This window comes from Cupriavidus sp. H19C3 (assembly GCF_049393815.1).
Lineage (GTDB): Bacteria > Pseudomonadota > Gammaproteobacteria > Burkholderiales > Burkholderiaceae > Cupriavidus.
This window is the reverse complement of record NZ_CP184986.1, coordinates 1,584,913-1,699,396: the sequence shown is the minus strand read 5'-3', so window position 1 is coordinate 1,699,396 and position 114,484 is coordinate 1,584,913. Positions and strand designations below refer to the sequence as shown.

General features: G+C 66.6%; 97 protein-coding genes and 1 pseudogene (2 of these 98 running past the window's edge). 55 read left to right on the top strand and 43 right to left on the bottom strand.

All coding sequences use genetic code 11. From position 1 onward, the window contains the following. The 8 genes in view from DFLDMN_RS27170 to sctU are tightly spaced (at most 27 nt apart) and all read right to left on the bottom strand, a layout consistent with a single transcriptional unit that may run on beyond the window. Positions 1-431, bottom strand: the 5' portion of a protein-coding gene (locus tag DFLDMN_RS27170) for a hypothetical protein (protein ID WP_423198845.1). 856 nt of this gene lie to the left of the window's left edge; the window shows 431 of its 1,287 coding nt (coding positions 1-431); its start codon is at positions 429-431; its stop codon lies off the left edge, out of view. Continuing rightward, on the bottom strand, positions 428-1,423 hold the full coding sequence (locus DFLDMN_RS27165; RefSeq protein ID WP_423198844.1) for a hypothetical protein: 996 nt from the start codon (positions 1,421-1,423) through the stop codon (positions 428-430). The genes DFLDMN_RS27170 and DFLDMN_RS27165 overlap by 4 nt, the downstream gene beginning before the upstream one ends. Next, positions 1,420-1,683 (bottom strand): type III secretion system export apparatus subunit SctS, encoded by a 264-nt coding sequence (gene sctS, locus DFLDMN_RS27160; RefSeq protein ID WP_423198843.1) that lies wholly within the window; start codon positions 1,681-1,683, stop codon positions 1,420-1,422. The genes DFLDMN_RS27165 and sctS overlap by 4 nt, the downstream gene beginning before the upstream one ends. Position 1,684: 1 nt before the next feature. Further along, on the bottom strand, positions 1,685-2,338 hold the full coding sequence (gene sctR / locus DFLDMN_RS27155; RefSeq protein WP_423198842.1) for a type III secretion system export apparatus subunit SctR: 654 nt from the start codon (positions 2,336-2,338) through the stop codon (positions 1,685-1,687). Further along, positions 2,328-3,686, bottom strand: coding sequence for a FliM/FliN family flagellar motor switch protein (locus DFLDMN_RS27150; RefSeq protein ID WP_423198841.1), 1,359 nt, complete (start codon positions 3,684-3,686; stop codon positions 2,328-2,330). The genes sctR and DFLDMN_RS27150 overlap by 11 nt, the downstream gene beginning before the upstream one ends. A gap of 27 nt (positions 3,687-3,713) precedes the next feature. Then, positions 3,714-4,697, bottom strand: a complete 984-nt coding sequence (locus DFLDMN_RS27145; protein ID WP_423198840.1) for a type III secretion HpaP family protein — start codon at positions 4,695-4,697, stop codon at positions 3,714-3,716. 7 nt (positions 4,698-4,704) lie between these two features. Continuing rightward, positions 4,705-6,687 (bottom strand): FHIPEP family type III secretion protein, encoded by a 1,983-nt coding sequence (locus tag DFLDMN_RS27140; protein ID WP_423198839.1) that lies wholly within the window; start codon positions 6,685-6,687, stop codon positions 4,705-4,707. Between the two features lies 1 nt (position 6,688). Next, on the bottom strand, positions 6,689-7,762 hold the full coding sequence (gene sctU, locus DFLDMN_RS27135) for an EscU/YscU/HrcU family type III secretion system export apparatus switch protein (protein ID WP_423198838.1): 1,074 nt from the start codon (positions 7,760-7,762) through the stop codon (positions 6,689-6,691). Positions 7,763-7,982: 220 nt separating this feature from the next. Here sctU and DFLDMN_RS27130 point away from each other — a divergent pair, with 220 nt between their 5' ends. The 11 genes from DFLDMN_RS27130 to DFLDMN_RS27080 all read left to right on the top strand — a co-directional run bounded on the left by DFLDMN_RS27130 (position 7,983) and on the right by DFLDMN_RS27080 (position 20,574). Continuing rightward, entirely contained in the window at positions 7,983-8,480 is a 498-nt protein-coding gene (locus tag DFLDMN_RS27130; protein ID WP_423198837.1) for an HrpB1 family type III secretion system apparatus protein, read from the top strand. Between the two features lie 12 nt (positions 8,481-8,492). Next, on the top strand, positions 8,493-8,984 hold the full coding sequence (locus DFLDMN_RS27125; RefSeq protein WP_423198836.1) for a hypothetical protein: 492 nt from the start codon (positions 8,493-8,495) through the stop codon (positions 8,982-8,984). Positions 8,985-8,989: 5 nt separating this feature from the next. Further along, positions 8,990-9,751 (top strand): type III secretion system inner membrane ring lipoprotein SctJ, encoded by a 762-nt coding sequence (sctJ, locus tag DFLDMN_RS27120; protein ID WP_423198835.1) that lies wholly within the window; start codon positions 8,990-8,992, stop codon positions 9,749-9,751. A 14-nt stretch (positions 9,752-9,765) separates the two neighbouring features. Continuing rightward, positions 9,766-10,413, top strand: a complete 648-nt coding sequence (locus DFLDMN_RS27115) for a type III secretion protein HrpB4 (protein WP_423198834.1) — start codon at positions 9,766-9,768, stop codon at positions 10,411-10,413. Positions 10,414-10,821: 408 nt separating this feature from the next. Further along, entirely contained in the window at positions 10,822-11,271 is a 450-nt protein-coding gene (locus DFLDMN_RS27110; protein ID WP_423198833.1) for a FliH/SctL family protein, read from the top strand. Further along, positions 11,268-12,590, top strand: coding sequence for a FliI/YscN family ATPase (locus tag DFLDMN_RS27105; RefSeq protein WP_423198832.1), 1,323 nt, complete (start codon positions 11,268-11,270; stop codon positions 12,588-12,590). Before DFLDMN_RS27110 ends, DFLDMN_RS27105 begins: the two co-directional genes overlap by 4 nt. A 10-nt stretch (positions 12,591-12,600) precedes the next feature. Further along, positions 12,601-13,113 carry a hypothetical protein gene (locus DFLDMN_RS27100; protein ID WP_423198831.1) on the top strand — a complete coding sequence of 171 codons (513 nt, stop codon included), beginning with the start codon at positions 12,601-12,603 and terminating at the stop codon, positions 13,111-13,113. Between the two features lie 54 nt (positions 13,114-13,167). Then, positions 13,168-13,974: a type III secretion system export apparatus subunit SctT gene (gene sctT, locus DFLDMN_RS27095; RefSeq protein WP_423198830.1), complete on the top strand. Its 807-nt coding sequence runs from the start codon at positions 13,168-13,170 to the stop codon at positions 13,972-13,974. Between the two features lie 198 nt (positions 13,975-14,172). Further along, positions 14,173-15,621 (top strand): helix-turn-helix transcriptional regulator, encoded by a 1,449-nt coding sequence (locus tag DFLDMN_RS27090; protein ID WP_423198829.1) that lies wholly within the window; start codon positions 14,173-14,175, stop codon positions 15,619-15,621. Beyond that, entirely contained in the window at positions 15,614-17,692 is a 2,079-nt protein-coding gene (sctC, locus tag DFLDMN_RS27085; protein WP_423198828.1) for a type III secretion system outer membrane ring subunit SctC, read from the top strand. Before DFLDMN_RS27090 ends, sctC begins: the two co-directional genes overlap by 8 nt. Before the next feature lie 668 nt (positions 17,693-18,360). Then, a complete protein-coding gene (locus DFLDMN_RS27080; protein ID WP_423198827.1) occupies positions 18,361-20,574 on the top strand; it encodes an HrpF/NolX family T3SS translocon protein in 2,214 nt (737 codons plus the stop codon). Positions 20,575-20,674: 100 nt separating this feature from the next. On the opposite strand, the gene DFLDMN_RS27075 is transcribed toward DFLDMN_RS27080, so the two are convergent. The 3 genes from DFLDMN_RS27075 to DFLDMN_RS27065 all read right to left on the bottom strand — a co-directional run bounded on the left by DFLDMN_RS27075 (position 20,675) and on the right by DFLDMN_RS27065 (position 23,323). Beyond that, entirely contained in the window at positions 20,675-21,139 is a 465-nt protein-coding gene (locus tag DFLDMN_RS27075) for a lytic transglycosylase domain-containing protein (RefSeq protein WP_423198826.1), read from the bottom strand. A 28-nt stretch (positions 21,140-21,167) separates the two neighbouring features. After that, entirely contained in the window at positions 21,168-22,637 is a 1,470-nt protein-coding gene (locus DFLDMN_RS27070) for a hypothetical protein (RefSeq protein WP_423198825.1), read from the bottom strand. A 176-nt stretch (positions 22,638-22,813) separates the two neighbouring features. Beyond that, positions 22,814-23,323 carry a MarR family winged helix-turn-helix transcriptional regulator gene (locus tag DFLDMN_RS27065; protein WP_423198824.1) on the bottom strand — a complete coding sequence of 170 codons (510 nt, stop codon included), beginning with the start codon at positions 23,321-23,323 and terminating at the stop codon, positions 22,814-22,816. A 169-nt stretch (positions 23,324-23,492) separates the two neighbouring features. Here DFLDMN_RS27065 and DFLDMN_RS27060 point away from each other — a divergent pair, with 169 nt between their 5' ends. Next, positions 23,493-23,981 (top strand): nuclear transport factor 2 family protein, encoded by a 489-nt coding sequence (locus DFLDMN_RS27060; protein WP_423198823.1) that lies wholly within the window; start codon positions 23,493-23,495, stop codon positions 23,979-23,981. Positions 23,982-24,205: 224 nt separating this feature from the next. On the opposite strand, the gene DFLDMN_RS27055 is transcribed toward DFLDMN_RS27060, so the two are convergent. The 4 genes from DFLDMN_RS27055 to DFLDMN_RS27040 all read right to left on the bottom strand — a co-directional run bounded on the left by DFLDMN_RS27055 (position 24,206) and on the right by DFLDMN_RS27040 (position 33,307). Beyond that, a complete protein-coding gene (locus tag DFLDMN_RS27055) occupies positions 24,206-25,378 on the bottom strand; it encodes a hypothetical protein (protein ID WP_423198822.1) in 1,173 nt (390 codons plus the stop codon). Between the two features lie 196 nt (positions 25,379-25,574). Beyond that, positions 25,575-29,543, bottom strand: coding sequence for a hypothetical protein (locus DFLDMN_RS27050; protein ID WP_423198821.1), 3,969 nt, complete (start codon positions 29,541-29,543; stop codon positions 25,575-25,577). A 213-nt stretch (positions 29,544-29,756) separates the two neighbouring features. Continuing rightward, positions 29,757-30,800: a phosphoribosyltransferase gene (locus tag DFLDMN_RS27045; RefSeq protein ID WP_423198820.1), complete on the bottom strand. Its 1,044-nt coding sequence runs from the start codon at positions 30,798-30,800 to the stop codon at positions 29,757-29,759. A gap of 242 nt (positions 30,801-31,042) precedes the next feature. Beyond that, positions 31,043-33,307 carry a hypothetical protein gene (locus DFLDMN_RS27040; protein ID WP_423198819.1) on the bottom strand — a complete coding sequence of 755 codons (2,265 nt, stop codon included), beginning with the start codon at positions 33,305-33,307 and terminating at the stop codon, positions 31,043-31,045. A 642-nt stretch (positions 33,308-33,949) separates the two neighbouring features. Here DFLDMN_RS27040 and DFLDMN_RS27035 point away from each other — a divergent pair. After that, positions 33,950-34,708, top strand: coding sequence for a response regulator transcription factor (locus DFLDMN_RS27035; RefSeq protein WP_423198818.1), 759 nt, complete (start codon positions 33,950-33,952; stop codon positions 34,706-34,708). A 206-nt stretch (positions 34,709-34,914) separates the two neighbouring features. Further along, positions 34,915-35,898: pseudogene (locus tag DFLDMN_RS27030) on the top strand (ShlB/FhaC/HecB family hemolysin secretion/activation protein); the annotation flags it as partial. A gap of 55 nt (positions 35,899-35,953) precedes the next feature. Here the strand turns inward: DFLDMN_RS27030 and DFLDMN_RS27025 are convergent. Further along, complete coding sequence (locus tag DFLDMN_RS27025; protein ID WP_423198817.1) at positions 35,954-36,832, bottom strand: alpha/beta hydrolase; 879 nt, start codon at positions 36,830-36,832, stop codon at positions 35,954-35,956. A gap of 349 nt (positions 36,833-37,181) precedes the next feature. Here DFLDMN_RS27025 and DFLDMN_RS27020 point away from each other — a divergent pair, with 349 nt between their 5' ends. Both DFLDMN_RS27020 and DFLDMN_RS27015 read left to right on the top strand, forming a co-directional pair. Further along, a complete protein-coding gene (locus tag DFLDMN_RS27020; RefSeq protein ID WP_423198816.1) occupies positions 37,182-37,667 on the top strand; it encodes a copper resistance protein CopQ in 486 nt (161 codons plus the stop codon). Between the two features lie 380 nt (positions 37,668-38,047). Continuing rightward, entirely contained in the window at positions 38,048-38,629 is a 582-nt protein-coding gene (locus DFLDMN_RS27015) for a TetR/AcrR family transcriptional regulator (protein ID WP_423198815.1), read from the top strand. Between the two features lie 67 nt (positions 38,630-38,696). Here DFLDMN_RS27015 and DFLDMN_RS27010 read toward each other — a convergent pair whose 3' ends face one another. The 5 genes from DFLDMN_RS27010 to DFLDMN_RS26990 all read right to left on the bottom strand — a co-directional run bounded on the left by DFLDMN_RS27010 (position 38,697) and on the right by DFLDMN_RS26990 (position 44,104). Next, entirely contained in the window at positions 38,697-39,491 is a 795-nt protein-coding gene (locus DFLDMN_RS27010) for an alpha/beta fold hydrolase (RefSeq protein WP_423198814.1), read from the bottom strand. Further along, complete coding sequence (locus DFLDMN_RS27005; protein WP_423198813.1) at positions 39,488-40,519, bottom strand: M14 family zinc carboxypeptidase; 1,032 nt, start codon at positions 40,517-40,519, stop codon at positions 39,488-39,490. The genes DFLDMN_RS27010 and DFLDMN_RS27005 overlap by 4 nt, the downstream gene beginning before the upstream one ends. 56 nt (positions 40,520-40,575) lie before the next feature. Then, complete coding sequence (locus DFLDMN_RS27000; RefSeq protein ID WP_423198812.1) at positions 40,576-41,484, bottom strand: LysR substrate-binding domain-containing protein; 909 nt, start codon at positions 41,482-41,484, stop codon at positions 40,576-40,578. A gap of 190 nt (positions 41,485-41,674) precedes the next feature. Beyond that, positions 41,675-43,822, bottom strand: a complete 2,148-nt coding sequence (locus tag DFLDMN_RS26995; protein ID WP_423198811.1) for a phosphocholine-specific phospholipase C — start codon at positions 43,820-43,822, stop codon at positions 41,675-41,677. Positions 43,823-43,900: 78 nt separating this feature from the next. Further along, the gene (locus tag DFLDMN_RS26990) at positions 43,901-44,104 is read right to left on the bottom strand and encodes a hypothetical protein (protein ID WP_423198810.1); all 204 of its coding nucleotides are present in this window, start codon (positions 44,102-44,104) and stop codon (positions 43,901-43,903) included. A gap of 498 nt (positions 44,105-44,602) precedes the next feature. Between DFLDMN_RS26990 and DFLDMN_RS26985 the strand changes: the two genes are divergently transcribed. Then, complete coding sequence (locus DFLDMN_RS26985) at positions 44,603-45,115, top strand: hypothetical protein (RefSeq protein ID WP_423198809.1); 513 nt, start codon at positions 44,603-44,605, stop codon at positions 45,113-45,115. A 6-nt stretch (positions 45,116-45,121) separates the two neighbouring features. Here the strand turns inward: DFLDMN_RS26985 and DFLDMN_RS26980 are convergent, their stop codons facing one another. Continuing rightward, a complete protein-coding gene (locus DFLDMN_RS26980; RefSeq protein WP_423198808.1) occupies positions 45,122-46,264 on the bottom strand; it encodes a DSD1 family PLP-dependent enzyme in 1,143 nt (380 codons plus the stop codon). 231 nt (positions 46,265-46,495) lie between these two features. Between DFLDMN_RS26980 and DFLDMN_RS26975 the strand changes: the two genes are divergently transcribed. From DFLDMN_RS26975 to alaC, 8 genes are all read left to right on the top strand, one after another. After that, entirely contained in the window at positions 46,496-47,836 is a 1,341-nt protein-coding gene (locus tag DFLDMN_RS26975; RefSeq protein ID WP_423198807.1) for a tetratricopeptide repeat protein, read from the top strand. 29 nt (positions 47,837-47,865) lie between these two features. Continuing rightward, a complete protein-coding gene (locus tag DFLDMN_RS26970; protein WP_423198806.1) occupies positions 47,866-48,228 on the top strand; it encodes a DUF6152 family protein in 363 nt (120 codons plus the stop codon). 10 nt (positions 48,229-48,238) lie between these two features. Next, positions 48,239-48,751, top strand: a complete 513-nt coding sequence (locus tag DFLDMN_RS26965; RefSeq protein ID WP_423198805.1) for a DUF6644 family protein — start codon at positions 48,239-48,241, stop codon at positions 48,749-48,751. Between the two features lie 138 nt (positions 48,752-48,889). Then, a complete protein-coding gene (locus tag DFLDMN_RS26960) occupies positions 48,890-50,437 on the top strand; it encodes a methyl-accepting chemotaxis protein (protein ID WP_423198804.1) in 1,548 nt (515 codons plus the stop codon). A 241-nt stretch (positions 50,438-50,678) separates the two neighbouring features. Then, positions 50,679-51,464 carry a PadR family transcriptional regulator gene (locus DFLDMN_RS26955; RefSeq protein ID WP_423198803.1) on the top strand — a complete coding sequence of 262 codons (786 nt, stop codon included), beginning with the start codon at positions 50,679-50,681 and terminating at the stop codon, positions 51,462-51,464. A gap of 179 nt (positions 51,465-51,643) precedes the next feature. Next, positions 51,644-52,456: a siderophore-interacting protein gene (locus tag DFLDMN_RS26950; protein ID WP_423198802.1), complete on the top strand. Its 813-nt coding sequence runs from the start codon at positions 51,644-51,646 to the stop codon at positions 52,454-52,456. Between the two features lie 78 nt (positions 52,457-52,534). Then, positions 52,535-53,038 (top strand): hypothetical protein, encoded by a 504-nt coding sequence (locus tag DFLDMN_RS26945; protein ID WP_423198801.1) that lies wholly within the window; start codon positions 52,535-52,537, stop codon positions 53,036-53,038. Between the two features lie 142 nt (positions 53,039-53,180). Continuing rightward, positions 53,181-54,425, top strand: coding sequence for an alanine transaminase (gene alaC / locus DFLDMN_RS26940; protein WP_423198800.1), 1,245 nt, complete (start codon positions 53,181-53,183; stop codon positions 54,423-54,425). 112 nt (positions 54,426-54,537) lie between these two features. Here the strand turns inward: alaC and DFLDMN_RS26935 are convergent, their stop codons facing one another. The 4 genes from DFLDMN_RS26935 to DFLDMN_RS26920 form a co-directional block, all read right to left on the bottom strand. After that, positions 54,538-55,521: a collagen-like triple helix repeat-containing protein gene (locus DFLDMN_RS26935; protein WP_423198799.1), complete on the bottom strand. Its 984-nt coding sequence runs from the start codon at positions 55,519-55,521 to the stop codon at positions 54,538-54,540. A gap of 402 nt (positions 55,522-55,923) precedes the next feature. Continuing rightward, positions 55,924-57,129, bottom strand: a complete 1,206-nt coding sequence (locus DFLDMN_RS26930) for a GGDEF domain-containing protein (protein ID WP_423198798.1) — start codon at positions 57,127-57,129, stop codon at positions 55,924-55,926. Between the two features lie 317 nt (positions 57,130-57,446). Further along, positions 57,447-58,415: a Bug family tripartite tricarboxylate transporter substrate binding protein gene (locus tag DFLDMN_RS26925; RefSeq protein ID WP_423198797.1), complete on the bottom strand. Its 969-nt coding sequence runs from the start codon at positions 58,413-58,415 to the stop codon at positions 57,447-57,449. Between the two features lie 157 nt (positions 58,416-58,572). Next, positions 58,573-59,484 (bottom strand): LysR family transcriptional regulator, encoded by a 912-nt coding sequence (locus DFLDMN_RS26920; protein ID WP_423198796.1) that lies wholly within the window; start codon positions 59,482-59,484, stop codon positions 58,573-58,575. A 206-nt stretch (positions 59,485-59,690) separates the two neighbouring features. Between DFLDMN_RS26920 and DFLDMN_RS26915 the strand changes: the two genes are divergently transcribed. The 3 genes from DFLDMN_RS26915 (at position 59,691) to DFLDMN_RS26905 (ending at position 64,414) form a co-directional block, all read left to right on the top strand. Next, complete coding sequence (locus DFLDMN_RS26915) at positions 59,691-61,043, top strand: MmgE/PrpD family protein (RefSeq protein ID WP_423198795.1); 1,353 nt, start codon at positions 59,691-59,693, stop codon at positions 61,041-61,043. 69 nt (positions 61,044-61,112) lie between these two features. Further along, the gene (locus DFLDMN_RS26910) at positions 61,113-63,230 is read left to right on the top strand and encodes an acetate--CoA ligase family protein (protein ID WP_423198794.1); all 2,118 of its coding nucleotides are present in this window, start codon (positions 61,113-61,115) and stop codon (positions 63,228-63,230) included. Positions 63,231-63,247: 17 nt separating this feature from the next. Next, on the top strand, positions 63,248-64,414 hold the full coding sequence (locus tag DFLDMN_RS26905) for an acyl-CoA dehydrogenase family protein (RefSeq protein ID WP_423198793.1): 1,167 nt from the start codon (positions 63,248-63,250) through the stop codon (positions 64,412-64,414). Between the two features lie 9 nt (positions 64,415-64,423). Here DFLDMN_RS26905 and DFLDMN_RS26900 read toward each other — a convergent pair whose 3' ends face one another. Then, entirely contained in the window at positions 64,424-65,314 is an 891-nt protein-coding gene (locus tag DFLDMN_RS26900) for a LysR family transcriptional regulator (RefSeq protein ID WP_423198792.1), read from the bottom strand. 149 nt (positions 65,315-65,463) lie between these two features. Between DFLDMN_RS26900 and DFLDMN_RS26895 the strand changes: the two genes are divergently transcribed. The 4 genes from DFLDMN_RS26895 (at position 65,464) to DFLDMN_RS26880 (ending at position 69,046) form a co-directional block, all read left to right on the top strand. Then, entirely contained in the window at positions 65,464-66,480 is a 1,017-nt protein-coding gene (locus DFLDMN_RS26895; protein ID WP_423198791.1) for a tripartite tricarboxylate transporter substrate binding protein, read from the top strand. 98 nt (positions 66,481-66,578) lie between these two features. Continuing rightward, positions 66,579-67,307, top strand: coding sequence for a PIG-L deacetylase family protein (locus DFLDMN_RS26890; RefSeq protein ID WP_423198790.1), 729 nt, complete (start codon positions 66,579-66,581; stop codon positions 67,305-67,307). Next, positions 67,304-68,017, top strand: coding sequence for a 4-carboxy-4-hydroxy-2-oxoadipate aldolase/oxaloacetate decarboxylase (locus DFLDMN_RS26885; protein WP_423198789.1), 714 nt, complete (start codon positions 67,304-67,306; stop codon positions 68,015-68,017). Before DFLDMN_RS26890 ends, DFLDMN_RS26885 begins: the two co-directional genes overlap by 4 nt. Positions 68,018-68,104: 87 nt before the next feature. Continuing rightward, entirely contained in the window at positions 68,105-69,046 is a 942-nt protein-coding gene (locus tag DFLDMN_RS26880) for a LysR family transcriptional regulator (RefSeq protein ID WP_423198788.1), read from the top strand. 171 nt (positions 69,047-69,217) lie between these two features. Here the strand turns inward: DFLDMN_RS26880 and DFLDMN_RS26875 are convergent, their stop codons facing one another. After that, positions 69,218-70,186: a dicarboxylate transporter/tellurite-resistance protein TehA gene (locus DFLDMN_RS26875; RefSeq protein ID WP_423198787.1), complete on the bottom strand. Its 969-nt coding sequence runs from the start codon at positions 70,184-70,186 to the stop codon at positions 69,218-69,220. A gap of 391 nt (positions 70,187-70,577) precedes the next feature. Here DFLDMN_RS26875 and tcuA point away from each other — a divergent pair, with 391 nt between their 5' ends. From tcuA to DFLDMN_RS26835, 8 genes are all read left to right on the top strand, one after another. Beyond that, positions 70,578-72,056, top strand: coding sequence for an FAD-dependent tricarballylate dehydrogenase TcuA (tcuA, locus tag DFLDMN_RS26870; RefSeq protein ID WP_423198786.1), 1,479 nt, complete (start codon positions 70,578-70,580; stop codon positions 72,054-72,056). Beyond that, positions 72,043-73,215, top strand: a complete 1,173-nt coding sequence (tcuB, locus tag DFLDMN_RS26865; protein ID WP_423198785.1) for a tricarballylate utilization 4Fe-4S protein TcuB — start codon at positions 72,043-72,045, stop codon at positions 73,213-73,215. Before tcuA ends, tcuB begins: the two co-directional genes overlap by 14 nt. A 33-nt stretch (positions 73,216-73,248) precedes the next feature. Then, entirely contained in the window at positions 73,249-74,037 is a 789-nt protein-coding gene (locus DFLDMN_RS26860; RefSeq protein ID WP_423198784.1) for a class II aldolase/adducin family protein, read from the top strand. Between the two features lie 118 nt (positions 74,038-74,155). Next, positions 74,156-75,133, top strand: a complete 978-nt coding sequence (locus DFLDMN_RS26855) for a Bug family tripartite tricarboxylate transporter substrate binding protein (RefSeq protein WP_423198783.1) — start codon at positions 74,156-74,158, stop codon at positions 75,131-75,133. A 20-nt stretch (positions 75,134-75,153) separates the two neighbouring features. Continuing rightward, positions 75,154-76,047 (top strand): amidohydrolase family protein, encoded by an 894-nt coding sequence (locus tag DFLDMN_RS26850; protein WP_423198782.1) that lies wholly within the window; start codon positions 75,154-75,156, stop codon positions 76,045-76,047. A gap of 68 nt (positions 76,048-76,115) precedes the next feature. Continuing rightward, positions 76,116-77,111 carry a Bug family tripartite tricarboxylate transporter substrate binding protein gene (locus tag DFLDMN_RS26845; RefSeq protein ID WP_423198781.1) on the top strand — a complete coding sequence of 332 codons (996 nt, stop codon included), beginning with the start codon at positions 76,116-76,118 and terminating at the stop codon, positions 77,109-77,111. A 70-nt stretch (positions 77,112-77,181) separates the two neighbouring features. Further along, positions 77,182-78,195 (top strand): D-2-hydroxyacid dehydrogenase, encoded by a 1,014-nt coding sequence (locus DFLDMN_RS26840; protein ID WP_423198780.1) that lies wholly within the window; start codon positions 77,182-77,184, stop codon positions 78,193-78,195. A 199-nt stretch (positions 78,196-78,394) separates the two neighbouring features. Then, the gene (locus tag DFLDMN_RS26835; protein WP_423198779.1) at positions 78,395-78,811 is read left to right on the top strand and encodes a response regulator; all 417 of its coding nucleotides are present in this window, start codon (positions 78,395-78,397) and stop codon (positions 78,809-78,811) included. A gap of 7 nt (positions 78,812-78,818) precedes the next feature. Here the strand turns inward: DFLDMN_RS26835 and DFLDMN_RS26830 are convergent, their stop codons facing one another. Next, on the bottom strand, positions 78,819-79,460 hold the full coding sequence (locus DFLDMN_RS26830) for an HD domain-containing protein (RefSeq protein WP_423198778.1): 642 nt from the start codon (positions 79,458-79,460) through the stop codon (positions 78,819-78,821). A 170-nt stretch (positions 79,461-79,630) separates the two neighbouring features. Between DFLDMN_RS26830 and DFLDMN_RS26825 the strand changes: the two genes are divergently transcribed. After that, positions 79,631-80,617 (top strand): GlxA family transcriptional regulator, encoded by a 987-nt coding sequence (locus DFLDMN_RS26825; protein WP_423198777.1) that lies wholly within the window; start codon positions 79,631-79,633, stop codon positions 80,615-80,617. Here the strand turns inward: DFLDMN_RS26825 and DFLDMN_RS26820 are convergent, their stop codons facing one another. Both DFLDMN_RS26820 and DFLDMN_RS26815 read right to left on the bottom strand, forming a co-directional pair. After that, positions 80,618-81,286 (bottom strand): CGNR zinc finger domain-containing protein, encoded by a 669-nt coding sequence (locus tag DFLDMN_RS26820; protein WP_423198776.1) that lies wholly within the window; start codon positions 81,284-81,286, stop codon positions 80,618-80,620. An 84-nt stretch (positions 81,287-81,370) separates the two neighbouring features. Then, a complete protein-coding gene (locus DFLDMN_RS26815; RefSeq protein ID WP_423198775.1) occupies positions 81,371-82,258 on the bottom strand; it encodes an alpha/beta fold hydrolase in 888 nt (295 codons plus the stop codon). A 236-nt stretch (positions 82,259-82,494) separates the two neighbouring features. On the opposite strand from DFLDMN_RS26815, the gene DFLDMN_RS26810 reads away from it, so the two are divergent. The 4 genes from DFLDMN_RS26810 to DFLDMN_RS26795 all read left to right on the top strand — a co-directional run bounded on the left by DFLDMN_RS26810 (position 82,495) and on the right by DFLDMN_RS26795 (position 88,339). Further along, the gene (locus tag DFLDMN_RS26810) at positions 82,495-83,169 is read left to right on the top strand and encodes a heavy metal response regulator transcription factor (RefSeq protein WP_423198774.1); all 675 of its coding nucleotides are present in this window, start codon (positions 82,495-82,497) and stop codon (positions 83,167-83,169) included. Further along, on the top strand, positions 83,166-84,551 hold the full coding sequence (locus DFLDMN_RS26805) for a heavy metal sensor histidine kinase (RefSeq protein WP_423198773.1): 1,386 nt from the start codon (positions 83,166-83,168) through the stop codon (positions 84,549-84,551). Before DFLDMN_RS26810 ends, DFLDMN_RS26805 begins: the two co-directional genes overlap by 4 nt. A 260-nt stretch (positions 84,552-84,811) precedes the next feature. Further along, the gene (locus tag DFLDMN_RS26800; RefSeq protein WP_423200589.1) at positions 84,812-86,935 is read left to right on the top strand and encodes a TonB-dependent receptor family protein; all 2,124 of its coding nucleotides are present in this window, start codon (positions 84,812-84,814) and stop codon (positions 86,933-86,935) included. 219 nt (positions 86,936-87,154) lie between these two features. Continuing rightward, positions 87,155-88,339, top strand: coding sequence for an AI-2E family transporter (locus DFLDMN_RS26795; protein WP_423198772.1), 1,185 nt, complete (start codon positions 87,155-87,157; stop codon positions 88,337-88,339). Between the two features lie 67 nt (positions 88,340-88,406). Here the strand turns inward: DFLDMN_RS26795 and DFLDMN_RS26790 are convergent, their stop codons facing one another. Both DFLDMN_RS26790 and DFLDMN_RS26785 read right to left on the bottom strand, forming a co-directional pair. After that, positions 88,407-90,452, bottom strand: coding sequence for a pyridoxamine 5'-phosphate oxidase family protein (locus DFLDMN_RS26790; RefSeq protein WP_423198771.1), 2,046 nt, complete (start codon positions 90,450-90,452; stop codon positions 88,407-88,409). A 71-nt stretch (positions 90,453-90,523) separates the two neighbouring features. Further along, positions 90,524-91,135 carry a glutathione S-transferase family protein gene (locus tag DFLDMN_RS26785; RefSeq protein ID WP_423198770.1) on the bottom strand — a complete coding sequence of 204 codons (612 nt, stop codon included), beginning with the start codon at positions 91,133-91,135 and terminating at the stop codon, positions 90,524-90,526. 273 nt (positions 91,136-91,408) lie between these two features. On the opposite strand from DFLDMN_RS26785, the gene DFLDMN_RS26780 reads away from it, so the two are divergent. Continuing rightward, positions 91,409-91,594 (top strand): hypothetical protein, encoded by a 186-nt coding sequence (locus DFLDMN_RS26780; RefSeq protein ID WP_423198769.1) that lies wholly within the window; start codon positions 91,409-91,411, stop codon positions 91,592-91,594. 176 nt (positions 91,595-91,770) lie between these two features. Here DFLDMN_RS26780 and egtB read toward each other — a convergent pair whose 3' ends face one another. The 6 genes from egtB to DFLDMN_RS26750 all read right to left on the bottom strand — a co-directional run bounded on the left by egtB (position 91,771) and on the right by DFLDMN_RS26750 (position 99,342). Beyond that, positions 91,771-93,969 (bottom strand): ergothioneine biosynthesis protein EgtB, encoded by a 2,199-nt coding sequence (gene egtB, locus DFLDMN_RS26775; protein WP_423198768.1) that lies wholly within the window; start codon positions 93,967-93,969, stop codon positions 91,771-91,773. 87 nt (positions 93,970-94,056) lie between these two features. Next, positions 94,057-94,434 carry a DUF427 domain-containing protein gene (locus tag DFLDMN_RS26770; protein WP_423198767.1) on the bottom strand — a complete coding sequence of 126 codons (378 nt, stop codon included), beginning with the start codon at positions 94,432-94,434 and terminating at the stop codon, positions 94,057-94,059. A gap of 306 nt (positions 94,435-94,740) precedes the next feature. Continuing rightward, positions 94,741-96,504 carry a SulP family inorganic anion transporter gene (locus tag DFLDMN_RS26765; protein WP_423200588.1) on the bottom strand — a complete coding sequence of 588 codons (1,764 nt, stop codon included), beginning with the start codon at positions 96,502-96,504 and terminating at the stop codon, positions 94,741-94,743. A gap of 252 nt (positions 96,505-96,756) precedes the next feature. Next, positions 96,757-97,671: a transporter gene (locus tag DFLDMN_RS26760; protein ID WP_423198766.1), complete on the bottom strand. Its 915-nt coding sequence runs from the start codon at positions 97,669-97,671 to the stop codon at positions 96,757-96,759. Between the two features lie 199 nt (positions 97,672-97,870). Continuing rightward, positions 97,871-98,554: a GntR family transcriptional regulator gene (locus tag DFLDMN_RS26755; RefSeq protein WP_423200587.1), complete on the bottom strand. Its 684-nt coding sequence runs from the start codon at positions 98,552-98,554 to the stop codon at positions 97,871-97,873. A 47-nt stretch (positions 98,555-98,601) separates the two neighbouring features. Beyond that, on the bottom strand, positions 98,602-99,342 hold the full coding sequence (locus tag DFLDMN_RS26750; protein WP_423198765.1) for a TerC family protein: 741 nt from the start codon (positions 99,340-99,342) through the stop codon (positions 98,602-98,604). Positions 99,343-99,565: 223 nt separating this feature from the next. On the opposite strand from DFLDMN_RS26750, the gene DFLDMN_RS26745 reads away from it, so the two are divergent. From DFLDMN_RS26745 to DFLDMN_RS26715, 7 genes are all read left to right on the top strand, one after another. After that, complete coding sequence (locus tag DFLDMN_RS26745; protein ID WP_423198764.1) at positions 99,566-100,582, top strand: 2-dehydropantoate 2-reductase; 1,017 nt, start codon at positions 99,566-99,568, stop codon at positions 100,580-100,582. A 287-nt stretch (positions 100,583-100,869) separates the two neighbouring features. Next, positions 100,870-101,628: a GntR family transcriptional regulator gene (locus DFLDMN_RS26740; protein ID WP_423198763.1), complete on the top strand. Its 759-nt coding sequence runs from the start codon at positions 100,870-100,872 to the stop codon at positions 101,626-101,628. Positions 101,629-101,876: 248 nt separating this feature from the next. Beyond that, positions 101,877-103,148 carry a formyl-CoA transferase gene (gene frc / locus DFLDMN_RS26735; RefSeq protein WP_423198762.1) on the top strand — a complete coding sequence of 424 codons (1,272 nt, stop codon included), beginning with the start codon at positions 101,877-101,879 and terminating at the stop codon, positions 103,146-103,148. A 117-nt stretch (positions 103,149-103,265) separates the two neighbouring features. Continuing rightward, positions 103,266-104,063: a fumarylacetoacetate hydrolase family protein gene (locus tag DFLDMN_RS26730; RefSeq protein WP_423198761.1), complete on the top strand. Its 798-nt coding sequence runs from the start codon at positions 103,266-103,268 to the stop codon at positions 104,061-104,063. Positions 104,064-104,338: 275 nt separating this feature from the next. After that, positions 104,339-106,072 carry an oxalyl-CoA decarboxylase gene (oxc, locus tag DFLDMN_RS26725; RefSeq protein WP_423198760.1) on the top strand — a complete coding sequence of 578 codons (1,734 nt, stop codon included), beginning with the start codon at positions 104,339-104,341 and terminating at the stop codon, positions 106,070-106,072. Between the two features lie 62 nt (positions 106,073-106,134). Continuing rightward, complete coding sequence (frc, locus tag DFLDMN_RS26720; protein WP_423198759.1) at positions 106,135-107,385, top strand: formyl-CoA transferase; 1,251 nt, start codon at positions 106,135-106,137, stop codon at positions 107,383-107,385. Between the two features lie 85 nt (positions 107,386-107,470). Continuing rightward, the gene (locus DFLDMN_RS26715) at positions 107,471-107,917 is read left to right on the top strand and encodes a PAS domain-containing protein (protein WP_423198758.1); all 447 of its coding nucleotides are present in this window, start codon (positions 107,471-107,473) and stop codon (positions 107,915-107,917) included. Between the two features lie 153 nt (positions 107,918-108,070). Here DFLDMN_RS26715 and sucD read toward each other — a convergent pair whose 3' ends face one another. Continuing rightward, complete coding sequence (gene sucD, locus DFLDMN_RS26710) at positions 108,071-108,943, bottom strand: succinate--CoA ligase subunit alpha (RefSeq protein ID WP_423198757.1); 873 nt, start codon at positions 108,941-108,943, stop codon at positions 108,071-108,073. Next, on the bottom strand, positions 108,931-110,229 hold the full coding sequence (sucC, locus tag DFLDMN_RS26705; RefSeq protein ID WP_423198756.1) for an ADP-forming succinate--CoA ligase subunit beta: 1,299 nt from the start codon (positions 110,227-110,229) through the stop codon (positions 108,931-108,933). The genes sucD and sucC overlap by 13 nt, the downstream gene beginning before the upstream one ends. 370 nt (positions 110,230-110,599) lie before the next feature. Between sucC and frc (DFLDMN_RS26700) the strand changes: the two genes are divergently transcribed. Then, positions 110,600-111,832, top strand: coding sequence for a formyl-CoA transferase (gene frc, locus DFLDMN_RS26700; protein WP_423198755.1), 1,233 nt, complete (start codon positions 110,600-110,602; stop codon positions 111,830-111,832). A gap of 1 nt (position 111,833) precedes the next feature. On the opposite strand, the gene DFLDMN_RS26695 is transcribed toward frc (DFLDMN_RS26700), so the two are convergent. Then, positions 111,834-112,139, bottom strand: coding sequence for a LysR family transcriptional regulator (locus tag DFLDMN_RS26695; protein WP_423198754.1), 306 nt, complete (start codon positions 112,137-112,139; stop codon positions 111,834-111,836). Positions 112,140-112,250: 111 nt separating this feature from the next. Next, entirely contained in the window at positions 112,251-113,297 is a 1,047-nt protein-coding gene (locus DFLDMN_RS26690) for a LysR family transcriptional regulator (RefSeq protein ID WP_423198753.1), read from the bottom strand. Between the two features lie 222 nt (positions 113,298-113,519). On the opposite strand from DFLDMN_RS26690, the gene oxlT reads away from it, so the two are divergent. Next, positions 113,520-114,484, top strand: the 5' portion of a protein-coding gene (oxlT, locus tag DFLDMN_RS26685) for an oxalate/formate MFS antiporter (RefSeq protein WP_423198752.1). Its footprint extends 382 nt past the window's final position; 965 of the gene's 1,347 nt are visible here — the first part of the coding sequence; its start codon is at positions 113,520-113,522; the stop codon falls past the right edge of the window.

Genomic DNA, 114,484 nt, shown 5'->3' with positions numbered 1-114,484 from the left:
CGGGCACTCGCTGCCGGCGCCGCCGCTGCCGGGGCTGCCGCTGGCGCTGCCGGTGCCGGTGCCACGCCCGCTGCCGCCACGGGCGGCGCAGCAGGTGCCGGCCTGAACATCGCTTCGAGCAACCTGACTTCGGCCGGCCAGGCCGTATCGGCCGGGCCGACGCACAGCACGATGTCGCCGCGACGGACCGGTATGAAGTCGTGCAGCGGCACAGGGTCCGTGACGCCTGCCGCGTCGCGCCCGGCATGGTCCGCCATGCTCGCCAGCGTGACCGTGCCGTCTTCCGCAAAGACAAGGGCCACCGCGGCGCCCTGCCAGTCGGAGATATGCACGTCGGCGTGCTCGTCGGCGCCAATCACGTGACGGCCCGGCGGCAGATCGAGCCGCGCGCCGGCGTGGTAGCCGGTAAGAATGCGAAGCTGTCGCGTCATGACGTCCTCCCGCGCGTGCGGCGGCCGAGCCCGAGCAGCGACTGGATGCTCGCCATCGCCTGGTTGCCATGCCGGCGCAGTCCTGGTGAGGACAACATCAGCACCTTGAGTGGCAGCAGCAGGTACTGCCGTTGTTGTGCCTCATCCAGCAGCACTGCCGGACGCGGCTCGATGCCCTGTCTGCGCAGCCGTTCGCGCTCCGCCACCAGTAGCGCGCGGACCGCGTCGAGTCTGGCAGGCAACTTTGTGTCCGTCGCCTCCGCGGCGTGTCCCCTGCGGGCGCGCTCGGCGAGGTAACGCAGCATGGTGTCGCGTGTCTGGCGCTCAATCCTGCCCACGGATGCGTCCGGCTGCTGGATGGCGGCGATCTGTGCGAGCAGCACCGCCTGCACCCATTCGATATCCGCATCGCGATGGAAGCCCGCCACCGGACGACGCATCGGACCGCGCGCTGCCGCGGCGTTGGCTTGACGCGGCGCCTGGCCCTCATCGTCCCGCGCGTGGGTGGGGGCCTCGTGCCGGGCTTCATGCCGCTGATCATGACGGCGCTCCTCGCCGTCCTCGTCGTTGCGCTCGCCACCGGTGTGGTCGCCCGCGCGGATGACCAGCCGTTGGCGCCAGTCCTCGTGGTGGTCCGGTTCATGCGCCTCCAGCGCGTCGGCTTCGTCCTCGCCGTCATGATCCGCGTCATGCGTGGCAATGCCAGCGCCCCGGCGCTTGCCGGCCTTGCGTCGCATACGCGGGTGAAGGCCCTCCAGGCGATGCAGATCGTGGAGTTCGCTTTCCTCGTGCGCGGTATGGCCGGACTCGATGGCCTCCGGGTCGTGCTGCACGCCGCCACGGGCGCGCGCGCTGCGTGCCGCGCGCAGGTTGCCCGGACGCACGGGCGGCCCGCCGGCGCGTCGTCTGGACGTCCGGGCGCCCAGTGTGCCGGGTGTGCCGGTAAGGTCGGCGGGGTCCATCGCCGCGAGATAGCCGTTGACGATCTTCATGACGGGAACACCGTGCGCATGACGGCGTTGGCAAATTCGAGCACCGCCGAGCCACCCCACGGCGCGGTGGCAAGCAGCACGCCAGTGACGATGATCAGCTTGGCGACCTGCGAGATGCTGGCGTCCTGCAGTGACGTGATGGCCTGCAGGAACGAGATCAGCAGGCCGGACAGGGCGGCGGTGGCGACGGCCGGCAGCGACACCATGAGGCAAACCATCAGCGCACTGGTGGTCAGATGAACGATGTTGTCGTAGTCCATGTCATTTGTAGGTGGAAATCAGACCGTGGATCAGCACCGACCAGCCGTCCATTGCCACGAACAGCAGCAGCTTGAACGGAATGGCCACGTTGGTGGGTGTTACCTGCGACAGGCCGAGCGCCATCAGGATGTTGGCGATCACGAGGTCGATCACGATGAACACCAGGTACAGCAGGAAGCCGATGCGGAATGCGGCGGCCAGTTCGCTGACCGTGAAGGCGGGCGCGAGCACGAGCAGGTCGTCCGGCTTGAGCTTGGCGGCCATATCGGGCGGCCAGATTTCCTTGGCGGACTTCAGGAAGAAGGCACGGTCGCGCTCGGACGTGTGCTTGGACAGGAACTGCCGGAACGGCTCGCGTGCGGCATCGAACAGCACCGCCGCATTGCCGTTCTCGACCAGGTTGCCCTGCGACATCGACTGCGCGGCATCGTAGGCCGACTGGCCCACCGGTGCCATCACGAAGCACGACACGATCAACGCGATGCCGTTGGTGACCATCGACGGCGGCACCTGCTGCGCGCCCAGCGCATTGCGCAGCAGGCCCAGCACGATCACGATCTTCGTGTACGACGTGACCACCATCGCGACGAAGGGCAACAGGCCCAGCGCGAGCAGGGTGATCAGCAGCGACGCGATATTGAGATTACCGCCCATGGGCCGCCGCCGATGGCATCGGGTTCGACTGCGTCGAGGATACCTGCGTCGCTTGCACGATACGCACGCCAAGGTTGTCGCCCACCGCCACCAGTTGCCCGTGCGCGACGGTATGGCCGCAGCAGACCAGCTGGACCACGGCGCTGTCGAGCGGTGCGGGTAATTCGACGACGCTGCCGGGTTGCAGCGCGGCGATGGCGTCGAGCGCGAGCGCCAGGGTCACCAGTTCCACGCGCACGGGGACGGTCATCGGGCCGAGGTCCAGGGCAGGGGCCACGGTAGTAGGCGCGGTCGGCGCCACGGCCGGCGCCTGCAGCGGTGCAGCGGCATCGGCGGCAGCCGGATCGTGCCAAGGCCGGTCGGTGACCGGTGCGGCCAGTGCCGCGTCGTCTTGCGTGTCCTGGATCATGGTGAGAGGGGTCTCGAGGATCAGTTGGTTGCCACGGGTCGACACCATGGCGTGCGCCTGCATGCCGTGGGCGGCGCCCCAGCGCAAGGCAAGGCCGCGCAGGGGCGCGCCCGGTTGATACGGCGCGGGCAACGGCCAGCCGAGCACGACGTCGCCTGCGCGCAGCGTGTTCAGCACGTCCAGTCGCAGCGGGCGCGTGGCAAGGTGGAGGCGGCCGGCGAGGTGGCCGACGAGGTGGGCGCTAAGGTGGGCGCTAAGGTGAGCGGTGAGGTGGCGCCGGCAAGGATCCGGTGCGCAAGCGAGCGCGGCATCGCGCGCGCCGGGGGCGTTGGCATCGGTGGCGGTGTCGGGCGCGGCGTTCGCGAGACCGCGCGCCAGGGCCTCGACCAACGTCGCATCGATGTCATGGACCACGCACGGCGCATCGGCGGCGATCGTCAGTGCGACGCCGTGCGTCGGCCCGCGCTCCTCGTGCCGCGGCACCGCGCCGGTGGGGGCACCGCTGCCGTCCTCCGTATCGTCATTCGTATCGTCATTCGTACCGTCATTCGTACCGTCACCGCTCTCGGGCCCGCCGTCGCGTCCGATCTCGCGCACGACCAGCGCGCCCGTGCCGGCCGGCTGCAACGCGGCCAGCCACGGCGCGAGGTACAGATTGGCAAGCGCGGTACGACGGGCGTCGTTGCGATCCGCGACGATGCTCTCCAGTGCCGGCGAGCAAGACAGGTCGAAGCGCAACCGCGCGCGTCCCGCATCGGACTCGATCGTCACCTGCGCCGGGTCGATCAGCACGGGCGCGCGTGCCGAGACCAGCAACGTCGCCTCGACCCCTGCCTGTCGCGCGATGGCGGGCAACACGCGCGAGAGGTGTGCCAACGCGGTCGCGTAGCGCGGCAGCCTGGAGCGCAGCGGATCGACGGGAAGGTGGTGGGACATCATGCTCGCGTGGGTGCCGGGGTCCGTGAATCAGGCGGCGATCACTTCGAGATCGATGGTGCGTGCGGTACGACGCGCCAGCCGGTCTTTCAAGGTATCGCCGTGGAGGCATAGTAGTTGACGCGATGGCGCGGATTTGCAGTGAAACCGAAGCAACAAGGCATCCGGCGAAATCGTCATCGTGAGCTGCGTATCGGGCAGGACGCCGGGGTCCGGCACGAGCGTCACGGTGCGCGTGGCACCGTCCGTCGAGCTCCCTTGCGCGCCGTCCTGCCACGCGCAGAGGTCCGCCACATCGCGCTCGAGTCGAGTCACGAATGACGTTGCCCATGGCGTCGCGCGCGGTGTCGTGGGTGGCATCACCGCGGGCGTGGGAAAGGTCGAGGTGCCGCGGTCGCCGGCCTCGCGGTCTTGCCGTGCGCCGCCGCGCTTGCGCGGGTTGCCGTCATGACCGGGCTCGCGCGCATGCGAGCCGGTGCGCGCGATGGCATTGACGGTAGCGCGCATTGGCTCGGCGGAATGTCCCGCGGGCGGCGTCGACGCCAGCGTGGAGGGTGACGCGGACAGCGAGGCAGACAGCGAGGCAGACAGCGAGGCAGACAGGGGCGCCGGGTTCGTGTCGCCCGCTTCGACCCGCGCCGTCGTGCCGGCTCGGTTGCCAACCCGGTCACGGTCGGCGTGGCCCGGCGCGACCGGTTCCGCATGCGGGCGATGCCCTGCAGCGCCGCGGGCGGCGACCTCCGTGAGGCCGGCCGTCTCTCGCGAGTTCGATGCCCTGGCGGCTTCACCGGCGGGCTCGCCGGCGTCGCGGCGGGGCACGTCGGGTATGTCGCGTACGTCGTGTGCCGTACCCAACTGCGGCGGTGGCGATGCGACCGCGCCGGCCGCCGCACGGCGCCGCTGCGCGTCGAGCATGCGGCGGAAGCGTTCGCCGGCATCCGCCTGGTCGGCGCCATGGTCGCGCTGTGCCGGCACGATGCGTACCGGCGGCATGGGCATGGAGTTGCGGGTCATGGTGGGATCAGAGCGACAGGCTGCCGACCAGTTGCAGGTCGATCTCGCCGTTGAGTTCCTGGAACGAGTACACGTCGAGCTTCTGGAAGCGTCGCTCGATCAGCCGGCGGAAATAGCGGCGGATATCCGCGGCCGTGACCACCGCCAGACGGTCGGGCGGGCCGGCGTTGTCGGGCCCGTTGACCAGCCGCTCCAGCCGCTGCAGGATCATCTCGATCACGCGCGGTTCCAGCGTGAGGAAGTTGCCGGCAGGCGTGGGCTTGATCGACTGCCGGATGGTCTGCTCGAGTTCCTGGTCCAGTACGATCGCCGGCAACTGGCGCGAGCCGCGCGTGGCCCGGTGCGCGATCATGCGTCCCAGGTCGCTGCGTACGTACTCGGTCAGCATGACGAGGTCCTTCTCCTTTGGGCCCCACGCGACCAGGCTTTCCAGGATCGAACGGATATCGCGGATCGGCACCTGTTCCTCGAGCAGGCGCCGCAGGACGTCCGCAATCTTCTGCACCGGCAGCGCCTTCTGCGCTTCCGACACCAGCCCGGGATAGGTCGCCGTGATGCGTTCCAGAATCCACTGGGCTTCCTGCACGCCGATAAACAGCCGTGCCTCGCGGCGCAGCGTATCCACCGCGTGTTCGGCGATGCGCGCCTCTCGCTCTTCCTCGGGCGTCTTGTTGCCCGCCGCATCGAGGTCGCCCGAGGCCACCGGCACGTCGTGGACGAGTACGTCATAGGTCAGGCCACCCAACTGCTCGTCGCCCCAGAATACGATGCCCGGGAAGGGCAGGCCCAGTTCCTCGGCGACGATGCGCCGCCCGGTTTCAAAGGCGTGGTCGAGCTTGGTCAGGTCCAGTTTCTCGGCAAGCTCGCGCGACAGCTTGACCGCCAGCGGCGCGGCAAAGGCGGGCGCGTTGCGCAGGATGCTGCCGGTGTCCTGCTTGGCGCCTTCGCGCTGCAGCGAGGACAGTGCTTCGTCGGCGTCGTGGTTGCGTCGACGCGCAGCGCGGCGCACCGCATGGCCGCCACCGTAGAGCCCGCCCGCCAGCAGCAGGAAGATCGTCGACGGAAAGCCCGGCACCAGCGCGAAGCCCGCCAGCAGGACCGAGGCGGTGGACAACGCGCGCGAACTGGTCGACAACTGCGCAAGAATTTCCATGCCCAGCGAGCGCGGCTTTTCATGCTCCTTCGACACGCGCGTGATCATGATGCCCGCCGCCACCGAGATCAGCAGCGACGGAATCTGAGACACCATCGCATCGCCGATCGACAGCACCGAGAAGCGCGAGGCCGCCTCCGCCGCGGTCATGCCGTGGTAGCTGGTGCCAATGACGATGCCGGCCACGATATTGACCATGGTGATGACGAGCCCGGCAATCGCGTCGCCCTTGACGAACTTCATCGCGCCATCCATGCCGCCGTGCAGCTGGCTCTCGATGGCCAGCATCTCGCGGCGTTCGCGCGCTTCCTCGGCGGTCATGTTGCCTGCCCGCACGTCGGCGTCGATGCTCATCTGCTTGCCGGGCATGGCATCGAGCGTAAACCGCGCACCCACTTCGGCCACGCGCTCCGAGCCCTTGGCGATCACGATGAACTGCACCGTGGTGATGATCAGGAATACCACCAGGCCGACCACGAGATTGCCACCCACCACCAGTTGCCCGAAGCTCTCGATGATGTGGCCGGCATCGGCCTTGAGCAGGATCGACTTGGTCGAGGCGATGTTCAGCGACAGCCGGAACAGTGTGGTGAACAGTAGCAGCGACGGAAAGGCCGAGAGCGAGGTGGCGTTGGGCACGTACATCGTGGCCGTGAGCAGGATCACGCTGAGCATGATGTTGACCGACAGCAACGTGTCGATCACGATCGTCGGCAAGGGCAGGATCATCAGCGCCACGATGGCGACGATCAGCGCGGCGATGCTGAACTCGCCGGAGTAGTCGCGCAGCACGCTGTTGGCGGCGGCGCCCTGGGATGCGCGGGGGGTGGATGACATGTCAGTAGCCCTCGGGTCGATCGTGGGTGTCGGGCGCCGGCGTGAGCTGGGCAACCCAGGCGAGTACCTCGGCAACGGCTTCGAACAGCGGCTCGGGAACCGCCTGCTCCAGCGGTACGGTGTAGAGCGCGCGCGCCAGCGGCGGTGCCGGCACGATGGGGATGCCGTGTGCTTCCGCGCGCTCGCGGATGGCCAGCGCTTCCGCGTCGACGCCCTTGGCGATGACGCGCGGCAGGCCGTGTTCCTCCGCCACGTAGCGGATGGCCACCGCGTAGTGGGTGGGATTGACCACCACCGCCTGCGCCTGCTCCACCTTGGCAGCGGGTCCTTCCATCGCCATCTCGCGCGCAATGGACTTGCGCTTGGACTTGATTTCCGGGTTGCCCTCGGACTCCTTGTGCTCCCGCTTCACTTCGTCCTTCGACATGCGGTGCTCGCGGATAAACAGCCAGTACTGCAGGCCGTAGTCGGCCGCGCCGATCATCAGAAACAGCACGCCGGCCGCCGCGATGAAGCGCCACAGCAGGATCCACACCACCGCGACCACATCGCCGATGGGCTGGTAGGCAAGCGCGGCCGTGGTGGGCAACAGCAGCATGGTGAGCTTGACCAGCACGGCGACCAGCACCGCGGCCTTGAGCACCATCTTGATCAGGTCCAGCATCGAGCGCAGCGAGAACAGCTTCTTGATGCCGGCCGCCGGGTTGATCGCATCGAGCTTCAGTTCCACCGACTTGAACGAAATGTTGAAGCCGGTCTGCGCCACCAGCGCCGCGGCCGGCAACAGCAGCGCCACGCCGAGTAGCGGCAGCAGTACCCAGCCGGCCTCGACGCTCACCGCGAGCATGAAGGCGCCGAGGTCGAAGCGGGGCGACGCATTGCGGCCGACGTCGAGCGCGATATGGACCAGATTGCGCAGATGCTCGCCCATGAAGCTGGCGGCCCCGGCCATGCCGGCGGCCGCGCCGATCAGCAGCGCGCCGGCGGCAAGGTCGGTGCTCTTGGGCGACTTGCCGTCGCGCCTGGCATCGTCGAGCTTTTTCTCTGTGGGGGCTTCGGTCTTTTCGTCGGACATGGCGCGCGCGATCGGGTCGCTCAGGCTGGCAACGCAGGGGATGGTGCGGCGGCCCGGGCGCGCGTGCGCCCACGGAACCGAAGCCGCGCGGCGGCGGACGAAGTGGTGGCGGCAAATCGGGCCGCACTTCGGCGGGGGCGTCCTGTCTTCGCTCCGGGCGCCGCATGCGCGGCGGCTGGGGGCCACACTCCAGACCCAGATTCGCCTCGCTGGAGATCCCATGCTCGACATGACCGAATGCCCGGATTCGCTCGTATCCGCCCTGATCGAACTGCTCGTCACGAGCGTGAACAAGCAGTACAGCCACGAGGCGGAGCGGCTGCTCGCGGCCTTGCATGTGATGCGGCCGCGTTTCCGCGAGCTTCATATCTACGACGTCTGGCTGATGATGGGCCGCAAGCGCTACGACGATGCCGCCCGCACGCTGCGCGACCTGGAGTCGCAGACGCTGCAGGCCCCGTTCAATGCCTATGTGGCGGCGTTGCTGGCCACGTGCCTGTTCTCGCTGCGCGATCCGGGCTGGCAGATGTTTGCCAACCAGGTGCTGTCGCGCGAGGAAGATCCCGAATCCGTGCGGCTCGTCAATCTGCTGATGGGGCGCAAGGAGGACGATACCGGCGGCGCGCGCGCCCTGGCCGGTGAAGAGCCTGCCGCCGAGCGTCCGCAGGACCGTGGCGAGCGTTCGCCGTTTTCCACCACTCACTTCCTGCGTGTCTGAGGAGAAGCCAGCATGTCCTTGATCGACCCCTCCATCGGTGCCATCCAGGCCGTCAGCGCCATCGATGGCCCTGCGCGTGTCACACCGGGCGCGGCGGCGAGCCCGGCCGGACCGTTGCCGCCCTATCCGGTAGGCGTTGCCGAGCCGGGGAGCGTGGCAAAGACAGCGGTGCCGCCAGCCTCGGCGGAGTCGGAAGCGCGCTTCCGGCAGTTGCTGGACCGCGCCGCGTCCGACCTGCAGACACGCAGCCTGGAAGCCAGCCCGACCCAGCGGCCGTCCGCCATCACCGAACTGGTGGGGGCGCAGGACGACATGTTCAGCCAGTTGCAGCAACGCGTGCAGGCGTTCCAGGAAACCGCACCGTCGCTCGACCAGCGCGAGTTCACCGCACAGATGGTGCAACTGCAGTACCAGCTGGCGGATTCGATGGCGCGCATCGAGCTCGGCGTTGGATTTGCGCAGGGCGGCAAGAGCGCGGTCCAGAACCTGATGAAGAACCAGTAGTGGCCATGTCCGCCTCGATCCCGCGCCCGCGCTGGCTGGTCTCCCTGCTCCTTGTGCTGCTGCTGGCGGGCTGCAACCAGCAGCTCTACTCGCAGCTCACGGAAAGCGAGGTCGACGAGATGATGAGCGTGCTGTTCGACGCCGGCCTGCATCCGGACAAGGAGACGCCCGACAGCGGCAAGACCTGGACGGTCACGGTGCCCGGCGACGATTTTCCGGATGCGATGAAAGCGCTGCGTGCGCACGGCCTGCCGCGCGAGAAGTACGCCAATCTTGGCGACATGTTCAAGAAGGAAGGGCTGATCTCGACGCCGACGGAAGAACGCGTACGGTTTATCTACGGGGTATCGCAGCAACTGTCCGCGGTGCTGTCGCGCGTGGACGGCGTGTCGTTTGCGAATGTACAGATCGTGCTGCCCAACAACGATCCGCTCTCCAACGTCGTCAAGCCGTCGTCCGCGGCGGTGTTCATCAAGTACCGGCCCAACACCGACGTGGCGTCGCTGCTGCCCAGTATCAAGAACCTGGTGATGCATAGCGTGGAGGGCCTGACCTACGAGAACGTCAGCGTGACGTTTATCCCGGCCGAGGTCCAACGCGCGGTGCGGCACAAGCGATCGAAGCCGCTGATCTGGATCGGAGCGGGCGTGGCGCTGCTGGTGGCGCTCGGCGTTGCCGGCTTTCTGCTGCGCGAGCGCATCGGCGAGATGGTGGCGCAGCGGCGCCGCGGTGGGCGCGCGCGGCCGGCAGCCGGCAACGCGACCTGAGGGAGGCCATGGGCATGGATCACGCGAAGGTCATGGCGGCGGCGCTCGGCCCGGTCATGGCGGCGCTGCGTCGCTACGAGGCGTGTCTGGGCGACGCCGGCGAACGCGCGGGTCCGCCGCTGACGGGCGCCATGGGTACCGCACCGCGCCGTCGGGCAACGCAGCGCTGGTGTCGCGCCGCCTTGCTCGATGACGCGGTGAGCGCGGACGCATTCCTGCGCCCCGCCGCGCGCATCTGCGTGGCCGAACCGACGTTCCGCCGCCAGGTGCTGGCCCTGCGCGCGCTATTTGCACGCCGGTCCGCGGTGCGCCGCTGCATCGATCGCGCCAGTCTCGCCGCGATGGCCGCCGCGGTGGGCGGCAACGCCGTGCTGACGCGGCTGCGCGGTGCCGCCGCCGAGGACGGCGAAACCAGGTTGCCGCTACCGCTGGCGCTCGACCCCGATACCCTCGCGCGCGACGGCCTGCTGCGGCTGATGGCGGGCGAGCCCGCCGCCGCGATGCTTGCCACGCTGGCCGGCTATGCGGGCGTGCCGGCTGCCGATGCGCCGGTGGGCCAGGCGGAGGTGGGCCGCACCGAGGGGGACCACACCGAGGTGGACCGTGCAGAGAATGCCCGCTTTTTCCAGCGCCTGCCGCACTGGATGCCGGAGCGGCCATGATCGTCTGGCTTGACCGCACGCAACGCTACTCGTCCGGCGTAGGCGATCGCACCGACGCTGATGGAACGGAGGTGGGCAGCGTCGCCGTGAACCCCGAGGCTGGCGCCCCTGCCGCCGCGAGCGTCGGCGCAGGTGCGAGCATGGGTGCGAGCGTCGGTGTCGATGCCGATGTCCTCCGTGCCGACGAGTATGCCGCCGTATTGTCGATCGACGACGCCCTGGCGCGCGCCAAGCGCAGGCCCGCGATATCCTGGGCGACGCCACGGCACAGGCCGACGCCATGCGCGCCGCCGCGGCGGCTGCGGCGGCGGCCACCGACGCGGCCGCCCAGGCACGCTGGCAGGCCGCCGCGGCCGAGGGCTGTGGGAAGACGGCCTGCGCCGTGCCCGTGATGACGCCAACGCGTTGATGCTGCGCGAGTCTCTCGACGCGCACGCCGCCGTGGCAAGCGCGCAGGCGCGCCTGGCCCATCTGGTGATGGCTGCGGTGGAGCGCGTGGTCTGCGAAAGCGACCGCGATGCGCTGTTTGCCCGCGTGACCCTGCGCCTGCAGCGGCTGATCGACGAAGCGTCGTTCGTCACGCTGACCGTGCATCCCGACGACGTGGCGCGCGCGCGCGAGTCGCTCTCGTTGCTGCGCGATACGGTGGGGCACCAGGCCGCCTTCGAGGTGGCGTCCGACGCCGCCGCGCCCGCCGGCAGCTGTCGCTGCGAATGGGACAACGGCGTCTTCGTGACGGGCCTGGACGAGGAGCTCGCGTCCCTGCGGCGCCTGTTCGAACGGGAAATGCGCGCCGGGCCGGCACCTGCGCAGGAGGCGCCGGAATCCCCCCCAGCACGCTACACGGAACTCGCATGAGCACCATCCTCGATTTCGCCGACCGCATCGATCGTGCCCTGGCCTCGTCCGAGGGGGGCGCGCGCTATGGCAAGATCGTCGAGGTCACCGGCACCCTGCTGCACGTCGGCGGGCTGGACGCGGCGCTCGGCGAGATCTGCGAACTGCGCGCGCCATCGGGCGCGCTGCTGCAACGTGCCGAAGTGGTCGGCTTCAGCCGCCGCATGCTGTTGCTGGCACCGTTCGGCAATACCGTCGGCCTGTCGCGCGCGACGCGAGTGGTCGGCAGCGGCCGCGCCTTGGCGATCGGTGTCGGCCAGGGACTGCTGGGACGCGTCATCGACGGCCTTGGCGAGCCCATCGACGGGCTGGGTCCGATCGAGGCCACCGGCTATGTGCCAGTATTTGCCAACGCCCCGGACCCCATGCGCCGCAAGCTGATCGACACCGCCATCGCCACCGGCGTACGCGCCATCGATGGTCTGATGACGCTCGGCGAAGGCCAGCGCCTGGGCATCTTCGCCCCCGCCGGCGTCGGCAAGAGTACCTTGCTCGGCATGCTGGCACGCGGCACCGACTGCGATATCAGCGTGATCGTCCTGATTGGCGAGCGTGGTCGCGAAGTGCGCGAGTTTATCGAGCTGATCCTTGGCGAGGCCGGCATGCGGCGTACCGTGGTGGTGTGCGCTACCTCGGACCGCTCGTCGATCGAACGCGCCAAGGCCGCGTACGTGGGCACGGCCGTGGCCGAATATTTTCGCGACCAGGGCATGCGCGTGCTGCTGATGATGGACTCGCTCACACGCTTTGCGCGCGCGCAGCGCGAGATCGGCCTGGCAGCCGGCGAGCCGCCCACGCGGCGCGGCTTTCCACCGTCGATCTTTGCCGAACTGCCGCGCCTGCTCGAACGCGCCGGCACCAGCGATACCGGCTCGATCACCGCGCTCTACACGGTGCTGGCCGAAGACGAAAGCGGCAGCGATCCGGTCACCGAGGAAGTGCGCGGCATTCTCGACGGCCACCTGATCCTGTCGCGCGATATCGCCGCGCGCAACCGCTATCCCGCCATCGATATCCTCAACAGCCTGAGCCGCGTGATGCCGCTGGTGGCAAGCGCCGAGCATATGGCCGGCGCGGGCCGCATGCGCAAGCTGCTGGCCCGCTACGCCGAAGTCGAGACGCTGCTGCAGGTGGGCGAGTATCAGAGCGGTAACGACCCGCTCGCCGACGAGGCGATCGCGCGGCACGAGGAACTGGAGGCATTCCTCGGCCAGGGCACGCAGGAGCTGGCGGAAGCGTACGAGACCGCCAGCATCGTCTGCGGCTACGCGCACGGTTGAGTCGCATCCGATGAGCCGAGCAGTCAAGGCCTGGCGTGCCGTACTGGTGGTCAAGGTGCGCGCCGTGGAACGCGCCAACCAGGCCGTGCAGGCACGCCGCGCGGAGCTGCGCGAACGCGAGGCCGCGGTGGCAGCGGCACGTGCGGCGCGCGCGCAGGCGCAGGACCGGCTCGACGCCGGCCGTCGCGAGCTCGCCCGTGTGCTCACCTCGCGCGACATGGCGCCCGCGTCCTATCTGATGCACGCGGCGTATCTGCGCTATCTCGAAGAGGAACTGAAGGCCGCTGACCAGGCCATCGAGGTCGCCGAGCGCTATCGCGTCTCGGCCCAACAGAAGGTGGACGCCGCACTGCGCGCGCTGGGCCGTGCCGAAACCTCGCGCGATACCTGCCAGGAGCGCCTGCGGGCGCTGCTGGATGCCGCGCAACGCGCCGCGGAAGCGGCGCTCGACGAAGAGGCGTCGGAAACCGCCGCCGCCCGGCTGCATGCGCGGCGCGCCCGCGCGCCCGCCCGCCCGGGCTGATGGCCAAGCCATGTTTGCCGCGCAGCATTCCCCACAACCTCACCGGACGCCGCGATGGACGCCAATACGATCGGCTCGCTGCTTGCGCTCAACACCCAGGCCCACGCGCTGCTATTCCTCATTGCGCTGTCCGGCATGCGCGTCACCGCCATTTTCCTGGTGCTGCCGGCCATGTCATCGCAGGCCGTCCCTGGCGCGGTGCGCGCCGGCGCCTGCTACCTGATGACGTGGTTTATCGCCGCCGGGCAGTCGCCCGCCGCGTTCGAGCACCTGACGATTCCCGACATGCTGCTGCTGACCATGAAGGAAGTCTTTATCGGCCTGATGATCGGCTACCTCGCCTCCATCATCTTCTGGATTGCGGAATCCGCGGGCACGCTCATCGACGATCTCACCGGCTTCAACAACGTACAGATGACCAACCCGATGCACGGCGACCAGAGCACGCCGGTCGCCTCGTTGCTGGTGCAGCTCACCATCACGCTGTTTCATATCTCCGGTGGCATGACCGTCCTGCTCGGCGTGCTGTTCGAGTCGTACCACTGGTGGCCGCTGACCGCCGCCGCGCCGGACCTTGGCAGCGCGGCGGCGTCGCTGGCGATCGAGCAGGGCAACGGCATGCTGACCACCGCGGTCAAGATCTGCGCGCCGGTCATGCTCGCGCTCGTGCTGATCGACGTCGGCCTCTCCATCGTCGGACGCGCGGCAGGCAAGCTCGAACCGAACTCGTTGAGTCAACCGCTGCGCGGCCTGATCGGCGTGCTGTTGCTGGTGGCGATGATCGGTGCGATCTCGGTACAGGTTCGCGACGCGATCCACTTCACCGGCTTCGCCGGCCTGCTCGAGAAGCTGCGTCACTGACTCGCCATGCGTCGCGCACGTGAGTGAACAGGGCGCGAACGAACATCGCGCGAAAATTTCGCGTGTGGAAAATTGAGGATTACGTGTGCTTTCTTGAGTTTGATGCGGGCCTTTCTTGGTTATCGTTTCCTCAGCCGTCGAGGACACGCAAGTCGTCCTGTTCCAGGCTACGACGCCTATCGAGGAGGGATTCATCAAATGGTGAGCGGAATCTATTTCGCACTGGCCAGCGGCATTGCCGCGTGTGCGCATCTGCCACGCTACGCGCAGGCCGTGTTCCAGGCCAACTGGCAGCAGGCCTATGCATCGGTGGCGGATGCCGCCGACAGTGTGGAGCGAGAGCCGGGCACGATCGCAGTGATGCGCCTGCAGGCCCTGTCCGACGCGCGTGCCCTGCGCGATTTCGACGAGGAAGCGGAGCAGGGCTATGCGCGCGCGCAGCGCCTGTGCCGCGACGCCGAGCAACTGCGGCTCGTCTCGTGCCGCAATACGGGTTGGCAGGCATTCAAGCGTAACCGCACCAGCCTGGCCCGCAACTGCTTTACGCGCATCATGCACGACGAGGCCGCCAGTGCCGCGGAGCATGTGGAAGCGGCCATTGCCCTTGCGCTGATCGATCATCAGCTGGGTCACCAGGGTGCGGCCGAATATGCCATCGCGCAGGCGCGCGGCAGCGCCGCGCGAACCGGCGAGCCACTCTGGGCCGAGCTGGTGGAACTGCTCGCGCTCGATATTGGCATCCAGCTCTCGATCCGCTGGTCACCGGCACTCTCCGATCACGTATTCTGGCAGTCGGTGCGCGCCGCCGCGCCGTCGTCGCTGCCGCAGGAGACCGCCACGACGGCTGGGTTGCGTGCCGTCGCCAGCGGCCCGTGGTCGCTCACGCTGATGGCGCGCCACGCCGCGTACCTGCAGGAGCTGGCCGCCACGGCGGCAGGCGAAGGCACGGCCGCACGCATGTTGCCGAGCCGCATGGACGCGCTCGGGTTGCCGGAACGCACCGTGGTGCACGCGCATATGCGCATCGATGCGCTGATGGCCGCATTGAGCGGCGGTTTCTCGCTGCTTACCGACCGTCTGTACAGCTCGGTGGAACGACTGGGCGATGGCGCCGGCACGTTGCGCGGTCATCTCGATCTGCTCTATGCCAGCGGCAAGGTGGCCGCCCAGCGCGGGCAGGTGGCGCAGGCGCTCGACCTGCTGACGGTCTACTCGCGGGAAGCACTGCATCGCCTGCGCGCCGAGGTGATTTCGATGCGCGCCCAGGATCCGCGCGCCGATGCCAGCGTGCGCGCGCGCACCGACGATATCGCGGGACGGCTGCCGCCCAAGTACCGCCGCGCATATCTGTATATCGTCGAGAACATCGGTCACAGCACGCTGACCACGCGCGAAGTGGCCGCGCATATCGATGTGACCGACCGCTCGTTGCAGATGGAGTTCAAGCGCTCGCTCGGCATGTCGCCGACCGAGCTTATCCGCCAGCTGCGTCTGGAAGGGGTGCGCGGCGAGCTGCTTGACGACACCCGCACGCACGCCAATGTGCTCGACACCGCCAGCCGGTGGGGCTTCAACAGCCGCTCGTCGCTGCTGAAGAATTATCGCCGCCGCTTCAACGAAGCCCCGTACGAGACCATCCATGGCTAATCGTTTCCGCAGCAATGTCCGCCGCGCACGCCGACCGTTGCGCGCAGCCGCCGTCGGCGTGGTCATCGGCCTGCAGGCGCTGACCGCGACCTTCGCGCCGGCCGCCTTCGCCGCGCCGATTCCATGGCGCTCGAAAAGCATCAGCTACGTGGCGGATCGCAAGGATATCCAGGAGGTGCTGCGCGATATCAGCGCGAGCGCCGGGGTTGCCGTGCAGATTTCGCCGAAGGTGAAAGGCACCGTGAGCGGCAGGTTCGATACGCGGCCGCAGTTGATGCTCGAGCGCATGGCGGCGACGTTCGGCTTTATCTGGTACTACGACGGCGCGGTGCTGCGCATCTATAGCGCGGACGAGGTGGCATCTACGACCATTGGTCTGTCGGCGGCATCCACCGCCGCGCTGCGCCGTTCGCTGGCCCGGCTGCAGATCGAGGATCCGCGCTTTCCGATCCGTTTCGACGACGAGGCGCGGACCGCGGTGGTGTCGGGTCCGCCGCGCTATGTGGAGCTCGTCAACGATGTGGCCAGGCTGGTCGACCAGAACCATGTGGATCAGCAGCACGGGCAGGCCGTGCGCGTGTTTCCCCTGCGCTATGCGTGGGCGTCCGACCATACGGTGACCGTCGATGGGCAGTCGATCACGATTCGCGGCGTGGCCAACATGCTGCGCGACCTGTATCAGCCGGACGGCGGCCGCATCGGCTCGCAGACCGCACCGCAGTCGGATGCGCGCCGGCTGCGCAATGTCGCCGAGACCGACACCGGCTCGCCAGGCGGGGGCAGTCGGCCACGGCAGGCGGAGTCGCAAGGTGGCTGGATCATCGGGTTGCCGGGCCTGATGGGCGGCGGCGCGGCCGGCACCAATCCACCGCTGCCGGGCGGCGCAAGCGGGGAAAGGGGCGGGGAAGGGGGCGGCGCACCGCCGGCGCGCCGCCATGGCCGCGCCACCGACGTCTATCCCGAGGACCGCCCGATCATCCAGGCGGACCCGCGCACCAACTCGATCCTGGTGCGTGGCCGGCCGGATCGCATGGGTTCGTTCCAGTCGCTGATCGAGTCGCTCGACGTGCGGCCGGCCGTGCTTGAAATCGACGCCAATATCATCGAGATCACCGACAACGCACTGCAGCAGCTCGGCGTCGACTGGCGCGCGCATACCGGCCATATCGACTTTGCCATCGGCAACGGACAGAACGCGCAGGCCGGCTATCCGGGCTCGCTGAATCCCAATGGCTACGGCAACCCGAACGATCGCGACCGAGAGGGCAACACGCTGCTGCCGACCACCCCGGTGGGCGGCGTGTTCACGGCGGTGCTTGGCGGGGCCGGGAAGTACCTGCTGTCGCGCATCAGTGCGCTGGCACAGACCGACCAGGCCACGCTGAACGCAAGCCCCAAGGTGGCCACGCTCGACAATGTCGAGGCCGTGATGGACAACAAGCAGACGTTCTACGTGCCCGTCTCCGGCTACCAGTCGGCGGACCTGTATGGCATTTCGGCGGGCGTATCGCTGCGTGTGCTGCCCATGATCGTGCCGGGCTCCGACAATGCGGGCATGCCGTCGCAGATCCGGCTCAACGTACATATCGAGGATGGCCAGCTCACCGCCCAGACCGTCAGCAACCTGCCGGTGGTGTCCAACAGCACGATCGACACGCAGGCACTGATCTCGGAAGGCGAAAGCCTGCTGATCGCGGGCTACACCGCGCTGCAGGACCAGCGCCAGGAAACCGGCGTGCCGGGATTGTCCAAAATTCCGCTGATTGGTGGACTGTTCCGCTACCGCAACCACTCCGGACAGAAATTCCAGCGGCTGTTCCTGGTCACGCCGCGCATCCTGCGCGCGCCAAGCCCGGCCGATCTGAACGAGCCCGGCGGCGATCCGGCCGACGTGGTGGGGACGGTGCCCGCCGTGCCGACCGTGGAGCGCGAGGTGACGGCCGTGGCCGGCATCCGTACCGTGGCGGCACGGCGCGCACCCCTGCCGCGGCTACCGGCGCGGCCGCCGCAGTTGGCGGAAGCTGGCTTGCCGCCAGCGCCCGACGGCACTGCGCTGGCGGTCCGGCCCTGATGGCAAGGCGCCCGGCGTGGGCCGGGCGCATCCTGGACACATTCTGGAAACTTTCTCGGGCACGCATCCGGCGTCTGGTCGGACACGCGGCCCGACCGGCGCCTGGCGCCGGGCCATGGCCGATGCTTACTCGTCGCTGTCGGGATCGGGCGGTTTGTTCTTGCGCGCCTGCGAGATGATCATCTGGCCCACCTGCAGCACAAGCTGGGTCATGGCGCTGTTGAGCACGGACGGGTCGGTACTGCCACCCGAACCCGCGTTGTTCGGATCGTTGGGACCGTTCGGGCCATTGGCACCATTAGGACCATTAGGACCGTTGGATCCATTAGGACCGTTCGATCCATTAGGACCATTGGGCCCGTTCGATCCGTTCGGCCCTCCCGCATTGTGGCTGCCCGAAGGCGGTGGCGGCGGCGCATGAGAGCCGCCTCTGGAAACACTCGGCATGATGTGGTCATGGCATGGCGTGGATGGAGTTTCGACAATAGAAAGCCGTTCCCCGTCATGCATGCCTCACCGCGAAGCCATGATGGCGTCGCGCGAAGCGATTCGCGTGCGGCCGCTGCATTTCGCATCCGGCCCGTCACCGCATCGACATGCCTCCCATAATTTTCGGTGAGCCCCGGCCTGTGCCGGCGTCATTCACGTCAGCTTATCGAGAGGCAACGATGGATATTCGAGTCACCACGGCGGATCGCCCGGACGCAACCCTGCCGCCCACCTCGGTGGATGAACCACCTGCCGACACCACTGCCATCGATGAGCAGGTCGGCGCCATGTTCCGCACGCCACAGGCGCCCGGGCGCGTGCTGCTGCCGACGCAGTCGGGAGCGCTCCACGACGTCGCCACCGCGCCGGTTCAGCTGGGCGCGGTCGGGCTGGCTGGCAACGCGATCCACGGTGGAACCGTGATGCCGCTGATGCAACGTGAATTCGAGCCGCTGCCGAACCTTGCCAATGCCACCGTGATCGCGCGCAATACCGTCGTCCCCGACGGCCGCGAGATCGCCAATCTGTCCGCTGTTCCGGACCTCCCCGCGTCGTCGCTCCATCTCGCCAGCGCGTTTGTCATTCCGCCGGATACCGGGCGGCCGGTGGTGCCGTCGCAGGTGAACACGGTGGTCGAGCAGCCGCCCGTGGACGCGCCGCCGCCGGAACAACCGCCCGAGTCGCCACCCCCGCCGCCGCAGCCCCCCTCGTTCGGCCAGGCCGCCCGCACGCTCTACAACTGGATGGATACCGATCCGTCGATGCAGGGCAAGAACCTGAGCTACGACGACGTGGTGGCGCTGGCGGGCGACGAGAGCGCGCCGCCCGAACTGCGCGCGGCCGCGCAGGCGATGACCGCCGACGGCGGGGCCCAGTTCAAGGACCGCCTCGGCGGCAAGGATAATATTGCGAGCGGCAACGACTTCGCCAAGTTCGTCGCCAACGACGACAGCACGCCGCTGAGCGACGCGGATATCCAGACCGTGGCGGTACTGGGCCGCCATCAGAAGGATCTGCCGAAGCACGAGAAGGACATCCAGGCCAAGATCGACGATCCGAAGACCCCGGAGGATCTGCGCCAGGCACTGCAACAGATGCAGAAGAACCCCTCGCTGATGGCCATGATCGATGCCGGCAAGAACGGCAAGGTCGACGGCAAGTTCTCGGGACAGGACATCACCAGGCTGACGGAGCGTCGCGGCGAGATTCGCGAGTTCAACCAGCAGCAGGCCGCGATCTTCGTCGACAATTACATTCCGTCCGACGATACCGAAGAGAATCCGAAGCCGCGTCCGATGACGCAGAACGATGCGATGCGCGAGCTGTATCGCTATTCGGATTACCTGCCCAAGAACATCTCGCACGAGACGCTCGAAGACATCGTCAATGGCACTGGTGGGGTCGGCAAGGCGCCGCCGCAGGTGATCGCCGCCGCGCAGTACATGCTCAAGCATCCCGATGCCTGGAGCCAGGTCGCGCCGGGCGGGTCGATCTCGCGCGGTCACCTGTGCGACGCCATTGCGCAGGATATCAACCTGAATCCCGACGAGCGCGAGACCATCAAGACGCTGCAGGACAATCGCGGCACGTTCTTCGATGGCGGCACGCTCAATCGCGACAAGCTCCAGAAAATCGCCAACGATCCGAATGCCAGCGAGGCGGTGAAAAAGGCGGCCAACCAGCTGCTCAACGATCCGCTGCTGTTCGGCATGCTCGACAACGGCAAGCGCGGTCATTCCGGCGATCCGCTCCACGCGGCCGACGACGGCAAGATCAGCGGCGATGACCTCGACAAGTTTGTCGACAAGCTCAAGACCAGGAACGATCCGCCGCCTGAGGTTCCGCCGTCGCACGAGCCCGCCACGCCGGAAGCCCAGGCCGCGGCGTCGGCGATGAGTGCCGGCACCCAAGACCAGCCCGAGGTCAAGAAGTCCAAGGGGGGCGGCTTCATGAAGTTCCTGCAGGGCGTGCTCAAGGTGTTCTCGAAGATCGTCGAGATCGTCGGCCAGGTGGTCAGCGCGGTGGTCAAGATCATCCCGGGCGTGGGCAACCTGATCGCGGGTGCGATTTCGGTGGGATCGAGCTTTATCTCCGGCCAGCTCAAGGTGGCATCGGTGGCGGCTGGCGGTGGCAGCAAGGAGGAAATCCGGGCGGCCGAAAAGGAGGCCGGCCTCGACCTCGCCGGTGCCGCGATCGGCGGCATTGGCGTGCCGGGCGCCGGCGCATTTGTGAAGGGCGCGGTCAATGTGGCCGAGGACGCGGTGGAAGCCGGCGCCACGCGCACGGTCAAGGAGGTGCTGCCCGAAGCCATCAAGGATACGGCCAAGGACCAGGTCACCGACGTGGTCTACGGCGAGGCCGACAAGGCATATCACAAGGCGGCCAACGGCTGAGCGCTGGCGCTGGCAACAAAAAAGAGCCGGGCTTTGCCCGGCTTTTTGCTGGCCTGTGTGACATCGGGGCTGGCGCGCACACCGGGGTGGTGCGCGCTCGTCACCGTGCGGCGACGTCGTAGCCCCAGCGCCGCAGCACGGCCTGTACCTTGGCCGCATAGCCGTCGCGCAGCACGGGCGTCGCCGAATGATAAGCCCCCACGGCGGCCCATGTGTTGCCGTAGCGATCGACCTGCTTGCGCAGATGCCAGGCCGCGACGTAGACGTTCTTGCAAGGCTCCATCAAGGTCGACGCGTCGACGCCATACGCCGACAGTCGGCGCAGATGGATCGAGTTGATCTGCATCACGCCGTAGTCGATCGAGCCGTTCTGGTTGACATTGCGGGCATCGGGACGATTGCGCGATTCCACCCAGGCGATGGCGCGCAGCACATGCGGGTTGACATGATGGTACGCGGCGGCGTCGTCAAAGCAGTCGGCGCGCGCGGGCCCGCAGGCCAGCAGCGCGCCTAGCGTGGCCACCGTGGCCAGGCCGTGGCCACCCACTCGAAGCGGTCGCGGCATGGCGAACGACACGCCGTGGTTACGGCTGCTAGCGGGTCGCATCGGCTGTCAGGGCTACCATGCTCTGGCCACGCTGGGTGTCGGTGTTGGCAATCTGTTGTGCCTGCTGGATCAGCGTGCTTTGCATCTGTGAATGCGCGACCGCTTGCATCCCCTGCGCAGCCGGCGGCAGGTCGGACGCGGGTGGTGTGGCGGGTGGCGTGGCGCCGTTGGTTGGGGCTGCGCTGTAGGCCGGCGGCGCATGCTGCGATGCCGGGTCGTGATAGGGGGGCGGGACCAGCGTATCGTCAAGGTGCACGTCGTGGCGTGGGCGCTGTCCGTCGATCAGGTTCCGCGGCGCGGCCGCTTCGAAATGGCCGCCCATGTCCACGACCATCACGTCGCGCCCATGGGGCACCTTCGCACCCGCGCTTTCGATATGGATCACGCCCCCGGCATCGGAAACCGTGACCATGCGCATGGGCGGCTCCACGCCGAGGCTACCGTTGATCAGGTCGACGATGGCATCGGCAACCTTGCCGTACGCGGGCAGCTTCTCGCCGGGCTTGATACCCAGCGACGGGTCTTGCTCGATGATCTCGCGAAACTGGTTGACGAGCGCGGCATGATCGCTGTGGTAATCGCCAGTGGCATGCTGCATCAGCGAGATCAGCAGGCAGTTGTTGACCGCCCACGCCTCGTCGCGCGGCAGGGGCGCGTTCGTGGCGCGCTGTTGCGTCTTGCCGGTGTTCGGGACCAGTGCTAGGCCGTTGGCGTTCAGCACCAACTCGATGCGGTCCGTACGCGTGGCCTCGGCCGACAACTCCTTGTGGTACGCGTGCGGGTCGGCGGCATAGATTTCCTGGATCCAGGGTTCCAGTGCATCCAACGGCGTCATCGTGGGAGGAAGCGAGTCGACGTCACGCAGCCGCTTGAGCGTCTGCGCGACCGCCTGTTGCTCGTTATGGACCCGTGCGGGGTCGATGCCGTGTGTGCCTGTCGCCGCGTCCTCCCGGCTCAGCTCGATCGCACGATCGAGGACTTCCCGCTCGCGCGCGCTCATGGGTGGCTCGTAAGGTGGCGGCTGGTGCGGCATGGGATGGGGATCCTGCCCCGGCGTCACGCCGGCCGCATCGAGGTTCGCCTGAATCTGATTGAGCCGGTCATGCAACGCCGCGCCGATCGGATCATGGTGCGGACGAGGCCCGAGATGAAACGGCGTCGGTGCCACGGGTATCCGCGGCTGATATGCGGCATAGCCCTGCGCATACGGGTGGAAAACCGGGGCGCTCGCAGGCGGCGGCTTGCGCGGGCGGCGCTGCGGCTGCGGCTGTGGTGCCGAATGGTATTCCTCCACCACGGTGTAGGGCGACAGGCCGGCATTGTGGAACATCTGCGCCGCCTGCTGTTTCGCATACCACCTTGCTGGCTTCCGCAGGAAACGAGGGACCTGCCGCGCAAAGTCTTCCGCGACGGTGTCCTCGGGGCGGTGATGGGTAACGACGATTACCTTGGGCATGATCGGCCTCCCTGTTGCGGCGCCGACGGCGCCAGGTCGTCCGCCGCACTACGCCTTGGACGCCCGGCCAGCATAGCGGCGTCGCACGCGCGCCAGCGAGATCGACTTCGCTGTCGAGGTCGCGGCTTCGCATGGGATGAGGCCGGCGCGATGGCGCCAGAAAAGCCAGGTTCGCTTCAGTCAGCCTCCAGGGCTTCTTCCACTGGGCAGGCGTGGCACGATTGCCGGTCGCACAAACGGCACACCTGGTACGCCGTATCGACGTCCCGTACCAGGCTCGCCAACATTTTCTCCGCCAGGCGACCAAGCGTGTCCTTCTCGTCGCGACTTAACGACATCAACGCACACGCGATCCCGGTTCGCCTCGCCGCCAGTATGGCTGCGAAACTCGCCTCGCCAGCACGCGTGAGGTGCAGAGCCACAGCCCGCCGGTCCACGAGACTTGCGCGGCGCTCAACATGACCGTCACCAGTGAGACGGTCCACGAGTCGAACTGTCCCGGGATGGGAAAGGTGCAAAGCGCGGCGTAGCTGTTCAATAGTGAGCCCCGGTTCATGGCCGATTAACGCGATCGCCGCCGCGGCCGGTCCGGGTTCTGGGGCTTGTGCCTGCGTATCGGCGTGCAGGTGGTCAGCCAACGCGAGCGCCAGCGCGCCCACGACGTTTTCGATTTTGCATTCTTTCATGACGAAATATTATATGCGCAGCGCATGCAATTCAAGGTCCCGTGATATATGCTTCGAGCATACAAACATTGCGCAGCGGATGTGATCCGTGATGGTTGGGCCAGGCGCCCAGCGAGACCGCTGTAACGTGCGAGGCCCGTGGCGACTGCCCAGTCCGGCCGGTCTCGACGTGGCCCTGCGAATGTTTGTGGCGTTGATTGAGGTGGCCGCGCAACTCGGTTTGGCGTCCCGATCACTCTTTATTGCTCACCGAGAAAACCTTGGACCGACGATGACTTCACACATCAAACCGATTGCCACTAGCGAGTACGACGCCGTGATAGCAGCCGCGCAGGCCTATATCGACGGCTACCGCGCAGGCGACATGTCAGAGATCGAGCGAGCTTTCCATCAAGACTCGATCATGTGGGGCTATAGCGGCGAGGAACTGCTTCAAGGTGCGGCAGTGCCGGTGTTCGCGAGCTTTTTCGATTCGCTCGGGGCCTCCCCAAACGTTCGCAGTCGTCTCGATATCCTGGCTATCGCGCCCACGGCTGCGGTCGTGCGCGTCGACATGGAGAATGATGTGATAGGCGCGAGCTTCCATGACTATCTTTCTCTTCTCAAGATCGATGGTCAGTGGAAAATCATTTCGAAGGTATTCCAGCGTTATTCGTAATAAGACCGCGCCGTTCATCGCGGCGCCTCTTGTACCTTTACGGGAAGTTGAGCCTTTAGCGGCGTACAAGGTTGTCGGCATCGTCGGGAGATCCTGTCCGGCGTGGCGCCCACCTTGAGAGCTCCCGTTTTTGCATCCTGCGCGACGGCAGTGAACCAACAAAAAGCCCCTTCCAGGACCAGTTGTCCTGGAAGGGGCGGAGCCGGGCGTTGGTACCGGCGGATTCAGACCTCGGCCTGCGCGCTGTGCGGCGAGGACGGCCGGGATGCTACGCGGGCCTGCTGGGCGATTTCGATCAGGTCCGGGTCGGTTACGGCTGTCTGGTAGCCTGCGAGTCCCGCTTCCAGATCCGGCGACAAGGTAGGAGGGGCTTCGCTCGACTGAAATTCCTTGATGGACTTGCGTGCGGCGAACCAGGTAAAAAGTGCCCCCATGGTGCCGAGCCCGGCGAGCAACGAGCTCATCGCCTCCTTGGCCATAAACAGGTCGGGATTAGGCTGGGTCACGCTTGCCAACCCGTCGGCGAGCATGCTGGCCCCGCCTGCCGCCACGCCACCGCCCACACGAGCCCGGAGATCTTGCCCGTCCCATTTGGCGGTGACCGGGCTGTGGCCCTTGGCCAGATAGCGATTCGAGAGAGCCTCCGCCGTGAAGCCGCCCACCGTCGATGCCGCGATATCGATCGCGTAAGCAATGGCAGCATCCGACATGGCGTTTTTCTGCGGCGGAAGAAAGCTGCTCCCGAACGCTTTCATTGCCATGTACACGCCGAAGGTGACGACGAACATGGCCTGCTTGGATCCTTCCTTATCGGCTGCTGTCGGCGCCATCGCAACCGCGCCGCCGACCGCCTGCCGCACTCGCTTGGCGTTGTGTTCCACAAGATAATGGGTGGCACCGAGCGCCGCCCCCCCGAGTACGTTGCCAATCACCGCGCCTACAATTTCTCCGTACCGCTCTCCGGATGCGCCGCCCGCGTGCGCGCCGATGAGTCCGGCAACGGCCGGTGTCAGGTCCTGAAACGTTTTGCGGGCTACGCCCCAGCTCGCCCCGCTGACGATTGCCTGCTGCGCGGCTGACGACAGGGCGGCAATCGTCGCGTCCCGGCGGGATAGCACCGCGCGCCCGCCTTGCGGCGGGGCGGTCGTGGCCATTGCCTGCGCGGGCGGTGTAGCCGGGGCGTCGCTGGGCGTGAATTGGGGCACGGGACGACGTCGCATAGTGGATGATTGTGAGGACGCAGTGCTGTTGCGCGCGGTCAGCCCTTGCGGCACGTTCGCGGCGTTGCTCGAAGCGCTGCCCCTCTGCGCAGGACTTTGCGCGGACGTGGATGGCATGTCCTGAAGCGGAATGTCGGTGCGGGACGAGGAGTCGGCGCGTGTGACGGAGGATGGCATCTGGGTCTCCTGATGTGGTTGTGTTGAGCCCCCAGAATATGCGACCCGTTGCCATGGGCGCGTCGCCGATCCGAATCCGTGTACGCGGAAGCGAAACCTGCTCGCATCCGGTGTGGCGGACGGAAAGGTTCTCTCTCCCGAGGGAGAGAGAACCCGACGCGCGTGACATCGCCGCGCATCGTGACGTCACGTGCCGTCAGGCTTCGACACTGGCATCGGCCCCCGCCGCCACGCGCCGGCGCACGCCGCCTTGCGACACGAACGCCTGCGGGGCAACGTTGGTCGAGTGCTCGGCGGGTGCCTCGCTGGCCAGCATCGCCTCGAATGCCTCGCGGCGTTCTGCCACTGCGGGATCGCGGAACACACCGAGGTAGTTGTCCGTGGCGACCTTTCTGGACACGTCCCTGCTCCCGGGGTCGTACTCGCCCAGCGCGTCGAAGATGTGGTACATCGGCGTCAGCACCTGGGTATTCATGGCGTAAGCGGCATCGCCGTGCGCCTTGATGCCCACCGCCAGCGCATCGGTGCCGAACAGCAGGCGGTCCTGGTGCTGGCGGAAGATATACAGCCAGTTATTGCCGTCCTCGCCATGCTCGCCGGTCATCTCCATGAACGCTTGCCGGACGTCGGCTTTCTTCATCTCCGTCGACACGACCGACTTGAAGTTGGCGAGGGCCTCGAAATAGATCTCGGCGATTTCCTCCGCGCCGACGCGATCGAATGCGGCCAGGGTCTTGCGGTTCAAGTCATCCGACTTGTCCGAGCGGTTGCCCAGTTCCGTAAATGACTTGTAGGCACGCAGCAGGTTCTGGATGCCCTCCCGGATCGGCGGGGAGACATTCCGGCGCGTAAGCTGGTCATACAGGTTCTCGAGGATGTCATGCCCGATGAAATCCCACGACAGGTCTAGCGACAGTACCGGCTGGCCGTTGACATTGAGCCTGGGATCATTCAACAGCGAGTCGAGCTGGCGGGTATGCGTGTTGCTCTCCGCGGTAAAGCGCGAAATCCCCGCGCCGTGGGCCCAGACGATCTTCGGCACCATGGGTGGCGGCGCATCCGCGCCGTCGAGCGCCATCACGTCGCTGCTGCGCCATTGGGTGCGGCCCGCCCATTGGGCGATCGCGTCGAACACCTGTTGGGCATAGAGGTCCTTCTTGCCCGCGTCGCTACGGTCGCAATGCAGAATCAGCGGCAGCCCGGCGTTGGCGCACGCGTCGAACAGCGCCTGGGTTGCGTCGCTGTCGATCTGGGGATTGTGCGGGTTCTTCGCGCTGATGATTTCCTTCTTCAGCGTCACTTCGCCGACGGCCTTGAATACGCGAGGATGCGCGCGCAGCCGATTCTTGAGCTCCTGCATGATGTTGGGGCCATTGGTCACGTCGAAGCCGGTAATGCTGAGGTCGAACCGATCCTTCTGCTCGTCCGGCAGATGCCCGTACTGCGCAGCGAGCGGAAAATCGTGATCCCGGTAGTCGATGTCATGCTCCGAGTTCGCGTAGTACTTGCGCTCGGCAGTCGGGTTGTACACCTGAGAGGGAATGCCGGCCAGGTTGGTGATACGGATGTTATTCCGCTTCATGTACTCGACCAGGTGCGAGAGCGAGTTGATCCGCCCCGAGTAGCTGGTGGGGTGGAAGTGCGCGTCGTTCTGTTCCGGAAAAGCGAGATCGGCCAGATTGGCGTCGTTCGGCAGACTGAGCGCGCTGGCCATCAGACCGCGGTGGACTTCCGGCATCTGTGCCTGGTCGCGTTCGAGCGCCGTCAGCATATCGTCCGCCGCCTTGGCCAGCGACTTGCCACTTTCGACTGGAAACTCGCGCCTGACAGTGGCTTCGAACTGCTGGGGCAGAGCGGCTTCCAGGCGCTCCAGCGTGACCCGCTCCCGCACGCCAGGATCGGCTTCGATATCGATGGTCGCCGCGTCCACCGCCGTGCCCGCTGCCGGTGCGGTGCCGGCGACGGGCACGGCATCGCTTGCCCGCGCGCGCAAGTCGTCGACCGCTCCGAGAAAATCGGCCGGCGTGAAATGGCCGTGCGCAAAGGCCTCCGTCATGTCCCGGCCGATTGCCTGGAGTTGCTGCGGGTCGTGCGTGGTCGCCAGACGCTGGAGGAACTCCTGGGGCGTACGGCGCTCGCCCGCGGGCGCATCGCTCAACTGGTTGCGAAGCATCAGGACCTTGGTCTGCGCAATGCCCGGCACCTGGTCGCGGAATGTGCGTTGCAGAATGTCCTGGATGCCCTCCAGCAGCCGGGCCTTGTCCTCACTGTTCACGGGCGTATTCATGATCGCCGCGACGTCGCGTGCGAGTACGCGCTGATGACCATCGGGAACCAGGCTCTTTACCACGTCGATCGCGGATTTCTTGCCGAGCGTGAATTCACGCACGTCGTGGATGAAGCGGTGTGCATTGCCGCGGCGATCGAGTTCGCGCAGTGCGGCGAAGGTGGGCATCAGCGTCGTTGCCATGGCCATGATGTCGCCGTTCGGCGTAGGCCGCCCGTCGCTCGGGTTGGCGCGGTACATCGCTTCCAGCATCAGCGCCTCCACATCACGGATGCGGTTGCCGATGTCCTGCAATTCCGGCTGGATGGGCGCGTTCCTGGCATAGTTGTTCTTCGCCGTCTCGATCGACGCCGCCGCCGCGTTGAGCTTGGTGATCAGCCGGCTTTCCGTCCCGCTGAGTTCGGGCTTGCTGCCTTGCAGCGTCGCCGCGGCTGTGCGCAGACCCGCGATCATGCGATCCGCCTGCGCCAGGCCGTCCGGGTTGTGTTCTGCCTTGCCGCGCAACGCGGCACCGCTGAGGACGCCAAAGGCGTCGTCGAAGTCGCGCTTTGCATGCGGTGCATCTGCCGCCGTCAGCCCCTCGTGGATGTCCATGCCAACCGTGTCGAGCAGATTGTCGAATTCATTGACGGCCGCGGCGCGGATCTGTCGGGACAAGACATCGCTCGCGGCGATGCCGAAGCGGTTGGCGTGCTTGGCCGGATCGCCCATGATGAAGGTGAACAACCCGCGCACGGCATGCGCGATCAGCAGGTAGGCGGCAACGCCGCCCAGCACCGCCGCCACGTTCTGCTTTGCCTCGCCGTCGACGGATTTGTGAGCGCTCTCGCGGATGAGTCCATACAGCCCTGCGCCGAAGACGCCGCCAATCACCCGCGAGGTGATTTCCTGGGCCTTGATGGCCCAGGTGGTACGGTCGGCACGCGGCGAATCCTTCTGCAGGTAGATGCCGTTCGGCAGGGTGCGGTTGTGCGCGGTCTCGGGAAGATTCTTCGCGTCTTCCACGCCATTGCGCATCAGCGTGAACTTGGCCCCGCCCGTGATGGCGGCTTGCCCGACCAGACTCATGATGGAGCCCGCCACGAGGCTTCGGCCAATCTGACCGCCTGGGCTGTCCGCGATCGTCGAACGCACGCTCAGCGTCCCGCTGACGAGCCCGTACAACGCGAGGTTCGACATGGCCACCAGCAAATCGCCGGCAATCGACTTGTAGGTGCCGACATTGGCCGAATCGCGCCCGGCGAGCCGTAGCTGCGCGGTTGCGCCGCCCGCGATCCGCTGCGTGAAGGAGGCGGCTTCGGCCGCCGGTGCGGCCATGACAGCCAGGCCCAGCGCATAGACCAGCGCCTGATAGCGCTCGGGCACGTAGACGCTGGCCAGCGTTGGAAGGAAGAAGCTTGCCAGATTGTTCATCAGCGCACCGGCGACGTTACCCAGATACTGCCGGGCGGACGGATTGGCCGCGCTTGCCGGTGCCTTCGACAACTGGCGCAGATGCGTGGTGACTTCCGTCAGGTACGCCATCATGGCTTCGTCGCGCGCCTCGAGCCTCGCCTCCGAAGGATCGCTGTCGTATGCGCGCTGGGCTTGCTCGGCCTCGCGCTGCCTGGTAAGCACGGCGGCCGGTAGTTCGCTGTGCGCGGTGTGGTCGGCGTTGGCGGGAAGGCTGGCCTGCAGCGGGCGCGGCGTACGCGTTTCGCGCGTGTCGCCCGCGGCGCTCGCCGGACGGGACGCCAGTGGCACGGGAGACTCGGCACGGCGCCGTGTCGACTCGTTCGACGCGCGCTTGTCGCCTTGCTTCGACTTGAGTTCGAATTCCTCGAATGGCGGGATCGGGCCGGTGCTGCTGCTCGATACGGCTCCAGTGTGATCAGGCATGCTTGACTCTCCTTGTGCGAAATGGCGCGCGGCGCGGGCGGGTCCGGCGCCGTGGACGACGGCGTGGGTCCGTCGTGACACGAGTATTCGCAAATCGCATGGCGCGGGGCGGGCGCGTTCCGAAGCCATACGCGGAAAAGCGAAGCAGCAATGGAAAAAATGATGCACTGCGATAGTGCTTCGGCGGGCAACGATGTGCCCATGTTTAGGGCACTACCGGGACGGTGACCATTGCCGGAATTCGTTGCCGGCATGGCTTTCGCGGACGTCCACCTCGGCTGCGGACGCGTCGCGCATGGTGGGCGCATGCCACGTGGCCGCATGGATCAGCATGCCGCTTTGCTGCATTGCATCCCACCAGATCACGCGCAGCAGCGGCGCCTGTTTCGCGATCATGAGCGCCTGTACCGGGTCGCTCTCGATAAAGTGCGTCACGCCGCAGTGCCGTGCCGCGGCGGCCTTGTAGATGGCGGTGGCGGCGGGCCCATCGTCGGAGGTAGCGGGGTGGCCTGGCCGCATGACCAGGCGCAGGTGGCCAAAGCCATGACGATGCAACCACGCCGCGGTACGCGCGCGGTCCACTTCCGGTCGTCCGGTAATCACCGTGCTCACGTTGTCGAGATATGCGGTGGGAACAATCTCGAACGGAAGCAGGTCATCACGCTCCCGGAGGGCGGCTGCCAGATCCTCGTCATAGCGTGATAGCGGGACGTCGGGCAAGAGGATGCCATCGAGGTCGATGCCATACGAGGCGTACTCATGGTCCGCGCCCATCGTTGCGCTGCCGCCGGGCTGGGCCCGTTGCCAGTCTTCGCGATAGCGCGCCGTGCAGGCCTGGCGTTCCCACGGGAACATCGTAAAGAAGCCTCGCGCGTCGTGCGCGTAATCTGGCCGGATGCGGCTGATATCGTCGAACGCGCCGGTCAGCGTCTTCACCAGCAGGCCATGCGCTTCCAGGAAGTCCTTGCAATCGGTCAGCGTAAAGCCGCGGCCCGCGATGTCCTCGCATAGCAGCACCTTGGCGCCAGGCGGCGGCAGGGGAGTGCCGGACTGCCACGCGACCGCACGCGTGCGGCGATCGTAGCTGACGAAGGCCACTGGCACGCCGGTGGCATGGGAAACCATCAGCGCCAGCGGCGCACCGCCGCGCAGGATGCCGATGCTGGCGTAAAAGCGCTCGGCGCGCAGCGCGGGTTGCAGTGACTCGATCCAGTGGTCGAGCTGATCGTAGGTCAGGGTCAGCAGCGGCTTGTTCATTCGTGCCAGGTCTCAAGGCTCGGGCCGCTTGTCACCGATGGTGGCAAACGCGCGGGTCCGGAGCGATGGCAACGGTAATCGAAATTGTCACCCCGATGGTGGCGCCGGGCGCGGGCGATACGTTGCGTTACGTAGCGGGCCGGCGAATGCGCGCGCAATCGTGCCAATCGGCATTCCGCGTGGCGGCATGCGCGCCGACGTTGCGCCGGCACGCCATTCGCGCACGCGGTCCGGCATGCAGGTCAGGCATCCGGCGGCGCCGTGGGCGGAGCCTCACCGGCGCCCTCCGCATGGTTGCCGTCCATTGCCGCCGACAGGCCGAGCACAACGTTGGCCATGGCCATCTGCCGCTGCGCCGCCTGCATCGCCGTGGCGGCCTGCCGGTTGGCCGACCACGCCCGCGAACTGCCGAGCAGATCGAACGGCAGCGCGAACACACCGTAGAACGTTTGCCGCCCCAGCGACATCCTGGGCTCGGCTTCCTTGCCATGGTTCTTGATGGTGGTGGTCGTGCCCTGGCTGTAGGCGGCAATCGCGCCGAGTCCTGTCCCGGCGACCGCCAGGCCGCCGATCGTGGTGGACGCCAGATGCGAGGAGCCGTCCGCCGCCGCAGCCACGATGCGGCCTACCGAAGACGCGGCAAAGCTGCCGAAGCCGAACATGTGGAAAGTCTGGCCGAGCCGCTGCGCCACCTGCGTTCCGAGTTCATCCGCGTTCAGGTTGCGCCAGCTGTCGCGGCGAACGCCCGGCAGCAGCGCGGCGGCATTTGTCGCCAGGGTCGTGCGCGCATGCCCACCCTCCGACAAGCCGGCGAGATCGTTGTCCTTGAGCCTGGCGCGGTCGCGCTTCATGGTGGCGATGGCGGCGTCGAGCGCCGCGTGCTGCGCGCTGGACGCCGGCGCCGCATCGCGCTGCGCCTCGACGCGCGCGATCTCGGCGTCGAGCGACTTGGTCACCCGCTTGACCAGCGATTGCGCCGGCGAAGCGATCAACCCGCGCAGCTTGTCCTCGTCGATATCGTCGGCGGTGACGGTTTCGCCCGCAGCGATGCGCCGATTGCCGTCCTCGGTGAAGAAGTCGCCGTAGATCAGGTTGAGCGCATTCTTGTAGTTCACCTTGGCAACCTCGTCGTAGCCGGCGGAAATATGCTGGAAGCCCGTGAGCGCGAGGGCACCGAAGGCCTGGATGACGGCGATCGTGCGGGAGTCGAGCCGAGCCACGCGCTGCGCGAGGCCCGCGGCGACGGCGGCGGCTTCGCTCTTCGGCACGCCGGAAGCGAGGCTCACCAGGCCCTGGAATACCGGGCGCAGGATGCGCGAGATGGACTGGAAGCGGCTGCCGATCTGCTGCCGGGTATGGCCAGCCTCTGTCATCAGCACCCCTTCGTGCAGATCGCGCAGCGCGGTCAGCGCCTCGGCAAATGCGCGGGCGGAGGCCTGCAGCCGCTCGGCATCCGCATCCCCGCGATTCGCCTCCAGCCATGCTGCCAGGCGGGCCTCGTCGTGGCCCGCGGGCTGCGCGGCGTTGTCGCGGGAACCGGAGGGAATGCGCGCAAGCACGGTATCCAGCGCGTCGGCGAACGCGCGCGCGCTGTCGTCGAGCCGCGCGGCCTGCGCCGAGGCACGCGTGGCGATCCCCGGTAGCCATTCCTTGTGATGGATATGGTTCTTGTCCACCTGGATGACCGGGCCGTTGCGCTCCGCGGTGTGTTCGACGAATTGGACTACCACCGGCTGTTGTACCGCGTACATCGGTGTCTGTAGCGCACCGGCGATGACCATGCCGGTACCGGTGCCGACCCACGGCTTGCCGGTGCCAGCCGACAGGAACGGCGAGACGAAAAACTGCCCGAGGTTGGCCAGCAGACCGGCACCGGGATAGATCGTGCCCGATACAAAAGCGGCGTGATGGACCTGACGGATATCCGCTTCGTTCAGGCCCTGGGCGCGGTACCAGTCGTCGCTGTGCCGCGCGGCATTGGCCATCATCGTGCGGTTGCCGACCGCGCCATCGCGCCGTTGCAGGCGCAACGTATTGACGAGTTCCGCGGCGGCCTGCCGGTCGACCGGGCGGCTCCGGCATTCGCCAATCGCATGTTCGAGCGCGCCGAGCAGGGTGTTGGTATCCGCGGTGGAGGCGGTCGGGTACGACGACAACCGCGAGCCCATCGCCGAAGGCGTCGCGCGCGTCGGGCGCGGGCCGGTGGCGCCGAGGCCGGCTTCGAGGTCGGCGGCCGACGCGGAGGCTGCAGTGATCTCCCCGCTCGCGGCCGGGTTGCCGCCGCCCAGGCCGAACGCCCTGAGCAGACGCCTGCCGGTCGACTGCGCCGGCGGCGTGACTTCCGGGGGGCGCGCGGTGCGCGTGGGCAGCACCGCCAGTTGGGCATCGACGCTCCGCGTCGATGCCCGGCCCGAACGCGGCGTGGCGCGTTCGTCTTGCCGCAGGTCACCCGTGTGGGCGTGGCTGTCTGTCGCCGCGGGGGTGCGAACAGAAAGGGAAGTGGGCATGGGCGTATCCAGTGGTAATCAAGAATGCGCCCGAGACTACGAATGCCCGATGTGAGTTATGTGACAGCGCTGGCGTGCCGGCACGAGAGCGAGGGTTTGCTTCGTCCGCGGCGGACTGGCTTCGTTTCCGGCGCCATGCGGCATGCGGGCCAGTCACGATCGATCTCGACCGACGGACATACGACGCGTATGTACAGGCAATGTGTCCATGCAATCGGGATCTACATCTTTCGCAACAAAATGTAAGGGCGTGTTTTTTGGCATTTTCAGGTCGTTCGACCTTTTCTCGTGCATTTGTTAAACCACGTGCGGCCGCGTAAAGGCGGCATGAGCGAAAGCGGAGCGTGGGTCCGCGAAGTTAGGCGCGGATCTGCGCAAGTTAACGGCACGTGCACCAGGGCAAGGGCGGCATGGTGCATGCACGCCGCGGCACAGATTTACAGTTTTGAAATAGATGATGGTGAACGGGTGCTGCAAGTTACTTATCATCGGCCTCGCACTTAAGTCTGTTTTAAGTGGTATCGCATCTCACCACCACAAATGTCGCCATGGCCAGTTCCGTTGACAGGAGCGGCGCGCTCATAGCGGGAGCGCGGCGGCGTCAGGTCCAACTAGAAGGGGTAATCCTCCGTGAAACTTGCCTTGCTCACCAGAAATCAGGCCGTGCGGCAGACCATCGCGGCCTTCTCGTCCATGGAAGCCGACTGGAATCCATCGTACTTCCACGACAGGCGCGACCTGTTACGTCATCTGGCATCGCGAGATGCCATCGATGTGGTCGTGGTGGATGCGGACTTCGATCTCGACGCGGTCAGCCGGATCGCCTCGTGGCGCGCCTGTCATGCGCGCGACGACTATGCGATCCTCGTGATCGGGCAGTTTCCGCAGCGCGATGCCATGGCGCGTGCGTTCGCCATGGGCGGCGACGATATCGCGGTCGGGCCGTTTCACGTCGAGGAACTGCACGCGCGTACGGTGCACTGCGTGGCGCGTCTGCGCGAGCGCGCGCGTCAGGTTACGCATATCGAGATTGGCGACTACCTGCTGGACCGGCCCTCGCAGACCGCGATGCTGCGCGGCGTCAATGTCGGCCTGACCGCGCGCGAGTTTTCCCTGGCTTGGTTGCTGTTTTCGTTGCCGGGCACGCTCCTGACGCGGGCACGCATTGCGATGGATATCTGGGGCCAGCCGCCCGAGCAGGTCGCGCGCGCGCTTGAGCAACATATCTATAAGGTGCGCCGCAAGCTGTGTCTCGATGGAGACGCCGGATTCAAGCTCAAGGCGGTGTATGGAGGCGGGTATCGCCTGGATGCGACGCTGAGCGCGCGGGCGTCGGCCGCGACGACCGTGACGACCGCGATCAAGGCGCTCGACCTGCAGGTGCCGATGCAGGGCGTATAGGCGATTAGGCAGGAATCCTAGGCGGGAATAGATCTTTCTTTGAATCGCATTTATTTTTGAGAACTTTCTCAAACTCAAGCCAATTCCACGGCTTTATTCTTTGCGCAAAGCCCTGCACGACAGGAATCGCGCAGAGACAGCAGTAGCGCTCAGAGACAGCAGTAACGCTCAGAGACAGCAGTAGCGCTCAGAGACAACAGTAGCGTGTCGGTATCGACAATCCGCTGGGGCTGAACGATGTTTTCCATGTCGGGTACTACCAGGATGTCGCTTTCCGCAACAAGGCGCACGGTACCCGTGGCTGGAACGGGTCGTATTCGGTGCCATGGGGGTACTGGACCGCAACGCTCTCCGCGTATGGCAGCAATTACTACCAGCAGATCGCCGGGATCAATACCACCTTTGTTTCCAGTGGTGAGTCACAGAACGTTGATCTCAAGCTGCATCGCGTGCTGCGTCGCAGTCAGAACGACGTGTTCGGCGCGCAAGTCAGGCTGACGCGTCGGTTTGGCAGAAGCTTTATCGAAGATACCGAGATTCCGCAGCAGCATCGGAACAACACGATCATCGAACTCGGCGTGACCGATCGGCATGACTTTGGCGAAGCTCGGTTCGACGCGACGCTGAGCTTCCGCCAGGGCATTGGCGCATTCGGCGCGCAGGCGGACACGGTGGCTGCCGGAGACGGTCCGACCTGGCGCTTTCGCATGGCCGTGCTGGACGCCAACCTGTCGGTGCCGTTCAGGATCGCGGGTCAACGATTCCGCTACGTCACGGCGTTTCGCGGGCAGTTCACCCATGATCGTCTCTACTATATCGACGACCTGACCATCGGCAGCCGTTACACGGTGCGCGGTTTCGACGGAGAGAGCCAGCTTGCCGGTCAACGCGGCTTTTACTGGCGCAATGAACTCCAGGTGCCGTTCGGCGGCAGGGGGCCATTCCGTGATGGGCACACCCTTTACGCCGGCGTGGACTATGGCCGCGTGCATCGCCTGTCGGCGGCGAGGCTGGTCGGCAGGCGACCGGGTGCGCAGCTCGCCGGTGCGGTAGTGGGCATGCGTGGGGGACTCGGTTCGCGGCTTGGCGGTGTGTCGTATGACTTGTCCGTGGGTGTACCCGTCTACAAACCGAAGGCTTTTCATACCGCTGGTGTGACCAGCGCGGTACAGCTGATCTACCAGTATTGAACATGAGCGCAATGAAGCGCAATGAAGCCACTCCCGCACTTCGAATTGCGGAGTGCTACGTTGCCAGCTCGCCCGTCCGCAGGCATTCGATCACCGGCGCCCAGAACGCGATCATGTGGTCCGGGTTGATCGCCGCGTTGTGCGGCAGGTCGTCAAACGTGATGAACCGGGTCGGGCATCTTGCCACCCGGGCCATATGCTCGGCGTGGCTGAATGGGATGGTCATGTCCTGACGGCTGTGCACCAGCAGCAGCGGCAGCTTCAGGCGGCAGACCCGCGCCGCGTTGTTCCAGGGATCCGGCAGCATCCATGCCACCCACGGAGGAACGCGGCCCGTCACCACGGCAGCGGCGCGGGCCGAGCGGAATCCGGCGCCGATGATGACGCCGTCCGGCGCCGGGCGCAGGCGACGCAATACATCGAGCAGCACGCCCGATCCCAGCGAATAACCCAGGACATAGTGGCGCGCGGCCGCTGGGGTAGCCGCGCGAAAATGTGCATAGGCCGCCAGGGCGTCCTGTCGGACATTGCGGACGGTGGGGCGGCCGGTGCTGGCACCGTAGCCACTGTAGTCAAAGACCAGCGACGTGATCCCGGCCGTGCGGAGCAGGGCCTGAACCGGCGCCCAGTCGGTCAGGGTTTCGGCATTGCCATGGAAAACGCATACCGCCGGCGCCTCGGGCGCCTCGGCTTGCACCAGGGAAGCCTGCAGCAGACGGTCGCCGCTCGGAATCTTGATAGCTCGCGACTTCACCCCCAGATCTAGAGGGGCAGAGGCGCCGTCCCGATTTGTGACGAATGCGCCCTGTTCAGCGGCCTTGTAAAGCAGATGTCGCCCGATTGCTGCGGCTGCGGCGACCGCAAACGCGCCGGCAAGCCAGGTTTTCGGGACGCGTGCGCGGGTGGGCAGATCGGAAGAGGGCGTTGTCGGCATTGGGTTTGCGGGCGATTGGAGCAGTGGTCGCGAAAAATTTTTGGTTCTTTTAGGGTACTCCCTATTGTCACGATAAAAACAATTGTGTGTTGCAGTGCCAAAATTCCCTTGCCTATCTACCTAGTAGTAGATATTCTTCGGTCCATGGACGCGCTGCACTACCCGGCAGCAACAAAGGAAACACCGGAAACCCGCAGCGGCCCAGCAGTACAGCAGTCAGTGAGTACCGGGAGTCGGTCTTTTTTTTAGCCCTCGCTCTCTACCTACCAGTAGATGTAGTTCGAGACAAAAGCGAGACCGCGACACAGACAACGGGCCACGAACGGCCCAAACGAAACGGAGCTGAATCATGAACGCCAAGACTATCCTTACCGCCGCCGCCCTTGCCGCCGCCTTTATCGGTGGTGCCGCCCAAGCCGCTCAAGGTACCCGTGACCCGTACACCGATGGCGCTCGCGCCGCGGCGTTCGATGTCTACAGCGACGGTGCCCGTATCAGCAACCGCGACGGTTACACCGATGGTGCCCGCGTCGGCAAGACCGACCCGTTCACCGATGGTGCTCGCGTCGGCAAGACCGACCCGTACACCGACGGTGCCCGCATCGTGGCAGGCCTGGATCGCGTCGGCGTGTCGGCCGAACCGAGCCGCAAGGTTGACCCGTACCTGGACGGCGCGCGCGATGTGCGTAGCGACCGCAACCCGTTCTACGACGGTGCCCGTCAACGTGACGTGTACACCGACGGCGCCCGCATCGTAGCTGGCCTGGACCGGACCGGTGTCTCGGCCCAGCCGTCGCGCCAGTTCGACGTGTTCACCGACGGCGCGAATGCCTGAGCGCCAGCAATAAGGCAGGAGTTGTATCCGGACTCCTGCCAGAAAGGTTGACGTAGTGCGAGGTACCGGTTGTCTGCGCCGTCTCCGGGCAGTCCCCCGCTGGCGGGAGCCGGCGCGGACAACAGGTACATCAAGATATGTCAGTCGATCCGGCAGGAGCCTCATGAGGGCTCCTGCTTCTCTTATAAGCACTAGAAGAAAGGAGTTTCATCATGAGCATCAAGAACAGTGCCCTGATCCTGGGCGGATGGGTTGCGCTGAGCGTAGTCAGCGGATCCGCTGCCATGCTGGTGGCGCAAGCGCTACCCGCCGCAATGTAACAAGCGACATCGGGATAATCCCGGTTGAGTGTCTATCTTCGTGTAGATAAACTTCGGGCTATGAAAACGCAACCCGTCCGTGAGCAACTGCTCGAGCACACGCTGGTGCTGATCCGCCGTCGCGGTTTCAACGGCTTCAGTTATCGCGACCTGGCCGAGTTGGTGGGGGTCAAGACCTCCAGCATTCACTATTACTTTCCGTCCAAGGACGATCTGGTCCTGGAAGCGGTGAGGGAATACAGTGCGCGCATCACGGAGCGGATCCGCAATATCGATCCCGAGTTGCCGGTGCTGGAACAGGCCAGGCAATACCTGGAACCGATTCGTGCTACCTGCGGTTCGGATCAGATCTGCCTGGCAGGCATGTTGTCGACCGAAGTGCTGTGCCTGCCGGAGTCGGTGCACGCTGTGCTGAAGGATTTCTACGCGATCAACGAGAGCTGGCTGACCCGGCTGCTCGAACGTGGCCAGGCGGAGCGTGAAACGCCATATCCGGTGCCGCCGGCGATGCTTGCGCAGGTGGTGTACGGCGCGCTGCAAAGCGGCCTGATTTCGGCCCGGCTGTTCGGCACGCAGGAGCGTGTGGAATCGGCGGCGCAAACGTTGCTGGGAGCGTTGACCAATAACAAGACGCACCACTGAGCGCAGCACCGATTGCTGTAAACGATACGAAAACCGCCGTGTGACCTCAGGTCGCACGGCGGTTTTTTTATGGCGCGTTCGCCTGCCATGCACTATCCGCTTGCACCACCGCTTGCACCACCTCGCACACCCAGCCGGGATCGTCGTGCGGAAGGTCGTGCCCGGCCCAGGGGTGCCGTCGATGTGGCACTTGCCAGGCTGTTTCCAGGTGCGCCGAGCAGATCGGGTTGACGAGCCGGTCGGCCTGGGAGGACAGGATCAGTGTGGGGCAGGCGGGGCGTTGGCGGTGCGCGTGGAAGCAGGCGGCGGCCATCAGTTGGCGCCAGGCGGCCTGGCGTGAGACCGGGGCGGTCTGGCTGATTTCGACCCAGGCGGCAAGGTCGGCGTCACGCGTGTCGAGACGCTCGCATGTGAGGCGATGGATCGTGCGTTCGCAGCGCACGCGGTCCTGCCAGTGCCTGGCCATGCCGAGCAACGCAGCCCAGGTGTCGGGGCGCAGGCGTTCCCCCACGCTGCAGAATGGGCGCATGCTCGTGTTGATCAGCACGAGCGCGGCCACTTCATCCGGGTAGGTCTGTGCCCAGTCGGTCGCGACCATCGCGCCGAGCGACATGGCGAGGATGCGATAGGGGGGACGACAAGCCGTTCCGATGCCCGGCAGGTCCGGCTGTTGCACCTGCGCGCGCACCGCTGCCAGCATGCCGCGCACATCGACGGGAACTGGCGCGTGGACCTGCGTGCCGTTGCCGGGCAGATCGATGGCAACTGGCCGGCCCAGTCCGCGGCGCTGCCACATTGCGGGCAGGTCGCTCCAGTGACGCGCCTCGCGCGTCAACCCGCGCAGGAAGATCCAGGTGCTCATGATGCCGGCGATCCCTGCCAATGCCTGCGCGCCTGTTCCAGCAGCAGTTGCCGGCGTTCGCCGCTGGGTAGCCAGCGTTCGGGCGAGAACGCGATGCGTCCGAGAAAATCGAACAGGCTTACATGCCGGCGCAATACGCGTGCAGTGCGGTGGGCCTTGATCGGATTGAAGATGCCCGCGCGGGAAAAGATCTGGCGCGGATTCTTCTTGATCCACAGCCATGACCCCAGTTCGAGCGTCATCGGCAAGAACAGGCTGCGCGCGGGCGTGCGGTCATAGGCGTAGTCCCACAGGTCGCCATGCAGCAGGTACTGGTGGCTCTGCGGTTCGAATGCATAGCCATGATGCGGATGCGCCTGCTCGAACATCGTCTTGAGCAGAAACATTTCGGCCAGATGCGGCATATAGGCGTGGGTGCGCGCATACGGAAACCAGATGCTGTCGCGCCAGCCGTAGCCCGAGTGGCAGTCGACCGCAAAGCTGAGCGGCCGCGGCAACAGCTCCCGTTCCACCACTTCCAGCAATGCCGCGCTTTCCGGCTCCATCGGCGCACCCGCACGGCCGCGGAACCACGGCAGCCATGGGCCGATACGCTGACCACCGGCCAGGAAAGGGACGTGCGCATCGGCATTCTGCGGGGCATTGCGCATCAGGTCCACACCGTTCGGGTTGGCGCGCGTGGCCGCCCACATGCCGCCCGGATTGACGATCGGCATGAATACCAACCGCACCGCCTGCAGTTCCCGGTGCAGCAGTTCGTCCCATTGCAGCCGGCATAGCAGCGACCGCATGTAGTCGAGCACCAGTTGGGTGCCGATGCGCTCCAGTCCATGAATGCCACCGAAGATGCCGATGGCCGGCGCGTCGAGCGAGGTCGTGCCCAGGCTGGCCACATGCACACCGAAGCGCTGCCCGTCATGCACCGACACCTCGCAGGCGACGCGCCTGTCGAAATACGGCGCGCCCAGCTCGAGCAGTGTCATCAACTGGTCATACTCGGGAAAGCTCGGGCGGCCCGGTGCGGTCATGGATTGCGGTGCGGCGGATCTGCGCTCCGTGGATCGGCCATTGGTGATGCCATGGGCTAATTCAATATAGGCGTTGCGCGCGTGGTGTCGCAATGCACGCCGCCGGGCAGTACCACGCAGTCGAGCAGGGCGCCGATCAGGCGCGTATGACGCCGCGCCTGCAGGCAGTAGAGGTATTCGTGGATGACCGGTGCGGCTTCGGTAAACGGGATGGCCCGCAGCGCCGGATCGTCGCGCGGTACCTCGCCCACGGGCATCACGCTGACGCCAAGGTTGTGGCGAACGGCTTCGCAGATTGCCTCGCGGCTGCCGATTACCGTATGCGAGGGCAGTTCGAGGCCGGCTTCCGCCAGCGCCGTCTCCATGCCGACACGCGTCATCGAGCCGCGCTCGCGCACGATCAGGTGCTGGCGCGCGAGTTCCGCAATCGCGATGCCGGGCCGGCGCGCGAGCGCATGGCTCGGGTGTACCACGACGACCATCGGGTCGGCGGCCAGCGTGACGCGCGCCAGACGCTCGTCGTCGACGGGATGCGAAGACACCGCGGCATCGATGCGATATTCGAGCAGCGCATCGAGCACGGTCTTCGAGTTGCCGATCTCGATGCTGACATCGATGGCGGGATAGCGCTGGCGAAATGCCGCCACGCTACGCAGGATGTAGAACGGGCCGGTGGCGCCGATGCGCAAGGTGCCAAAGCGAAGGTTGCCGGCATTGCGCAGCAGAAAATCGGCATCGCCTTCCTGCTGCATCATCTGCTCGGCGAGCGGCATCAACGCGATGCCTACCTCGCTGAGGTCGACGCGGCTGGCACGGCGATGAAACAATTCGACGCCGTAGATTTCCTCGAGCTGGCGAATGCGGCCGGTGACGGTGGGCTGGCTTACCCGCAACTGTCGGGCGGCCGTGGTGATACTGCCCTGGCGCGCCACTTCGAAGAAGGTCATCAGCAGGTCGCCAAGCATGGTGGTTTCCGTTTGATCAGCGGGACGACCAGCCAGCGTACCGTGTGATTGTGACGATTTTGCGGCGATTTGTTTTATTGCCGCACGGCGCCTGCGCCTGCCGCCCACCCGCTTCCGCCAGGCATGACGGCAGCAGGTGGGGCGGCGGCGAGGCAGGAGGGAGCAGGCGCGCTTCAATCCCCCCTCGTCATCAGGCGCCCATGGCCGGATCGGAGACCCCGTCCTTGCCATTTTCCACGCGGCCGGCAAAGCGGCGCGTAAAGCCGCCCTGCAGCGTGGTTACCGTAAAGTCGTACCAGTGGCTCTGGTCGGCCAGTTTCCAGAGATGATCGACGCTCTTGCCGGCCGCCACGTCGAAGGTCCACGGGCCGTCGGTGCGATAGGCGTTGGACTTCACCGAGAACGTGCACGGATTGGCGCCGCGGTTGAGCAGCGTGAGCATGACATCGCCATTGGCCACGTCGTAGCAGACGCGAATCTCCGGCGCGGTGGCGCCAGCGGTGGACGGCGTGCTGGCATCGCCGGCAAAGGCGCGATGGAAGCCGTTGGGGCCGACCACCCACAGGTCGTACTTGCCGTTGTCGCGCGTGAACACGTCCCACGTGCCCTCGATGCCCTTGCCGGCGTCCACCGCATAGCGGCGCGGCGGCTCCGCCAGGTGCAGGCGGTCGTACACATGGAACACGGCGGCCTGCGTGCCATCGTTCTGGAACTTCAGGCGCATCAGGCGATTGACCGGCTCTTCCGCGCCGCTGACGTGCAGCGTGTACGGCAGCTTGCGCGACGGACGCGTGCCCGCGGCCTGCAGCGGCAGCGCCTGTGCGCTCTCGGCGGGTTGCGGTACCTGCGGCAGCGCTTCCTGCGCGGTGCGGTCGCTATCGGCCTGCGCCTTGGTGCGCGAAGGCAGCGTGGGCAGCGCGTTGACGTTGGGATTGACGAAGTCGAACGCGCTGGTCAGGTCGCCCATCACGGCGCGGCGGTACGGACTGATATTGGTTTCCATCACGCCAAAGCGCTGCTCCAGGAAGCGCAGCACCGAGGTGTGGTCGAACACCTGCGAATTGACCCAGCCGCCGCGGCTCCATGGCGACACCACATACATCGGCACGCGCGGGCCCGGACCGTAGGGCAGCTTGGTCGTGTGGTATTCGCCGGCGGTGTCCATGGTGGCGCCGCCCAGCACATTGCCGTTGGCGTCGAGGGACGGTGCGCACGGCGGCGGCATGTGGTCGAAGAAGCCGTCGTTCTCGTCGAAGTTGATGATCAGGGCGGTACGGCTCCAGATATCCGGATTCGCGGTCAGCGCGTCGAGCACCTGCTGCGTGTACCAGGCACCCTGCACCGGGCTCGACGGCCCCGGATGCTCGGAGTAGGTCGCGGGCGCGACAATCCACGAGACCTGCGGCAACTGGCCCGCGGCGATATCGTCGCGCAGCGCCTGCAGAAAGCCACCGTCGGGCATGGTGTTGCCGATACCCTTGTAGAGCGGGCTCACCGCTTCGTCGGCCGGGGTATAGGCCGGATACGGTGCGCCGTTGATCTGGTTGCCGCGCGCCGCGTTGGCGGCACGGTATTGCTGAAAGCCGGCCAGCGGATTGTCGGTGAAGTTGTCCGGCAGGTTCTGGTAGACCTTCCAGCTCACGCCGGCGGCCTGCAGGCGCTCGGGGTAGGTGGTCCACGTGTAGTTGATGCCGGTGGCGTCGAGCGAGTCGCCGCTGTTGTCGATCACCGGGCCGCCGTGCGCGCCGGTCGGATCGTTGGTGCCGGTCCAGTGGAACAGCCGGTTGGTGTTGGTGCCGCCGTGGAAGCTGCAGTGGTAGGCATCGCAGATCGTGAAGGCGTTGGCCAGCGCGAACTGGAAGCCGGCTTCGGCCTCGGTGTAGTAGCCCATCGATTGGGGCTGCTTGAAGGTGGGCCAGCGGTTCATGCGCCCGTGGTCCCACGCCAGTTGCGCATCGGGAAAGCTGTGCGGCGTGCCGCTGACGCGCTGCGCGTTGCCCTTGGTGCTGTCGAGGTGGTACGGCATGAGCGTGCGCGTGGCACCGGTGCCGCCGTTGATATAGGTCTGCTGGAAGGCGTTGAGGCCGCCGGCCAGCGGAATCGGAAAGCGGTCGCCGAAGCCGCGCACGCCCTGCAGCGTGCCGAAGTAGTTGTCGAAGGAGCGGTTCTCCTGCATCAGGATGACCACGTATTCCACGTCGCGGATCGATTGCGTCGCATTGTTGGCGGGGATTGCCAGGGCGCGACGGATGGCCGGCGGAAAGGCCGCCAGCGCGGCGGTGGCGGCAACACCGCTGCCCGCCATCTTCAGGAAATTGCGTCGGCTGTTCGAGTTCATGTTGGTTCTTGCCCGGGGATAGGTCAGGTTGGGAAGGGGCAGCCTTGGAGTCGTGCCCGTACCGTGCTCAGGATGCGCTCAGGGTGCGCACTTCATCTGGGGGGTGGTGGCCGGCTGCTCAGGCGTGTCCCCGCCGCCGGTGGCGGGTGGCGGCGTGCCGGCACCGGTGCCGGGCGCGGGGTCGGAGTCGCCGCCGCAGGCGGTGAGCGTTGCGCAGAGCAGCAGGGCCGCCAGCGCGGCGAGCGGGCGCGCGCGGGCAGGGGTGAGAAGGGCGTGAGTCATGGTCGGTTCTCGCTTGCGGAGGGGTGGGCCCGGCGTCGCCGCGCCGGACGTGCGTCATCGGGTTCGGTCGATGCGCACCGCAGCGTAAGAAATGGCGTTTTCGACGCAGTGACATTCCCCGCAAGAAAACTGATGCCGGTATTTGCCGTTTTGGGAAGGTTGTCCAGACATGTGCCGTGTGCAGTACAGCGGCGGGCTTTGGAAGAAAAACCGGAGCAGATTGCAATGAGCTGCTGCAACGCAGCATTGGCTGTGCTATGGTTTTTAGACTTCGCCCTCTAGCGCGCCTCGTCCGGAGGTCTGCGGCCGGCCCGGTTGGATTTCCGGAAAGCCGCGCCAGTGCTGGCTTTGAGGGCCAAAAGGGGTCTGCCGCGCAGTGGCGACGCAGCGTTTTGTTGCGTCCGCACGCGTCCGCAATGGGCTTTGACCCGGCTTGCGTACGCGCCCTTCGGCCTCCACAGTGGCAATGGAAGGAAGTTTGCAGGGAGCTGCATGGAAATGGATGCTGATTCACCTTACGTCTGGCATTACACGGTCGGTGCGCCGCTCGCGGCCATCGCGCGCTCCGGCTGCCTGCGGCCGGGGAATGCGCACGACGCCGACCGGAGCGAGCCCGTTCGCACCGGGCAGCCGGCCGATGCCAGCCGCGCAATTCTCTGGTTCTCGCGCAATCAGAAATGGGATCCGTCCGCCGCCAAGGACGAACGACTGCGCACCGACGCGCGCACGCTGTCGCGCAGCGGATTGCATACCCGCTTTGGCCTCTACCGGTTTGGCTTGCGTGCCGACGACCGCCGGCTGTTGCCGTGGCCGACGGTCACGCGCGTGGCGGACATCGATGTGCCCGACGCGATGGCAATGGTTGCCAGCGGGCTGCGCTGCGGCGCAGCGCCCACCGACTGGATCGGGACGCTGTCCCCGGTGCCGGTCGACGAACTGGTCTTCGAGGCCTGGAATGGCCGGGGCTGGGCCGCGGCCGATCTCTACGAACTGGCAGCGCAGCTCGTGTAACGGGCCTCAGCGGCTGAGGCCACGCGCGGCGACGGGCCAGATGGCCGCCACGGTATCGCCGCGGATGCAGACGATCTCGTCGTAAAGATTCAGGGTCGGGTCGCAATGGCCCGGCACGAGCCGCAGGCGCGCACCCAGTACCGGCAACGCGTGCGCGGTGCCGGTCGGCTTGACGATGCCATGCTCGTCGTTGGCGGCCACGTATTCCAGCGTGCGGGAGGGCGCGCCGGCGGCCTCGTCCCATACCCACGGCAGGCCGGAATCCACCGCCATCGACTTGAGGCCCGCGTCGACCACCACGCGATCGCGCGCCGCCACGCTCATGACCGCGGTAGCGATAAACAGCCCATGGCCGAAGCGCAGCGTGCCGGTGTACGCGTTGGCACCGTAGTCGCCATCCATGAACACATACGAGCCGGGCTGGATTTCCGTATAGACGCCGCTGGCCAGATCGAATTCGACGCTGCCGCTGCCGCCTCCGGTCACCACTTCGCACGTCACGCCCGCGGCGCGCAGATGCGCGACGACGGCGGCGGTACGCCGGGCGGCCTGTGCTGCCGACGCGCGGCGCTCGTGCCAGTCGCGCACGTGCTGAATGCCTCCGTGATAGGCCTGCAGGCCGCGAAAGCGCAGGCGGCCGTACCGGGCAATCTGTTCCACCAGGCGCAGCGCGGACGGTGCATCGGCCACGCCACAGCGGTTCTGGCCGACATCGATCTCGACGAAGACGTCGAGGCGGCTGTCCGCCTCCGCACAGGCCGCCGCGAGCGCCGCTACCTGCGTGGCATCGTCGACGCAGACGCTGAGCCGCGCCGAGCGGGCCAGTTGCGCCAGCATGGCGGCCTTGGCGGGACCTGCGACCTCGTTGCTGATATGGATGTCGGTCACGCCGGCGGCGACGAACGGCACCGCTTCGCTGACCTTCTGGCAACACACGCCCACGGCGCCGCGCGCGATCTGCGCCAGCGCGATATCGGGACACTTGTGGGCCTTGGCGTGCGGGCGCAGGTGCACCCCGGCAGCGCTGGCCGCGGCCTGCATGCGGTCGAGGTTGGCTTCAAGGACATCGAGGTCCAGGACCAGCGAGGGCGTGTCGATTTCGGCGGCGGACTGACCGGGGCGTGCGGCGGGAGGCAGGACGAAGGGCATGGCGATGGTGGGGCGATGTTGGGGCGATGGTGGGCCGACGGGCGTAGCGCGGCGCGACCCGCAGCGTGCGCCGACAACCGCATGAAGGTGCGGCAAGCGTAGCACGTTGCGCGCCGGAGTTGCGGGCACGGCACCCTTTTGCACGGTGGCGGACGCCGACTGGTGCCGCTACCGGTTGCGCATGCGCGAGCGTTGACTACGATGAGGGGATATCGACAGACAGGGGACGCCATGGCACAGACCGATTTCAGGGGGCTGCGCGTGTCGCCCGCGAGCGCGCACGCGCTGGAGCGGTACGAGGCGGCGCTGGCGCTGCTGCACGGTTACTACGGCGACCCGCTGTCCGTGATCGATGGCGTGCTGATCGACGATCCGGACTTCGCCATGGGCCACGCGCTCCGCGCCGGACTGATGGTGACCTCGGGCGACGGTACCGCCGAGCCGATGCTGCGGCAGAGCGTGGAAGCCGGCGAAGCGCTCGGCACGCGGGCCAACGACCGCGAGCGTCGCCACTTTGCCGCCGCGCATGCCTGGCTCGACGGCCGCTTTGCGGACGCGGTTCGCGGCTACGGCGATATCGTCATCGACTATCCGCACGACATCCTCGCCATTCAGGTGGCCCATATCGGCGACTTCCTGCTGGGCCAGTCGAGCATGCTGCGCGATCGCCTGGCACAGGTCCTGCCGCACTGGAATGCCAGCCTGCCTGGCTACAGTTACCTGCTTGGCATGTACGCCTTTGGCCTGGAGGAAATGCAACGCTATGAAGAGGCCGAGGCGCGCGGGCGCGAGGCCGTCGAGCGCAATCCGCGCGATCCATGGGCGATCCATGCGGTGGCCCACGTGATGGAGATGCAGGGGCGCCTGGAGCGCGGCATCGACTGGCTTGCCAGCCGCGAGGACGACTGGGCCGAGGACAACATGCTGGCCGTGCACAACTGGTGGCACATGGCCTTGCTGTTGCTGGAGCAGGAGCAGTACGAGGCCGTGCTGGCGCTGTACGACAATCACGTCGCGCGCCCGGCGCCCGCCATCGCGCTCGATCTCGTCGACGCCTCCGCCCTGCTGTGGCGCCTTCACCTGCGTGGCGTCGATGTGGGCACGCGCTGGATCGACGTGGCCGAGGACTGGCAGGCGCGGGGTGCCGCCGGATATTACGCGTTCAACGATGTGCACGCGATCATGGCCTGCCTGGGGGCGGAGCGCATCGACGATGTGGCCGCGCTGCACGCCGCCATGCAGGGCGCCACCGCGGGACACGGCAGCAATGCCGCGATGACCCGCGAGGTCGGTCTGCCGGTCGCCGACGCGCTGATCGCGTTCTCGCGCGCCGACTATGGCGCTACCATCGAACTGCTGTTACCCGTGCGGCTGATTGCCCATCGCTTTGGCGGCAGCCATGCGCAACGGGATGTGTTGACGCTCACGCTGATCGAGGCCGCCTTGCGGGCGGGCCGGGCCAATCTGGCCGATGCGTTGCTGGCCGAGCGCGCCGCGCTCAAGCCGATGAATCCATGCCTGGAAACGATGTTGAGACGCGCCCGCGCGCTACGCGTGCAAGGGGATGCGTAACCGGTTTTTTACCGTCAGGGAGACGATGCATGCGCCAGATACCTCGCCGTTTGCTGTCATTCGTGCCGTTACTGGTGGCCTTTGCCGGTGCACCGGTCATGGCCCACCATGGCTGGTCCACCTACGACGAGACCCGTCCGCTCACGGTCACGGGCAAGGTGGTGGAGAGCCGTTACGAGAATCCGCACGCGTCGATCCGCGTGGAGGCCGACGGCAAGCGCTGGCTTGCCATCCTCGCGCCGATCTCGCGCATGGAAGCGCGCGGCGCCAGTGCCGAGAAGGTTGCCGTGGGCCGCCAGGTGACGCTGGTCGGCTATGCCAGCAAGGAGAAGCCCGACGAAATGCGGGTCGAGCGCATTACGCTCGACGGCAAGACGGTCGAACTGCGCTGACGGTGGTGGCGTGGAGCGGCTGATCCAGGGTGGAGAGCAGCTAGGCGCGCAGATCGCGGGTTTGCCGTTCTCCGCCATGTTGCGCGCTTCCGCGTGGGCCTACCCGGCCATCGAAATCGTGCACCTTGCCGGCATGGCCCTGCTGTTCGGCTCGATCGTGGTGGTCGACCTGCGCCTGGCGGGAATGGGGCGGCAATTGCCGGTCACCGTGCTGCTCCGCCATGCGTTGCCGCTCTCGCTGATCGGCTTTGGCGCGATTGCGGTCAGCGGTGTGCTGCTGTTCATGGCCCATGCGGACGAGCTGATCGTCAATCGCGCCTTCCTGGCCAAGGTGGTGCTGGTGGGACTGGGTCTGGCCAATGCCGCGTGGTTCCATCTGGGGCCGTATCGTCGGTTGCGCCAGGCGGGAGGCGCCTGGGAGACCGGGCGGGCGCCGCCGGCCGGGGCACGCGCGTGCGCGCTCGGGTCACTGACGATCTGGGTGCTGGTGATCTGTGCCGGCCGTCTGATCGCGTATATGTAGACCCTGCTCGGGCGCGCGTTGTCAACCCGATCTGCACAGAGTTTGATGTAACGCAAATGAAGTGCACGGGACCCTCAAGGTTCGTATCGATGCGTCGTTAAGCCGGTACCGATTGATCGATGCGACACCAGTCATTCCATGCAAAACATAAGTATCCGGCACGGCCTGCTTGCCACCCTGGCAATTTTTGCTCTCATGCTGATCCTCGGCGCCGCGCTTGGCGTCCTTGAGTTACGTGAGTCGAGCGCATCGGCGGAGCGCGTTCACGTGGTGGCGTCCCGGGCGCTGCTGCTCAACGATGCCTACAAGGACATGACGCGCGCACGCGCGGCGCTGACGCGCGCCTACAGCGCGGCCAAGGAAGGCGGCAGCGTGAATGCCGATGCCATCGCCAGTGCGCAGAAGTCGATGGGCAAGTCGAAGGAGGAGCTCGAGGCGTTTGCGCAGGCGCCGCTGCCGGCGGGGCAGGATGGCGCCATGCGGGAGGACATCCTTGCCGCTGGCCAGGCGCATATGGCGGCCGTGCAGCAAGCGCTTGAGGCACTGCGCAATAACGACCCCACCGCCTACGCGGCGCTCAACGACAAGGACGTGACATCGTCCGGCGCCCGCTATTCCCAGGGCGTGGAGCGCTTCCAGCAGATGGCGGCGCGCCAGAACGACGACGAACTGGCGCGGGGCCGCTCGCGCTACAACCGCGTGATCGTGCTGGTGGCGATCGGGCTGACCATGTCCGGCCTGCTGATCGTGGCGGTGCATCTGGCCTTGCGCAGGCTCGTGGTGGCGCCGCTGACCGAAGCCTCGCACCTGATCATGCGCGTGGCCGAGGGCGATCTGACCATGCCGGTACCGCAGGGGGGCAGCAATGAAATCGGGCAGGTCCTCGACGCGCTGGCACGCATGCAGGAAGGCCTGACCGACACCGTGCGCAAGGTGCGCGCGAGCTCCGACGCCGTGACCATCGGCGCGCGCGAGATCGCGGCCGGCAATACGGACCTGTCGTCGCGCACCGAACAGCAGTCGTCGGCGCTGGAGCAGACCGCCGCCAGCATGGAGCAGTTGACGTCCACCGTCAGCAACAACGCGGACAGCGCGTCGCGCGCAAGCGACCTCGCCAGCAGCGCGGCCGCACTGGCCACGCGCGGTGGCGAAGTGGTGCGGGGCGTGGTGCATACGATGAGCGAGATCAACGCGAGTTCGCAGAAGATCGTCGACATCATTGCCGTGATCGACGGCATTGCCTTCCAGACCAACATCCTGGCGCTCAACGCCGCGGTGGAAGCGGCGCGCGCGGGCGAGCAGGGGCGCGGCTTTGCCGTGGTGGCGGGCGAAGTGCGCGCACTGGCGCAGCGCAGTGCCAGCGCGGCCAAGGAGATCAAGACGCTGATCGACTCGTCCGTGAGCCGGGTCGATGCGGGCAGCGTGCAGGTGGAGCAGGCCGGCAGCACCATTGGCGAGATCGTGTCCGAAGTGCGCCGCCTGGCGGATCTGGTCAACGAGATCTCGGCGGCGTCGGGCGAGCAATCGTCCGGTATCAGCCAGGTCAGCGAGGCCGTGTCGCAGATGGAGCAGGTCAACCAGCAGAATGCCGCGTTGGTGGAACAGGCGGCCGCGGCGGCGGGCTCGCTGGAGTCGCAGGCGAACCAGTTGTCCGACGCGGTCATGGTGTTCAAGCTGGCGGCCTGAGCGGTCCTTCTGTCATGCCCTTGCCGCGGGACCGCCCGGTCGCGCGGTGTGCCGGCCCTCTCTCCGCCGGCTCTCTCCGGTCCTCTTTTTTCCGCCCCCTTTACCGCAGGCGCTGTTGTCGCATGCGGTAAAGGGGGCTTGTCATTTTCTGCCCGCGAGAAGTTTTCCTTGACCTGGTTCGCCACGATGTATATCGTAAGATATGTTTTAAGACACGTCTTACGATATATCTGGAGGCTTTATGCGTCATACACATCCCTTGCACGGGCATCCCCATGCGCATCCGCACGACCCCCACCATGGTCACACGCATGGCCCCAATCATGGCGCCAATCATGGCGCCCACGGCCACCACGCCCATCCGCACCTCCATCATCCGCATCATCGCCACTCCCACCGGCTGGCCCTGTTTCGCTTCCTGTTTGGCCGCCATGGCGGCTTCTGGGGCGGGGGCGAGGGCGGTCGCGGCGACTGGGGTGGTGGCCAGGACCACGACGGCTTTGGCGGCGACGATGACGGCTGGCGGCGCGGCCGCAAGTTCAGCGCCGAGGATTTGCAGCTGCTGCTGCTCTCGTTGCTCGAAGAAAAGCCATCGCATGGCTATGAACTGATCAAGGCGCTCGAGACGCGCACCAACGGCTTCTACAAGCCGAGCCCCGGCGTGGTCTATCCCGCGCTGACCTTTCTGGAAGACCTCGGCTACGCCACGGTCGATGCCGAAGGCAACAAGAAGCGGTACCAGCTCTCCGACCCGGGCCGCGCATACCTCGAAGCCAATCGCGAGCGGGTGACGCTGATGGTCGGCCGGCTGCGCCATGTCGCGCGCAAGATGGACTGGATGCGGCGCGCCATGAGTGGCGCGCCGCAGCGCGATCCGGAGGACGGCGGCTGGCTGCCCGAGTTTGTCGAGGCGCGCATGCGGCTCAAGCGCGCGCTGACGCTGGCGACCGACGCGGCGCCGGACGAGCAGCGGCGCATTGCCGCGATTCTGGCCGGCGCCGCCGAAGCCATCGAGAACAAGGGCTGACGCGCTGGCCGCGCTGCCGTCCGCCGTATTGTGGGCGGGGCGTGGCCCCAGCGTGGCCGAAGCGTGGCCGAAGCGTGGCCACGCGGCGGTGCCGTGGGCGCGCCCGATCGTCCGGCCATGGAGTCATTGCGCCATCGAGCATGGCGCCATGGCGCAACCGAATCGTTGAAGGAAACCTGATGCAAACCAGGCGTGACCTGACCGTCCAACGCGTCCGGCATCCGCTGCGCATGCGGCTGCTGCAAGTCAAGCGCGTCCGCAAGATTGCGTCGCAGTTGCTGCGCGTGACGCTGGGCGGTCCCGACCTGGCCGACTTTGTCTCGGCCTCGTTCGATGACCATATCAAGGTGTTTTTCCCGGCCCCGGGGCAGGACCGGCCGGTGCTGCCGCAGGTCGGCCCGGACGGCGTGGTGTTCCCGGAGGGGGTGCCGCGTCCGCAGGCGCGCGACTATACGCCGCGACGATATGACCCGGTGGCCCAGGAGCTCGACATCGAGTTCGTGCTGCATGGCGACGGCCCCGCGTCCACGTGGGCGGCGCAGGCGCAAGTCGGCCAGATGCTCGGCGTGGGCGGACCGCGCGGCTCGTTTGTGATTCCGCGCGAATTCGACTGGCACCTGCTGATCGGCGATGACACCGCGCTGCCCGCCATCGGGCGCCGACTCGAGGAGCTGGGTCCCGATGCGCACGTCATGGTGGTGCTCGAAGTCGCCGATGCCAGCGCGCGCGCGCCGCTCGTCACCGGGCCGCGCGGCGAGGTGCATTGGCTGCATCGCGAGGATCGCGCCGCAGGCACCATGCTGCTGCCGGCGCTGCGCTGGCTGAGCCTGCCACCGGGTGACGGGTATGTCTGGGCCGCCGGCGAGGGCGCGGCCATGCGCGAGATCCGCCAGTACCTGGTGCAGGAGCGCGGCATCGACAAGACCCGGATCCGTGCGTCGGCGTACTGGAAGCGGGGCAGTGCCGCCGTGCACGAGACGCTCGACGATTGATGTTTGTCACACCAGGTCTCGGTGCAACGCGGCGGGCGTGCGACTACACTGGGTACACCATCATCCTCGGGAGTCGCCATGCCGCAGCCGCGTCCGGATTGCGCCAGCCTCGCCACCGCCGCCACCGCCGCCACCACTATCGCCTCGGCCCTGGCCGGCGCTGTCAGGGGCGCCCTTGTTGCGCCGCCCTTCATCAGGGCACCCGTCATGGCGCCATTCACGATGGCGCTGGCGGTGGCCGTGCCACTGGCCGGCTGCGCGCCCGACTCGGTGCGCAACTTCGAGGCCAAGGGCTTCAATCACTACGTCGACAAGGTTCAGAACGTCTGTGCGGACACCACGCTCGGCACGCACAACGTTGGCGAGTGGCTGCGCACGGGCAGCGACGACAGCGATGACCAGTACGTGTACTGGCTCGATCAGACCTCGCGGCTGTACTACCAGCGCATCAGCGTGCCCGAGTACCGCGCATCCATCGCGGGTGCGATGGGCGGTGACAAGACCAATGCCGATGCGCTCGACTGCATCGTGCGGCAATTGCCCGCGGACCGACCGTACCGGCCCACCGGCAGCCTGCTATGAGAGCGGGCATGCGTTCGCGCGAGCGAATGCCAAATAGGGTTGTGCGATTGCGCCGCGCTGCGTAATATCGGTTCCCGGTGGCCAGGACAATGGCCACCGACGTCGCTCGGACGGTTCCGGGCGCTTACGTAAAGGACCTCCCATGACTGCCGCTTCCTCCGGCAAGCGCCGCTTTGCGCGCATCGATCGTCTTCCCCCCTACGTTTTCAATATCACCGCCGAGCTCAAGATGGCCGCCCGCCGCCGTGGCGAGGACATCATCGACATGAGCATGGGCAATCCGGACGGCCCCACGCCACCGCATATCGTTGCCAAGCTGATCGACGCCGCGCAACGGCCCGATACGCACGGGTACTCCGCGTCGAAGGGCATTCCCCGGCTGCGTCGGGCCATCTCGCACTGGTATCGCGACCGTTATGGCGTGGAGATCGATCCGGATACTGAAGCCATTGCGACCATCGGGTCCAAGGAAGGTCTGGCGCACCTGATGCTGGCCACGCTCGATCGCGGCGATACGGTGCTGGTGCCGGACCCGAGCTATCCGATTCATATCTATGGGGCGGTGATCGCCGGCGCCGATATCCGTTCGGTGCCGCTGACCACGGACATCGATTTCTTCGCGGAGCTCGAGCGCGCGATCCGCGGCAGCTATCCCAAGCCCAAGATGATCGTGCTTGGCTTTCCGTCGAATCCGACGGCGGCCTGCGTGGAACTCGATTTCTTCGAGCGCGTGATCGCGCTGGCGCGCAAGCACGATATCTTTGTCGTGCACGACCTCGCGTATGCGGACATCGTGTTCGATGGCTGGAAGGCGCCGTCGATCATGCAGGTACCGGGGGCCAAGGATATTGCGGTGGAATTCTTCACGCTGTCCAAGAGCTACAACATGGCGGGCTGGCGCATCGGCTTCATGGTGGGCAATCCGGATCTGGTGGCGGCGCTCACGCGCATCAAGAGCTATCACGACTACGGCACCTTCACGCCGCTGCAGGTGGCCGCGATCAGCGCGCTGGAGGGCGACCAGTCCTGCGTGAAGGAAATCGCCGCGCAGTATCAGTCGCGGCGCGATGTGCTGGCGCGGGGGTTGATCGAGGCGGGTTGGCCCGTGGATATTCCGAAGGCGTCGATGTATATCTGGGCGCGGATTCCGGAGCCGTATCGGGCGCTGGGGTCACTGGAATTCGCCAAGCAGTTGCTGGCCAAGGCCAAGGTCTCGGTATCCCCCGGCATCGGGTTTGGCGATTACGGCGACGAGTACGTACGCTTTGCGCTGATCGAGAACGAATCGCGCATCCGCCAGGCCGTGCGCGGCATCAAGTCGATGTTTCGGGCCGACGGCCTGATCGGTGCGGCGGCGGTGACGTCAGCGCCGCCGCCCGCGGCCTGAGGTGCGCGGTATGACCTTCGCCTGCGCCTGTCGCCGGCCGCATTGACGCCAGGCGGGAAGGGGGCATCTCGCGCGTGGCGCCGTGCCACGACACGGCGCCACGCGCTGAACGCTATCGCGCCGCGGCGCTCGAAGGCGCGCCGAGTCCGCCCAGCAGACTGGTCACCGGTGCCAGCAAGCTGGCGGCGGCGTTGCCCGTTCCTCCGTTGCTGCCGCCACCGGTCAGTCCACCGGTCAGCCCACCGGTCAGTCCACCCGCCAGGCCGGCCACGGCGTTCGTCGCCGGCGCCAGGGGACTGGTGCCGCCGCCCGGCGTGGCGCCGCCGGCGAGTCCACTCAACAGGCCGGTGACGGGGGCCAGCGGGTTGCCGACGGGCGTGCTGCCTGCCGGCGTCACCGCACCGCCGAGCGCGGTCACCGCGGTACCTGCCGTCTGCACGATGCCGCCCAGCGGCGACACCACGGGCGCCTGGGTCTGCGTCAGTGCGCCGCCGGTCGTGTTGACGACGCCGCCGACGGTGGTCAACAGATTGTCGATGACCGGTGCCGTGCCGGTGGCGCCGCCAAGGGTCTGGGTCGCGGTGCCGAGCGTGGCGGTCAGCGGCACGATGGCGGTATTGGCGGTGGTCAGGACCTGATTGACGGGATCGGCGGCGAGTTGCGGCGTCAGGCCGCCGACCAGGTCGCCGGTCTGGCTCACCACGGCGCCTACCGGCGCGGTCACCCCCGCGAGCGGGCCGCTGCCCAGGGTGCTGACGGTGCTGCCCACGGTGCTGACCGCACTCCCTACCTGCTTGAGTACCGTCGGACCATCCGCGCCGGCAGGCCCCTGTGTCCCGGGAGTGCCATCGGCTCCGGCGGGGCCGGTTGCGCCCGTTGCGCCGGTCGGCCCGGTAGCACCCGCCGTTCCGGTCGCGCCTGTTGAGCCGGTTGCGCCCGTCGCGCCAGTGCCGCCGGTCGTGCCCGTTGCGCCGGTTGTCCCCGTGGGGCCGGCGGCGCCTTCGGGGCCCATCGGCCCGGTATGGTGGTGGGAGCAGCCGCCCATCAGAAGCAGGCCACCCACGGCCAGCCCAACCAAGTATGGTGATTTGCGCACGATGACCTCTCCAGTAGTGTTGATGTTGTGCTGTGCGAAGGCTTGCAACGCAACGGGCATGCCCGCGGGGCGCGCGGTGGATGGTCTGGCAGCGCGTGGGTGTCGTGCGTGCGGGCAGGGCGGCCGGGCGGAGCTGGCCACGGGTGCGAAAGCCGCGCCGCGCCTGGCCTGGCGGGCAGCGGGTCGTGCTTGAAGCGGGTGTTCGACACCGTCCGTGCGCAGGTGCCGTGCCCAGGGTCGTGGTGTTACATCGTTACGGCGGGTCGTTACGCGGGCCGTTACGTGAACCGTTACGTGAACCGTTACCCCGGGGGCATTACGCGGGGTAACGCGCGCCAGCGCATCCGGCGCATCCCGGCGCATGTTGCGCCCACGATCGTCACTTGTGCCGCGTGCGCGGACTCAGACCAGCGATGCCGGGCGCGTGGGATCGGCGCTGGCGGGACCGCGCGCGTCGTGCGGCAGGTCGCTCTGGCCGACCATGCGATTGCGGCCGGACAGCTTGGCGTGATACAGCGCGGCATCGGCCCGCGCGGACAGTTGCGCGAGCGATTCGCCGCGGCGCCAGGTGGCCACGCCACCGCTGATCGTGTAATGCACGGTGCCGAACATGGTCTCGACCGCGTTCGCTTCCGCCCGTGCGCGAATGCGCTCCGCCACATGGCGCGCCTCGCCTTCGCCCGTGGCCGGCAGCAGGATGACGAATTCCTCGCCGCCGAGCCGGGCAATGCGATCGGTGGCGCGAATTTCCTCGGCCGCCACGCGCGCGAATTCACGCAGCACCGCATCGCCGGCAGCGTGGCCCCAGGTATCGTTGACGGATTTGAAGCGGTCGATATCGACAATCACCAGCGCCGGGCTCGGCCCGCCACGCACCGCGCGCGCGAGTTCGCGCGCGGCCTCGTCCTCGTACACCTTGCGCGACGCCACGCCCGTCAGTGCATCGGTATTGGCGATGGCCTCGAGCCGGCGCACCAGGCGGTCGTGGATCATCAGCACCGACCCCATCGAGAGCGCCGGCATGACCAGCGCACCGAGCGTCAGGAACACGATATTGAGACCCGGCGAGGCCAGGCTGTCGCCGAGCATCGCCAGCGCCGCCGCAATCCCGCGCACGGTGTGGCCAAGGGCAAAGCCCAGCGCGAAGGTGGCGGTGGTCAGGAAGTGGCTGGCGGGACGATCCACCGGGCGGCGCCGGATCAGCGTGATGCCCACCCCCGCGCACAGGAACGCGTGAAATACCGAGACCAGCATCACGCGCGCATCGAAGGCATCCACGCCATAGCGCAGGATCACGATGCCCACGCCCAACGCCCCGCACGCGGCCACGAGCCGGCGCCACGGGGGCGTGCCTCCGCAGAAGCGCACCGTGCCCGCATAGAACACGCAGAGTGCCCAGGCGAGCGCGGTATTGGCGACCACGATCGACAGCACATCGGACACCACGCCGCGCAGCGCGAACAGCGCCAGCGCGAACGTGACGATGAGGTTGGCGTGGCACCAGTCGCGCACGCCCGGCAGCCCGCAGCGCCGCAATGACCAGATGATGGCCAGCATCATGGCACTGAGCGCTGCGGTAATCACCAGCAGGGCGAGCGAGGCCGACATCGGCGGTACATCCTTGTGGAAACACGGGGAAGGCGCGCGGCGGGTCCGGTGACGCGCGCTGGTGAGCGGCCGCGTGCGCCCAGGCATGCAGGCCGGCTTCCCGAGGGCTAAAGCCGTCATGATACGCGGCCCGAACGGGCCGGCGTCGGAATGCAGTCAAAAGGCGACGGAAGTCGCGCCGGAAATCACAACGCCCCGCTCCGCCAGCGAGGCGGGAGCGGGGCGCGAAAGGCCGGGCCCACTGCGCGAAAATTACGGCATACCGCGCAATTGGCAGGATCGGCGGCACCGCCGCGCGCGGTGCCAGCCGCGATGCATCAGTCGATGCGCGCGCCGGAGCTCACTACCACGGGCTTCCAGCGCTGGTTCTCGCTCATCACGAACTTGCCGAAGCCCTCCGGCGACAGCCGCATCGCGTCGGCACCCTGCTGGGCGAGCTTGCTCCTGATTTCCTTCTTGGCCAGCGCGTCGACCACGGCCTTGTTGAGTCGGGCAACCACGTCCTTGGGCGTACCCTTCGGCGCAAACAGGCCGAACCACGCGCCGGTCACCACGCCGGGCAGACCCGCCTCGGCCATGGTGGGCAGCTCGGGCAGGGTCTCGTTGCGCTTGTCAGCCGCCACGGCGAGCGCGCGCAGGTTGCCGCTGCGGATATGCGAGATCACCGACGGCAGCGTGGCGAACATGAACTGCACGCGGCCGGCGAGCAGGTCGTTGAGCGCGTCGGCGCCCTTGTACGGCACGTGCGTGGTCTTCACGCCCGCGCGCTCGTTGAACAGCACGCCCGACAGGTGGGCGGCGGTGCCGACCCCGGTGGAGCTGAAATTGAGCGTGTTCGGATGCGCCTTCGCATAGGCGATCAGGTCCTTGACGTTCTTCACCGGCAGGTTCGGATTGACCACCAGCACGTTGGGCACGTCGGCCAGCGGCGCCACCGGCGTGAGTTCCGTCAGGGGATTGACCTTGAGCTTGCTGTAGAGGGTCGGGTTGATGGCGATCGGGCCGACCGAAGTGGCCAGCAGCGTGTAGCCATCGGGCTCGGTGCGGCTGACGATCTCGGTGCCGATATTGCCGCCGGCGCCGGGGCGGTTCTCGACCACCACGCTCTGGCCCAGCGTCTGCGACATTTCGGCGGCCACCTCACGCGCGAGGATGTCGGTGGTGCCGCCGGCCGTGAATGCCACCACCATGCGGATCGGTTTGGTCGGGAAGGATTGCGCCAAGGTGCTCGTTGCGGCGCAGCAAAGCAGCGCGCCTGCGGCGGCGCGCCAAAGGATGTGTTTCATGACTGTCTCCGGTGTTCTTGATCTCGTCGTGCCGCCTGCCGATGCCCGGCAAATGGATACACGCGTCAAGGCCATGTTAGAAACTTCGCCGGACCCAGCTATGAAAAAAGAGAAACGCACCCTTCATCCGTGGCGGACGCGGAAATGCGGGTATTCCCTAGCGCGGCTGCTGGAAATGCTTCTCCATGGCGGCGCAGCGGCTCAGGTGGTCGAGCAGCCGGGCGGTCCCGGCCGGCAGCGACTCCTTGTCCCGTACGCAGACGTGGAATTCGCGCACGGCCCATTCGTCGGTCAGCGTCAGCAGCGAGAGGCCCATCATCGACAGATAGTTCTTGGCAATGCCCTCCGGCACCACCGCAATGCCCAGGCCTTCGCGCACCATGCGGCAGCGCGCCTCGAAGTTCGATACCTGGGTCTTGATATTGAGCGGCCGCGAGATCGTGCCGGAGACCAGCGTCAGGAACGCATCGAAGGTGTGGCGCGGAAAATAGCCGAGGAAGTCGTAGTCGAGCGCTTCCTCCAGCCGCAGCGATCCCTTGGCTTCGAGCGGATGTCCGCGCGGCACCACCAGGCCCACGCGGTCCTTGCGATAGGGCAGTGAATACACGCCGGGGCTCTGGCTGCGCGCGTGGTAGATGCCGATATCGGCGTCGCCGTTGGACACCATGCGCGGGATATCGAAGCTGAACGCTTCCATCAGGTCGATACGCGCCTCCGGCACCTGCTTGAGGAAGCCGCTGATATCGGTGGGCAGGAACTGCAGCACCGTGGAGCGGTTGGATGCCAGGCGGATCTTGGCGATGCCGTCGGTGGAATAGGTGGCGAGTGCATCCTGGGCCAGTTGGACGCTGCGCACGATGGCCTTGGCGCGCTGGTAGAGCATGGCGCCGGCCGGGGTCGGCTCCACGCCACGGCCGTGGCGGCGCAGCAGCGCGGTGCCCGCGCGCCGTTCGAGTTCGGCAATGCGCTTGCTGGCGGCGGAGGTCACCAGGTTCTCGCGCTCGGCGGCGCGCGACAGGCTTTTCTCCTCGACCGCGGCGATCAGGATCGAGAGCGACGGAATATCCATGGCAGGGTGGCTTCAGGCAACAGACGTGGCGGACGGCATGAAGTATGCACCTCCCGGCGAGCCTGGCGGAATCCCCGCGGAGTTTCGGGAGCTTTCTCCAAAAGTCAAAGCTGCGCGGCGTGCGCTCCCTACCATGGGAACCATTCCCGCATGCCGACGGGCGCTCGCTCATACCAAGACGCCCGCATTCCAGAGGAGCACAACTCATGATCGTCGAAGATTTTGCCGCCTATGTCGGCCGCGAAGCGTCGTCACGCCTGCCGGACGAAGCCCTGCATCATGCCCGCCGTGCCGTGATCGACTGGTTCTCCGCGTTGCTCGCGGGCATCCCGCTGGCGCCGGGCCAGCAGCTCGTGGCCGCGCACCGCGCGGAACTCGGGGTGGGCAAGTCCACCGTGATCGGCCATGCCACGCATGCGTTTCCGGGCATGGCGGCGTGGATCAACGGCAGCGCCTCGCATGCGGCCGAGTTCGACGATATCTTCCGCGATGCCGTGTATCACCCCGGCTGCCCGACCATTGCCGCCGCGCTGGCGCTGGCGGAACAGGTGGATGCCAGCGGCATCGATTTCCTGCGCGCGGTGATCGCCGGCTACGAGGTGTCCACGCGGATCGGCGCCGCCATCCAGCCCGCACACTATCGCTTCTTCCATACCACCGGGACGGTCGGCTGCTTTGGCGCCGCCGCCGCGGGCGCGCTGCTGGTGGCGCCCGGCGATGCGCGCGTTGCCGCCGATGCGCTGGCCACCGCCGCGACCTTTGCCTCGGGCCTGCAGCAGGCCTTCCGCTCGGACGCGATGACCAAGGCGCTGCATGCCGGGCACGCCGCGCAGGTGGGAGTGCAGGCCGCGCAGGCCGCCGCCAGCGGCGTCAATGGCGTGCATGACATCCTGGAAGGCGATGCCGGGTTTGGCGCCGCGCTGTGCGGCAAGCCCGACTGGAGCGGTGTGACCGACGGACTTGGCACGAACTACAACATCACGCGCATCACGCAGAAAAATCACGGTTGCTGCGGCCATACGTTCGCGGCCATCGACGCTGCCCAGCAACTGGTGCGCGATCACCAGCTCGATCCCGCGCGCATCGCGGCCGTGCGTGTGGCCACGTATCAGGTAGCGCTCGATGTCACCGGCAACTTCAAGCCGACCACCGCGTTCGAAGCCCGCTTCAGCCTGCCCTATGTGGTGGCGCATGGCATTCTGCGCGGCGCGGTGCGGCTCGATGCCTTCCTGCCGGAGCGCATGGCGGACCAGGAGATTCGCCAGCTGATGAGCAAGGTTTCGCTTACCGCCGACCCGGAGCTGACCGCCGCATTCCCGCGCCAGCGCGCCGCGCGCGTGGAGATCGAGATGACGGACGGCGCGCGTCACGCGTACTTCGCCCCGTATCGCAAGGGCGATCCGGAGTCGCCGCTCGACGACGCCACGCTCGCCGACAAGTTCATGGAGCTGGGCGCGCCGGTGCTCGGTGCCGGCCCGGCCGCGCGCCTGCTCGACGCGCTGTGGCAACTGGACGAACGCCCGGTACGCGCGCTCGGGCTGGACGCGCTGAAGGCGTGACGCGGACCACTGCTCCCGATCCGATATCGACTGCCGCGCGCAGCTTCTTCCCTGTTTCCTGATTTCGCCATGACTACCCTCACCCGCGGCGCCGCGCTTGCCAAGGCGCTTTTTACGCCGGAGCGCGTCGCGCTCGTCGGTGCCTCCGCCGACGAATCGAAGAACACCGCCCGCCCACTGCGCTTTATGCGCAAGCATGGCTATACCGGCCAGGTATTTCCCATCAACGCTGGCCGCGCCGAAGTGATGGGCCTGCAGGCCTATCCGCGCGTGGCGGACCTGCCCACGACCATCGATCACGCCTTCGTCATGGTGCCCGGTCGCCAGGTGGGCGAGGTACTCGAACAATGCGCGGCCCGTGGCGCGCGCGTGATGACGGTGTTCTCCGACGGCTTTGCCGAACTCGGTGGCGACGGCATCGCCGCGCAGGAGGCGCTGGCCGCGCGAGCCCGTGAACTGGGCGTGCGCCTGCTCGGGCCCAACAGCATCGGCGTGGTGGATGTCCATAGCGGCGCGATCCTGTCGGTCAATGCGGTGCTCGAAATGGACGACCTGCGCGCGGGCGGCATCAGCGTGGTCTCGCAGAGCGGCTCGATGCTGGGCGCGTTGCTGTCGCGCGGCGCCGCGCGCGGCCTTGGCTTTGCCAAGCTGGTCTCCGTCGGCAACGAAAGCGATGTCGGCGTGGGCGAGCTGGTCGACCTGCTCGTCGACGATGCCGCCACCGAAGTCATCCTGCTATTCCTGGAAACCATTCGCGACGCCGCCGTGCTGGGCCCGGCGCTGCGCCGCGCCCGTGCCGCCGGCAAGCCGGTGCTGGCCTACAAGCTGGGCCGCTCCGCGCAGGGCGAGGCGCTGGCGCAATCGCATACCGGCGCGCTGGCCGGCAACGATGCGGCGGTGGACGCGTTCCTGCGCAAGCATGGGGCCATGCGCGTGGAGTTGCTGGAGACGCTGTTCGAAGCCGCGCCGCTCGCCCATCGCTATGCGGCGACCGTGCCCGCGCTCAAGCGCAATCCGCGCATCGCGGTGGTGACGACAACCGGCGGTGGCGCGGCCACCGTGGTGGATCGGCTCGGCCTGGCCGATGTCGATGCAGTGGCGCCACCCGATGCGTTTGTCGCGCATATGGCGGACCGCGGCGTCAAGATTCGCCAGACCCCGATCATCGACCTGACGCTGGCCGCGACCAGCGCGCAATATCAGGACCTCGTGGAACAGATGCTGCAGAGCGACTGGTGCGATGCGGTGCTGTGCGTGGCGGGTTCTTCGGCGCAGTTCCATCCGCAACTGGCGGTGCGCCCGATCGTCGAAGCCGCGGCCGTCTCCAGCCGCAGCGGTAAGCCGCTGCTGGCATTCCTGGCTCCCGAGGCCACGCAATCGCTGGCGTTGCTGCAGGCGGCTGGCGTGCCGGCGTTCCGCACCCCGGAAAGCTGTGCCGACGGCCTGGCTTGCCTGTTCCGCGCGGCCCGCACGCGCGACGATGCGATTGCCACGCCGGCCGCCGTGACGTGGCCGGACGACCTGCCGGTGCACGGCAATCTGTCGGAATTCGAGGCAGCCCGCGTCTTTGCGCGCGTGGGCGTGCCGATTGCGCCAATGGCCCTGGTGGGTGCGTCGTCGCTGGCCCACGCCGTGCCGTATCCGGTGGTGGCCAAGGTGTGCTCGCGCGACATCCTGCACAAGACCGAGATCGGCGGCGTGCAGGTGGGCGTGCGCGATAACGCCGAGCTGGAAAGCGCGGCCGATCGGCTGCTGGCCAATGCACAAGTGGCGGTGCCGGACGCGCGCATCGACGGCATTCTCGTGCAGCGCATGGAAAGCTGCCTGCTGGAACTGATGCTCGGTTACCGCAACGATCCGCTGGTAGGGCCGATCGTGATGCTGAGCGCGGGCGGCGTGACCGCCGAGCTTCATCGCGACGTGAGCCTGCGGCCGGCCCCGGTCACGCTGGCGGAAGCGCGCGACATGATCGGCGAGGTGCGCTCCACCCAGCTGATCCGCGGCTTTCGCGGCTTGCCGCGCGGCGATGTCGACGCGCTCGCCAGCACCATCGTCGCGTTCTCGAATCTCTCGGCCGTGCGGGGCGCGGAGATTCTCGATGCGGAAGTGAATCCCCTGTTCGTGCGCGCCGAGGGCGTGGTCGGTGTCGACTGCGTGATCCGGCTGGCCACGGCAGACCACTCATGAATGACCCGGAGACTTCGATGAACTTCAACCTTACCCAGGAACAACGCGAATTCCAGGACGCCGTCAGCCGCTTTGCCGAGAAGGAGCTGCGGCCCGGCGCCCGGCAGCGCGCGCATATCGACGAATATCCGTGGGACGTGGCAAGGAAGATGGCCGCTCAGGGGTTGCTGGGCATTACCATCGCCGAGGCCGATGGCGGCCAGGGCGGCACGCTGATGGACGCCATCATCGCCATCCAGGCCGTGGCGGCTGCGTGCCCGCGCAGCGCCGACGTGATCCAGGCCGGCAATTTCGGCGCGATCCGCGTGCTGGCCGAGTATGGCTCGCCCGCGCAGAAGGCCCGGTGGCTGACTCCTTTGCTGAAGGGGGAGGCCCTGATCTCGGTCGGCATGACCGAGCCGGAAGCGGGATCCGCGGTGACGGAGCTGAAGACCAGCGCCACGCCGGACGGTGACGGCTTTCGCATCAACGGCACCAAGATTTTTACCACCCATGGTCCGCACGCCGACGTGATTCTCGCCTATGTGCGCTTTGGCCCGGGTGTGGGCGGCATCGGCTCGGTGCTGATCGATACCAAGGCGCCGGGCGTGCGCATCGGCCAGCGTTCCCGCTTCATGTCGGGCGAGGAGTGGGCGCAGATCTACTTCGAGGATGTCTACGTCGCGGCGGAGGATGTGCTGCTGGGCGAGGGCGGCTTCAAGAAGCAGATTGCGGGCTTCAATGTGGAACGCATGGGCAACACCGCGCGTTCCCTCGCGCTGGGCCGCTATGCGTATGAGGTGGCACGCCAGTGGGCGCTGCAGCGCAAGCAGTTCGGGCGCCTGCTGTGCGAATTCCAGGGGCTGCAGTGGAAGTTTGCCGATATGAAGATGAAGCTCGATGCCGGCCAGCTGCTGCTGTACCGTGCCGCGGCCAATGCCGATGGCGGCATTCCGTCGGCGGAGGAGACCGCGATCGCCAAGGCGTTCTGCAACCAGGCGGGCTTCGAGATCGCCAATGAAGCGCTGCAGATCATGGGTGGCATGGGCTACAGCCAGGAGGAACTGGTCGAATATTGCCAGCGCCGCTGCCGTGGCTGGATGATCGCGGGCGGCTCGATCGAGATCCTGAAGAACCGCATCGCGGAGTCGATCTTCGAGCGGACGTTCTCGCAGCGCCCCGAGAAGGGTGAGAAGGCGAAATAAGCGCGCCGCTCAGAAGAAACCGGCAAACCGTTCCATGATCGGCGACATGGCGCCCGCGCGGTGCGCCATCAGCACGCGGCTTCCCGCATCGGGGCCTGCCACCGGCAGGTACGCCACACCGGGAATGCCCGTGCGCGCGTAGATCTGCGGCAACACCGACACCCCCGCGCCACTGGCCACCAGGCCGATGATGGTGGTCGCCTCGCGTGCCTCCTGCACCGTCCTGGGCGCGAAGCCCGCGCGATTGCACAGCGTGGTCACGTGGTCGAACAGGCCGCAGCCGAGCCCGCGCGGAAACAGCAGGAACGGCTCGCCCGACAACTCGCCGATCTCCACTGGCCGTTCGTCATCGCCTGCGGTGGCCAGCGGATGCCAGCGCGGCACCACGACCACCAGCCGGTCGGCCAGCACCTCGCGCACGGCGATCGTCGCGGGCGGGCGGAACTGCGGTGAAGGGCGCAGAAAGCCGATATCGATCTCGCCGTGCTCGAGCTGTTGCAACTGCTGTCCGGTGGACATGTGCACGAGCTCCAGCATGGCGTTGCGATGGGTCTCGCGAAAACGCTGGAACGCGCGCGGGAACGGGTCGTGCATCGGCACCGATGCGGTAAAGGCGACGCGAATCTCGCCGGCCTCGCCGCTGGCGACCTGCTTCACCACCTCGCGCGCCTGGTCCAGGTTGGCCAGCGCGGCGCGGGCCTTGTCGAGGAACAGGGTGCCGGCCGGGGTGAGCGCCACCTTGTGCCGTGTGCGTTCGAGCAACGGACTGCCGAGTTCGTCCTCGAGTGCCTTGATCTGGATGGAAAGCGGGGGCTGGCTGACATGCAGCTTGCGGGCGGCCTCGCTGAAGCTCAATGCTTCAGCCACGGCGACGAAGTAGCGCAGTTGGCGGAAATCCATGACGGGAGCGGTCTGGCAGGCAGTCTGGCGGCCGGTTTGCGGGATGGTTATAGCGAATCGAAATAACCATGGGGTTCAAAACATATTAGACACTATCACGGTGCGTGCCGAGAATGTGCAAACAAGCACAACAACGGGGCACTCACAACATGTACAGCCGTATCCGCGCATTCCATTTCCAATCCCGGACCCGCCTGCTGGCGAGCCTGATCGGTAGCCTGGCAGCGGCCACGCTGGCGTTCGCCGGCGCTGGTGCGCAGGCGGCCGACGCCTATCCCAATCATCCGATCCGCCTGATCGTGCCGTACGCGGCGGGCGGCGCGGTAGACATCGTGGCCCGCTCGGTCGGCCACAAGATGAGCGAACTGCTGAAGCAGCCGATCATCGTCGACAACCGGCCCGGTGCCAGCACCAATATCGGCATGGACATGGCTGCCAAGGCGCCCGCCGATGGCTATACCATCCTGATGGCATCGAACAGCCTGGCCACCAACAGCGCGCTGTTCAGCAAGCTGCCGTTCAATCCGGCCACCGATTTTGCGCCGGTGGCGCGCATTGGCGAGGCGTCGCTCGTGGTGGTGGTGCCGGCAAAATCGAATATCAAGTCGCTCAAGGACCTGATCGCACAGGCCAAGGCGCAGCCGGGCAAGCTCAGCTATGCGTCGGCCGGCAACGGCAGCTCCGGTCATCTGGCCGGCGAGCAGTTCAAGGAGGCGGCCGGCATCGACGTGCTGCACGTGCCTTACAAGGGTGGCGCGCCGGCAATCACCGATCTGCTGGGTGAACGCATCACGTTCATGCCGATCAACCCGCTCGAAGTCATTACGCATATCAAGGCCGGTACGCTGCGGCCGCTGGCGGTAGCGAGCGCCCGGCGCGCGGCGCAGTTGCCGAACGTGCCGACCTCGCACGAGGAGGGCCTGCCCAGCTTCAACGCGTCGGTCTGGTGGGGCCTGGTGGCGCCGGCCAGGACGCCGGCCCCGATCGTCAAGCAACTCAACACGGCCGCCAATGCCGCGCTCGCCGACGCCGAAGTGCGCAAGCAGCTCGAGCAGCTGGGCGTGACCATCGTCAGCGGCACGCCGGAGGCGTTCGGCCAGTTCGTGCGCAGCGAAACCACAACCTGGAACGGCGTGATCCGCAAGGCGGGCATTACCGCCGACTGATGGCATTGCCGCCGATGGCATAGCCTTACCGCCCGCCGATACGGGCGTCGATCGTCATCGGCCACCCTTTCGACCTTTTTCGTTGTTCCGTACCCAGCATGTCCGAGATCCAAGCCAAGCCTTCCATCCTTGTCGTCAGTGCCCATGCGGCCGACTTTGTCTGGCGCGCCGGCGGCGCCATCGCGCTGTATGCCGAGCGCGGCTACCACGTTCGCATCGTCTGCCTGTCGTTTGGCGAACGCGGCGAATCCGCCAAGATGTGGCGCCAGCCGGGCATGACGATGGATCGCGTCAAGGCCGCGCGCCGCGAGGAAGCGGAGCGTGCCGCCGACATCCTCGGCGGCACGCTTGAATGCTTCGACCTTGGCGACTACCCGCTGCGGGTACCCGACCAGGCGCTGCTGCGGCTGGCCGATCTCTACCGGGAACTGCGGCCGGAGGTGGTGCTGAGCCATTCGCGCGAGGACATCTACAACTTCGACCACCCGCTCGCCACGCATGTCGCGCAGGAAGCGCGCGTCATCGCGCAGGCGCACGGCTACAAGCCCGAGGTGCCGGTGATCGGCGCGCCGCCGGTGTTCCTGTTCGAACCGCATCAGCCCGAGCAGTGCAACTGGAAGCCCGATGTGCTGCTCGATATCTCGCCGGTATGGGAGAAGAAGCAGCGCGCCTTCACCACCATGGCCGCGCAGGAGCACCTGTGGGAGTACTACACGCGCGTGGCCCTGCAGCGCGGCGCGCAGGCCACGCGCAATTCCGACCGCAAGATTACCTATGGCGAAGGGTATGCGCGGGTGTTTCCGCAAGTGAGCGAGGTACTGGCATGAAGACCATTGCGTACCGCAATATCCTGCGCGCCGAGGCGCGCGACATCGATGCCCTCGGCACGCTGGGCGTGGCCACCGTGCATGAGGCCCAGCGCCGCACCGGCCTGATGAAGCCGTACCTGCGGCCGATCCAGTCGGACGCGGCCATTGCCGGCAGCGCCGTGACCGCGCTGATGCATCCGGGCGACAACTGGATGATCCACGTCGCGGTGGAGATGATCCAGCCCGGCGATGTCCTGGTGGTCGCCATGACCAGCGATTGCACCGATGGCCTGTTCGGCGACCTGCTTGCCACGTCGCTGAAGGCGCGCGGCGCGCGCGGCCTGATCATCGATGGTGGCGTGCGCGACGTCACCACGCTGAACCGCATGGGCTTTCCGGTGTGGTCGCGCGCGATCTCGGCGCAGGGCGCGGTGAAGGAAACCGTTGGCGCCGTCAATGTGCCGGTGATTTGCGCGGGCGCGCAGGTCCGCCCCGGCGATGTGATCGTCGCGGACGACGACGGCGTGGTGGTGGTGGCGCGTCCGCGCGCGGGCGAGGTGGCACGGAAGGCCGCCGAACGTGAGGCGCTGGAGGCGGGCAAGCGCGAGAAGCTGGCATCCGGTGTACTCGGCGTGGACATGTACAACATGCGCGCGCCGCTGGCGGAGAAGGGCCTGGTGTATCTCGACCAGACCGTGGACTGGTACAGCGGCGCCGACGAAGCCTGATCGCGCCGCGCGACATCTGGTATAAGCATCCCCATCACTGCAATCCATCCCCGCCGGCGCTGACGGGGATGGCGCCTGGGGAGCCCGATGGAATTGCGCCAGCTTCTGTATTTCGTCCGCGTCGTCGAGCTCGGCAGCATGAGCCGGGCGGCACTCGAGCTCGACATGGTCCAGTCGGCCGTCAGCCAGCAGATCAGCCGGCTCGAGAGCGAGCTGTCGACGCGCCTGTTGCGGCGTACGCCGCATGGCGTCACGCCGACCGAGGCGGGCCTGGCCTTTTTCCACGAAGCGCAGCTGACCTTGCGCCATGCCGAACAGGCCAAGCGCGCCGCCCATCAGGCGCGCCTGTCCGGGACCGTCAGCGTCGGGCTGGCGCCGACCACCGCTTCGGTGATCGGCGTGCCGCTGATGCGCGCCATGCGCGAGCGCTATCCGGACGTGCGGCTGCATATGGTGGAAAGCCTGTCCGGCCACCTCACGGCCATGCTCAACGCGCGCCAGCTCGACCTCGCCGTGCTGTTCGATACCAACACCGCCCGGCGCTGGACCGTCATGCCGCTGCTGGAGGAGACCCTGTTCCTGATCCAGTCGCGCGCGGCGTTGCCGCAGGGCAAGGCCGATCCGCCGACGCATCTGTCGATCGTCGATCTGGCCGAGATTCCGCTGATCATGCCGACCGGCCTGCACGGGCTGCGCAGCACGCTCGATGCCGCGTTCACGCGCGCCAAGGTGGCGCCGCGCGTGGTGCAGGAGGTCGATTCGCTGGCGATGCTGATGGATGCGGTGGACATGGGCTTCGGCGCGACGCTGCAGCCCTGGGCCGCGGTGGGGCGGTATCCCGATGCCGAGAAGCGCTTCCATCTGGCGCAGGTGGACGACCCCAAGGTCGGACGCCAGAACCTGCTCTGCTCGCTCTCCGACGACGAACTTTCTCCGGCCGCACTGGCACTGCGCGTGGTCCTGGCCGACACCGCGCGCGGCCTGGTCCGCTCCGGCGGCTGGCGCGGCGCCCGCCTGCTCGACAGTTAGCCCCCGGCATCCATTTTCAGACTCCTCTCATATCTTCTTCGTTCTCCGCACGGCACCATTGCCGCCAACCATCACGCATCGGGATCGCCAGGATTTCGAGAACAGAAGATGTCGCTAATCAGATTCTCCTACTCGTCCGCCACCGACATCTGTACCAGCAGCGCCGAATGGTCAAGGTTCGCCTCCCGACCTTATCGACCCTACCGAACCTGTTGCCGCGCCGGCGGGTCTGGACCACTGGAGCAGCGTTCGCACGCCCAGCCAGCCGATGACCACGTTGGCGGCGATAAAGACCGGTAGGGCCAGCAGATGGGCGGCTGCATTGCTGGTTTGCGCAAGGCGCGCGGCGCAGATGGCGGCGCAGCCGATGCCGAAGCTGTACGCCCACGCGAAGCGGGCGTCGAAGCGCGTGGCGCCGAGCCACGTGGCCATGCGCAAGCCCAGTAGCAGCTGGAACAGGCCGTAGCCCCACAGCAGCGGCAGCCACGGCTGGTCGCCGTGCGGGGCCAGGGCGATGCACGCGGCGCTGCAGACCATGGGCGGGGCGAACTGGATGCCAAGCTGCGCGCGTTGCGCGGGTGGCAACCCGCCAGGCTCCCACAGCCGCCGGACCACCAGCGACTCGAGCGATAACCAGGAGAAGACGCCCGCGCCGAGGAAGAGCCAGCCGAAGTCCGGCTGGCCGAGCATGCCCAGCGTGGCACCGCTGGTGAAGTTGCCGGCCACGGTCGGCAGGTAGAGCGCCGGGGTGGCGTCGTGCGCGGGATGGCCGCCGCGCCAGAGGCGGCCAGTGTGCCAGAGCGCGAAGGCGAGCTGCCAGGCGATGCCGACCGTGCCGACCGTCCAGGCTGCCACCTGGCTGTACGGCAGTACGGCCGGGACCACGAGCATGGTGGCGATGGGTGGCAACGCGTGACCGCCATCCTGCAGCGTGCGGGGCAGCGATGCCTCGTCGTGGTGACGCCATTGCAGCAGATACGGCAGGATCAGCGCGGCCCATACGATGCCCGCAGCGGTGACCAGGGTCTCGCCCACCCAGATGGGCGCATGCCATGTCTCTACCGCGATGCGCCACGCGCGACCAAGCGCGGACAGGCCAAGAACGATGCCGAAGGCGGAAGGGGGCAGGGTGGCAAGCATGGGGGGAAGTCTTTGGCAGGCGATCCGATGACATCGTAAGGCCTTTGGCGACCCTGCACGCGAGTCGCGCGCAATTCCCTTAGCGCCGGGTGGAGCGGGATTTGCCGCGGTTTGCCACGGTTTTGGTAGCCAGTTGCCCGCCATTCCGTTTCGTGTGCGGCCGCCACCGGGCCTGGGCAGGCGGCGCTCGCCACCAGCGAATCTCCGACGCGGGAAGCCTTCGCGGTGGGGACGGACGATCCGGTATCACGAATCGTGATACCCCCATCCCGGGCAGGGGATTAGCAGGCCGTAACCGGCCCGGTACAGTCGCGGCACGATCCCACCAGAATCCAATCGTGTCATTGATCCCCACCCCGTTGATCCCCACCCCGTTGGAGGACGTCCGCTCATGATCGACGTTCTCGTCATTGGCGGCGGCAACGCCGCATTGTGCGCGGCCCTGATGGCGCGCGAGGCCGGTGCCAGCGTCATGCTGCTGGAGTCCGCCCCGCGCGAGTGGCGCGGCGGCAATTCCCAGCACACGCGCAACCTGCGCTGCATGCACGACGCCCCGCAGGACGTGCTCGTCGATGCCTACCCGGAAGAGGAATACTGGCAGGACTTGCTGAAGGTCACCGGCGGTATCACCAACGAACACCTGGCCCGCCTCGTCATCCGCGCCTCGTCCAGCTGCCGCGACTGGATGCGCAAGCACGGCGTGCACTTCCAGCCGCCGCTGTCCGGCGCGCTGCACGTGGCGCGCACCAACGCGTTTTTCATGGGTGGCGGCAAGGCCCTGGTCAATGCCTACTACCGCAGCGCCGAGAACCTGGGCGTGCAGATTCGCTACAACGCCCCGGTCGACAGCATCGAACTCGACGGCGATCGCTTCGTGGCCGCGCGCATCGGCAACGAGCGCATCGAGGCGCGCGCCTGCGTGCTGGCCGCCGGCGGCTTTGAATCGAACCGCGAATGGCTGCGCGAGGCGTGGGGCCAGAACGAACGCGGCGAATGGCCGGCGGACAATTTCCTGATTCGCGGCACGCGCTTCAACAAGGGCGTGCTGCTCAAGTACATGATCGAGGCCGGCGCCGATTCGATCGGCGACCCGTCGCAGTCGCACTGCGTGGCCATCGACGCGCGCGCACCGTTGTACGACGGCGGCATCTGCACCCGTATCGACTGCGTCTCGCTTGGCGTGGTGCTCAACGCCAATGCGGAACGCTTCTATGACGAGGGCGAGGACTTCTGGCCCAAGCGTTACGCGATCTGGGGTCGCCTGGTCGCCCAGCAGCCCAACCAGATCGGCTTCTCGATCATCGACGCCAAGGCTGTGGGCCGCTTCATGCCGCCGGTGTTCCCGGGCGTAACCGCCAACACGCTGCCCGAACTCGCGCGCAAGCTCGGTCTGGATGAAGCGACCTTCATGCGCACCGTCAACGCGTACAACGCCGCCTGCCGCGTCGGCAAGTTCGACCATACGGTGCTTGACGACTGCCACACCGAAGGACTGACCCCCGCCAAGACCCATTGGGCGCGGCCGCTCGATACCGCCCCCTTCTACGGCTACGCGCTGCGTCCGGGCATCACCTTCACGTACCTGGGCCTGAAGGTCAACGACAAGGCCGCCGTGCACTTTGGCGGCAAGCCGAGCGACAACCTGTTCGTGGCGGGAGAGATGATGGCCGGCAACGTGCTGGGCAAGGGCTATACGGCCGGTGTCGGCATGTCGATCGGCACCGCGTTCGGCCGCATCGCCGGCACGGAGGCGGCCAGGGCCGCCGCGGCGCAGCAGGGCGGCAACAAGTCTGGCCGCCTGTCTGCACCCATGTCCGCCAACACGACTGCCAGCAATGCAACCCCGGAAAAACAGCATGCAACATCTTGAAGCGCTGACGCGCGAAGCGGCGGCGCTGGCGCAAGGCGCGCTGCCCTTGACCCAGGACGAAGGCGAAGTCGCCCGCCAACTGCAGATCTGCAACGCCTGCCGCTATTGCGAAGGCTTCTGCGCGGTGTTCCCCGCGATGACGCGCCGCCTGGAATTCCCCAAGGCCGATATCCATTACCTGGCCAATCTGTGCCACAACTGCGGCGCCTGCTTCCACGCGTGCCAGTACGCGCCGCCGCACGAGTTCGCGGTCAATATCCCGCAAGCCATGGCCAAGGTGCGCGTGCAGACCTACGGCGACTATGCGTTCCCGCGGGCGCTCGGCGGTCTCTATCGCCGTGCCGGCCTGACCACGGCGCTGGCACTGGCGTTTGGTCTCGCGCTGTTCCTGCTGATGGTGCTCGGCATGCGCGGCACGCTGCTGCACGAGCCGCTCGCGGGCAATTTCTACGCGATCTTCCCGCACAACCTGCTGGCCGCGATGTTCGGCGTGGTGTTCCTGTTCGCGGTGGGCGCGCTCGGCATCGGTGTGACGCGCTTCTGGCGCCAGGTCTCGCCGGGCAGCCGCCCCCACGATTCGCGCGGTGCGGCGGTCGGTGGCGCGGCCCACGACGCGTTGAAGCTCAAGTATCTCGATGGCGGTCATGGCCAGGGCTGCAACAACGAGGACGATGCCTTTACGCTGCGCCGCCGCCGCTTCCACCATTTCACGTTCTACGGCTTCATGCTGTGCTTTGCCGCCACCACGGTAGCCACGCTGTACCACTACCTGCTCGATCTGCACGCGCCGTATCCGTTCCTGAGCGTGCCGGTGCTGCTGGGCACGGCGGGCGGCATCGGTCTGCTGATCGGGCCCGCCGGCCTGCTGTGGCTGAACTTGCGGCGCGATCCGCGCACCGGCGATCCGGACCAGCGTCCGATGGACCGGGGCTTTATCGCGCTGCTGCTGCTGACCAGCGCGAGCGGCCTGGCCCTGCTGGCTTTGCGCGACACGCCGGCCATGGCAGCGCTGCTGGCCATCCACCTCGGCATCGTCATGGCACTGTTCCTGACGCTGCCATACGGCAAGTTCGCCCACGGCATCTATCGCAGCGCGGCGCTGTTCAAGTGGCATATCGAAAAACGCCGCCCCAGTGACCTCGCGCTCGGCTCGGACTGAGCGGCAAATCAGACACCCCAAAGGAGATCCACCATGACGAAACCCGGCGTACTGAACATCCCGTCGATGCGCGACCGCTGCAGCGACGAGGAATGGAATGCACGCGTGGACCTGGCCGCCTGCTACCGGCTGGTCGAGATGTACGGCATGGCCGATATGATGGCCAACCACATCTCGGTGCGCGTGCCGGGCGAGGAGAACGCGTTCCTGATCAACGCGTACGGCATGATGTACGAAGAGATCACCGCCTCCAGCCTGATCAAGGTGGACCACGACGGCAAGATTCTCGCCAGGCCGGACTTTGGCGACCTCAACTATGGCATCAACAAGGCCGGCTACGTGATCCACAGCGCGGTGCACCATGCGCGTCCGGAAGTGGCCTGCGTGATCCATACCCATAGCTGGGCCTCGATGGCGGTGTCGTCGCTGGCGTGCGGCCTGCTGCCGGCCACGCAGACCGCCATGCGCTTTCTCAAGATCGGCTATCACGACTACCAGGGCGTGGTGCTCGATACCGCCGAACAGGAATCGCTGATTGCCGACCTCGGTCAGGGCGAGGCGCTGATCCTGCGCAACCATGGCGCGCTGACCGTCGGCAATACCGTCGGCGAGGCGTTCAACTGGATGCATCGCCTGGAACTGTCGTGCCGCTCGCAACTGGCCGCGATGGCCTGCAATACGCCGCTGCAGAAGGTTGCCCCGGAAATCCTGCACGAGACGTGGAACAACTACCAGCCGGGCACGCGCCGTCCGTACGGCGTGATGGAGTGGCCCGCCCTGCTGCGCAAGCTCGACCGGATCGACCCCAGCTACCGTACCTGAACGCCTGCGCATCCGAGCCCTTGCGAGGGGACGGCCGCACGGAACGGGTAGACAAGCCACCGCGGCCGTCCGCAGTACCACCAGAAAGACTAGAGAGACAACTCCGGAGAAAAGCACTATGAACAGAAGACGCATGCTGGCCCAGATGCTGGCACTGGGCGCCGCCCCCATGATCATGAGCACGGCACGCGCGCAGGCGCTGCCCAACAAGCCAATCACGCTGATCGTGCCGTTCGCCCCGGGCGGCAACCTCGATGTGGTGGCCCGCGCGGTGGCCCCCGCGCTGGAGCAGCAGATCGGCCGCAACGTCATCGTCGACAACCGTCCCGGTGCCGGTGGCGTGATCGGCGCGAGCGCGGTGGCGCGCGCCGAGGCCGACGGTTCGACGCTGCTGGTGACCACGCCGAACGCCATCGTCGTGCTGCCGCGCATGACGCGCACCAACTACAAGCTGGCCAGCTTTGCCCCGGTCGGCCTGGTCTCGACCACGGCGCTCGTGATCGTGGTCAAGGGCGACGACAAGCGCTTCAAGGACGTACATGCGCTGCTCGACTTCGCCAAGGCGAATGCGGGCAAGGTCGCCGCGGGCCACGCCGGCCCCGGCACCACCAACCATATGGCGATGCTCCAGCTCGAAGACGCCGCCGGCATCAAGCTGAACCAGGTGCCGTACAAAGGCTCGGCCCCGGCGCTGGTGGACCTGCTGGGCGGCCAGATCGACATGGTGGTCGACCAGCTCACCAGCTCGGCACCGCATATCCAGTCGGGCGCGCTGCGCGCGCTGGCGGTGATGTCGCGCGACCGTGATCCGGCGCTGCCGAAGGTGCCGACGCTGCGCGAATCGGGCCTGGCCAACTTCGATGCCACTACCGCCACCACGCTGCTGGCCCCCGCGGGCACGCCGGCGGCCGTGGTCGAGACCATCAACGCGGCCCTGCGCAAGGCCCTGGCCGAGGAGCCGGTGAAGAAGCGCCTGGCGACGGTGGGCAGTCAGGCCCGCTCGTCCAGCGCCAAGGAAGTGCAGGACATGCTGACGCGCGAAGACACCCGGGCCCAGTCGCTGGCCGCCTCCGGCCGCCTCAAGGCTGCCGAATAACCTTTGACCCGAGCATTGCCATGACCCGTCCCTGCCTGCCGGTACTGGAAACCCTCACGCCGCCGGCGTTCAAGGCGCCCGCGGGCGCGTGCGACAGCCACGCCCACGTGTTCGGCCCCTACCCGCGTTTTCCGCTGGCGGAAGACCGCAGCTATACCCCGGCCGAGTATCCGGCCGCGGCGTTTATCGCCCATCTGGACCAGCTTGGCCTCGAGCGCGGTGTGCTGGTGACGGCCAGCGCCAGCGGGACCGGTGTTGGCAATGCCGTGGTCATCGACGCGTTGCGCCAGTACCCGACGCGCCTGCGCGGCGTGGCCGTGCCCGCCGCCGATACCACCGATGCCGAGCTCGATGCGTGGCATGACGCCGGCGTGCGCGGCGCGCGCTTCAACCTGTACCAGGTGGACGGCCATGCGGTATATCGCAATGGCGCCGGCATCGAGGTGCTGGAAGCCATCGCCCCGCGCATGCGCGAGCGCGGCTGGCACGCGCAGATCTGGATCCACGCGCCCGATCTGGTCGAGCTGGCGCCACGCCTGAAGGCGCTCGGCATTCCGCTGGTGGTCGATCATATGGGCCGCATGTCGACCGCGCGCGGCGTCAACGATCCGGGTTTCCAGATGCTGTGCCGGCTGCTGGCCGACGGCTCGGCGTGGACCAAGATTTCGGGCGCCGACCGCACCAATCCAGGTGGCGCGCCGTACGCGGCGGTGGACCCGTTTGCCACCGCGCTGCTGCAGGCCAATCCCGACCAGGTGGTGTGGGGATCGGACTGGCCGCATATCAACTACTTCGATCCGGCGCTGATGCCGGATGACGGCGTGCTGTTCAACCTGCTGGCACGCTGGATGCCCGATGCCGCGCTGCGCGAGCGCGTGCTGGTGACCAACCCGGCGCGGCTCTACGGGTTCTGACCGGGAGTGCGGCAAGCGCCGCGCTCCGCATGCAGCACCCCACAACAACATCACCAGGAGACAATCCGATGCCCCGCCTGCAGACGCCCCGCCTGCTCAAATCCGCGGTGCTGGCGGCCACCACGGCCGCCGCACTGTGCACCCCCGCGGCGCATGCCGCCGACGCCGCCGACACGTATCCGGCCCGGCCCGTCCGCATGGTCGTGGCCTTTACCGCGGGCGGCACCACCGACATGCTCGCGCGCAGTGTCAGCCAGCATCTGTCGCAGAAACTCAAGCAGTCGTTCGTGGTCGAAAATCGCCCGGGCGCCGGCGGCAATATCGGCACCGAATTCGTGGTGCGTGCCCCGGCCGACGGCTATACGCTGCTGGTCGACTCGGTAGGCCCGATCGCGATCAACCAGACGCTCTACAAGCGCCTGAACTACGATCCGCTCAAGGACCTCGTGCCGGTGGTGCAGATCGCGGACGTGCCCAACGTGCTGGTGGTGCATCCGTCGCTGCCGGTGAAGAACTTCGAGGAGTTCGTGGCCTATGCCAAGGCCAATCCCGGCAAGCTCAACTACAGCTCCACCGGCGTCGGTACCTCGTCGCACCTGTCGGGTTTCATGCTGACCGAGAAGATCGGCACGCAGGCCACCCATATTCCGTACAAGGGCGCGGACGCGCTCAACGACCTGCTGACGGGCCGCGTGCAATTCATGTTCGCGACCATTCCGTCGGTCATCGCCCATATCCAGGCGGGCAAGCTGCGTGCGCTGGCGGTCAGCAGCGCCAGGCGCTCGCGCTCGATGCCCGATGTGCCCACGGTGGCGGAGAAGGGCTTCCCCGGTTTCGAGGCGGGCTCGTGGTTTGGTATCTTCGCGCCCAAGGGCACGCCGCCAGCGGTGATCGCCAAGGTCAACCAGGGCGTCAACGAGGCGCTGCCGGCGCTGCAGGCACAGATGATCCGCGAAGGCGCCGATCCGGTCGGCGGCACGCCCGAGCAGTTTGGCAAGTTCACGCACAAGGAATACCTGAAGTGGAAGGACGTGGTGCGCGCGTCGGGCGCCGCGGTGGACTGATGGCGTTCCCAGGCAAGGCCGTCAGGCAAGCGTGTTGAGCAGGAATATCGAGCGAGGAATGTCGAGAGCCATGGGAATGTCTGATTCCGGTGCCGCACCGTTGCGGATTCTGTTGTCCGAGGCGGCGCATCGCCAGTCTCGCGCATCGATCGATGCGGTGCTTGGCGCGCGGCCGTGGGTGGCCGTGATGCCGCCGGCGGTGGAGGACCGCACCGTCGTCGACGCCGAGATCGCCTTTGTCTCGCGCGATGTCACCGGGCTGTCGACCAAGCACGAGATCCAGCCCGCCACGCAACGCTTCTACACCGCGATGATGGAAGCGCCATCGCTGCGCTGGACGCATGTGCATTCGGCCGGCGCCGATCGCCCGGTGTTTGGCCAGTTGCGCCAGCGCGGTGTGACCGTGACCACTTCGTCCGGCGCCAACGCCGGTGTGGTGGCGCAGACTGCGCTGGCCGGCCTGCTGGCGCTGGCGCGCCATCTGCCGATGCTCTACGACGCGCAGCGCGAACGGCGCTGGGCACCGCTGATCCATTCGGGCATGCCGCGCGACCTGCAGGGGCAGACCGCCACCATCGTCGGCTGGGGGCCGATCGGTCAGCAGATCGGCGCGGTTCTGCAACTGTTCGGCATGTCGGTGATCGTGGTGCGCCAGCGCGCCACGCCGGCGGGCCCGGGCTGCGAGACCGTGACCTTTGGCGACTTCCGCGACGTGCTGCCGCGCACCGACTGGCTGGTGCTCGCGTGTCCGCTGACCGACGATACGCGCCGCCTGGTCGATGCCGCGGCGCTCGACCGGCTGCCGGCCGGGGCACGCCTGGTCAATGTCGCGCGTGGCGAAGTCGTCGACGAGCCGGCGCTGATCGAGGCCCTGCAGGCCGGCAAGCTCGCCGGCGCGTATCTCGACGTGTTCGCGCACGAGCCGCTGCCAGCGGCATCGCCGCTCTGGAGCCTGCCCAATGTCATTGCCACCCCGCATAGCGCCGGCTTCTCCGATGGCAACGCGGCGCGCGTGGTGGACATTTTTCTCGACAACCTGCGCTGCTGGCATGCCGGCACGCCGATGCGCAACGTGGTCGCCTGATATCGCGTCAACGTGACGCTGTAGAGGGTTGCGGGCGCCGGATCCGGAGCGGGCGTCCGACCTGTCGTCGGACCCCGCCGAGCCGCGGAAAAGCCGACATGCAGAATCCGTAATTTCCTACAGCGCCTGCGGAAATTTCCGCAACCCGCACGCCGCGATGACGGGCATAGTCGGATGCCACCACTTCCACCATCCGACCATGCCCTCCGCGTCATCCGGCAGACCGCCTGCCCACTACTCCACCACGCCGCCGCGCATTGTCGTGGCCGAAGACCATCCGGTCTGCTCCATGGTGATGCAGGACCAGCTCGCCACACTCGGTCTGTTCGATGTCGAGATGTGCGCATCCGGCCGCGGCGCCTGGCACGCGTGGCAATACGAGCCGGCACGGCTGGTCATCACCGACCTGAACCTGCCCGATATGGACGGCCTCACGCTGGCGCGCGCGATTCGCGCGACTGAACTGGCCTCGGGCCACCGTACCGCGATCGTCATCGTCACGGCAACGATAACGCCGACGCTGCGCACGCATTGCGAACAGGTCGGCGTGGATCTGCTGCTGGAAAAGCCGATCGGGCGCGATCTCCTGAAGTCGCTGCTCGATCGTTACCTCTAGCCGAGGCTCAACCCTTCCACCTGGAACCGCGGATCACGCTGCAGAAGTTGCCGCGATGGAAATGCGGATCCTTGTCGGCCAGCACGTCGGCCTTGACGTTGCCGAACGTGGTATCGGGCTTCTTCTTGATGCCGTCGTAGAACGCCTGGATGATGTCTTCCTTGAAATGCTCGGTGCGCGGGAAGTGCTTGACCACGGCCTCGCGGTCGGCATCGCTGAACTGCTCGTACTTGATGCCGAGCACGTCCATTTCCACGCCGTTGGTCAGCAGCGCCACCTGGGGGTGCATGAACTCGGGAATGCCCGGCGTGGTATGCAGTGCGATGGCGGTCCACACGTTGTAGACGTCGGCCGCGTCGATGCCGCGCGCGCGCAGGAAGTCTGCCGCGGCGTTGGCGCCATCCACTTCAAAGCGCTTGTCGTCGCTGCTGTGCCGATCGGTCAGGCCCATGTCGTGGAACATGGCGCCCGCGTACAGCAGTTCGGCGTCGAACTTGAGGCCAAGCCGCTTGCCGGTCAGTGCGGCCCAGAAATACACGCGGCTCGAGTGGTTGAACAGCAGGGTGGACTCGGTGTCGCGTACGACTTCGGTGATTTCGCGGGCGAGCTTGCTGTCGGGAATGGCGATGCCGCTGACGGAGAACTCCATGGCTGACTCCTGATGTCGTTGAGGGGTTGTCCGGAGTGTAGGAGTGCGGCTATCATGTCCGCAATAATCGCAATACGATCATTTAAGACATCGCCGATCGATACGGACCGATATGTCAATTTCGGTCGAAAGCGAGCGGAAACAGCCATTCCAATGCTTCAGGAGCCATCATGCCGTCACCTCGTACCATCGCCCTTGTCGCCATGCAGGGCGTCCAGTTGCTGGACGTGTCCGGCCCGCTCGATGTCTTCGCGGAGGCCAACCTCCAGGCCGGCCAGGAGGTCTATCGCCTGCAGGTCGTCGGCGTTCGGCGCGGGGCCATCGAATCTTCGTCGGGCGTGCGCCTGTTGCCCGATCTCGTGATCGAGGACGATCCGCATGGCATCAAGATGCCGCGCCTTCATACCATGCTGGTGGCGGGCTCGCCGCATGTGACCGAGATCCAGGCCGACCCCTTGCTGCTCGACTGGATCCGCCATGTGGTTCCGCATACGCGCCGCCATGGGTCCGTGTGCAGCGGCGCTTTTCTGCTTGCGGGCGCGGGCCTGCTCAACGGCAGGCGTGTGACCACGCACTGGGCCGTGGCCGACGAGCTGGCCGCGCGCTTTCCGGCGGTGACGGTGGACATGGACGCGATACACGTGCGCGATGGCAAGCTGCGCACCGCGGCGGGCGTGACCGCCGGCCTCGATCTTGCGCTCGCGCTGGTCGAGGAAGATCTCGGGCGCGAGATCGCGATGAAGGTGGCGAGCCAGCTCGTCATGTATTTCAAGCGGCCCGGCGGCCAGGCGCAGTTCAGCCGGCGTCAGGCGCCCGCGGCGGAGAACCGTTCCGCCTTGCAGGAGTTGCAGCGCTGGGTGGCCGCGCATCCGGCCGAACCGCACGACGTGCCGAGCCTGGCCGCCCGGGTCGGCGTCAGCCCGCGCCATCTGACGCGCCTGTTTCGCGACGAGGTCGGCGTCACCCCGGCAAGCTGGGTGGAAGCGGCGCGCGTGACTGCTGCACGCAATCTGCTGGAAGAAGGCACGCTCGCGCCCAAGCAGGTGGCTGCCGAATGTGGCTTTGCGAGCGTCGATACGCTGCGCCGGGCGTTCCTGCGTGTCGTCGGTGTGACACCGGCGGACTACCGCAAGCGCCACGCAGTGGCCAACCTCTGATCAGGCCACGCGCGCCTGCGGATCCGCGTCGATCTCCGACGCGTCGGCGTCCCTGGCGCCTGCACCGGCGGCGGCATTGGCCTGCGCGCTGGCTTCGCGCTTGCGATAGGCGGCCACCTTGTGGCGATTGCCGCAGAGGGCCATGCTGCACCAGCGGCGCCGATGCGCGCGTGTCCGGTCATAGAACCACATGGTGCACTGGTCGCTCTCGCATTTACGGATCAGGGCAAAGTCGCCCTGTGAGAGCAACTCCGCGGCCGCCTCGGCGAGCGGTACCAGGCATTGCATGGGCGTCTCGGTCGGATAGACCCGCGCCAGCCGGATGTTGCCGTCGGGCGATTGGTCCAGCGTGGCATGGGCGCCATTGGCGGCCAGATACTCGTTGATCAGGGCCAGGTCCATCCTGGTGCCGGCCTTGTGCTGCATCACCGCGGCGCGGATCGCCTCGCGCAGCGCCACGGCGGCGGCCAGCATGCCGCGCGGGCGGCGCGCCGGCGCCTGACCGTTGGGCAGCAACGCCACACGTTCGAGCCAATGCCACACGTCGTCATCGGTCTGCCACTTGTCCACCGGCCCGCCGTCCGACATCTCGACGGTATTCATGACGTCCAGCGCGGGATGGTCCGCAAGCAGGCGAGGGGCATCGGTCGAGGTGAGGGCGGGGGACATCAGCGGTTCTCCAGCAGGTTTACATCCATAGCGGTCGAATGTAACGCAAAAACCTTGCGCCGGTGACATCGTCCCGCCCACGTTTCAGGCGGACTTCGGACCCAGCACCTCGATGATGCGCTGGCCGATGTATTCGCCATGCGTCTCCAGCGCGAAGTGGCCGGTGTCGAGCAGCTCCACCACCGCATCGGGATTGTCGCGACGGTAGGCTTCCGCACCGGGAGGGATAAAGAACGGATCGTGCTTGCCCCAGATAACCAGCGTCGGTACGCGCGCGTTGCGGAAGAACGCCTGGAACTCCGGATACAGCTTGAGGTTGTTGGCGTAGTCGAGGAACAGATCCGCCTGGATGTCCTTGTTGCCCGGGCGTTCGAGCAGGAGCGCGTCGAGCGTATAGCTTTCCGGCGCGATGCTGTCCGGATTTGGCACGCCATGCACGTACTGCCACTTGGTGCCCTCGAACGTCAGCACCGCATCGCGAATGATCTGGCGATTCCGGTCGGTGGGCTCGGCCCAGTACTTGCGGATCGGCGCCCAGGCATCGCCCAGGCCTTCCAGGTAGGCGTTACCGTTCTGCGAAACCAGTCCCGTCACGCGCTCCGGATGTGCCAGCGCCAGGCGCAGGCCGGTGGGCGCGCCGTAGTCGAACACGAACATGGCATAGCGCTTGAGTCCCAGCACGTCGACGAACTCGCCGATGGTCCTGGCCAGCGCGTCGAACGTATAGCGGTATTGGCGTGCCTCGGGAACTTCCGTGAAGCCGAAGCCGGGCAGGTCGGGCGCGATCACGCGGAAATGACGTGCAAGTTGCGGAATCAGGTTGCGGAACTGGTGCGAGGACGTCGGGAATCCATGCAGCAGCAACATCACCGGCGCGGCCGGGTCGCCGGCTTCACGATAGAACACGCGGACGCCATCGGCGTCGGCGAAACCATAACGGACTGACTGGTCGGGCTGGACAACATTGGACATTGGGGACTCCGGGTAGGGGGTTGTCATGCGTGGCTGCATGGATCCGAAGTCTAGCGGATTTTAGTAACCTGTCAAGATTAATTTATAAGGTTACGAAAGGGTGGGGTGCCGGCCGGGCGCGGGGCCCCGTGGCGCACCAAAACGATTACAGTTCTGTCACGCACCGCGGCAGCCGGCCGCCCTATCATCGATCCATGATGACAGCACGGCCATGTGCGGATTTTTGCGGAGTCACAATGAGAATCCTGGTAGTCGAAGACGAACCGAAGACAGGCGAGTACCTGCGCAAGGGCCTGACCGAATCGTCCTTCGTGGTGGACCTGGCGGTAACCGGCGGTGACGGGCTCCACCAGGCACTGGAAACCGACTATGACCTCGTCATCCTCGACGTCATGCTGCCGGGAATGACGGGCTGGGATGTGTTGCGCCAGCTGCGCGACCGCAAGGACACGCCGGTCCTGTTCCTGACCGCGCGCGACGAGGTGGAAGATCGCGTACGTGGGCTGGAACTCGGCGGCGACGACTATCTGGCCAAGCCGTTTGCCTTCGTCGAACTGCTGGCGCGCGTGCGTACCCTGTTGCGCCGCGGCCCGGTGCGCGAGTCGGAACGCATTGAGATCGAAAATCTCGAGATCGACCTGATCCGCCATCGCGTCTCGCGCGCCGGCCAGCGCATCGACCTGACCCCGCGCGAATTCGCGCTGCTCCACTTCCTCGCGCGCCGTCATGGCGAGGTACTGAGCCGCACGCAGATCGCCTCCCATGTCTGGGACATGAACTTCGACAGCGACACCAATGTGGTGGACGTCGCGATCCGGCGCCTGCGCGCCAAGATGGACGACCCCTTCGCGCCCAAGCTGATCCATAGCGTGCGCGGCATCGGCTACGTGCTGGAGAATCGCCGCTCGTGAAGCCCACGCATTCGCTGACCCTCCGCCTGGCGGTGGCCATCGCGCTCGTTGGCGGCATTGCCTTCGCCTGCGTGGGCGCCTACCTCTATCGCGCGCTCGCCACGCAGATCGTCGAGCGCGACGACGCCGAACTGGTGCGCAAGGCCGCGCGCGTGCGCGGCGAACTCGTGCTGCGGCACGAATCGGACTTCGACCGCTGGCAGGAAATCAGCCGCATCATGTCCGACAGCGAATACGGGCTCGATGTGCGCAATGCGCGCGGCATGCTGCTGGTCGAGGCCAACCCGGACCCGACGCCTTTTCCGCCCATGCAGCCGGTGCCGCTCGGCACGCCGGTCACGCGCGGCGCAATCCAGACCTGGCGAACCGCCGAGGACTATCCCGTGCGCGGCGTGGCGCTGCTCGCGCAGATGGCCGATGGCGGTGCGCCGGTCCGCATCACCGTGTACCAGGTGGCGCGCATGCGTGTGGCACTGCTGCGCGCATACCGCTGGAAGCTGCTGGCCGCCGCCTGCCTGGGCGTGCTGACGGTCGGCGCGCTCGGCTACGCGGTGTTGCGCGCGGGCATGGCGCCGTTGCGGCGCATGGCCGCCGGCACCGAGGCCGTGACCTTCTCGAGCGTGGTGTTGCCGATCGATCCGTCGAAATTGCCGAGCGAACTGGAGGAGCTTGCGCGCGCGCTGCAGCAGATGATCGTGCGGCTGCACGAGGGCTACGACCGGCTCTCGCGCTTCTCGTCCGATCTTGCCCATGACTTCCGCACGCCGATCGGCAACCTGCTCGGCCAGACCCAGGTGGCGCTGTCGAGCGAGCGCACGGTGGAGGAATACGAGGCGCTGCTGGCCTCGAACGTCGAGGAATACGAGCGACTCTCGCGCATGATCGAGAACATGCTGTTCCTCGCGCGTGCCGACAACGCGCGCGTGGCGCTCAATGTGGTGGAGCTCGACCTGTCGACGGAACTGAGCCGCCAGGCCGATTACTTTGAAATGCTGGCCGACGCGCGCCAGATCACGTTCGGCGTCGACGCGCGCGGCGTGGTCCGCGCCGACGCGATGCTGCTGCGCCGGGCGGTCGGCAATCTGATCTCGAACGCGGTCCGGCACACGCCGCAGGGGCATCGCATCTTTCTTACGGCATCGCAGTTTGCCGGCGTGACGCAGATCGAAGTCAGCAACCCGGGGCCCGGCATCCCGCCGGAAGACGTGCCACGGCTGTTCGACCGCTTCTTCCGCGGCGACCCGGCCCGCACGAACTCCGGCGAGTCTTCCGGCATCGGCCTTGCCATCGTCAAGACCATCATGGATCTGCACCATGGCAGCGTCCACGTCGAGTCGGAAGCCAATGGGATGACGCGCTTCCGGCTGGTGTTTCCGACGTAGCGACCAGCCACCCGGACGCGCATATGCTGAAAACCGCCCTGGGGCGCGCCGGCGACCACGAGTTGGTGCCCTGGCATACCGGCATCATGAATTGAGCCATGGGCGTGCCGCCCACTGTGGCACGCCTGCAACGACTGCGCGCGATACCGCATTTTCCTGTCTCAATGAACAAAGGCGATAACGATTATCATTTAAAATCGTCGCCATTTTGTTACGTAGAAGAAACAGGAGAAGAAGTAATGTATCCGAGCCGTCGCGGCATGCCGCCTGCCGCCCCCCGTTTCGCCATTTGTGCGACGGCTAGTGCTGTAACCCTGCTGTGCACGGTGCCGGGACAGGCCTTGGCGCAGCAGTCGCAGGATGCTCCCGCTGCCACTCCCGCTCCCGCCACCAGGCCCGAGGTCACGCTCGATACGGTCCAGGTTACCGGCAACTGGCTTGGCAGCGGTCTGCAGAACAGCGTCAAGACGTTTCCCGGGGCACGTACCGTGGTCAACGAATCGCAGATCGAGCAGAGTGGGGCGGCCAGCATCGGCGACGTGCTGCGCCGCGTTCCCGGCGTCCAGGCGACCGACAACTCGGGGACCGCGGGCAGCGCCATCTCGCTCAACATCGGCGTGCGTGGCCTGACCGGCCGCTACACCCCGCGCTCGACCGTGCTGCTCGACGGCATTCCGATGGCGGTGGCGCCGTACGGCCAGCCGCAGCTGTCGTTTGCGCCGGTCAGTCTCGGCAATATCGAATCGATCGACGTGGTGCGCAGCGGCGGCTCGGTCCGCTATGGCCCGCAGAACGTCGGCGGCATCATCAACTTCAATACCAAGCCGATTCCCGGCGGCCCCGGCATCAGCGGCGATGCATCGATGCGCGGCAACTTCTTCACCAAGGGCGGCGGCGCCAATACGCAGTACGACGCATTTGTCGGTACCACGCTCGATAGCGGCCTCGGCCTGGCCTTCCTTTACTCGGGGCAGACCGGTCGCGAATGGCGCCAGGGCAGCGACGACGACGTCCACGACGCCGCCGTGAAGTTCAGCTACGACATCACGCCGACGCAGCAGGTATTCGGCAAGGTGTCGTACTACGATGTGCGCTCGCGCGTGCCGGGCGGCCTGACGGTCGCGCAGTACAACCAGAACCCGTTCCAGAACACGCGTCCGAACGATTACTGGAGTGGCAACCGCTACGGCTTCGACCTCGGCTATATCAACACGATCTCCGACAACCAGGAATTCGAGATCCGCACCTGGTTCAACGACAGCTATCGCCAGAGCACGCTGACCAACAGCAGCGGCACCCAGCTTTCGCACCAGCCGCGCAACTACAACACGTTCGGCATCGAGCCGCGCTACACCCAGCGCCTGGCGCTGGGTCCGACCACGCACGACATCACGGTCGGCTATCGCTATGTGCGCGAGCGCGGCGACGACAACGCGTACAACCAGAACCCGCTCACGGGCGCGGTGGGGCCCACCACCTCGTTCGACAACGCCACCGATGCGCACGCGGTCTATATCGACGACCGCATCGCGCTGGGCAACTGGCGGCTGACGCCGGGCCTGCGCTTCGAGCATATCGACACGCGCCGCCAGCAGGCGGGTAGCGCGTCGCAGTTCGAAAGCATCAACAACAAGGCGCTACCGGCGGTGAGCCTGTCGTACCTGGTCAACAGCGCGTGGACGGTGTTCACCGACTACAGCACGTCGTTCGGCCCGGTACAGAACATCCAGCTCAACTCGCAGACGCCCAACAACCCGCTCAGCCCGGAAGTGGCGCGCACGTTCGAAGTCGGGACGCGCTGGACCGACAGCCGCATCAAGGCCGAGCTGACCGCGTTCAAGCTCAAGTTCGACAACCAGATCCTGCAGGTGCCGGGCACCACGCCGGCGGTGTTCCAGAACATTGGCGCAACCGATCACGACGGTGTGGAAACGGCGATCGACTACACGTTCGACCGTGCCTCGCTGCTGGGCGGCCTGAACCTGTACGCCAACTATACGTACACGCGGGCAATCCAGAAGTCGGGTACCACCGCCGGCAACGACGTGCCGTTCTACTCGCGCAATACCGACACCCTGGGCGCGCGTTACGACTGGCGCCAGTGGACGTTCAACGTCAGCACCACGCACCAGACTTCGCAGTTTGCCGATCTGGCCAACACCGTGCAGGAATCGGCGGATGGCAGCAACGGCAAGATCCCCGGCTATCGGGTGTGGAACATCCAGGCCATGTTCAAGGTGCCGCGCATGAAGCGCACGGATGTCTCGGTCGGCATCAACAACCTGTTCGACAAGCGCTATTACACGCGTACGTCCGACGGCAATGCCGGCCGCCTGGTTGGCGCGCCGCGCATGGTGTACGTGCAGGCACGCGTCGGCTTCTGAACGCGGGGCTGGCCCCGCATGAAGCCAGCCCCGCGCCTCGCCTCGCTGCGAGGGAAACGGGGCTGGCATGCGAATCATTTGCACATATTGCCTGGGACCGCCGCCGCGCGCGGCATCGGTCACTCGCGCGCGCGGTAAAGTTTGCAAGCGCCGATTGCAATCGACGATACGGCGACCTACCTTGATAGTGCGTTATTACGTGCCGCAAGGAGGCTGTCGATGCTACACGCCCCGTTTTCGGTTGCCACGTACTCCCGGACGATGATCGACATCTTCATCCGCTTCGGGCTGATCGCTTTGCTGGCGGTGTTCTGCTTCCAGATCTTCCGCCCCTTCCTCAATCTGATGTTGTGGTCGCTGATCCTGGCGATCACGCTCTATCCGCTGCAGCGCCGCCTGCGCGGCAAGGTCTTCGCCAGCGAGGGGCGCACCGCCGCGCTGCTGATCTTCCTCGTCGTCGCCATTCTGCTGGTGCCCACCTATCTGCTGGGCACGGCGCTGATCCAGTCCGTCGAACATGCCATGGAGATTGCACGGCACGGCAAGTTCGCGGTGCCGCTGCCGCCCGAATCGGTGGCCGGCTGGCCGTTGATCGGCCAGCCGCTCCACGACCTCTGGATGCTGGCCGCCACCGACGGCACGGCGATGGTGCAGAAGCTGGCGCCGCAACTCAAGGCCGCCAGCATGACCGTGCTCGGCGCTGCCGGCGGCGTCGGGGTCGGCCTGCTGATCTTCGTGGGCGCGTTGATCATCGCCGGTATCTTCATGGCTTACGCCGAGTCCGGCGAGCGCGCTGCGGTGCGGATCATGACGCGCATCATGGGACCGGGCCGCGGCGCGCGCATCACGGCCCTGTGCACGGCCACCATCCGTGCGGTGGCACAGGGCGTGGTTGGCATCGCGTTTATCCAGATGATGCTGATCGGCATTGCCTTCGTGGTCCGGGGCGTACCGGGTGCGGGCCTGCTGGCGCTGGCGATCCTGCTGATCGGCATCATGCAACTGCCGGCCACGCTGATCACGGTGCCCGTGATCCTCTATGTGTTTGCGACCGACGGCATGACGGCCGGCAACGTGATCTTTGCCGTCTATGTCTTTATCGCCGGCCTGGCCGACAACGTCCTCAAGCCGATGATGCTCGGACGCGGCGTCGAGGTGCCGATGCCGGTCGTGCTGATCGGCGCGCTTGGCGGCATGGTCTCCGGCGGCGTGATCGGCCTGTTTATCGGGCCGATCGCGCTTGCGGTCGGCTATCAGCTGTTCTGGCAGTGGGTGGACCAGCCCCCCGTCGAGGCGCTGGTCGAGGGCGGCACGCCGCTTGCGGTGGAAGCGGACCACGACGCCGCGCTACCCGCCGGCGCCAATCTGGCCAGCCATGCGGAGGCCAGCGGCGCACAGCGATGACGGCCGCAGCGAAAACCTCAACGATCGCCTGCGTGCCGCGCCACATACGCGCGGCGCGCGCATCGCCTTACAGGTCCAGATGCAGCGGCGCACTGCCGGCCGCCGGCACCGCGCAGCAGATCAATGCCTGGCCCTCCGGCACGTCGAATTCGGGCGGCGTGGCATAGGTCACCGCGCCCTGCGCCACGCGCGTGCGGCAACTGCCGCAACTGCCACCACGGCAGCCGAACTCGGGCTGAAGGCCGCGCTGTTCCGCCAGCTCCAGCAGCGAGCCAGCGCCAGGATGCCAGCGGGCTTCCTTGGCGGATTGCACGAATACTACCGGCACCGGTTCGGCGGCAGGTGCGGCGGCGGCCTTGTCCGCCGCGCGCGTATCGCGGTGGCGCGTGAGCGACGATGCGCCAAAGGCTTCCGCATGGATGCGCGCGTCGGCCACGTTGAGCGCGCGCAGGTCATCGTAGATCGACTGCATGAACGCGGTGGGTCCGCACAGGTAGAAGTCGTAGTCGTCGAAGGGCAGATGCGCGCGCAGGACGTCGATATCGATGCGGCCGGACTCGTCGTAGTCCTCGCCGATGCGTGCGCCGGTCGGGTCGCTGAGCAGGCGTACCACCTCGATCGCCCCGTTGCCGTGCGCCTGCAGCGTGGCCAGTTCCGCCGAGAACGCGCGCTCCGCGAGCGTGCGCGCCGCGTGGAAGAAATAGGTCGGCCGCACGCGTTGCTTGCGTTTGCCCTCGTACACGATATGCCGCAGCATCGCGAGCATCGGCGTCACGCCGATACCGGCCGCGAGCAGCACCACCGGACGCTTCTCGGCGGGATCGACCGTGAATGCACCGCCGGGCGCGCGCGTCTCGATGATGTCGCCGACCTGTACGTGGTCGTGCAGATGGCGCGAGACCAGGCCCTCGCGCTTGACGCTGATGCGATAGGCGGGATCGGACGGCGCTACCGACAGCGTGTAGGTGCGGGTCACCGGCTGGTCCTCGCCCGGCAGCGCCACGCGGATCGGCAGGAACTGGCCGGCACGGTGGGCGATCTGGCCCGCACCGTCAGCCGGCTCCAGATGGAAAGACCGCACCACGCTGCTTTCCTCCACGATGCGCGTCACGCGGAACGGCCGCCAGCGGTTGGCCAGCGCGGCCGCCCGCAGGCGGTCGGCCGCCTCGCTCCAGTTGCCAGTCAGCAGCGAACTCGGCGAAGCGCCGTCGTGCCGTTGCGCCCAGCGCATCGGCAACGCCTGCTCGCGCCGCACGATGATCTCGGGAATAAAGCGCCAGAGACGTTCGGCCCCCTGAAAGGCCGCGATTTCGGGCGAGTCCAGCAAGACCTCGGCGCGCCCGCTCATCTGCAGCAGTTCACCGGTGTTGAAATCGGCAAACGTCACGCCGGCCACGGGATTGGCCATCAGGTTGCCGAGCGTGTTGAAGAACAGGTTGCCGGCAAAGTCGGGAATCGTCAGCCCGCCATCGGCATCGAGGCGCACGAAGCCTGGCTTGCCGCCCCGGTGCGACACGTCGACCTGCCGGCCTTCGTCGTCACGATCGACATACGACGCCACGAAGAATGTGTCGGCACCGGCAATCAGCGCACGCGCGCGCGCGTCGAGGGCCGTGAGCCGCTGCGGCGCGACGTCGGTCTGTACCGCGGGATCGCGGGTGAACTCGATCGCGCGCAGCTGGATGTAACGCGGACAGTTGCCAAAGCTGTGCACCACGGCGAGATGGGAAAGCGCCCCGGCGGCATGACGCAGCACGCCATTGACGCGATTGCGCCGCCGCGTGGCGAGGTCGATGCCGAGCATGCCGATCGCGGCGCCGTCTTCCAGCCCGGCATCGGCCGGGTCGGCGGCTTCCCGCGCAATTCCGAGGTCGAGCCGGCGCGGGTCGGGCGACGCCAGGAAGCCCGGCCGACCGGCGCGCAGCGTGGCCCATACCCGGCCGTCGAGCGCCACCGTGCCCAGCACGACGAATGGCAGCTGCGCATAGAACTCGCGATGCTGGTCGGGCATGTAGTCGCGAATATAGCGGCGACCGACATCGTCCATTTTGGCGAGTACGCCCGTGCGCGACTGCAGGGCGAGTTCTCCGGCGTGCCAGGGGAGGGTGGGCATGATGGCTCCTGTTGCGTGGCGATCGTGGGGCGTGGCCACGGTGAGGTCGTGATTCAGTGGCGTGCCAGTGGTCAGGCGGCGAGGCCGACCGGCGTACGCTGAAATTCCACGAACCCCGGCAGCGCTTCCACGCGGGCCAGCCACTGACGGACGTTGGCGTAGTCGCTCAGGTCGACAAAGCCCTCCGGTGCCCGCGCCGTATAGCTGTACAGCGCCACGTCCGCCACGGTCGGGTGATCGGCGGCAATCCAGGTGCGGCCGGAGAGCGCGTCGTCGATGCGCTTGAGCACCACGTGCGCGCGGCTGACCACCGTGTCGCGGTCCAGCGGCGCGGCAAAGACCGTAATCAGGCGGGCGGCCGCCGGGCCCGCGGCCAGATCGCCGGCGGCGACCGATAGCCAGCGCTGGACCGCGGCGGCTTCGGCCGGCGTCTCGGGCAGCCAGTCGGTTTTGCCGAACTTCTTGCTCAGGTAGACCAGGATCGCGTTCGAATCCGGCACCGCCAGATCGCCATCCTCCAGCACCGGCAACTGGCCAAACGGGTTCAGCTTCAGAAACGCGGGTTCCTTGTGCGCACGCTTGGACAGGTCGACCTCGACCAGTTCGACCGGCTGCCCGATCAGCGACAGGAAGAGGCGGGCGCGGTGCGAGTGGCCGGACAGGGGATGGTGATAGAGCTTCATGATGGCTTTTTCCTTTGGTTGTGGATTTCGCACGTAATGTCGTGCTGGAAACCATCATAGAGCGAGCGTAGCCGGCGAAAAATGGCGTGGGCGCGAAGGTATTGTTCTTGTTTCAAGAAGAATGACGACGCCATGTGAGCGATCGTACGTGGCTGTGCCGCCACATGTTGCGCAGCCCACACTACGCACTATTACCTAATGCTGCATTGCGACAATCTTTTTGCTACAATTCGGGAAAACCCCATAAGGGTTATCCCTGAAAGGAAGGAAGCCATGAACACCCAATCCGATATCAAGATGACCGACCAACTCGAACGCGATCTGATCGAGCGCGAGCTGGGGACCCAAAGCCTGGGCTTTGCCAACGACGTCAAGCGCGTGATCGCCGCCGTGCAAGGCATCTTCACCCGTCTGCAAAGCGAAGCGCGCAAGGCCAAGGTGGTCTACGCCAACGGCTGATCGGCATCTGTCGAATCGATAACGGCACACCGGGGCCATCCCCGGCATGCCTGACGTGAAACCGGCCCGCCGCACACTCAATGGTGTGCGGCGGGCCGGTTTTGTTTTTTGCGGCGCAGCAAGCCGGGGGGCTGGGGCCGCTCGCGGGTCTGCCGTCGGGAACGACGGCAGCGGACTTACTGCCCGATCAGCTCGAACACGCCGAACTCCGGTGCCTCGCTGACCCACTGGCGCGCGACCGTCCAGCCGGCCCGGGCGGCGAGCTCGGAGAACGATGCCGGCGTGAACTTGTGCGAGTTCTCGGTATGCAGACGCTCGCCGCGCCGGAACGTAAACGACTGCCCCGCCGCATGGACGATCTGGTCGACCCGGCTGACCAGATGCATCTCGATGCGGCGATGGGCCTCGTTCCAGATCGCGAGGTGGTCGAACGTGTCGGGATCGAAGCTGCCATCGAGCTCGCGGTTGATGCGCGCCAGCAGGTTCTTGTTGAACTGTGCCGTCACGCCTTCCGCATCGTCGTACGCACGCAGCAGCGTGGGCAGGTCCTTGACCATGTCCGCGCCGACGATCATGCGCGCATCGGCGCCGAGCATCTCGCGCGCATTGCGCAGGAAGCGGACGGCATCGTCGTGCGTGAAGTTACCGATGGTCGAGCCCGGGAAGAAGCCGACGCGCGGGCGCTGGCGTGCCGCGGCCGGCAGCGCGAACGGTCGCGTGAAGTCGGCTTCGAGCGGATGCACCGCCAGCGCCGGATAGCGCCCGGTCAGGCGTGCCGCCGCACCGGCCAGCGCGTCGCCGCTGATATCGATCGCCACATAGGTATCGATGCGGTCGCTGGCGCCCAGCAGCAGGTTGGTCTTCTCGCTGGCGCCGCTGCCGAACTCGATCAGCGCGGTACCGGCCGGAAACGACGCGACGATATCCGTGGCGATGCGCGCGAGCAGCGCGGATTCCGTGCGCGTCGGGTAGTACTCGGGCGTACGGCAGATGGCCTCGAACAGGGCGGACCCGGCGGCGTCGTAGAAGTACTTCGGCGACATCGACTTGGCATGGCCCGCCAGGCCGATACGGACGTCGCGGGCAAAGGCTTCCCTGAACGCATCGTTGCTGGCCGCGTCCTCGTCCGCGGGGAATGGGGCCACGGAGCCGGGATCGCGCGCGAGCCGCACGCCGGCGAACATCCAGCGCATATGCGGATAGAAAAAGTTGCGGTACGACGGGCGCGAATGCCCGGGCGGCGTCACGCTGGCGCCGCCGCGCAGCACCAGCTGGCTGACCATGAACTTGCCGTTGTATTCCCCAATCGCGTCCATCGAGGCGCGGAAGCCGGGGTAAGGGCCATAGGCGGTCTGCGTCCACTGCCAGGCCACGGTATCGGCCTGCGTCAGCACGCCCGCATGCGCGCTGATTTCCCATTCGGCTTCCGTCGGCAGGCGCATGCCCGCCCAGCGCGCGTACGCGTTGGCTTCGTAGTAGCTCACGTGCACGACCGGCGCATCCCAGTCGATCGAACGCAACCCGCCTAGCGTCATTTCCTGCCAGCCTTTGTCGGAGTGCTCCCAGTACAGCGGAGCCGCGAGCTCGCCGGCCTTCACGCGTGCCCAGCCATCGGCCAGCCACAGCTCGGGCTTCTGGTAGCCGCCATCGTTGATAAAGCGCAGCCACTCGCCATTGGTCACGAGCCGGTCGCTGATCTCGAACGGCGCCAGATAGGTCTGGTGGCGCGGCAGTTCGTTGTCGAACGCGAATGCGCCGTGGCGATGGCTCCCGTTGTTGTCGCTCTCGTTGCCGATCTCGACCAGGCCCCCCTCCATGCGCACGAAGCGCCCGCGCCCGGCAGCGCGGTCGCGCGGCCAGCGTGCGTCGTAGGCGGGCCTGAGCGGCGATTGCGCAAACAGATGGAGAATGTCCATCAGCAGCAATTCCTGGTGCTGCTCTTCATGCGCCAGGCCCAGGTCCATCAGGGCGGCAAGTTCCTGCGCCGGATGGCTGTCCAGCAGCGCGAGCATATGCGCATCGACGTGGGCGCGATAGGCCATGACCTGGTCGACCGTGGGTCGGCTCAGCAGGCCGCGGAACGGACGGGGCTGGCGCGGGCCGAGCGCTTCGTAGTACGAATTGAAGAGGTAGCTGAAACTCGCGTCGTATGGCTGGTAGCCGCGCAGTTTTGGCATCAGCATGAAAGTTTCGAAAAACCACGTCGTATGGCCGAGGTGCCATTTGGCGGGACTGGCATCGGGCATCGACTGGATGGCCATATCCTCGGGATTGAGCGGTTCGACGAGGGAAAGCGTGCGCTGGCGGACGTCAAGAAAACGCGCATGCAGCGGGTTTGCGTGCCCTGCGGGCACGCTCTGGTGTTGCAATGCCATGGTGTCGCGTTGTAGTTGTTAGAACATGGTTGCCAGGACGCCGCGCGTCCCAGGGCGTCGGGTGGCCGCAGGTGGCCGCGGGTGGCATCAGGTGCTGACTTCGATGCTGTCGACCCGATCGGGATAGAACGCCAGATGTCCCGCGATGGCGGAGACAGCTTCGTAGGGGGCTTCGTAGGTCCACACCGCATTGTTGCCACGCGCGCCGCCCAGGGGAATGCTGTAGTACGCGCAGTCTCCCTTGTACGGACAATACGTCGTGTGCATGGTACGCGAAAGCTGCGACATGTCAGCATCCTCGCGCGGGATGTAATGCACCGCGGGGTAAGTCGCTTCCTTCAGTGTAAGTGCCCGGCGGCTGTCCGCGATCACGCGTCCGCCCGCGGTGACGACCACGCGGCCGTTGACTGCCTTGATGTCGATGGGATGATCGGGACCAGGCACCTTGACGGTCTTGCCTTGCATGGCGGCCTCCTCGTCTGGGGTAGAAAAGAGATGGCGCGGCAAGCGCCGCGCCCCGTGTCATACCGGCATTCGGGACGAACAGTCTACCCCTGCCTGACGACACTAATGAGAAAAAACCGCCACGGAGGTGACGCGAGGCCGGAAGGAGAGAAGAGCCCCGGCCTCAGGGAGCACGATATCAAGCCCGCGTGCGCTGAAAAAGCGTCGGAGCGGAACACACTTTTCGCCTTTGTAAAACAATGCGGCATTCCGCGCCGTTCAGACGGTATGTTCGGCCAGAATGCTCACCCGAAATCGCATGCCGGCCTATGGTGTCGTCCGCGCTGGTGTGGTCCCGGCTGATGTGGTCCCGCTTGGTGTGGTCCCGGTTGGTGCCGGCGCATTGCAGTCCGGTGCGGCGTTCGTGGCCGCGTCGGCCAGAAAGGCGTCGACGGCCGCCGCGACCGTGGTGCCCCGGCCAAAGTCCCCGATATGCGCATCGACGCCTTCCGCGCGCAGCATGTCGCGCGCGCCCGCGTGTGCCGACACGACGCGCAGCGCGATATTCGCGGCCTGCAGTTCCTTGAACAGTGCCGCCAGCATGACGGCCCCGGCAAGGTCCACCACCGGGCAGGCCGAAAGATCGCATATGACGAGTCGCGGCGGCTCGGCTGCGGTATCGATGCACTGCCGCACCGCATTGCGCACATGCTCGACATTGAAGTAGAGCAGCGACGCTTCCGGCCGCACGATCAGCACGCCCGGTATGGCCTCGTTCTCCGGGTGGCGCTCGAGGTCGGAGTAGATCTGCGTACCGGGAATGCGGCCCAGCACGGCTACGTGCGGATGCGCGGCACGACGGATGATCATCAGCATCGATACCAGCACGGCCACGATCACGCCTTTCAGGATGCCGAGCAGCAGCACCGCGGCAAAGGCCACCATCGAGACCAGGAATTCGTATCGGCTGACGTGCCAGACATGACGCAGCTCGCGGATATCGACCAGCCCCTTGACCGCCACCAGCACGATGGCTGCCAGCACCACGGTCGGCAGGTTGGCCAGCAGGCCGGTCAGGAACAGCAGGCACAGCCCGATGGTGACGGAGGCGAAGATGAGTGCCAGCGGAGTACGCGCGCCCGCGCGGTCGTTGACGGTCGACTGGGACAAGCCCCCTGCCACGGGATAGCCCTGGAACAGCGCCGCGCCGAGGTTTGCCGCGCCGAGCGCAAGCAGCTCCTGCCGCGCATCGATGTCATCGCCATGCGCCTGCGCAATGGCGCGCGCCGCGGACACGCTTTCCACATAGGACAACAGCAGGCATGCAAATGCGAGCGCGACGACACCGTCCGCGTCGCGCGGCCGCAGCGCGGGCAAGGTCAACGCCGGCAGGCCTTCGGGAATGGCGCCGACGAGCTTGAAGCCGAACGTGCCAAGCGGCGTGACCGACAGCAGCACGATCGACGTCACCACCACGAGCAGGGCAATGGGGCGGCCCGGCAGAAATTTTTCGCCCAGCATCAACACCGCGATGGCCGCGAGTCCGAACGCGAGCACGGTCAGGTTCGTGTGTGGCAGCTGCTGGCCCAGTATGACGATGCGCTCGAAGAAAAACTCGCCGCCGCCCTTTACGCCGAACAGCTTGGGCAGTTGGGTCAATGCGATGGTCAGCGCGGCGCCGGCCTTGAAGCCCAGCAGGATGGTCTGGCTGATGAAGTTCACCAGCGAACTCAGCCGGAAGGCCCACGCCAGCACGCACATGGCGGCGACCAGCAACGCAGTCAGCGAGGCAATCGATGCCCAGCGGCCGGGATCTCCCGCCGCCATGCCGGCGATGCTCACGCCGACCAGCATCGAGATGGCCGAGGTGGGCCCGATGGCGAGCTGCCGCGACGAGGCGAACAACGCGTAGAACAGTCCGCCCGCCAGGTAGCAATAGATGCCGTATTGCGGCGGTAGCCCGGCCAGCGATGCATAGGCCAGCGACACGGGGATGCCGTACGCGGCCAGCGTGACACCCGCGATGGCGTCGCGAGCGAGCCATTCGGGCCGGTACGTCGCGAGCCAGCGCGCGGGGGGAAACCAGCGCATCGCCGGCTCGGCACGCCCACCCGCAGGCCTCGGTTCGGTGGAAAGCGTGGTGTCGTCCATGGTCTGCGCCTCGATGCCGGAAGTCCCCCTTGCGGGGCTGGCCGCCAGCCAGGTGCCGCCGGAAGCGGTGTGCTGGCGCTGCGGCTGCTTCAACCTCCCGGAAGCCAGGCCGCCATCTGAAACCTAGTCGAGGCGCCACCGATGGCGTTGATCCAGGTCAGGGAAGCGGCACCGCACGGTGATGCTTTGGTCTCAGTCGATCCAGCGATACTGAATGGTCAGGGCGATTGATCGGTAGTCGCCACCCGTGCGCGTGATCCATCCGCGCGACGCACTCACCCGTGCCGACCAGGCGCGTGCGAGCGGAACGGACAAGGTGAGCCCGTAGCGCGTATTGGAGCGCCGGTCGGCGCCGTCGACGCCATTCACGGCGGTTTGGCCGCCGCTGTAGAAACCCACGTCGGCGGCAAGCCAGAGGCCTTGCCGGAACTGATAGCCGCCATGCAGCTGAAGCACGCCCAGCGGGCGCTGGCTGCGCTCGCGGCCGCCGAGAAACGCGTCGTTGGTGGTGTAGAACCAGACACCGGCGGAGCCTTCCGCGAACCAGTTGCCCCATGGCCACGAGATGCCCAGCTCGGGCTTGATCGCCCACCGGTTGGCGCCGATGTTGACCAGCCGGTCCGGATGGTACTGCCCCGTGGGCGCGACGACGGTCACGCTGGCGCCGACCGTGGTGCCGGGCGGGTCCGCGAAAAAGGCCTCGGGCGCGCGCGCGGGGCCGCCCACGAGGTTGGCGGCCAGCCGCAGCGCGGCGTCGCCGATGCCGGCCCGGTACACGCTGTCGGGCGCGTCAGGCGCATTGCCGGAAATATTGCCGGAAATATTGCCAGATACGTGGCCGCGGCTATAGGGCAGGACCACCCCGACCGATGCGGTGCGCCCGAACAGATCGAATACCTGCACGTAGGCGAGCGAGACAAGGTCGATCCTGGCCTGCACGTCCGTAATGGGCAGGGAAGGGTCCGTCAGCACATCGCCGCCGAGCCGCGTGTACGACGCCAGCAGGTAATGGGTGCCCACCGGCGCGGGCGAATAGGCACGTGGCTCCAGTTCCTGCGCCCAGCCGGAACTGGCCACCGCACCGAGGCATGCTGCAAGGCAGGGCAACAGGCATCGCAAACGTATCGTCACCGTGTACGCGCGGCGGGCCGCGAGTCAGACCAGGAGTCCAAACAGAACCTTCAGCCTGCCGGTCGGATGTTTCGCTTCAGACTAGATCCGGTCCTGGTCCGGCGCTTGCGATAGATCAATCATCGACCCTTCCACGCCGCCTCACGGGCCTGCCTGATCTACCTACCTAACTAACCTAACGCGATTGTTCCTCGACCCAGAGCGACAGGCGCACCTTGTAGGCCTGCTGGATATGGCGGCGTGCGATCTGCTCCGCCTGGGCGGGATTGCGCGCTTCGAGCGCCTCCACCAGCGCCATGTGTTCCTCGTACGAGCCGCGCGCGCGGCCCGGCACCGCCAGCGTGGAGCGGCCCAGCAGCGCCATCGATTCATGCAACGTGCGCAGCGTCTTGAGCAGGTAGCGGTTATGCGCGCAGCGGTGCAGCGTCTCGTGGAACAGGCGGTTGTTGGCCACCAGCCGGTCGGGGTTCTCGGCCAGCAGCAGGTCGCGTTCGACGATATCGCGCAGCAGCGAGATCTCGACATCGGTGGCATGGCGGGCGGCGAGTGCGGCGGCCGTGGCTTCGAGCACCTCGCGCATGACGTACATCTCGCTGACCATGCTGGCATCGAGCTGCGTGACCATCATGCCGCGATTGGGCTCGTTGACGACCAGGCCTTCGGACTCTAGCCGCGACAGCGCCTCGCGTACCGGCGTGCGTGACAGGCCGAGCGATTCGGCGAGTTCGACTTCGCGCAGGCGCGTGCCGGGGGAGAGCTGACCGGCCTGGATGGCCGCGCGCAATTGCTGGTAGGCGCGCTCGGACCGCGGGAGCGAAGCCTGGGCGCCGTCGTTGCCGGCGAGATCGGGAGGAAGCATGGACATGGGGTATGCGTGACTGCCAGCGCTGATGATAACCGCTCGCGCTACGTTGGCTTGCGCTTGCGGCGCCGCGCCAGCATGTTCAATCCTTCCACCGCCGTCGAAAATGCCATCGCCGTGTAGATATAGCCCTTGGGCACGTGGTGGCCGAGCCCGTCCGCGATCAGCGTCATGCCTATCATGATCAGGAAAGCGAGCGCCAGCATCACGATGGTCGGATTGCGGTTGATGAAGTTGGCCAGCGGCGCCGCGGCAAAGAGCATGACGGTGACGGCCACGATCACGGCGATGAACATGATCGGCACATGGTCGGTCATGCCGACCGCCGTGATGATGCTGTCGATCGAGAACACCAGGTCGAGCACCAGAATCTGCCCGATCGCCGCGGTAAAGCTTGGCACCGCGCGCAGGGCGGTGGCCTCGTCCTCATGCTCGGGGTCCGGCGCCACGTGCTGGTGGATTTCGCGCGTCGCTTTCCAGACCAGGAACGCGCCGCCCGCGATCAGGATGATGTCGCGCCAGGAAATGCCCTTGCCGAGGATGGTGAACACCGGCTGGGTCAGCGAAACGATGATGGCGATGGTCGCCAGCAGCCCGAGGCGCATGAACAGCGCCAGCCCGATACCGGTACGCCGCGCCTTTTCGCGCATGTCTTCCGGCAGCTTGTTGGTGAGGATGGAAATGAAGATGAGGTTGTCGATCCCGAGGACGACCTCCATCGCGATCAGTGTGGCCAGCGCGGCCCAGGCGGCGGGGTCGCGGGCGAGGTCCAGCAGCGATTCCATACGAACTCCTGGCGGGGTGGGGGCTCGGGTGGCAAGCGGACGACAGCACGATGGTGACAGCGCGATGGTAACGCAGCGCCGGTCCGGGGCGTACCAGGCAATGTCTGACAGACCACTCTCGAACGCGGCTGGCGAGGGAAAGATTGAGGTTGTCCTTGCGTCTTCTGGAATATAGTATGTGATATATCAAAACATACCATCACACGCTACGAGGAGACCAAGCATGAAGATTTGTATCTACGGCGCCGGGGCCATCGGCGGCTATATGGGCGCACAGCTGGCCCTGGCGGGGGCCGACGTCAGCTTCATCGCGCGCGGACCGCACCTGGCCGCGATGCAGGCCAACGGGGTGCGCCTGCAGATTGAAGGAGAGGAGCGCGTGGCCAAGGTCCGTTGCACCAGCGATCCGCGCGAACTGGGGCCGCAGGACTACGTGTTCATCACGCTGAAGGCGCATCAGGTGCCGGGCGTGGTGGACCTGATGCAGCCGCTGCTCGGTCCCGAGACGGCGGTGGTAACCGGTGTGAACGGGATTCCCTACTGGTATTTCTACAAGCATGGCGGCGAATTCGCCGGCACCACGCTCGAGAGCGTGGACCCGGGCGGCAAGCAGTGGCAGGGGCTCGGGCCCGAGCGCGCGATCGGCTGCGTGCTGTATCCGGCCGCCGAGATCGTTGCACCGGGCGAGATCCGTCACGTCTACGGCAAGAAATTCCCGATCGGGGAGCCGGACGGCAGCCGTTCGGCACGCGTCGAGCGGCTGGCCGCGATGATGGTTGCCGCCGATCTCGATGCGCCCGTGCGCGACAACATCCGCGACGAGATCTGGCTCAAGCTGTGGGGCAACCTGTGCTTCAACCCGATCAGCGCGCTGACCCATGGCACGCTCGACATCATTACGTCCGACCCGGCCACGCGCGCGCTGTCGCGCCAGATGATGCTGGAAGCCAAGGACATCGCCGAGCGCTTTGGCGTGCATTTTCGCGTGGATGTCGAGCGCCGTATCGATGGCGCCGGCGCGGTGGGCGCGCACAAGACGTCGATGCTGCAGGACCTGGAGGCCGGCCGCGCCATGGAAATCGACCCGCTGCTGACCGTGGTGCAGGAGATGGGCCGGCTGATCCAGCAGCCGACGCCGATGATCGATGCAGTGCTGGGCCTGATCAAGCAGCGCGACCGCATGGCCCAGGTCGCCCTGGCGGGCAGTGCGGTGCCGGTCCCCGTCGCCAAGGCTGCCTGACGGCGAGAATAGTGTGTGGCGAGGACAATGCGCCTCGACAATGCGCCCAGGTTGTGCATCCCGGCATCGCGCATCGCCAGCAGGCGCCCCCAGCAGTGCCTTCGTTGTGATATACCATATACGACAGGCCGGTTTCGTCCCTTGTCCATCCGGGTGATGCGACAATACGCCAAATTGATGAGCGGAACGTATGACGCCATGCCAAACTGGCCTTATGACGTTCACGGGACGAGTGCTATCGGATGCCAGACCGGCGTCCGGGGTACCGGCCACTGACGAGTGCATTCATGTCTGCCCAAAGCCAAACCGAAGTCCAGCCACAAGGCGCCCAGTCGCACCCCTCGCAGGGCGCACAGCCCCCCGGCCTGTCGCTGTCGTTGCAGCCGATCAATGCGGGCGCCAGCCTGCGCGACCAGGCCTACGCCATGCTGCGCCAGGCCATTGCCGACGCCGATATCTACCAGTCGCGCGAAGAAGTACGGCTCGACGAGCGCGTCCTCTCCGAAGCGCTGGGCGTGAGCCGCACTCCCATCCGCGAGGCCATGACGCTGCTGGAGCAGGAAGGGTTCCTGCGCACGGTGCCGCGGCGCGGGATCTACATCACGCGCAAGACCAAACGCGAGATCGTCGAGATGATCCAGGTCTGGGCCGCGCTGGAGAGCATGGCTGCGCGCCTCGCCACGCAGCATGCGACCGATGCCGAAATCAGCAAGCTGCGGCATATGTTCGATAGTTTCCGCGATGCCACGCCGGCCGAGCATATCGAGGAATACTCCGACGCCAACATCGCTTTCCACCAGGCGATCGTGCAGCTGTCGAAGTCCCAGATCATCATGGACCAGATCAAGAACATCTTTGTCCATGTGCGCGCGATCCGGAAAATGACGATCTCGCAGAGCGACCGCGCGGCACGCTCGATCGTCGACCACCTGCGCATCATCGAGGCGCTGGAGACGCGCGATACCGAACTGGCCGAACGGCTGGTGCGCCAGCATTCGCTCGACCTGGCCGATTACGTCGAAAAGAACTGCGACTTCCTCGACTGAGGGCACTGAACGCCTGGACCCTGAAAGGTTCTCCCAGCCCCAACACCTTCGGGTCGTTGGGGCTTTTTCTTTTGACCCGCCTCCCCGTGCGGACGCGCGCCATGCCACCGTCCGCCGCCGGGTCCTGCGCATATTGCTGCAGCGCAGCGCAAAAACTTGCCCGATAGGGGTTTCAACCCTCTTGCATCTTCGTGATATACCACATACTGTATGTCAACAGCGCAAGGATACCCCTTCAGGAGACCAGCATGGCCGAGGCCCATCACCCCAGTCAGACCCCCAGCACGGAGCAACGCAAAGCCCTGGACGGCATCCGCGTCCTGGACATGACCCATGTGCAGGCCGGCCCATCGGCGACCCAACTGATGGCCTGGATGGGCGCCGATGTGATCAAGGTGGAGATGCCCGGCCGCGGCGACATCACACGCAGCCAGTTGCGCGACGTGCCCAATGCCGACAGCCTGTACTTCACCATGCTGAACAGCAACAAGCGCAGCCTGACGCTGAACATGAAGACGCCGGAGGGCAAGGCGCTGCTGGAAGACCTGATCCAGCAGAGCGATGTGCTGATCGAGAATTTCGGCCCCGGCGTGCTGGCTCGCGCGGGCTTCGACTGGGACCATATCCAGGACCTCAATCCGCGCCTGATCTATGCCTCGATCAAGGGCTTCGGTCCGGGCCCGTACCAGGACTGCAAGGCGTACGAGAATGTGGCGCAGTGCATGGGCGGAGCCGCCTCCACCACGGGCGATGCCGACGGCATGCCGACCGTGACCGGCGCGCAGATCGGCGACTCGGGCACGGGTGTGCACTGCGTGGTGGGCATCCTGGCCGCGTTGCTGCAGCGCGAGCATTCGGGCCGCGGCCAGCGCGTGGAAGTCGCCATGCAGGACGCGGTGCTCAACCTGTGCCGCGTGAAGCTGCGCGACCAGCAGCGCCTCGGCGCGGGTCCGCTGCGCGAGTATCCCAACGAGCAGTTCGACGACCACGTGCCGCGCGCCGGCAACGCATCGGGTGGCGGCCAGCCAGGTGCGGCGTTGCGCTGCGCGCCGGGCGGTGCCAACGACTATGTCTACGTCATCATCCAGCCGCAGGGGTGGGAGCCGCTGATGCGCCTGTGCGGCCGCGAGGACCTGATTACCGATCCGGAATTCGCCACGCCGGAAGTGCGTCTGAAAAAGCTGTCCACGTGCTTCGGCATCATCGAGCAGTGGACGCTCGGGCGCACCAAGTTCGAGGTCATGAATGCGCTCAACGAGGTCGATGTGCCGTGCGGCCCGATCCTGTCGATGAAGGACCTGATCGAGGACCGCTCGCTGTACGAGCGTGGCTACCTGGTGGAGCTCGAGCACCCCACGCGCGGCAAGTACGTGCAGCTCGGCTCCCCGATCACATTGTCCGCCTCGCCGGTCAACGTGGAACGCTCGCCGCTGCTGGGCGAGCATACCGACGAGATTCTGGAATGGCTGGGACGGTCGCCGTCCCAGATCGCGGCGCTGCGCCTGGCAGGCGCGATCTGATCCCGGGCGCATGGCTACGGCCGGCGCCGGTCTTGCTGCGCCCCTGACCAGGGGCCTCCCCAACTCTCGCTGAATGCGCAGGTGCGGCACGCTCGCACCTGCCGGAGGAGTTCTGCCGTGCAAACCTGGATTCGCTTCCGCCGTCCTGACGGCGATATCACCTACGGCCGGCTCGACGACGGCGATGCCGATCGCGTCATCGAATATGACGGCCCCGGCTATGCCGAGCCCCGTCCCACCGGCAAGACCTACAGCTACGCCTCGCTGGAACTGGTGGCCCCGTGCCAGCCGGGCAAGATCGTCGCGCTGTGGAACAACTTTCACGCGCTGGCCGCCCGGCTCGAAAAAGCGGTGCCCGTGCATCCGCTGTTCCTGCTCAAGCCGGCCAGCTCGCTGGCCGGCCCCGGTGACGCCATCCGGCGGCCGCGCGGGTACACCGGCAAGATTGCCTACGAAGGCGAACTCGGCATCGTGATCGGCCGCGCATGCCGCGATGTGCCGCTGAGCGAGGCCGCCGCGCATATCTTTGGCTACACCATCGTCAACGACGTCACGGCGACCGAGCTGCTCAACGCCGACCCCAATTTCCCGCAATGGACGCGTGCCAAGGGCTCCGACACCTTCGGCTGCATCGGTCCGGCCATCGTGACCGGCTTCGACTGGCGCAGCGCCAGCGTGGTGACGCGCCTCGACGGCGTCGAACGCCAGAACTACCCGCTGTCCGACATCGTGTTTTCGCCCGAGGAGCAGGTCAGCCTGCTGTCGCGCGACCTCACGCTGATGCCCGGCGATGTGATCGCCGTGGGCACTTCGATCGGCGTTGGATCGATGAAGGACGGCGCGGTGGTGGAGGTGTCGATTGGCGGCATCGGTTCGCTGGTGAACCACGTGCGCGGCCAGGCGGACGAGGGGTGAACCCGCACCGAGAGGGGTTTTGCTAAGGGCTTTCCCTTAGAGGTTGCGTAATTTCGGGGCAAATGCTGCGGCGCATCGACGAAAGTTCACACCAATGGCTTGCGCGTTCGAGATATATCACATACCGTATTCTCACAAGATCGCCTGTACGACTCGTCCAATGAGGAGACATCGTGAAGTCCAACGTAGTAAGGCGGGGCGCGAGCACGACCGCTGAAGACACCCTGAAGCAGAAGTTTTCCAATCCCCGTCAATTTGTATAGAAGGATGCAACCATGGCAGAAGTCGGAAACGAGCTGCAGCGTCACGCCGCCGAAGAACAACAGGCCCAGATCGATGGTTTTCATCTGGTCATCGACGCGCTGAAGCTGAATGGCATCGAAAACATCTACGGCCTGCCCGGCATTCCGGTCACGGATCTGGCCCGCCTCGCGCAGGCCAACGGCATGCGCGTCATCAGCTTCCGGCACGAGCAGAACGCGGGCAATGCGGCCGCGATTGCCGGCTACCTCACGCAGAAACCAGGCGTCTGCCTGACCGTCTCCGCGCCCGGCTTTCTGAACGGGCTGACGGCGCTGGCCAATGCGACCACCAACTGCTTCCCGATGATCCTGATCAGCGGCTCGAGCGAGCGCGAGATCGTCGATCTGCAGCAGGGCGATTACGAAGAGATGGACCAGCTGGCGATCGCCCGTCCGCACGCCAAGGCCGCGTTCCGCGTGCTGCACGCGGAAGACATCGGCGTCGGTGTGGCGCGTGCCATTCGCGCTGCCGTGTCGGGCCGCCCGGGCGGGGTCTACCTCGACCTCCCGGCCAAGCTGCTGGCCCAGTCGATGGAAGCCGAGCGCGGCCGCAACTCGCTGATCAAGGTCGTCGACCCGGCCCCGCGCCAACTGCCCGCGCCGGATGCCGTCGATCGTGCCATCGGGCTGCTGAAGAACGCCAAGCGTCCGCTCATCCTGCTGGGCAAGGGCGCCGCCTATGCACGCGCCGATGCCGATATCCGCGCGCTGGTCGAGAAGACCGGCATCCCGTACCTGCCGATGTCGATGGCCAAGGGCCTGCTGCCCGATACGCATCCGCAATCGGCCTCGGCCGCGCGCTCGTACGTACTGGCGGAAGCCGATGTGGTGATGCTGGTCGGCGCCCGCCTGAACTGGCTGCTGTCGCACGGCAAGGGCAAGACCTGGGGCGGCCCCAAGCAGTTCATTCAGGTCGATATCTCGCCGACCGAAATGGACAGCAACGTGGCAATCGCAGCGCCGGTCGTCGGTGACATCGGTTCGTGCGTGGCGGCCATGCTCGACAAGATCGGCAACGACTTTGCCAGGCCGGCCGCCGAGTGGCTGAACGCGGTGGACCAGCGCAAGGACAAGAACCTGGCCAAGATGGCCGAGACCCTGGCCAAGGACGCATCGCCGATGAACTTCCACAGCGCGCTGCGCGTGCTGAAGGATGTCGTCAAGGCCAACCCGAGCATTCCGTTCGTCAACGAAGGCGCCAATACGCTGGACTACGCCCGTGCCGTGATCGACATGTACGAGCCGCGCAAGCGCCTGGACGTGGGCACGTGGGGCGTGATGGGCGTGGGCATGGGCTACGCGGTTGCCGCGGCGGTGGAAACCGGCAAGCCGGTGCTCGCGCTGTGCGGTGACAGCGCGTTTGGCTTCTCGGGCATGGAGGTGGAAACGATCTGCCGCTACAACCTGCCGATCTGCATCGTCGTCTTCAACAACAACGGCGTCTACAAGGGCATCGACGTGAACCCGACCGGGGGACAGGATCCGGCCGTGACCATGTTCGTCAAGGGCGCGCGCTACGACAAGATGATGGAAGCATTCGGTGGTGTCGGCCACAACGTCACCACGCCGGCGGAACTCGAAGCCGCCGTCAACGAGGCGTTGAAGTCGGGCAGGCCCACGCTGGTCAACGCGGTCATCGACCCCGCGGCCGGCACCGAGAGCGGTCGCCTGACCAACCTGAATCCGCAAAGCTCGGCCAAGAAGTAAGCGATACCAGAGCCAATTCCCGAAACCACCTCAGCTTCACCCTCTATCCAATAGGAGCGAACGTGAACCTCCCACTCAACGGCATCAAGATCATCGACTTTACCCACGTCCAGGCCGGCCCTGCCTGCACGCAGCTTCTCGCCTGGTTCGGCGCGGATGTCATCAAGGTCGAGCGTCCGGGCTCCGGCGATGTCACGCGCACGCAGCTGCGCGACATTCCCGATGCGGACGCGCTGTACTTCACCATGCTGAACAGCAACAAGCGTTCGCTGACGCTGGACACCAAGAAGCCGGATGGCAAGAAGATCCTCGAGCAGCTGATCCGCGAGTCGGACGTGCTGGTGGAGAACTTCGGCCCGGGCGCGCTGGATCGCATGGGCTTCTCGTGGGAGCGCATCAAGGAACTGAACCCCAAGATGATCGTGGCATCGGTCAAGGGTTTCAGCGACGGTCACCACTATGAAGACCTGAAGGTCTACGAGAACGTGGCGCAGTGCGCGGGCGGTGCCGCGTCGACCACCGGCTTCTGGGACGGCCCGCCGACCGTGTCCGCCGCCGCGCTCGGCGATTCCAACACCGGCATGCACCTGGCCATCGGCATCCTGACCGCGATCATCGGCCGCCAGCAGACGGGCGAGGGCCAGAAGGTTGCCGTCTCGATGCAGGACGCCGTGCTGAACCTGTGCCGCGTGAAGCTGCGCGACCAGCAGCGCCTGGACCGCCAGGGCTACCTGGAAGAGTATCCGCAATATCCGCATGGCACGTTCACCGACGTCGTGCCGCGCGGCGGTAACGCCGGCGGCGGCGGCCAGCCGGGCTGGGTGCTCAAGTGCAAGGGCTGGGAGACCGATCCCAACGCGTATATCTACTTCACCATCCAGGGCCATGCCTGGGAGCCGATCTGCAAGGCGCTGGGCAAGGAAGAGTGGATCAACGACCCGAACTACAGTACGGCCAAGGCACGCCAGCCGCACATCTTCGATATCTTCAACACCATCGAGGCGTGGCTCGCCGACAAGACCAAGTACGAGGCGGTGGACATCCTGCGCAAGTTCGATATTCCGTGCGCACCGGTGCTGTCGATGAAGGAGATCGCGGCGGATGAATCGCTGCGCAAGAGCGGCTCGATCGTGGAAGTCCCGCACAAGGAACGTGGCACGTACCTGACCGTGGGCAGCCCGATCAAGTTCTCGGCCATGAAGCCGACCATCACGGGTTCGCCGCTGCTGGGCGAGCACAGCGAGGAAGTGCTGGCCGGCCTGGGTTACAACGCCGAGGAGATCGCCCGCCTGCGCGAGTCACAGGTGATCTGAGTGCGTGACGTAGAACAGCGGTGACGTAACACAGCCAGACCCAGGGGTGGCGACGGTTGCCACCCCGATTTCCTCAGGAAAGACCATGCAGGCTGCGATCGACTATGAACAGCTGGCGTCCGCCATCGGCGACGCCATCATCATCTCCGGTGCCGACGGCGCCATCACGTTGTGGAATCCGGCGGCCGAGCGCATGTTCGGCTACACCAGCGAGGAAGCCATGGGCCAGTCGCTGGACCTGATCATTCCCGAGCGCCTGCGCGCGCGCCACTGGGAGGGCTACGACAAGACCATGGCAACGGGCCAGACCCGCTACGGCCACGACTTGCTCAAGGTTCCGGCGGTCAACAAGAACGGCGATGCGATGTCGATCGCCTTTACCGTGGCGCTGCTGCATGGCAACGGCGGCGAGATCACCGGCATCGTGGCGGTGATCCGCGACGAGACCGCGCGCTTCCAGGAAGAACGGGCGCTGCGCAAGCGGCTGACGGAACTGGAAGCCAAGGTGAGCGCCGCGGCCGGCGCAGCCTGAGGGAGCGGCGGCCGCGGCCGCGAGGTTGCGGCGGCAGGAACCGGGGCCAGACGTCTTGTCTGGCCTTTTTTGTTTGCTCGCGACCGGTGTGCGTGCGGTGTGTGCGGTGTGCGCTGGATGTGCACGCCGCGGCGGGGCTGCCGCGCTACCACGTCACCGCAGTGCCGCCGCCATGCAGCTCCCGAGCTCCGCGGGCGAGCGCGCGATATGAACGCCGGCCGCGCGCATCGCATCGATCTTCGCTGGCGCCGTGCCCGTGCCGCCCGAGACGATGGCGCCGGCGTGCCCCATGCGGCGTCCCGGCGGTGCCGTGGCGCCGGCGATAAAGCCCACCACGGGCTTGCGCGTGCGCGCCTCGCGCAGGAAGCTCGCCGCGTCTTCTTCCGCCGACCCGCCGACCTCGCCGATCATGATGATGCCCTCGGTCTGATCGTCGGCCAGGAACATCTCGAGGCAGTCGATAAAGTCGGTGCCGGTGACCGGATCGCCGCCGATGCCGATGCATGTCGACTGTCCGAGCCCCGCCGCGGTGGTTTGCGCCACGGCTTCATAGGTCAGCGTGCCCGAGCGCGACACCACGCCAATCCTGCCCGGCCGATGGATATGGCCCGGCATGATACCGATCTTGCATTGTCCAGGCGTGATCACCCCAGGGCAATTCGGACCGATCAGGCGACTGCCGGATGCCGTGAGCGCACGCTTGACGCGCACCATGTCCATCACGGGAATGCCTTCGGTAATGCAGACGATCAGCGCGACGCCGGCGTCTGCCGCTTCCAGGATGGCATCGGCGGCAAACGGCGGCGGCACGTAGATGACCGTGGCCTCGGCCCCGGTGGCATCGACGGCGGCGGCCACGGTGTCGAACACCGGCAGACCCAGGTGCATGGCGCCGCCTTTGCCGGGGGTGACGCCGCCCACCATCCGCGTGCCATAGGCCAGCGCCTGTGCCGAATGAAACGTGCCCTGCGCGCCGGTAAAACCCTGGCAGATGACGCGCGTGTTGTGGTCGATCAGCACGGGCATGTCAGTGGACTCCTGTGGTTTGCGTGGCACCTTTGCGTGGCACGCACGGCGGCCACCACTTTCGCGGCCGCGTCGGCGAGGTCGTGGGCCGCGATGACCGGCGGTTCCGCGGCGCGCAGGATCTGCCTGCCGAGCTCGACATGGGTGCCTTCCAGCCGCACCACCAGCGGCACCGTGAGGTCGGCTTCGCGCACGGCGGCCAGCACGCCTTCGGCGATCACATCGCAGCGCATGATGCCGCCGAAGATATTGACGAGGATGCCCTCGACGTTGGGATCGGCGAGAATCAGCCGGAACGCGGTGGCGACCCGCTCGCGCGTGGCACCCCCGCCCACGTCGAGGAAGCTGGCCGGCGCGCCGCCATGGAGCCGGATGATATCCATGGTGGCCATCGCCAGACCGGCGCCGTTCACCATGCAGCCGATATTGCCGTCCAGCCGCGCATAGTTGAGCCCATGGCTGGCGGCCTCGGCTTCGGCCGGGTCTTCCTCGCTCTCGTCGCGCATGGCCTCGATGGCCGGATGGCGGAAGAGGGCGTTGTCGTCGAAGTCGAACTTGGCGTCGAGCGCCATCACGTCGCCGCCGCGCGTGACCACGAGCGGATTGATCTCGACCACCGAGGCATCGAGCTCGGTGAACGCGCGATACGCCGACTGAATGAAACGCACGGCCGCGCCGATCTGCTCGCCGGCCAGTCCCAGGCCGTAGGCCAGCCGGCGCGCATGAAACGGCTGCATGCCGACGGCGGGATCGATCGCCACCTTGAGGATCTTCTCGGGGCTGTGCGCGGCGGCCGACTCGATCGCCATGCCGCCTTCCGTGGACGCCATGATCGTGACGCGCGACGTGGCGCGATCGAGCAGGATGCCCAGATAGAGTTCGCGCGCGATATCGCAGCCTGCCTCGATATAGACGCGCCGCACCATGCGGCCGGCCGGGCCGGTCTGCCGCGTGACGAGCGTCTTGCCCAGCATGCGCGCGGCGCTGGCGCGCACCTCGTCGATCGACGTCGCCACGTGCACGCCGCCCGCGCCGAGGTTGTAGCCGAGGTTGTGGCCGACGCCGTGGTCGAGGTCGTGGTCGCCGGTGCGATCGGCAGTTTCGTCGACAAAGTGGCCGGCACCGCGGCCGCCCGCATGAATCTGCGCTTTCACCACCCAGACCGGGCCGCCAAGCTTGCGCGCGGCATGCGCGGCCTCGTCCGGGGTAAAGGCTACGCAGCCGCGGGGCACGGGCAGGTCATAACGCCTGAGCAGTTCCTTGGCCTGGTATTCGTGGATATTCACATGTCTCCTCGGTAGGGATGGCGATCGCAATCACGGCGAAATCGCCTGTGCCGGGTGCCGCAGGTCTGGTAGCGCCTGCTCGTTCTCGCAGCGTAAAATACCGTATGTAATATATCAATAGAAAATTCAGGACTGTGCGTGGGGAAAACGGGTGCGCAGGGTCGTCCGCAGTGGCATTGCGTTGCGGAATCGAAAGTCGGACAAACGCTGCATTTTCTTCTTGTTGTGTTCTGGTATATCACATACCTTATCAGGCAAGATGCCACGCACACCCATGGTGCTGACATCCCGGGCACCCCACGCACACCAGACGCACCAGACGCACCAGACGCACCAGAGATTGCGCGCGCGAAGATTCAAGGAGACACGCATGAACGACAAGGCTCTGGAAGGGGTCCGCATTCTCGACATGACGCACGTGCAGGCCGGCCCTTCGGCCACACAGCTGATGGCCTGGCTGGGCGCCGACGTGATCAAGGTGGAGCTGCCCGGGCGCGGCGACATCACGCGCAGCCAGCTGCGCGACGTGCCCAATGCCGATAGCCTGTACTTCACGATGCTCAACTCCAACAAGCGCAGCCTGACGCTGAACATGAAGACGGCGGAGGGCAGGGCCGTGCTGGACGACCTCGTGCAGCGTTGCGACGTGCTGGTCGAGAACTTCGGCCCCGGCGTGCTGGACCGGGCGGGCTTTGGCTGGGAGCGTCTGAGCGCGCTCAATCCGCGCCTGATCTACGCCTCGATCAAGGGCTTTGGCGCGGGCCCGTACGTCGACTGCAAGGCTTACGAGAACGTGGCGCAGTGCATGGGCGGCGCGGCCAGTACCACGGGCACCGAGGACGGGGCACCCACCGTAACGGGTGCGCAGATCGGCGATTCGGGCACGGGCGTGCACTGCGTGGTGGGGATCCTGGCCGCACTGCTGCAGCGCGAGCGCAGCGGCCGCGGCCAGCGCGTGGAAGTGGCGATGCAGGACGCCGTGCTCAACCTGTGCCGCGTCAAGCTGCGCGACCAGCAGCGGCTGGCTCATGGTCCGCTTCGCGAATATCCCAACGCGGAGTTCGGCGACTGCGTGCCGCGCGCCGGCAACGCGTCGGGTGGCGGCCAGCCCGGTGCCGCGTTGCGCTGCGCGCCGGGCGGTGCCAACGACTATGTGTACGTCATCATCCAGCCGCAGGGCTGGGAACCGTTGATGCGGCTGTGCGGCCGCGAGGACCTGATCACGCATCCGCAGTTCGCCACGCCGGAAGCCCGCCTGAAGATCCTCGACGAATGCTTCGGCATCATCGAGCAATGGACCCGGACCAGGACCAAGTTCGAGGTAATGGATGCCCTCAACGAGGTGGAGGTGCCGTGCGGCCCGATCCTGTCGATGAAGGACCTGATCGAGGACGGCTCGCTCTACGAGCGGGGCTACCTCGTCGAGCTCGATCATCCGCAGCGCGGCAAGTACGTGCAGCTCGGCTGTCCGATCCAGCTGTCGGCCTCGCCGGTGGTGGTGGAGCGCTCGCCGCTGCTGGGCGAGCACACCGAGGAGATTCTCGACTGGCTGGGCCGCACGCCGGCCCAGATCGCCGCGTTGAAGGCGGCCGGCGCGGTCTGAATCAGTTCACACCGGCGTACATCGCGCGCAGGTAATCGTTCTTCTTGTCGAAGATCAGCTGGCTCAGGAAGCCCGGGTCGTAGGCCGTAAGCAGGTGAGCGTGATACTGCTCGATATAGCGGCACACGCGCGTCTTTTCGCATTCGATGCCGCACAGCCAGTCGAACATGGCCATGTCCCAGCGGAACCGCAGGCCCAGTTCGGCGAATGCGGCGTTGAATGCGGACAGCTGCATGTCGCGATCCACGCGGATGGCTTCCGTGCCGTCGAGCAGGGCGGCGTGCGAGGCGGTCTGGAGTTGGGTCATGGTCGTCTCCTTAGTCTTTGTACCCGGGGGCGCCACGTGAGGGTGGCGTGTTCATGGAGACAAGCTTAGGGGCGACGAATGATTTACGATAATTAAAGTTTCATCGAAAAATCATAAGGTATCGTTTATGGATCGCGGGCCATCCGTTCCCGTTCCCGCTCCCGGCCCAACCTGAGAGCGCTTGCCGCCGTCGCGCACGGTACGCCGGCCTGGCGCTGGCTCCTGATGGCGGATGAGCCCTTCCACCCCGGTGATCTGCTGGATCAGCCGCGCGCCTTCCTCCATCAGAAAGTGCTTGAAGGCAAGCGCCACGGGCGGCAGGCGCTTGTTCTTGCGATGCACCACATACCAGTTGAGCATGACCGGAAAGCCCTGGATATCGAGCACCGCCAGCTTGCCGGCCTGCAGCTCGAGCCCGACCGTATGCGCGGACAGGAAGGCGATGCCCATGTTGGCGATCACGGCCTGCTTGATGGTTTCGGTGCTCTTGATCTCCATGGCGATGCGCAGGTTCGACAGGCGTCCCGCAAAACCCTCCTGCATCGAGTTCCAGGTATCGGAGCCGCGCTCGCGCGAGACGAACGCTTCCTCGGTCAGGCCGGCCAGCGGGACATGACGCTGACCCACGAGCGGATGGTTCGGCGCGGCCACGATGACATACGGGTGCGGCGCGAACGATTCGGCAATCGTGTCCATATCCTCGGGCGGGCGCACCATGACCGCGAGGTCCGTAAGATTGCCGGCGAGCTGGTGCAGCAGTTCCTCGCGATTGTGCACCGCGAGATTGAGCGTCACGCCTTCATGGCGATTCATGAACTCGGCCAGCAGGCGCGGAAAGAAGTAGTCGCCGGCGCTGATGACCGCCACGTTGAGGCGGCCTCCGGATATACCCTTAAGCTGCGCCATCGCATCTTCCGCTTCGCGGAATTGCTGAATGATGCTGCGGCTGTAATGCAGCATCTCGGTACCCGCGGGCGTGAGATAGATCCGCTTGCCGAGTTGCTCGAACAGCGGCAGCCCGACATGCAGCTCGAGTTGCCGAACCTGTGTGGAAACAGCGGGTTGCGTCAGATGCAGCTCTTCCGCGGCACGGGAAAAACTGAGGTGACGGGCGACCGTCTCGAACACCTTCAACTGCCGCAGCGTGGCATTCTTCATTGCACGAATTCCTGCAATCTATAAAGGATCGTCAATGATCATAATAAAAAACTTTATGCTGTGCTGATCTAAGTTTGAAGTAGCATCAATCCACCAATGCAACGTGCCGCAATGTCAGGCGCGCTCATTCAGTAGTGAAGAAAGAAGGGCCTCTCCCCACCTTGGCCGGGGCCCGACATGCGCGCCATCAGAGCGCGGGACACTAATGCAAGGAGACAAGACATGGCGCACGTCGATGCGGCACGCCCCGCTATGGGCAATTCCAATGGCGGCCTGCTGCGCAACCGCTGGTTTCAACTCTTCATCGGCGTGCTCTGCATGGGCCTGGTGGCGAACCTCCAGTACGGCTGGACCCTGTTCGTGACACCGATGAACGCCGCGCATCACTGGGGCGAGTCTGCCATCCAGGTCGCGTTTTCCATCTTCATCGTTACCGAAACCTGGCTGGTGCCGATCGAGGGCTGGCTGGTGGACAAGTTCGGGCCGCGCCCGGTAGTGGCATGCGGCGCGATCTGCGCGGGCCTGGCCTGGGTGATGAACTCCTATGCCAACTCGCTGACCATGCTCTATGCGGCCGCGGTGGTCGCGGGCATCGGTGCCGGCGGTGTTTATGGCACCTGCGTGGGTAACGCGCTCAAGTGGTTCCCGGACCGGCGCGGCCTGGCCGCGGGCCTGACCGCGGCGGGTTTTGGCGCGGGTTCGGCGCTGACCGTGATTCCCATCGCCAACATGATCCAGAAGTCCGGCTATGAGCATACGTTCTTCACGTTCGGCATCCTCCAGGGCGTACTGATCTTTGTGATGGCGATGCTGCTGGTCAAGCCGCAGCCGCCCAAGCATGTCCAGGCCAACAAGTCGATCCTGACCAACCCGGTCGAATACACGCCGGGCCGGATGGTGAAGACGCCGGTGTTCTGGCTGATCTATGCCTCGTTCGTCGCGGTGGCGGCGGGCGGCATCATGGCCACGGCGCAGATCGGACCGATCGCCAAGGACTTCGGCTTTGCCAAGATGCCGATGACGCTGCTCGGCGTGACGCTGCCGCTGCTGACCATGACGCTCTCGATCGACAACCTGTGCAACGGACTGACGCGTCCGCTGTGCGGTTTCATCTCGGATCGCATCGGCCGCGAGAACACGATGTTCTTCATCTTCATCGGCGAAGGGCTGTCGCTGATCGGGCTGAT

What these genes read in the sequence shown, in the direction of transcription:
- alaC (WP_423198800.1), top strand. Translation starts at nt 53,181, where the DNA reads ATGACTGCCGCTTCCTCCGGCAAGCGCCGCTTTGCGCGCATCGATCGT.
- DFLDMN_RS26900 (WP_423198792.1), bottom strand. Translation starts at nt 65,314, where the DNA reads ATGGATTTCCGCCAACTGCGCTACTTCGTCGCCGTGGCTGAAGCATTG.
- DFLDMN_RS26855 (WP_423198783.1), top strand. Translation starts at nt 74,156, where the DNA reads ATGAACAGAAGACGCATGCTGGCCCAGATGCTGGCACTGGGCGCCGCC.
- sctJ (WP_423198835.1), top strand. Translation starts at nt 8,990, where the DNA reads ATGTCCGCCTCGATCCCGCGCCCGCGCTGGCTGGTCTCCCTGCTCCTT.
- DFLDMN_RS26880 (WP_423198788.1), top strand. Translation starts at nt 68,105, where the DNA reads ATGGAATTGCGCCAGCTTCTGTATTTCGTCCGCGTCGTCGAGCTCGGC.
- DFLDMN_RS27000 (WP_423198812.1), bottom strand. Translation starts at nt 41,484, where the DNA reads ATGCTTGGCGACCTGCTGATGACCTTCTTCGAAGTGGCGCGCCAGGGC.
- DFLDMN_RS26745 (WP_423198764.1), top strand. Translation starts at nt 99,566, where the DNA reads ATGAAGATTTGTATCTACGGCGCCGGGGCCATCGGCGGCTATATGGGC.
- DFLDMN_RS26810 (WP_423198774.1), top strand. Translation starts at nt 82,495, where the DNA reads ATGAGAATCCTGGTAGTCGAAGACGAACCGAAGACAGGCGAGTACCTG.
- DFLDMN_RS26915 (WP_423198795.1), top strand. Translation starts at nt 59,691, where the DNA reads ATGATCGTCGAAGATTTTGCCGCCTATGTCGGCCGCGAAGCGTCGTCA.
- DFLDMN_RS27165 (WP_423198844.1), bottom strand. Translation starts at nt 1,423, where the DNA reads ATGAAGATCGTCAACGGCTATCTCGCGGCGATGGACCCCGCCGACCTT.
- DFLDMN_RS26910 (WP_423198794.1), top strand. Translation starts at nt 61,113, where the DNA reads ATGACTACCCTCACCCGCGGCGCCGCGCTTGCCAAGGCGCTTTTTACG.
- DFLDMN_RS26750 (WP_423198765.1), bottom strand. Translation starts at nt 99,342, where the DNA reads ATGGAATCGCTGCTGGACCTCGCCCGCGACCCCGCCGCCTGGGCCGCG.
- DFLDMN_RS27070 (WP_423198825.1), bottom strand. Translation starts at nt 22,637, where the DNA reads ATGCCCAAGGTAATCGTCGTTACCCATCACCGCCCCGAGGACACCGTC.
- DFLDMN_RS26795 (WP_423198772.1), top strand. Translation starts at nt 87,155, where the DNA reads ATGCTACACGCCCCGTTTTCGGTTGCCACGTACTCCCGGACGATGATC.
- DFLDMN_RS27050 (WP_423198821.1), bottom strand. Translation starts at nt 29,543, where the DNA reads ATGCCTGATCACACTGGAGCCGTATCGAGCAGCAGCACCGGCCCGATC.
- DFLDMN_RS26755 (WP_423200587.1), bottom strand. Translation starts at nt 98,554, where the DNA reads ATGCTTCCTCCCGATCTCGCCGGCAACGACGGCGCCCAGGCTTCGCTC.
- DFLDMN_RS26990 (WP_423198810.1), bottom strand. Translation starts at nt 44,104, where the DNA reads ATGACTCACGCCCTTCTCACCCCTGCCCGCGCGCGCCCGCTCGCCGCG.
- DFLDMN_RS26790 (WP_423198771.1), bottom strand. Translation starts at nt 90,452, where the DNA reads ATGCCCACCCTCCCCTGGCACGCCGGAGAACTCGCCCTGCAGTCGCGC.
- DFLDMN_RS26975 (WP_423198807.1), top strand. Translation starts at nt 46,496, where the DNA reads ATGGCACAGACCGATTTCAGGGGGCTGCGCGTGTCGCCCGCGAGCGCG.
- DFLDMN_RS26950 (WP_423198802.1), top strand. Translation starts at nt 51,644, where the DNA reads ATGCAAACCAGGCGTGACCTGACCGTCCAACGCGTCCGGCATCCGCTG.
- DFLDMN_RS26925 (WP_423198797.1), bottom strand. Translation starts at nt 58,415, where the DNA reads ATGAAACACATCCTTTGGCGCGCCGCCGCAGGCGCGCTGCTTTGCTGC.
- DFLDMN_RS26930 (WP_423198798.1), bottom strand. Translation starts at nt 57,129, where the DNA reads ATGTCGGCCTCGCTCGCCCTGCTGGTGATTACCGCAGCGCTCAGTGCC.
- DFLDMN_RS27130 (WP_423198837.1), top strand. Translation starts at nt 7,983, where the DNA reads ATGCTCGACATGACCGAATGCCCGGATTCGCTCGTATCCGCCCTGATC.
- DFLDMN_RS26820 (WP_423198776.1), bottom strand. Translation starts at nt 81,286, where the DNA reads ATGTCCCCCGCCCTCACCTCGACCGATGCCCCTCGCCTGCTTGCGGAC.
- DFLDMN_RS26885 (WP_423198789.1), top strand. Translation starts at nt 67,304, where the DNA reads ATGAAGACCATTGCGTACCGCAATATCCTGCGCGCCGAGGCGCGCGAC.
- frc (WP_423198762.1), top strand. Translation starts at nt 101,877, where the DNA reads ATGGCCGAGGCCCATCACCCCAGTCAGACCCCCAGCACGGAGCAACGC.
- DFLDMN_RS27125 (WP_423198836.1), top strand. Translation starts at nt 8,493, where the DNA reads ATGTCCTTGATCGACCCCTCCATCGGTGCCATCCAGGCCGTCAGCGCC.
- sctR (WP_423198842.1), bottom strand. Translation starts at nt 2,338, where the DNA reads ATGGGCGGTAATCTCAATATCGCGTCGCTGCTGATCACCCTGCTCGCG.
- DFLDMN_RS27040 (WP_423198819.1), bottom strand. Translation starts at nt 33,307, where the DNA reads ATGCCCACTTCCCTTTCTGTTCGCACCCCCGCGGCGACAGACAGCCAC.
- DFLDMN_RS27105 (WP_423198832.1), top strand. Translation starts at nt 11,268, where the DNA reads ATGAGCACCATCCTCGATTTCGCCGACCGCATCGATCGTGCCCTGGCC.
- DFLDMN_RS27045 (WP_423198820.1), bottom strand. Translation starts at nt 30,800, where the DNA reads ATGAACAAGCCGCTGCTGACCCTGACCTACGATCAGCTCGACCACTGG.
- DFLDMN_RS26845 (WP_423198781.1), top strand. Translation starts at nt 76,116, where the DNA reads ATGCCCCGCCTGCAGACGCCCCGCCTGCTCAAATCCGCGGTGCTGGCG.
- DFLDMN_RS27055 (WP_423198822.1), bottom strand. Translation starts at nt 25,378, where the DNA reads ATGCCATCCTCCGTCACACGCGCCGACTCCTCGTCCCGCACCGACATT.
- DFLDMN_RS26830 (WP_423198778.1), bottom strand. Translation starts at nt 79,460, where the DNA reads ATGGAGTTCTCCGTCAGCGGCATCGCCATTCCCGACAGCAAGCTCGCC.
- DFLDMN_RS27005 (WP_423198813.1), bottom strand. Translation starts at nt 40,519, where the DNA reads ATGACCGCACCGGGCCGCCCGAGCTTTCCCGAGTATGACCAGTTGATG.
- DFLDMN_RS27075 (WP_423198826.1), bottom strand. Translation starts at nt 21,139, where the DNA reads ATGCCGCGACCGCTTCGAGTGGGTGGCCACGGCCTGGCCACGGTGGCC.
- sctU (WP_423198838.1), bottom strand. Translation starts at nt 7,762, where the DNA reads ATGTCCGACGAAAAGACCGAAGCCCCCACAGAGAAAAAGCTCGACGAT.
- DFLDMN_RS26780 (WP_423198769.1), top strand. Translation starts at nt 91,409, where the DNA reads ATGAACACCCAATCCGATATCAAGATGACCGACCAACTCGAACGCGAT.
- DFLDMN_RS26785 (WP_423198770.1), bottom strand. Translation starts at nt 91,135, where the DNA reads ATGAAGCTCTATCACCATCCCCTGTCCGGCCACTCGCACCGCGCCCGC.
- DFLDMN_RS27065 (WP_423198824.1), bottom strand. Translation starts at nt 23,323, where the DNA reads ATGAAAGAATGCAAAATCGAAAACGTCGTGGGCGCGCTGGCGCTCGCG.
- DFLDMN_RS27115 (WP_423198834.1), top strand. Translation starts at nt 9,766, where the DNA reads ATGGATCACGCGAAGGTCATGGCGGCGGCGCTCGGCCCGGTCATGGCG.
- sucD (WP_423198757.1), bottom strand. Translation starts at nt 108,943, where the DNA reads ATGCCCGTGCTGATCGACCACAACACGCGCGTCATCTGCCAGGGTTTT.
- DFLDMN_RS27150 (WP_423198841.1), bottom strand. Translation starts at nt 3,686, where the DNA reads ATGATGTCCCACCACCTTCCCGTCGATCCGCTGCGCTCCAGGCTGCCG.
- DFLDMN_RS26970 (WP_423198806.1), top strand. Translation starts at nt 47,866, where the DNA reads ATGCGCCAGATACCTCGCCGTTTGCTGTCATTCGTGCCGTTACTGGTG.
- DFLDMN_RS26715 (WP_423198758.1), top strand. Translation starts at nt 107,471, where the DNA reads ATGCAGGCTGCGATCGACTATGAACAGCTGGCGTCCGCCATCGGCGAC.
- egtB (WP_423198768.1), bottom strand. Translation starts at nt 93,969, where the DNA reads ATGGCATTGCAACACCAGAGCGTGCCCGCAGGGCACGCAAACCCGCTG.
- DFLDMN_RS27090 (WP_423198829.1), top strand. Translation starts at nt 14,173, where the DNA reads ATGGTGAGCGGAATCTATTTCGCACTGGCCAGCGGCATTGCCGCGTGT.
- tcuA (WP_423198786.1), top strand. Translation starts at nt 70,578, where the DNA reads ATGATCGACGTTCTCGTCATTGGCGGCGGCAACGCCGCATTGTGCGCG.
- DFLDMN_RS26985 (WP_423198809.1), top strand. Translation starts at nt 44,603, where the DNA reads ATGGATGCTGATTCACCTTACGTCTGGCATTACACGGTCGGTGCGCCG.
- DFLDMN_RS26980 (WP_423198808.1), bottom strand. Translation starts at nt 46,264, where the DNA reads ATGCCCTTCGTCCTGCCTCCCGCCGCACGCCCCGGTCAGTCCGCCGCC.
- DFLDMN_RS27020 (WP_423198816.1), top strand. Translation starts at nt 37,182, where the DNA reads ATGAACGCCAAGACTATCCTTACCGCCGCCGCCCTTGCCGCCGCCTTT.
- DFLDMN_RS26890 (WP_423198790.1), top strand. Translation starts at nt 66,579, where the DNA reads ATGTCCGAGATCCAAGCCAAGCCTTCCATCCTTGTCGTCAGTGCCCAT.
- DFLDMN_RS26740 (WP_423198763.1), top strand. Translation starts at nt 100,870, where the DNA reads ATGTCTGCCCAAAGCCAAACCGAAGTCCAGCCACAAGGCGCCCAGTCG.
- DFLDMN_RS26895 (WP_423198791.1), top strand. Translation starts at nt 65,464, where the DNA reads ATGTACAGCCGTATCCGCGCATTCCATTTCCAATCCCGGACCCGCCTG.
- DFLDMN_RS27100 (WP_423198831.1), top strand. Translation starts at nt 12,601, where the DNA reads ATGAGCCGAGCAGTCAAGGCCTGGCGTGCCGTACTGGTGGTCAAGGTG.
- frc (WP_423198755.1), top strand. Translation starts at nt 110,600, where the DNA reads ATGAACGACAAGGCTCTGGAAGGGGTCCGCATTCTCGACATGACGCAC.
- DFLDMN_RS26955 (WP_423198803.1), top strand. Translation starts at nt 50,679, where the DNA reads ATGCGTCATACACATCCCTTGCACGGGCATCCCCATGCGCATCCGCAC.
- DFLDMN_RS27015 (WP_423198815.1), top strand. Translation starts at nt 38,048, where the DNA reads ATGAAAACGCAACCCGTCCGTGAGCAACTGCTCGAGCACACGCTGGTG.
- DFLDMN_RS27140 (WP_423198839.1), bottom strand. Translation starts at nt 6,687, where the DNA reads ATGTCATCCACCCCCCGCGCATCCCAGGGCGCCGCCGCCAACAGCGTG.
- DFLDMN_RS26690 (WP_423198753.1), bottom strand. Translation starts at nt 113,297, where the DNA reads ATGAAGAATGCCACGCTGCGGCAGTTGAAGGTGTTCGAGACGGTCGCC.
- DFLDMN_RS26860 (WP_423198784.1), top strand. Translation starts at nt 73,249, where the DNA reads ATGACGAAACCCGGCGTACTGAACATCCCGTCGATGCGCGACCGCTGC.
- DFLDMN_RS26800 (WP_423200589.1), top strand. Translation starts at nt 84,812, where the DNA reads ATGCCGCCTGCCGCCCCCCGTTTCGCCATTTGTGCGACGGCTAGTGCT.
- DFLDMN_RS27080 (WP_423198827.1), top strand. Translation starts at nt 18,361, where the DNA reads ATGGATATTCGAGTCACCACGGCGGATCGCCCGGACGCAACCCTGCCG.
- DFLDMN_RS27025 (WP_423198817.1), bottom strand. Translation starts at nt 36,832, where the DNA reads ATGCCGACAACGCCCTCTTCCGATCTGCCCACCCGCGCACGCGTCCCG.
- DFLDMN_RS26835 (WP_423198779.1), top strand. Translation starts at nt 78,395, where the DNA reads ATGCCCTCCGCGTCATCCGGCAGACCGCCTGCCCACTACTCCACCACG.
- DFLDMN_RS27010 (WP_423198814.1), bottom strand. Translation starts at nt 39,491, where the DNA reads ATGAGCACCTGGATCTTCCTGCGCGGGTTGACGCGCGAGGCGCGTCAC.
- oxc (WP_423198760.1), top strand. Translation starts at nt 104,339, where the DNA reads ATGGCAGAAGTCGGAAACGAGCTGCAGCGTCACGCCGCCGAAGAACAA.
- sctT (WP_423198830.1), top strand. Translation starts at nt 13,168, where the DNA reads ATGGACGCCAATACGATCGGCTCGCTGCTTGCGCTCAACACCCAGGCC.
- DFLDMN_RS26815 (WP_423198775.1), bottom strand. Translation starts at nt 82,258, where the DNA reads ATGTCCAATGTTGTCCAGCCCGACCAGTCAGTCCGTTATGGTTTCGCC.
- tcuB (WP_423198785.1), top strand. Translation starts at nt 72,043, where the DNA reads ATGCAACATCTTGAAGCGCTGACGCGCGAAGCGGCGGCGCTGGCGCAA.
- DFLDMN_RS26825 (WP_423198777.1), top strand. Translation starts at nt 79,631, where the DNA reads ATGCCGTCACCTCGTACCATCGCCCTTGTCGCCATGCAGGGCGTCCAG.
- sctC (WP_423198828.1), top strand. Translation starts at nt 15,614, where the DNA reads ATGGCTAATCGTTTCCGCAGCAATGTCCGCCGCGCACGCCGACCGTTG.
- sctS (WP_423198843.1), bottom strand. Translation starts at nt 1,683, where the DNA reads ATGGACTACGACAACATCGTTCATCTGACCACCAGTGCGCTGATGGTT.
- DFLDMN_RS27110 (WP_423198833.1), top strand. Translation starts at nt 10,822, where the DNA reads ATGCTGCGCGAGTCTCTCGACGCGCACGCCGCCGTGGCAAGCGCGCAG.
- DFLDMN_RS26875 (WP_423198787.1), bottom strand. Translation starts at nt 70,186, where the DNA reads ATGCTTGCCACCCTGCCCCCTTCCGCCTTCGGCATCGTTCTTGGCCTG.
- DFLDMN_RS26960 (WP_423198804.1), top strand. Translation starts at nt 48,890, where the DNA reads ATGCAAAACATAAGTATCCGGCACGGCCTGCTTGCCACCCTGGCAATT.
- DFLDMN_RS27145 (WP_423198840.1), bottom strand. Translation starts at nt 4,697, where the DNA reads ATGACCCGCAACTCCATGCCCATGCCGCCGGTACGCATCGTGCCGGCA.
- DFLDMN_RS26765 (WP_423200588.1), bottom strand. Translation starts at nt 96,504, where the DNA reads ATGCGCTGGTTTCCCCCCGCGCGCTGGCTCGCGACGTACCGGCCCGAA.
- DFLDMN_RS26945 (WP_423198801.1), top strand. Translation starts at nt 52,535, where the DNA reads ATGCCGCAGCCGCGTCCGGATTGCGCCAGCCTCGCCACCGCCGCCACC.
- DFLDMN_RS26695 (WP_423198754.1), bottom strand. Translation starts at nt 112,139, where the DNA reads ATGACCCAACTCCAGACCGCCTCGCACGCCGCCCTGCTCGACGGCACG.
- DFLDMN_RS26995 (WP_423198811.1), bottom strand. Translation starts at nt 43,822, where the DNA reads ATGAACTCGAACAGCCGACGCAATTTCCTGAAGATGGCGGGCAGCGGT.
- DFLDMN_RS26770 (WP_423198767.1), bottom strand. Translation starts at nt 94,434, where the DNA reads ATGCAAGGCAAGACCGTCAAGGTGCCTGGTCCCGATCATCCCATCGAC.
- DFLDMN_RS26840 (WP_423198780.1), top strand. Translation starts at nt 77,182, where the DNA reads ATGGGAATGTCTGATTCCGGTGCCGCACCGTTGCGGATTCTGTTGTCC.
- DFLDMN_RS26905 (WP_423198793.1), top strand. Translation starts at nt 63,248, where the DNA reads ATGAACTTCAACCTTACCCAGGAACAACGCGAATTCCAGGACGCCGTC.
- DFLDMN_RS26850 (WP_423198782.1), top strand. Translation starts at nt 75,154, where the DNA reads ATGACCCGTCCCTGCCTGCCGGTACTGGAAACCCTCACGCCGCCGGCG.
- DFLDMN_RS26920 (WP_423198796.1), bottom strand. Translation starts at nt 59,484, where the DNA reads ATGGATATTCCGTCGCTCTCGATCCTGATCGCCGCGGTCGAGGAGAAA.